The sequence below is a fragment of the Chryseobacterium sp. GVT01B genome (assembly GCF_019970045.1).
GTDB lineage: Bacteria > Bacteroidota > Bacteroidia > Flavobacteriales > Weeksellaceae > Chryseobacterium.
The window spans coordinates 1-115,343 of the sequence record NZ_JAHXYI010000011.1 but is presented as its reverse complement, the minus strand read 5'-3'; the positions used below and the strand labels follow the sequence as shown (position 1 = coordinate 115,343).

The window sequence follows — 115,343 nt, the reverse complement described above, 5'->3', positions numbered from 1 at the left end:
AATTTCGTGAAAACTTTAATTTAAAACTTCCGGTGGATTCTGTGAGATACTATCAGCAAGAAGTTAAAAAATCTCCCTATTTTGTTGAGGAAAATACTTTGCAAATTTATCCTGGTGAACACTTATTTATTGAAGCAGATATTAAAGATGGAAAACTGGAATCTATGAAGGTGGTTAAAGAGAATGTAAACCCGTCAAAGACCATAGAAATAGAGTTTTCGCAGGATGTTGAAGGCAGAAAACATAAAGGAATGATGCTTCAGGTAAGTAATCCCTTTGATAAAAATCTCTTATATGATGCGACAATGTATACTTTAAAGGAACCTAAATGGATTGAAACCTCCATTCTTCCAGTAAAACCTAAGTTGACAGGCTTTGAGTTATGGAACGACGTTATTATTACTCTTGTCCTTCATAACTGGAGATTACAAAACTGACAATCCTATTCTTTATATTTACGCTAAAATAAAAATGAGAAAAGCATTAGGATTCTTATTATTTTCAGTTGTACTGAGTATTCAGGTCTCTGCACAAACCTTTACAGTAGAACAGCTTAAAGGATTCAATAAACTGACAATGGAGGAGTTTAAAAAGGAAATGAAACAGCTTCAGTTCAAATTTTATGATATAACAGAAGGCTTAAGCTTCCTTTTAACCGAATATGAAGCTACAGACTATACCTCGAAAATAGGAAAGTTTGAATACAAAGAAGAAAAATCAGAAGACAGAATTGAATTTGAGTTTAAAGACAAGAAAGAATACGATCAATATCTTAAACTGATATTGTCAGCCGGATATAAAGAAATGGAGAAAGGAAAGATCATTACCAAAGAACCCTATGTGGATTACTACAGGAATAAAGAACATATCAGACTGATCTTGCCAAAGACCGGAGAAAGTTCTCCATATACTATTATTGTTTTTAAGTAAATCGAAAATATTAATTCTTAATAAATAAAAAAAGCAGCGAAAATTATTCGCAGCTTTTTTTATAGCATTCGTGAGCTTACTCTTTGATAAACTTCTGTACAATTGCATGATCTCTCGTGAAAACTTTGAGAATATAGTTTCCTTTAGAAAGTCCATAAACAGGAATTGAGTTTCCTTTTACATTTGTTGAACTGATAATTCTTCCGACTGCATCATAGATTTCAGCTTTTATAATTTCATTTTTAGATTGAATATTTAGAATATCTCTTACCGGATTCGGATAAACAGAAATAATAGTATTTTCCTTATTGGCTTCTGCTATTGCTAATACATTCTGAACGCTTGTGGTGTAAGTATTGGTAATAATCGGATGATTGTAATCAAAATAGATTCTGGCTGTATTACTGAAGCTGTCTCCAAGATTTAAGGTAGATTTTGTTTTGATTTTAAACGAAACATAACCGTCATTATTCGCATCATCAAAAGGCAGTTGGATGTTTTCAAAGATGAACTCTACCGTATTCGGATTGGTAATTCTTGCTACAAAATTGTGACTTCCGTTCAATGCAACTAAACTTGATATGTCAAATTTAGAAGTATCAATAACATCCTTTACCACAATATTCTGTGCATTTGCGGTACCTGTGTTTTCAAACCTGATCAGATAATGCACATAATCTCCAACCTGGGTTTGCGTAATAGTAGTTCCTTCCAGACAAGTCTTATCATTCGGGTCAAAAGAATTGACTACCGATTGGTTCAACGTGAAATTGTTGTCCAAAGGCGTTTCATCAGCAGCTCCATTGATTTGTGCTGTGTAATGCAGAATATCACCGCTGTTTAACGATGGAGTCTGTGTTGGGGTATTTAATTTCAGTGTTACGGTGACTTCTCTGGTTTCAAGAGGAAGAAGATTGTTGAAATTCCATGTTAAAATACCAGTAGATTGTGTATCCGGAGCAACTGTTGCATTCATGTAATTCATCAGATTGTCGTTGAAATTGAAAACAATATTTCCTGATTGGGCCACAGTTCCTTTGTTTTTGTAAACAATTTTGTATTTGGTATCAAATCCTGGAATAGCAGCTGTTACAGGAATAATCATGACTTCAAGATCATTATGAGTTCCGTTCGCTGTTAAGCAGAAATTTTGATTCAAAGGGCTTGTTTGTGCAGGAAAGTTTACTGTTAAAGTACTTGGAGATATGGTCCAATAGGCTGGATTTTCTGAAATTGGCGTAATTGTATGAGCACCTGTTTGTAAAGGAATAGAATAATTTCCTGATGAATCAGCAATCATATTTCCGGAAACAGAACCGCTTGTAATCGAAAATTTTTGGAAAGGTTTGTTAACATCATTAAGATCACAGCCATTGCCATTAATATCGTATTTTGTAGTACCATTAACTTTATAATAAGTACCACCCGGTGTGAATGAACAATATGAATTTAAATTAATAGTATTGAGAGAATAAGAAGATAAATAATTACTGATCGCTGCGAAATCACCATCATCACAGCAAATATATTTAAGATTAGGATTATTATTATTTATATGAAACCATGATGTGACGTTCAATACAGTTCCTCCACTTTTCAGATTAATATTTTTCAGAAGTGCATTGTCATAGATCGTGATGTTTTCCAATAAAGGATTCATACTTAAATCCAGTGTTGTAAGATTATTATTTAAAGTACCAAACTGTCTTAAAGCTGGAAAAATGGAAAGATCTATAGCTGTCAGACCTGTAGATTGTAACCCAAGAGACTCTATGTTCGTTGTACCGACCAGAGATAATGTGGAGATCGGGCTTTGTGAAAGATATACAGTATCTAGGTTTTGTAGATTATGTAACTGAAGTGTTGTTAAAGCGCTGCAGCTATAAATTCCCAGATTATTAAGATTCGTACAACCTGTTAAATTAATACTATTGGTTGAAGAACTGTTCCTTATTTGAAGCCATTCCAGATTACTCATATTACTAAAATCCAAAGATTGAATATTGGTCTTATTGATCTCCAAAGACTTCAGATTAGGGCAAAGGCTAAGATTAATGCTATTGATAGGCTGAGTAGAATTTAAATTGCTGATATATAAAGTTTTCAATGAATTGCTCTGCAGATTGTAGTTCATAATATTATTATTTTCGGAGGTCATCGTTACCAATGATGTACAACCTGAAATATTAAGTGACGCTAATTGCGGATTCGTAGTTACTGATAAAGCAATCAGGCTAGTCATATTACTTAAATCAACTGCAGAAACAGAAGTACCAAAAAGATATAATTCTGTTAAATTAGTAAAGCTTTTAATTCCTTCAATAGATTGTATATAGGATCTGTTTCCATAATAAAGATCAGATAGTTTTACCACATTGTTAGCTTCACTTTGCTGAATGATACCATCATTATTGGTGTCAACGGGAATACTGTTTCCATACTGATCCTTTGCATAGCCATTGCTGTAATTAGCTGTTAACAAAAAGTTCTTAAAAGCCGTGTCAGGAATATTCACATTTTGCGCCTGAAACACTGCAAAAATCATCATAGAAATGATGAGGTAGATTTTTTTCATGTATTATTAGTTAATGGTTATTTGTTGTAATTTGAAAACAAAAATAAACCATTAAGAGGAATATCTTAATGGTTTAGTAAATAATTATTAAAAATAATTGTTATTTTTCAATCAAATCCAGAAACTGCTGCTCATCCAGAATTGTAATTGTTCCGATATCCTGAGCTTTTTTCAGCTTGCTTCCGGCTTTTTCACCTACCACAAGATAGTTGAGGTTTTTCGAAACCGCAGAAATATTTTTCCCGCCATGCTTTTCTACCATTTCCTCAGCAGATTCTCTCGTGAATAAAGACAATTTTCCGGTGAAAAGGAATGTTTTTCCCTCCAGAACGTTGGATAAAACTTCATTGGTACTTTCTCCTTTTTCAAGCTGTACTCCGTAAGATTTTAAACGTTCTATCATCAATACGTTTTCAGAATTCTGGAAGAAATCAACGATGCTGATTGCAATTTTAGTCCCGATATCTTCTACCTGGCAAAGTTCTTCAACAGTAGCATTCTTTAATTCTTCAATAGTAGGGAAGTTTTTGACCAGTTTCTTGGCAACCGTTTCTCCCACATGTTTGATTCCGATTCCGTATAATACCTTTTCAAAAGCAATTTCTTTGGATTTCTCAATTCCTGAGATGATGTTCTGAGCTGATTTCTCAGCCATTCTTTCCAATGGAAGAAGCTGTTCTTTCGTCAAAACATAGAAATCTGCAGGGTTTTCGATCAGTTTCTCTCTGTACAACTGTTCAATGGTTTCACTTCCAAGGTTGTCAATATTCAAGGCTTTTCTGGAAACATAATGAATCATTCTTCCTACCACCTGTGGCGGGCAGTGAAGTTCATTCGGACAGAAATGAATGGCCTGATCTTCAATTTTTATTAACTCGGTACCACATTCAGGACAATGTTTGATATATTCTATTTCTTTGCTCTCTTTCGTTCTTTTATCCGTGTTTACCCCTACAATTTTTGGAATAATTTCACCTCCTTTTTCTACATACACGAAATCATGTTCATGAAGATCCAGTTTCTTGATAATATCCTCATTATGAAGAGAAGCTCTTTTTACGATGGTTCCAGCCAGTAAAACAGGTTTAAGATTGGCAACAGGGGTGATGGCACCCGTTCTCCCCACCTGATAAGAAACACTTTGAAGTTCTGTCTCTACTTTTTCTGCTTTAAATTTATAAGCCATCGCCCAACGCGGAGATTTGGCTGTATAACCAAGCTGTCTCTGCTGTTGTAATGAATTCACTTTTAAAACAATTCCATCAATTTCAAAAGGAAGGTTATGACGTTCTGTGTCCCAGAAAGTAATAAACTCCTGTACCTCAGCCATTGTTTTACATAATTTTGCTTGCTGAGATGTTTTGAAGCCCCAGCTTTGTGCTTTCTGAAGCAGTTCCCAATGGGTTTCTGCTGGGATATCCTCAGAAATAAACTGATACAGTACAGAAGAAAGTCCGCGTTTTCTTACCTCAGCGCTGTCCTGCATTTTCAAACTTCCGCTGGCTGTATTTCTTGGATTCATGAAGGGATCAAGGCCTTCTTCTTCACGGAGCTTATTGATTTTATCAAAGTTTTTTCTTGTCAGATAAATTTCTCCACGCATAAAAAACTGAGCTGGGAAATCACCTTTTAATGTCAAAGGAATATCTGAAATGGTACGTACATTCGGGGTAATCTCATCTCCCTGGAAGCCGTCACCACGGGTAACCGCCTGTGAAAGTTTTCCGTTTTCATAAAGAATAGAAATGGAGGCACCGTCATACTTTAGCTCAGCAACAAATTCTACAGGATCTTCAATCGTTTTAATGATTCTTTTTTCCCAGTCTTCCAGATCGTCAAAATCATAGGAGTTATCCAGTGAATACATTCTGAATTTATGCTGAATGGTTGGGAAAACCTTGGTAACACCACCACCTACACGTACCGTAGGCGAGTTCTCATCATAAAATTCCGGGTACTTTGCCTCCAGATCCTGAAGTTCCTGAAGAAGCATATCGAATTCAAAATCCGTAATAGTGGGAGTATCCAGTTGATAATAGTTTTCGTTATGCTGGTGAAGCTCTTTGCGGAGCTGCTCTATCTTTTGTTGAATGTTTTCAGACATTGGGTTTCTATCTTTTGAGCAAAAATAACTAAAGTAATTGCATTAAAAAAATAACAGAATTAAATAGTACAGGAAAATTAAAAATACGTAATATGTCTTAACAGCTTGGTTCTGTTAGAAATAAAACGTGTGTTTAAAGTAATTTAACATAACGTTCTGATTTAATTAAAAAAATGTTAAAACTTTCTTAAACACCCAGCCCTTAAAGTCAAAATACCTTTGCACATCTGATTGAAAGAAACCTCAACATGATCTATTAACATGAAAATCAAAGAGGTTTCCTGGCGAACATCAAAAAATTAATCATAAAGATCTTCGGAAGAAATGAAAAAAGTAAAGATTGTACTGGGATTATTGTTTTTAGGGCTTGGAACAATGGCGTATGCACAGACCACGCAGGCTTCTATTGTAGGGAAAGTTACCGGGCCGGGAAGTACGGCTCAGGAAAAAGTGAAAGTAACGATCGTGAACGAATCTACAGGATTCAGAACGGAAACGGAAACCAACTCAAAAGGAGAATATATCTTTAAGGAAATACCTCTTGGCGGGCCTTATACAGTTATTGTAAACGATGATAAAAAAGAAGGTTACAATGTGAACTTCGGAGATCAGGTTACCGTGAATATGGATCTTGGGAACGAAAAGACTATTGAAGAAGTAAAAATTACCGGAAACCTTAAAAACAAGATCGGAAACCTTGGAGCAGCTACAGCAATCTCTGCAAAAAACATCAGCATACTTCCCGTGAACGGCCGAAACTTTACCAACCTTGCTGAACTGTCACCATTAAGCGGAAAAGGAGGAAACCTTTCAGGACAGCTTGGATCTTCCACCAACTTTACGATTGACGGGATGACTGCAAAAAATCCAACTTCTGCAGGATCCACTACCAGCCGAAGCGGTGCTCCTTTCTCTATTTCTATTGAAGCAGTACGTGAATTCAAAATTACAACCAACCAATATGATGTGACATTGGGAAGAAGCGGAGGTGGAACCGTAAGTGCTGTTACCAAATCAGGAACCAATAAATTTTCTGGAAGTGCCTGGGAATATTTAAGAACTAACTGGCTTTCCAGTCCGTATGACATCAGAGGAAACAAAAGAGATAATGATTTCTCTACTTCTCAGTTCGGATTTTCATTGGGAGGACCAATTATTAAAAATAAATTACATTTCTTCGTAGCATGGGATCATCAGCTGGATTCAAGACCTTTGGTGATTGCAGATATCAAATCTCCGGATGACGAGAAGAGATTCAATACTACTACGCAGACGCTTAATCAGTTTGTGGATATTGCCAGAGCAAAATATGGGGTAGGAAGCGGTCCGCAATTTGGAACGTTTGATAAAGTAAGAAACTCTGATGCTGCCTTCTTACGTCTTGACTGGCAGATCAATGAAAAGAACTTATTAACGCTTAGGAATAACTTTACTTACGATCTAAATAAAAACGGTCTTGGTGATAATACCAATATCAATTTCTTTGAATCTTACGGAAATGATAAAAACCTTGACAACAGTTTGTTATTAACCTTAAGATCAAATTTGCAGCCTAATTTAACCAATGAATTAAAGGCGCAGTATCTTTATACTTTCCAGGACAGTTATCAAAATAATCAATTAGGAAAACCTGTTCCAAGAGCTATTGTTGAAGGAGTATCTTCCAGTGCAGGATCTACGAATATTCAGTTCGGAGGGCACCGCTTTGCTCAGGAAGGTTTTACAAATAATGTGTTTCAAATTGTAGATAACTTATATTACAACACAGATAAAGTAAAATATACATTTGGGGCTGATCTTATGTATACATCAGCAAAATCTATATATGGAAGTGAAGTGAACGGAAGATTCCATTTCCAGGGAATGAGCAATTTTGACGCAATGACTCCTTACCGATTCTACAGAGAAGTTCCTTTAATGGAAGATCCGTCTGTAAGATCAAATATCTGGAACATCGGTCTTTATGGGCAGTTTCAGACTAAAGTGGCCAAAGGTCTTGATTTAATGGCTGGTATAAGATTAGATTACGGAGGTTATCCGAAAGCAAAATTCAACCAGAAACTGTTTGATGAAATGGGAATCAGAACCGATAATCAAATCAAATCATTTGTGATCCAGCCAAGATTCCAGTTTGACTGGAACATCAATGAAGGAAATAAGGACTTCCTGAAGTTCGGAGCCGGAATTTTCTCTTCAGATATCAACAACTATATGATCATTAACAACCTTGTATTTGATGGAAAGCATCTGGCTACAGTGGATGTAACGGGTAAAGATGTTCCGTTCCCGGATTTCAACAGCTACAGAAATGATTATAACTCTGCTCCGTCTCTTTCCCAGTACCAGATTCCAACCATTAACTATACGGGTAAGGATGCAAAAATCCCAATTGTTTATAAAGCCAATATTTCTTATACCCATTTCTTTAATGAAAGGTTCAGAGCAGGGATCGCAGGATATATGGCTTTAGGTAGAAATAATTATTTTTACTATGACAGAAACATGGTAGCCAATCCTTTCTTCACATTAGCTAATGAAGGCGGAAGAGGAGTATTTATTCCTACAGGTGCTATTACCAATAATGCCAATAATAGTGTAAGCTTCGACTGGAAACAGGGAAGAATCAATAATAATTTCGGAAGAGTACTGGAGTTGGTGAGTGATGGTAAAGTAAACCAGTTTTCATTCGTAATAGATACAAGTTACCGTTACTGGAAAGATGGAGAAATCACCGCAAGTTATACATGGTCTGATATCAAAGACAATACTTCTTACAACGGAAACGTAGCCAACTCTGCAACATTATCCACCATGATTCAGAGCGATCCGAGAGATTTAAGAATGACCTATTCTGATAACCAATTCAGAAATAAAGTCGTGATCTATGGAAACTCTCCTACAATCGCCGGATTTACATTAGGGATCAGATATTCAGGAATCGGAGGAACCCGTTTCTCAGCAACAACAGGAGGAAACATCAATGGTGATTTCGTAGATTCCAATGACCTTGCTTTTATCTTCCCGAATCTTACGCAATCCGTTTTGGATGATCCACAGGTAGGACAGGCTCTGAAAGATTATATCAACGAATACAACGGAAAAATTGCAGAACGTAACGGAGGTAAAAACGGTTTCTATGGAGTTTGGGACGTTCGTGTAGCGAAAAAAATTAAATTTGATAAAGTAGGAGCTTTTGAACTTTCTGTAGATATCTTCAATGTGGCGAACCTGCTTAATAAAGAATGGGGTGTAAACAACTCATATGGAAATACTTCCCTGTATAAAGTAACCAGATTTAACAAGGATACCATGCAGTATGAATATACCAAAAACGTAAGTGGAGGAGGTTTGGTTCCAATGTCTGGAAATCCATACCAGATTCAGATCGGTGCGAAGTATTCCTTCTAATAATTATCTTTTTCAATCATTGAAGACATAAAAGAAAATGAGTCAGCTATTGTAAATCTCACTTAGCTGTAATCCGTAAATCTTTTATGTCTTTGTGGTTTTCATTTATTAATAACTACCTTTATCAGGAAGTTTCACAACTTTATTTTTAATAATTTAAATTATATTATGAAAAATTTTATCTTAGGGTTAGCAGTTTTAAGTACAGTTATGATGAAAGCACAAACCCAGATTATTGCCCATAGAGGATATTTCCAGACTCAGCCTCCTACAACGGAGAACTCAATTCAATCATTGGAAAATGCCCAGAAATTAAAAATATATGGGTCTGAATTTGATGTAAGAATGACAAAAGATGGTGTATTGGTGATTAATCACGATGAACATCATGGTAAAATGGAAATTTCTGAAGCTACATTCAAAGAACTGGAAGCATTGAAATTATCCAATGGAGAAAAATTCCCAACATTAAAAGATTATTTAAAACAGGGAAAAAAAGATAAATCTTTGAAACTGATCGTTGAGATCAAACCAGCAAAGACTCCGGAAATTGAAAATGAAATCACGCAGAAAACAATCAAAATGATCAAAGACATGAAGCTGGAATCTCAGAGTGAGTTTATTTCATTCAGCCTGAATATCTGTAAAGAGATCAAAAAACTGGCTCCAGCCTTTAAAGTTCAGTATCTGAACGGTGAGCTTTCTCCTGAACAGATCAAAAAAGAAGGATTGGATGGTATGGATTATCATTACAGTGTTTTCCAGAAAAATCCAACCTGGATTGCTGAAGCAAAAACATTAGGATTAATTACCAATTCATGGACCGTAAATGATGTTGCCGTATACGATGAATTGAAAAAGCAAGGAATAGGATTTGTTACAACCAATATTCCGGATCAGTTAAAGAATAAATAATGATTGAAATCTTTCACAAATAGTATATCTGAAAGACGAAATATTCCCCTCCTCCGGAGGGGTGGCAAAAATTCAAAGAATTTTTGACGGGGTGGTTTAAGGTATTTCCCAGCCACCTCAACAATAATCAATAATTTACACAGTCTGTCTCTTTTAGGGGGCAGACTGTTCTTTTTTAGGAACTTGCTCCGTACTTTTCTAGGATATTTTAAAAAAAGTGCAATTAAGCATGTGTTATTGTTTTGTAAATCAGTTTATTATGTTATTTACGTGGTATTGACTCAAAGAAAGACAATAAAGGTAAACAAATATAGCTGTAGAATAGTATTAAAAATACTTAATTGCTTAAGTATTTATTAACTAGGTATTTATCTAATGTTATTAAGAATGGATTAACATATGGTTTAATAAATTTTTAAGAAACGTTAAAACTGTGTTAAGGCCATCCTTGTAATGTCGTTCTAATTTTGCGCAAACAAAAAGTAAATGCGTAAAGAGACACAAAAACTATTGGTTTTGTCACTGTTAGGATTTGTCAGTGCTAATCTGGCAGCTCAGCAGAAAGCTAAAAAAGACACGGTTAAAGGACTCGATGAAGTAGTAGTAACTGCTTTGGGGATCAAGAGACATGACAGGGCTTTAGGATATGTTGCAGAAAAAGTAGCTGCCAAAACATTTGAAGAAACTCAGAACAACAACTGGGCACAATCAATGGAAGGTAAAGTGGCGGGTCTTAAAATCCAGACTGCCGGAGCAGGACCGCTTGGAACCTCCAGAATTACTTTGAGAGGAGAAAAATCCATTATGATGGATCATAACTATGCCCTGATTGTAGTGGATGGCGTTCCAATGGGAAATTCTACGACAGGTTCCGGTACGGCAGCCTATGGAGCTGGTTCCGGAGGTGATGTTCCAATTGATCTTGGAAACGGATTAAACAGCATTAACCCGGACGATATCGAATCTGTAACTGTATTGAAAGGAGCTTCTGCAGCCGCATTATACGGATCCCGTGCTGCCAACGGAGCTTTAATGATCACTACAAAATCAGGAAAAACAAAGAATGGAAAACTGAGAGTAACCTTCAATTCTTCTTCAAGCTTTGATTCCGTATTGAAATGGCCGGACTACCAGTATGAATACGGACAGGGAACACTGGCAACAAATGCTGGAAGTTTTTACTACTCATATGGCCTTTCCCCGGACGGACCAAGTACCGGAGGTACAAGTAGTGCTTTCGGGCCTAAATTTGCCGGACAATATTACTTCCAGTATGATCCCAATGTACTGGGGCAAAGCAAGGAAAGACAGTTGTGGAGACCTTACGAAAATAACATCAAAGGTTTCTGGCAGACAGGTTCTAACTACTCGAACAGTATTTCAGTAGAAAGCTCAAACGAAAAAACAAGCTTCAGATCTTCACTTACCTATCTTAATAACGAGTGGATGATGCCGAATACCGGCTTTGACAGATTCAATTTTGCCTTATCCTTTGCTCATCAGCTTACTAAAAAATTAAAAATCTCTACAAAATTTGCTTATAACACTACTTCCAGTGATAATCTTCCTGCAACAGGATACAACAACCAGTCGATCTCTTATTTTATGATCTTCCAGAATCCCAATGTGGATTTGGAATGGTATAAGCCGATCTGGAAGCCGGGTCAGGAACAGGTTGATCAGATCCATCCTTTCAGCTCCTTTATTGACAACCCTTATATGATCGCTTACGAAATGCTGAATGGGGTCAGAAAGAAAACGATTACAGGAAATATTACGGCAGATTACCAGTTTAATAAGAATTTCAGTTTAATGCTGAGGTCAGGTATTGAAATTCTGAATGAAAAAAGAACAACCAAAAGACCATGGAGTTCTGCAAACTACCTGAAAGGGTTCTACAGAGAACAATTCATCAAAAATCAGGAATACAACAATGACCTTTTATTCTCTTACAAAGCAGATTGGAATAAATTCAGTATTTCCGCATCTGCAGGGGGAAGTATCCGTTATAACGAATACCTGATGACTGATTACCAGGCCATAGGATTGAAAACTGCCGGTGAGTACAGCCTTACCAATGCGCTTAATATTCCGGTTAAATATCCAGCGCCAAGAGATAAACATGTTGATAGTGTTTACGGATTGCTTACTCTGGGATATGACAATAAAATATTTGTGGACGTTACCGGAAGAAATGACTGGAGTTCTACACTTCCGAAGCAAAACAGATCCTTCTTTTATCCTTCAGTGAGTACCAGCTTCATTCTATCAGATATTTTTAACCTCAAAAGTAATAATCTGAATTTATGGAAACTGAGAGCTTCATGGGCGAAAGTAGGAATAGACAGTGATCCTTATCTTTTGGATAATTATTATACAGGAAGTAATATTACAGGAAGCGTAATAGCTCCTACAACTTTTAACAATCCTTCGCTTAAACCTGAAAAAAATACAAATATTGAAGCCGGTATGGATTTCAGTCTTTTCAAAAACAGGTTGAATATTAATCTTACCGCATATCAGAACGTAAGTGAAAACCAGATTATCCCTGTTTCTCTGCCTTACGAAAGTGGATATTCCAAAAGGGTAATCAACGCAGGGAAAATCCGTAACAGAGGTCTTGAACTTTCAGCAGACATCCTTGCCGTAAAAGGTGAAAATTTCTCATGGAAAGTAGGTGGAAACTGGTCTACCAACGAAAACAGAGTAATGACTTTGCCTGAAGGATTTGACGGAATCGTTTCCAATGTAGGAGATGTCGTTTTCTATAAAATGGAAGTGGGAGGTTCTCTTGGTGACATGTATGGATTTAAATTATTAAGAACTCCGGACGGAAAAGTCATCTACGGGGACAATGGGCTTCCGGGGAGACCTGCAGATATTGAAAAAGTAGGAAATGCATTCCCGAAATGGAGAGCTGGTCTTCAGAATGATTTTAAAATCAAAAACTTCACAATAAGTTTCTCATTTGACGGTCAGTATGGTGGTATTGCTTATTCACAGTCACATCATAAAATGTCTGAACAGGGTAAACTGAAATCTACCCTTCCGGGAAGAGATAATCCTGGCGGAATGATTGTAGGAGACGGTGTTGTTCAGAACCCTGACGGATCTTTCAGTACGAATACAAAAGGAGTGTTGGTATCTTCCTATTACGGAGATTACTATCGAAGAGCCAATGTGGAAACCAACAGCTTCAGCACAGATTTTATTAAGCTGAGAGATGCCAGAATTGCGTATTCTTTCCCGAAAGAAACCATAAAATCTATCGGTCTGGATGATCTTACGATTGCCATTTTCGGAAAGAACCTGTGGATGTGGACGAAGTTCCCATTGTTTGATCCTGAAGTCGCTACGTTGGATAATGCAACCATTACTCCAGGAGTTGAAATGGGACAGCTTCCAACCGCAAGAACAGTCGGTTTTCAGTTAAACCTTAAATTCTAAAATCTTTAAAAATGAAAAAATTAATCATAAATCTGACATTGGCCGCTTCTGTTTTCATGCTTCAGTCCTGCGATAGAACATTTGAAGAAATCAATACAGATACCAGCAAAATAAAAGATCCTTCGGTGGGAAGTCTTCTTGCTCCTATTCAATATGAAATGGCGAGCTATGGTTATAACAGAGCTGATGATTTCACTTTTGATATCATGCAGATCGCTTTAGACTTTCCGAATGAAGGAAATACCTACAGCAGATACTATATGGATGAGAAAAGTGGTAACGGTTACTGGAATACCTCTTATAGATGGCTGAAGCAGGTAAGTGATCTGAGAAAATATGCAGAGAAAGAACAGAATAATAATTATCTGGCGATATCAATGGTTTTAAATGCCTGGATAGCTTCCAATCTTACCGATGCTTTTGGTGATGTACCTTTATCTGAAGCAGTGAAGATTGAAGAAAATATTTTAAGGCCAAAATATGATAAGCAGAAAGATATCTACATTCAGTTGTTAAATGATCTGAAGACAGCCAATTCACTATTCAATCCAAATCAGGCATTAGCAGAAACAGATTTGTTTTACAATGCCAATACCAACAGCCAGACTGGTATCTTAGGTTGGAAAAAATTCTGTAACTCTCTTTCATTAAGATTATTGACCAGAATTTTAAGCAGAAACGGTGAAGTAAATGTACATGAAAGAATCCAGGAAATTGTCAACAACCCTGCGCAATATCCTGTTTTTCAAAACAATACAGATAGCGCAGTGCTTCCGCTTTCAGGAGTATCTCCATATTTACCTCCAATTGCCCGTCCTCAGGATTTTACGGCCTACAGATCAGCAGGCGAGTTTTTTGTAAATGCGATGAAAGATAACAATGATCCAAGACTGAGCATGTTTTTTACGAAAGCTAAAGCAGGTTCAGGAGAAGACCTTGGGTATAAAGGAGTTCCTTCCGGATATGCTTTGGGAACATCTTTCAACTATCAGCCTTCTAACCTCAACCAAAACCTGGCGAAGGCACCATTAAAGATTCTCATCATGACCTATTCTGAGGTTCAGTTTATCCTGGCAGAATTGGTCAACAAAGGAATTATCGCAGGAAATCAGCAGACCTACTACGAAACAGGAGTGAAATCTATTATTGAACAATGGGGAGCAACAGTTCCGGCTAATTATTTCAGTAATAATAATGTGGCCTATGATGGTTCTCTGCAAAAACTGATGCTTCAGAAATACATCTCTCTGTTTTTTGTAGACCATCAGCAATGGTACGAATACAGACGTACAAAACTGCCTGTGCTTCCTAACAACGGAGGGCTTCAGAACGGAGGGCAAATGCCTGTAAGATTTATGTATCCTACCACTACAAAAGTGATGAATACAGATAACTATAATGCAGCCGTACAGTCGATGGGAGGAGACAATATCAACGTAAAAATGTGGTGGAATAAATAACAGACTGAATTTAAAAAATTGAAAATAATTTAAAGATTAAAAGATAATGAGTATCAATATAAAATTTTTAGTGCCTTGCATCCTGGTTTCAGCAATGGCATTCCCGCAAAATTCTGTTTCAGGATATGTATATGAAGACAGCAGCAAAAACCAAAAGAAAGAAAACCGCGAAAAAGGAATTGAAGGTGTAGCCGTTTCTAATGGTGTTCATGTAGTTCTTACCGATAAAAACGGACGGTACAGTCTTCCGGTTCAGGAAGATCAGACTATTTTTGTCATCAAACCTTCAGGATATCAGACTGCTTTAAATGCGAATAACCTTCCACAATTTTATTATCATCATAAGCCAAAAGGATCTCCTGCAGATTTCAAATACAAAGGAGTTGCTGCTACAGGAGATCTTCCGAAAGAGCTGAACTTCCCGCTTTATAAGCAAAACGAAAATAAAAACTTTGATATCCTTGTTTTCGGAGACCCACAGCCTTACACAGAAAAAGAATTGGATTACTTCAAAAGAGGAATCGTAAATGAAGTGAAGAACACGAAGAAAAATGCAGTACTGGGAATCAGTTTAGGAGATCTGGTAGGAGATAATTTAAGTCTTCAGAAGCCTTATGCAGACGTCATGAAAGAAGTCGGACTGCCTTGGTATAATGTGATGGGAAATCATGATATGAATTATGATGCGAAAGAAGATCGCCTTTCCGATGAAACATTTGAATCAAATTTTGGTCCTGCCAATTACTCTTTCAACTATGGTAACGTACACTTCATTATTTTGGATGATATTCTTTATCCTGATCCGAGAGATGGTAAAGGATATTGGGGAGGATTCCGCGAAGATCAGCTTCAGTTTATTGAAAACGACCTGAAACTGGTTGATAAAAATAAACTGATCGTTATTTCTTTCCATATTCCACTGGAGCATAATAATGAAGACAGTTTCAGAAATGCGGACCGTCAGAAATTATTTGATTTCTTAAATCCTTTCCAGAATGTATTGCTTCTATCAGCACATACACATATCCAACAGCAGATTTTTTACGGAAAAAAAGCAGGCTGGAACGGAATAAAAGAACTCCACGAATATAATGTAGGAACTACTTGTGGTGACTGGTACTCAGGAACACCGGATGATGCAGGACTGCCAACTTCCACAATGAGAGACGGAACAGCAAAAGGATATTCATTCATCAGTTTTGAAGACAATCAGTATAAAGTAAAATACAAAACGGCCGGAAAACCGGATGATTATCAGATCAAATTATATATTCCGAAAGTCATTCCTTCCTCAAGAACCTCTGCAAAAGTATTGGCTAATTTCTTCATGGGAAGCAAAAAAGACAAGGTAGAATACAGAATAGATGGCGGAAAATGGGAAGAAATGGAATATGATGAAACTATAGACCCGAATTTTGCCCTTTCCGTTTTCAAATGGGATGCTACAGAGAAAATTTTTCCGGGAAGAAGACCTTCCAATCCTGAAATGTCAAAGCACATCTGGGAAGCAGATTTTCCTAAGAAACTACCATTAGGAAAGCATAAAGTGGAAGTGAAGGCTGTTGATATGTATGGAAATGAATTTTCAGCTTCAGAAGAGTTTGAAGTACAGAATTCAATCCAGATTCCTTAAACTTTATTTTTTTTACTATACCTTTTTTTAGATTTTGAAACCGGTTCTCCATGAGCCGGTTTTAATTTTTTGATGGGGTTCTGGGAAACCACAAAAGTCACAAAAGTTTTTAAACACTCAATTTTTTAAGCTATGACTTTGAGTACAATGAAGTACACTTAGGCTTTATATAAAAAAATATACTTTTTCATCTTATATGAACTTTTATGCAGGATGGTTACTTTCAAATATTCTCAATGTTAATCATCTTTTGTGACTTTTGTGGTTGAATAAAATATAAGTTAAATCTGTGTTTTCACAGCTTCGTAAAAATGTTCTTTTGTAACTTTGTACAAAGAAAAGTATCATTACTATGAATATAAATGGAAAAAATGCCATCGTAACAGGTGGTGGAAGAGGACTGGGAAAAGCTGTAGCATTAGCATTAGCCAATGAAGGAGTAAACGTTGCCATTACAGGAAGAAACGAGGAAAACCTGAAAATAACGGTTGAAGAAATCAAAAAACTGGGAGTAAATTCCGCATACGCAGTTTTTTCTGTAGACAATGAAATTCAAGTAAAAGCTGGAATTGAATCTTTAGCAGAACAATTGGGAGGGATTGATATTCTGATCAACAATGCAGGAATCGGAGACTTCGGAAGTATTGAAGAAATGCCTTCTGAAACATGGGAGCAGGTAATTAAAACCAATCTGTTTGGAGTATATTATGCAGCGAAAGCAGCTCACCCATTTATGAAAGCTAAAGGAGAAGGAGATATCGTCAACGTAGCTTCTACAGCTGGTTTGAAAGGAGGACCAAATATGTCTGCATATGCGGCTTCAAAGGCAGCAGTAGTATCTTTATCACAATCCATGATGGCAGAATGGAGAAAACAAAACATCCGTGTAATTACATTAACTCCAAGTACCATTGCTTCGGATATGAGCATCCAGGGCGGACTTACAGACGGAAATCCTGATAAAGTATTACAGCCGGAAGATTTTGCAGAATGGGTAAGAGACATCCTGAAAATGAACAGAAGAGCATTGATCGCAAATGGTTCAATCTTCTCTACAAACCCATAAGAGGTTTAAAATTTAAAGTTCAAGTTTCAGAGTTTAAAGCTTTCAGAAAAGAACTCTTGATCTTCCTTGGATAACAAAAAATCAATAGGAGCGGGCTTTAGCCCGCTTTTTCTTTTCGTAAGCTCTATATGGCTTTAGCCAAAACCTGGAATTTTTCACATTTAAAAAAAATAATACGGAAATATCTTTTTATAATAAGTTTTGGCTAAAGCTAATGGTATTGTGTTTGTTTTTAAGACGGGCTAAAGCTCACCCCTATTGAATATAGTATATGCAATCATCTGTTGAAATCCGTGCAATCTGTGGGAAAAAATAGATAATAAAAATATAAGATTCTTCACTGCATTTCATTCAGAATGACAAAAACCAAATAATTTGACGTTTGAGACTACATTTCAAAAAATCTGTGGATAGAAATCAAAAAAATCCCCGGTTTCAGCCAAAAATTACCTCATCATTTTTTTAACAATAATAACATTAGTATTTTTGCAGCAAATTAGTCACATGCAAAATTATTTAGAATTCAATTTCAAAATTTCTCCATTGCAGCCTTGGAATGAAATTTTAATGGCAGAGCTTATAGAAATAGGTTTTGACAGCTTTACAGAAGAAATTGACGGAATTTTAGGATATATCCAGACAGAATTGTTTCAGGAAGATCAGTTGAAGGCCCTTCCTATCTTTGAAAACGAAAACGTAAAAATCGAATACACTTTTGAAGAAATGCCGAATATCAACTGGAATGAAGAATGGGAAAAGAATTTTTCTCCAATCAATATTGATGATAAAGTATTGATCAGAGCAGAGTTCCACGAATCGGTGCCGGGAATGCATGAAATTATCATTCAGCCTAAAATGTCTTTCGGAACAGGACATCACCCTACAACCCACCTGATGATCCAGCAAATGATGGATATTGACTTCAATGGCAAAAAGGTATTGGATATGGGATGCGGAACTTCTGTATTGGCAATCTATGCAAAACAGCAGAGAGCAGGAGATACAAAAGCTATCGATATTGATGAATGGTCAGTAGAAAACTCAAAAGAAAACTCAGTAAGAAACGGTGTAGAATTAGATATTGAACAGGGAACTGCTGAAAACTTAGGAAAAGAGAATTTTGATATTATTTTAGCTAATATCAACAGAAATATCCTGATTTCAGATATCCCAACTTATGTTTCAGTATTGAATAAAGGCGGTAAACTATTGCTTTCAGGACTGTGCTTCTTTGACGTAGATGATATCCTTGAAGTATGTAAAGAAAGCGGTCTTGAGCTTAAAAAACAACTGCAGCGTGAAGAATGGGTAAGTCTTCTGCTTGAAAAATAACACACACAAAAAACAAATACGAATATGAAAACTTTATTGACAGCTTTATTGATACTGATGCTGCAGTTTTTTGCAGCGCAGGAAAATGAAGTATATGCAGATGGGGTCTTTGGTTTTGAAGAAAATAAAGCGCAAAAGATTTTTACAGATTGGACCCGCGTGAGATTAGACCCAGGAGTGAATGCTCAGATTACAGATTCATTGCAGACCAACCAGCAGGTAATGATTCTTAAAAAAGAAGAAACTGTTCTGAAATTAGGTGAAAGAGCTGCCAATTGGTATAAAATCTCTTATCAGAAAGGAGAAAATACTTTGGAAGGATATATCTGGGGTGGTAATCTTTGTGTAGGGTATCGTAACAAAAATGGGTATGATTTCCTTTTCGGGCTTTCCAAAACGATTGACAGGAAAAATAAAGAATACAACCAGATCGAAAAACAAAATATTGCCGGGATAAAAGTTTTGGAAGGAAATACACTTATTGATGAGGTGTATTTTGATACTGGGAAGGGAGAGGAGCTAAGCTCTGCATCCTTCAATATAGAAAGCAGCCATAAACTGCAGAATGTTGAATTTACCCTTAAAGCAATGGTTTCCGGTGAAGCCTGTGGAATAGCAAGCTATGATCAGTATGTTCTTTTTAAAGATAAAAAACTGATTACCCTTCCACAGTTGATGAACGTAGGGGATGCCGGAGCTTTTTATCACAGTGAAGAATATGTTTTCCCTAATGATAAAGGAGGAGTTCCCAATGCATTTATCCTTAAAGTAGAAGATATGGAAGTAGATGAAAAAGACAGAGAGAAGAAAAAGCATTCTTCCAGAACCTATCTTTGGAACGGAAGTTCTTATAAGTTAAAATAATATCTCAAAATAAATTAAACCGTTGTAACCACAGCGGTTTTTTTATTGTATAAATGTAAAAAAATAGGATTGGAACAAACCAATCCTACCAAACATGATTAAGTGTATAGTTGAGCCATAAAGGCTACAGGGAATTAAAGTGCACAAAAAGATTTTTATTGATCCTTAATCAATGTTTCCTTAATACTAATTAAACTAACTAAGTGACCTTGCGGCAACATTTACCATGTAAAAGTAACAGGTCTTTTCGTCTATAAAAGTAAAAGATAAGCTGATGCTGCAAAATTAGTTGGTGAAACGGTGTTTTTAACCAGTGAAACGAATAGGATAGCCTTGCGGATAAGTATTCTGTTTCATTAAGGCAGGAAAAGCCTTATTAATGGCATTGATTTTAATTGTTCCTTATGATTCGTTATAATAATGGGATTAATTGAAATTTGATAAGCTTATTATCGTTTATTTATATTGCCAGGCTTCTGTTTAAAACTATAAAGAAGAGTGAAGAATAATATTTGGAACTTTTTTGTCAATTTATAAAAAAAAGACTCACTATTTCTAGTAAGTCTTTAAGTGAGCGCGAAAGGATTCGAACCTTTGCCGTCCCGATTTTTAATCGGGATGCTCTATATCATTTGAGGCATTAATGAGTTTTTGAATCTTTGATTTGTTTTTCCATGCCTTGATTTCTCTTTCTCTTTTGTAGGCGAGAGCTTTAGAATCGAAAGTTTCGTGATAAACAATAATCCAATCCTTAGCTTTTGCAGTAAAGCCTTTATGGTCTGATAGGTGTTTTCTTAATCTTTCCTGTAAGGATTCACATGAGTGTCCGATATAGAATTTATCTAAAGATTTAGAATGAAGTATATAACAATAGCACATAGAACTAATATAAACAAAAAGTTCATGATTTTCGCGTAAAATAAAACGCGTAGATCATTTGTATGAAAATAATAAAAACAAAAAAGACTCACTATTTCTAGTAAGTCTTTAAGTGAGAGCGAAAGGATTCGAACCTTTGCCGTCCCGATTGAAATCGGGATGCTCTATCCTGTTTTATTCATTAATGTTGTTGGATTGTAAACTAAGATGTGTAACCTTCTAAAAGCAAAAAATTTCACAATAAAATTGTGAGGTTTTTGTGAGCGCGAAAGAATTCGAACCTTTGCCGTCCCGATTGAAATCGGGATGCTCTATCCTGTTTTATTCATTAACGTTGTTGGATTGTAAACTAAGATGTGTAACCTTCTAAAAACAAAAAAGACTTACTATTTCTAGTAAGTCTTTAAGTGAGCGCGAAAGGATTCGAACCTTTGACCGTCTGCTTAGAAGGCAGATGCTCTATCCAGCTGAGCTACGCACCCATTAAGTAATTTTGAGAAAACTACTAAAACAGTCGGGGCGGCAGGATTCGAACCTGCGACCTCCTGGTCCCAAACCAGGCGCGATGACCGGACTACGCTACGCCCCGATTAATGATCATCTATAACGAATTGCTTCGTTTTTGTGATTTCAAAAGCATCATACTTTTGATCTGAAATAAAAAGACCCACAGGGTATTGTGAGCCATTTTGTGAGCGCGAAAGGATTCGAACCTTTGACCGTCTGCTTAGAAGGCAGATGCTCTATCCAGCTGAGCTACGCACCCATAAGTAATTTTGAGAAAACTACTAAAACAGTCGGGGCGGCAGGATTCGAACCTGCGACCTCCTGGTCCCAAACCAGGCGCGATGACCGGACTACGCTACGCCCCGATTGATGGTCACCTATAAACGATTTTTCTTCGTTTTTGCGGTTGCAAAGGTACAATACTTTTTTAAATAAAAAAATAAATTATAAGGTAATTTTTGATTAATTTTTCATCAATACTTTTTTGTTACCTTTACAAAACTAATAACCATAGACTTAACTTATTTCCAAAATGCTGATTCTTTTACCATTTTTTTCTCGTGTTTTTCATTTTGAAATTTGAAACTTTGTGCTCATTGTACTGTGTTTTTAAAATAATAGAAAAATGGAAAAAGAAAAATTTTATAAAATTTATTTTCCTGTACTTGAGAAAGCTCTTCAGAATGCTTCCATTAATTAGGTTTGATGCCTTTCTTTAAGTCCATAAAAATTGAAGTTCAGTTCTAATAAAAAAGAAAGATGTTTAAAATTATTACCAAAGGGAAAGCAATGCTGGGAAGTTATGATCCGGAAGATCAGGATACTAGCGAAGCAATATATACTATTTATAAAGCAGATTATGATTTTATGATTTTTATCTGTTGGAATGGCTTTCATATTCCTGTGGATGGGAGTTCTCTGTCTCAAATTTATAATGATGTAGTAGATATGCTGGAGTTTATTAAAATAGGTGAGCATGACTTTTGGATTAGCTTTTTAGACAGTTGTTTTACAGCAGTCTGGCATTTTTCAATAAAAAATGAAGAGATAGAAATTAAAGCTGAATGGACTGATATTGCTCCTTATCACTACGAGAACAGAAGGGTCGAAAACCTGAGAGAAGTTTCGGATGTTGTTATTATCAACAAAAATAATTTTATCAATGAATGGGATAACATTCTCAGAATGATCAAAAATGATCTTTTGAGTGTAGGATATAACAGCCGTTTAGAAGGGTTTGATTATTTAAATGATTTAGATTGAAAAACTTATGTTCCAAATGGTTATGAGTTTTACGAAAATAGCCTGATAGAAAATAATTTATAAAATGAAATAGAAATGACAATTACTAAATTATATATAGTGGATTGGTATGATGATATTATAACCTCAATTATTTCATTTGAAAATGATGAATTGTATTTGTTTAATTGTATTCAAAGACAGTTTATCAGCGGGAAGAAAACGTATTATTGCGTAAAAATAGATGAAGAATCGTCTAAACAGATTGGAAATATGATAGAGAAAAAGATTTTTACTAAAAAGGATTGTGATATCTTAAATCTGATCTTTGAAAAGAATAATAAAAATGATAATGTTTTTTTATTAGACACAGAATCATTATTCGTTGGCTCAGATATTATTTTTAGGAAAACAAAAAATTCGGACCTCAGATCTATTACGTTTCCTTTTGATATTTCAACTTTATACACTGATCAAAATAATAATGAAAGATATATTTGAGTTTACAATAATGATTCATGAAAATTTGTCGGAATACGTTGTAGACAGTTTTATTGCATTTATAGAAAATAATTCTGTGTTTTGGGGAGGTGGTTATTCTGAAAATCAGATGAATGGAGGATTATATATTGATGAGAGTGTAGACATTAATATCAATGATTTTATAAAAGAATTCCTTACATTTTTTTTACATCAGGAAATTAAGATTGATAAAATTGAGGTCAATATTGAAGATTTTTACTTTCACTCTTTTGAATATGATGATTTTATGAAGATCCATTCATCAGTGCCGATATATATTGGTTATTGGGAAGTATAATTATTGCCGGCAAAAAGGCTTGCCGAAAATTCAATTAATTTTATGAAGAAACATAGAGATACCAATGCTTATTACCTGTCAAATTTTTTTGAACATAATGAATTGAAGTACGAAAGTTTCTGGTTGTTTTATAATCGCGAAGATGAAATTCAAATGGGAAATTTTTTTCCTGATCAAAAAGTGTATTCGTTTTTATGGGAGTATGCAGATGAAGATATTTTAGTAAAAATTGATGAGTGGAAAAGAGCGTTCAGGAGAAATGATATTGAGATCTTACAGGAAGCTAAGCTGCATACCCGAAATTACCTGTCAGGAGAGCGAAAAGTATATCTGGATTGCTTAGAAACCAATCTTATAACTGCAGATAAAAAATTTAAAGACCTGACTGCATACGATACAGGACAACGTTTTGTTCAGATTGTGACCGATGAGAATATATCATTTGTTGATATTGATTTAGGATTTCTGGAATTAACGGATACAGTAGATAAATTTAGAGCAGTTGTCAGGATTTTAGATACTGATGGTATTCAGGCATTGATCTTAAATGGCTATCATCATCGTGGAGAATTACTTAAAATCTGCATTGTGGAGAGTGATAAAGCCTGCTCAACAATAACCGAAACTTTGCCCTTGAATATTTTTGAAAATACATATGTAGCAATGCCCTTTAACGGGTGATGGTATTAAAAATATAGTCTGTTAGAAATTGTTTCTGTAAGGATATAAAAATTGATTTTTTAAATGAGTAGAAATAAAAATTTATCAGTGATTTTAATCGTTGCAGCATTAGTTTTTTTATATAAATTTATATTTTCGTCAAAAAACGAAGGCCATTTTTTAGATGAAATTAGAGATAAGGATATAAAATCAATAGTTAGTAAAAAGTATGTTAATTATGATAATCACAATATATCATTTTTGGTCTATGGCAATAAAGATAGTATAGTGGTTTATAGTGATTGGTGGGAAAAGATTTCTGTAGGAGATTCAATAGTAAAACCAAAAGGTTCTTTAGATGTAATTATAAAAAATTCTAATAAAATTGAAAAATTTGATTATGAAGAAAAATTTGGTTTAGACAGTCAATATTTTAAATTGTATTAATGAAACCTCGCAAAACAAAAGGTTTTTTTATTAAAAAGCCCTACTAATCCCTATATTTGCCCCATGAAACGATTAATGCTGCTGTACGTACTTTTCCCTGTATTCCTATTCTCACAAACAACCGGAAAAGTAATTAAAATTTCAGACGGAGATACCATTACTTTACTGTTAAAAGGCAATCAGCAAAAAAAAATCAGGCTGGCTGAAGTCGATTGTCCCGAAAGTGGACAGGCATTTGGAAAAAATGCAAAACAGTTTACTTCTGCCCAGGTATTTGGGAAAACGGTAAGCTTTGTTGAAACGAACACTGACCGATATGGGAGATCTATTGCAAAGGTTTATTATGATGATGGAAAATACCTTTCCAAAGAGCTTATTAAAGCCGGAATGGGATGGTGGTATTTTTCTTATTCCAAAGATGCTTCTTTAGGTAAAATTCAGGAAAATGCACAATATAGAAAAGTCGGTCTCTGGCAGGATGTGAATGCGGTTGCACCCTGGGACTACCGTAAAATGAAACGTGAGCTTAGAAATAATAAGAAAATTGAGGCCGCCAAAACGGGAACAAAAATAAAAGCAGTAGCATAAATATTGGGCAAGGAAGCGTGAAGATAGTAACTTCCATCCTCAAGCTTCCATCGACCTTATTAAATCCCTTTCTTCCTTACAAAAAGATAAAAACTCGTAGCCATGAAGATAAATAGGGCAGCGATATTACAGTAATCCATTCTTTCAAAAGCAATGTTTTCGTTTAGAAAATCTTCCAGTGATCTGTAACCTCCGGTGTAAATCAGAAAATCTGCAAATGATTTTTGATGAATAATCGTTGTGAAAAGCAGCATGAATACCCCGAAACCGATAGGATAGATGAAATTTTTGAAGAGAAGACTTAAAGTCAACTGTACCATCGCAATCGCAGAAAGCGTAATGAAAAACTTCAAAAAGATATAAAATATCACTTCCCTGAAATCATAGTTCTGGAATCCAAGCTTTGGAAAGGCAATCCCAAGAAGATATCCGCTCAGTAAAAACGTGAGGTAAGAAAAAAGCACAGAAAAGAGAACCGTGATCTGGATAAACAGAGCTTTTGAAAGAAATATTTTGGTCTTTGAAACCGGAAGGGTAAAAAGAATTTTATAATTATTATTCCGGTATTCCACATCACAGCAGGCGTGTACAAAAAGCGATACCAGAATAGGGTAGAGAAGATAGAAAAACATAAATACAGTCCTTCCCAATGACATTTTCCAGGGATTTACTGTTCCCTCTGTTTCTTGCGCTCCGGAACGGAGTACATCATAAACCATGTACAGATCAATTGCAAAGATGATCAGAACAGGAAGCAGCAGAATTCCGAAAATCTCTTTGTTTTTCGAGAGTTTATACTGCTCGGATGAAAAAGCTTTTAAGAAAGTATTAGTATTACTCATGTTTTTTAGAAATTAAATTAATGAAGATCTGCTCAAGATTCGTGCTTTGAGACTCTATGTCATAAATCTCAATTCCGTTTTGGACCAGCGTTGTGAGAAGTCCGTTGAATTCTTTGTCATTGTTGATTTTTACTGAAATTTTGTTCGTATTGTTCAGTGTTGCGGAAAAAGTGTCTTGCAGTAGAGATAATGCCTTTTCAACAGGATTAACTTTTAAAACAACCTCTTTTTTCACTTTGCTTAAAAGTTCATTCTTTGTCCCCTGAAAAATCATTTGTCCGCCTTCAATAATTCCGATGTGGGTTGCCGTTTTTTCAAGCTCGCTCAAAATATGACTTGAAAGAAATATCGTTTTTCCCTGCTCATTCAAATGCTGGAAAAGTTTTCTCATTTCAAAAATTCCCTGAGGATCAAGTCCGTTGAGTGGTTCATCCAGAATCAGAAGTTTTGGATCATGAAAAATAGCCATCGCAATTCCCAGACGCTGTTTCATTCCCATTGATAGAGCTGTTGCCTTTTTCTTTTTTTCATTATGAAGATCTACCAGTTCCAGCACCTCATCAATTCTTTTGTTCCCTTTGCCATAGATAATATCCAGGTATTTAAGGTTTTCAAAAACGGTAAGTTTGGTATAAAAACAAGGAGATTCAATCAGATTCCCTGTACTGGCAAGAATCTCTGTCCGGTTCTGCTGTAAGCTTTTATTTTGAATAAAAATATTGTCTGCCGATGATTCCAAAAGTCCCAGAAGAAGTTTAATCGTAGTTGATTTTCCCGCGCCGTTTCTTCCCAGATATCCGTAAATACTGCCTTCGGGAATATTGAGGTTGATATTGTTCAGAATAGTTTTAGAACCTATAGTATAACTGAGGTTTCTAGTAGTAATGCTTTCCATTATTCGTGAGAGGTTAAAAAAGTATTGTTGTCTATATAAAATATTCCGTCAAAAAACCGGTCCCAGACCTTTTTCTGATCTGTTCCCTGGTTAATGGTGGATATAAACTCTTTCTTCAGGACAGAACTTTCCGGAATACTTCTGAGATCAATAAAAAAATAAGGTGTTTTCGTTGCATGAAACGTATTCTCGATGGCAAGCTTTCCAGGCCTATCCATAGGAGTTCCGGCTTTATTATCTTTAGCATAGGACGAAAAATCAACCATATAAGAAGTCTTTCCGTATTTACTTTTGATATAAGCGCCCAGAGGTAAATAATCTTTGCTGTAACGGCTTGCGAAAGTATGGAGGTTTGCACACCACACAATAATCTTTTGGTCATGATACACAAAATCAATCTGATGAATAAGATTTCTGGCCATCAGAGAGTCTCTGAACTGCATACTTTGCATAGATCCCGGTTCATATTTCCATGTTTTATCGAAATTGTTTCTCATATCATGTAAATACCGGGTATAGATTCTGTTTTCAGTCGTCTTTTCAAGCTTTGAAACCACCTGTTCCAGTCGGGTGATCTCATTGAGGAAGTCTTTTTTCTGATTTCCGGGTAAAGTTCTTTTGGCAAACCCTTTATACATAAAGTTAGAGATCTGATTAAGATTTTTGTTTAAAAGAGGAAATCGCTTAATGTCAATCGAATTTTTACTTAAAAAATCCTTCAAAAGCTTACCACGTCTGTCATACAGCTCTATTCCGGAAAATTGAATGTCAAACCCGCCCAATTCTATCGGACTAGCTGAGGTTTTCGTTTTCTGATAATAGTTGATCAGAGGCTGAGTTTCCCTGTTGTCCCACCAGAAATCGAAAAGCCCCAATCCTCCTATGGAAGCCAAAGGAATTTTCAGACTGTGGTTTTTCATTTCCTCATTCATTATCCAGGTATCATATTGTCCGGTTTCATACAATACAACGTTATACCCCAGATTCTCATGGAGATATTTGATGAGTCTGCTTTTGGCCTGCATCGTAGCGCCGTCGCTATGGACGTTTTCTCCCAGCATGACGATCCTGTTGTCTTTAAGCACAGCATCCAGTACTTTCAGGTCACTGTTGTCCGGATATGCCATAGAAATACTTTTTATAGGATGTTTATATTGCTGGACGTCTTTCAGAAGTTCCTGTTTTTCTTTTTCAGGGATATCTTTAAAAACAATTTTATTCAGGATTAAAACCGCAATTACAGAAATTATAAAAGTGTAAAGTATTTTTTTCATCCATCAAAATTATACAGTTGCTAAATGCCTATTCGCCTTCTTATTTAGTTTTAAATTTAATAAAAAATAAAAGCTTTTCTTGAAAACTATTTGTGTTTCAGTCGAAAATAATGCCATGAGATAAATGATGTCAATTCGTCATGTTTTTCCTGTTAATGGGAAATATATGAATCTGATGTTGGATGAATAAATAAAAAACTGTCTCAAAAAAATGAGACAGTCTCTTTAAACAAAAAGTATTACAATCCTGATAAGGAAGTTGTATTTGATTTAATTCCTGTTTTTTACCAGGATCCATCCTGTATAGGAAACAAGCTTTTGGGTATCCGGATCCATCCACTTTATTTCATACCAGTAAGTACCACTGTTCACGGGAGTACCGCCGATGGTACCATCCCATTTTAAATTATTATTCTTATCCGAAGAATGAATAAGCTGTCCGTATCGGTTGAAAATACCAAACTTCAAACCTTTCAAAAATCCAAGCTCCGAATAATCCAGGGTGTCATTGATGCCGTCACTGTTGGGAGTAATGGCATTAATAAGATTCGGAACCAGGATCTGAGTCTCTACAGGAGTACAGTTGCTGGAATCTTTCACATAAAAAATATTTTTACCTCTTGGAAGGCCAGTGAATACATTAGAATCCTGCCACATCATTCCATCCCTTGAATACTGATAAGGAGGTGTGCCGTCTTCTACAGTGAGGGTAACCGTATTTCCTGTGGTTTCTATCTTCTTGATTTTGGGAATAGGAACAGACATTACTTTTACAAACTGTTTTGTTTCACATCCGTTGGAAGTCAGGATTACCCAATAATTACCTATGGAAGCAATGATAGAAGGTGTCGTTGCTCCTGTACTCCATAAATAAGAGGTATAGCCCGGGCCGGCATCCAGCGTGGTTCTTGCATCAGGACATATATACTGATCCACTAAAAGAGGAGAGGGTTTGGGTGGAATCACCGTTAAAGTAATTTGAGCAAAATCAAAACAGCCATTACCCGTAATTACCTTCACATAAACTGTTGTATTTGGAGAAATATAAGCAGTAGGAGTGGTTATTTCATTCGTTCCATTAGTGGCATCTGTAAGAGTAGGATAATATCTCTTCGTCACAGGAGCTGTGGTAGTGACAAGAGCTGTGGTCAGATCGAAAGTTCCTGTATTAGGATTGCTTGGAACAAAACATCCGTTGAGGGTTGCATTCTGTACATTCGGTGCCGGATAAAACTGAAGTGTTATTTTTGCATTAGCTGTACAGCCTTCTACCGTTGTTACCTTTACATACACCGTGGCATTAGCTGCAGACGGATAAGAATTGGCAGGGATAATTTCATTGGTTCCGGCATTTAAATCAGCCAAAGTAGGATAATATTTTCTGGTGGCATTGGCTGGTCCTCCTACAGCAGCTGTAGTGAGATCAAAAATACCTGTTCCGTTGGTTTCGCAGGTTTTTACAGTAGTATCCGTTAAAATCAGAGGCTGAACGGTTACATTTACTTTTACCTGTTCACAGTCTGTAAAATCAGGATCATTTCCACAGAATTTATAAGTGAAAGTATCAGTGGTTGTTCCTGCATTGGCCGTATAAGTAAGAATTCCTGTTGTTGGGTTTACTGTTAAAGTGCCGTTGGCAGGTGGGATAATAATCTGAACAGTCCCCGGTACCGGAGTCTGTGTAGAATTGGAGAATGCAGGAGTGATGGTCGTAGGTGTACCGGCACTGCAGACATTCATTGGTTTTACGGTATTCACAAGACAGCTGTATACTTTGTAAGGATAAGTTGTAAGAGGGGTACACGTGCTTTTCGTGATGGATACCGTATGATTTCCTGCCTGAGTAGGAGTGTAGGTATTACCGTTAGCTCCCGGAATAGGATTTCCGTTGAGGTTCCACTGATAATGGTCAAAACCGCTTTCCACTTCTAAAACAATTCCAGGGACACATTCCCCGGCAGATTTGCTGATCACCGGAATAGAATTGAAGCCTGCAAAATATCCTCCGTAGCCAAGATTTCCACTACCTCCTATAATACCGGCGGTGACAGCTTTAGTAGAAGTTACAGTAACATTTCCAGAGATATTGGGAATTGAATATGAAACCCAGTTTGGAGTTCCGGTGACAGGAAAAGGTCCCTGTGTTGAGGGAGGAGTTACTCCATTTACGGTAACTCCGGCTCCTGTCTGAGTTAAAATATTAAGCTTTACAAAGAGCGGTGGATTGAAAGTCGTATAATAAGGAAGTTCTCCTATTTTTCCTATTTCATCAATAACAGTAGGAAGAAAACAGTTAAGAGGCGGTATATAATTGAACCCTTCCGTAGCATCATTGTCTGCAATACCTGATAACAACTGATAGACATAGACATTCTTTGAAGCTTTGATGTACATATTGTGATGAGAAGGTCCATTGAGTACATAATTCATTGCACTTACTCTGTAATATTGCCCTTCATTGAGTGTTATTACAGGTGTTGGGTTATTGTTAAGCCTGATTTCTGTATTGTTCTCTGTTGCAACAATAATAGCTCCTTCAATTTCAGGAAGAAGGTTTCCCATTCCTTTAATAAGCACAAATTCCTGACCTAAACGCTCAACCGGAACAGACTGATCCATGATAATATCCTCTCCGTTATAAGGAGGTGTCATTCCGAACTGACCATGATAATTTCCATTGGTAACAGATACAGGCTTGGTGGATTCTATTTTAGCACCTATAAACCCGTCTTTGTTGCCAGGTTTATTAGCGTACCCGGCAAATATATAGGATTGTCCTTTATTCAGTGTTATTGTAATGCTGGGGTGGGTAAGTCCGTTAAAATTATTATAGAACCATGTTGTCATACCATATCCTGAAACTTTGATCTGGGTATTGTCTTCTGTTGCCAGAATACCACAGGAAAAATTTTGCGAAGGCTGATTGTTCATCAATGGAGCATACACCGCATAAAACTTGGTTCCAATTCCGGCTTTTCCCTTGGATGTCAGAATTTCTCCATGATTGATTTCCGAAAACCTGTATGTGGCAAAAAAAGGAAGATCTCCGTGAAGATAAAGTCCTCTTGTTTTTACACTCATCGCATCGGTTGTATTTTGTCCTATCATCAGATTCATAGGAACATCAAACGTTTGTGGATTTCCTTTGCTGATGGTCACTGTTCCTATCATGGTATTGTTATTGTAAATACTGACAGGAAACGGGGTTGTACTATCTGTGGAAAGGTATAATGCCTGTTTGGGAGAACCATTCGAGGAGCTCGCAACCATAGGAGCAAACCAATGATCTGTATCCCTTTGTGCACAAACAGATGATGAGACAAATAATAATATAAAAATAAATAAGATCCTTTTCATAAGCTTTAAGGAAGATTAGATTAAATTAGGCATGAAGCTTTTCATGAAAGCAAGCTTTGTTACAATTGATTGTGTATAGATTAATCTTTAATTTTTCAGTAAGATCCACCCAGTGTATTTGATGACAGCATCTTTCAAAGCAGGTTCTTTCCAGGTGATTACATACCAGTAAGTTCCTGTGAACAGTTTTTTATTATTGAACATGCCGTCCCATGTATAATTGTTGAAACGTGTGCCTGTAAAAACATTGTTTCCATATCTGTCATGTACTGTAAAGGACAGCTCTTTCTTGTAAGCAAGCTCTGTGTAGGAAATAAAATCATTTACGTTGTCTCCGTTAGGCGTAATGGCATTGATGATATTGATAACCGTCAGTTCTACTTGTATTGGTTCGCAGTTATAAGAATCCTTTACATAAAACTTATTCTGACCATTAGGCAGCCCTGTAAATATGTTTGAACTTTGCCAGTTGACCTCATCAGTGGAATATAAATAAGGAGGATTACCACCGGTTACAGTGAGTGTTGCCTTATTATTGTCGAAATCTATTTGTTTGATAACTGCTTCAGGGGCTTTTTTTACAGAAACATGCTGCTTCGTAAAACAATTGTCATGTCCTAAAATCACCCAGTAATCTCCTACACCTGCATTGGAGATGAAAGAAGTTATAGCTCCTGTACTCCATTCATAGGATTGATAACCCGGTCCGGCATCCAGTGTTGTGGTAGAATTAAAACAAATAGACTGATCTTTAAGCAGAGAAGAAGGATGAGGTAATGTAACAGTAAGATTTACTGCTGCAATAGTGTAGCATCCTGTTGTATTAACCACCTTAATGTATACTGTTCCACTGGAAGAAATATAGACAATAGGATTCGGGATAGCATTGATTCCTGATACTGCATCCTGCTGGGTTTTATAATATTCTTTGGTAATTCCTGTTTCGCTGGTAACTGTTGCCTTGGTTAAATCAAAACTTCCTTTATCCGGAGCAGCATCTATATAACATGAAGTTAAAGAAGCATTTTGAATTTGTGGAGACGGATTGAATTGAAGGCTGATCTTTGCCTGGGTAAAACATCCTTCAGGACTTGATACTTTTACATAAACATCCTTTGGAACAGAAGATACATAAGCATTGGCTGAGGTAATTTCATTGATACCTGCAGCCAGATCAGCTGGGGTCTGATAATATTTTTTTATGGCTCCGGCAGGACCGCCTACATTGGCAGAAGTCAGATCAAAAATTCCGCTTCCGTTACTATTACAGGTTTTGATGACTGCATTGGTTGCCGTTACCGTTTGTACGGTGATATTTACCTTTACTTCTTCACAATCTGCAAATTCGGGAACGTTACCACAGAATTTATAAGTGAATGTATCAGTAGTTGTTCCAGGATTAGCTGTGTAAGTAAGCACCCCTGTAGAAGAATTCACACTAAGAACTCCTTTGGTTGGTGGAGTAATGATTTGTACACTGCCGGGCGCAGGAACCTGAGAAGAATTGGTAAAAGATGGAGTGATCGTTACCGGATTTCCTGTTGAACAGATTGTTAAAGATTTTGTAGTGTGGGTTACACAACTGAATACCTTATAAACGGGTGTTGTTGCAGGTGGGCAGCTTCCTCCCACAGATACCGTTGCTGTATAATTTCCGGATTGTGTAGGGGTATAAGAGTTTGATGTCGCTCCGGAGATAGGATTTCCATTCAAGTTCCATTGATAGGAAACATAGCTGTCATCTACTTCCAGTATCATTCCGGGAATACATTCTCCACTCTTTTTAGAAATGACGGGGATAGAAGAAAATCCGGCAAAATATCCTCCGTATCCTACATTTCCTTCACCAGCAGCAATACCGGCCGTCACAGCTTTAGTAGATTCTACAATAATATTACCGGTAACATTCGGGACAGAATAAGTAACCCAATTGGCATTTCCGGTTACAGGAAAAGGTCCCTGTGCAGTTGTTAAAGGTATTCCGTTAACAGTGACTGTAGCTCCTGTTTCAGTGATAATATTGAGCTTTACAACAGGAGTGATAGCTGTGTAATAAGGTAAAACATTGATCATTCCTATTTCATCTATTTTCTTGGGGAGAAAACAGTTGAGTGGAGGAATATAATTGGCACCGATGGTGATTTCAACAAATGACGTTGCTGTTCCCGCCATCAGCTGGTAAACATAGACTTTTTTGGTAGTCCGGATGTGCATGTTATAATGTCCGGTACTATTTTGATTCATGTAAGAAGAAGAGCCGATCCGATAGAACTGTCCTTCGTTAAGTGTGACAACCGGATTCACATCATCATTGAGATATACCTGTGTATTATTCTCCGTAGCGGTTACTACAGCACCCTCTACATTCGATGCAATCGGAGCCATGCCCTTAACGAGGACAAAATCATCCCCTAAACGTTCTACCGGTATCGACTGATCCATTAAAATATCACTGCCATTACTGGAGTTGATGATTTGTCCATTAAAATTTCCATTCGTAACTGTTACCGGTTTACTGGACTCAATTTTTGCCCCGATAAAACCATTTTGATTTCCTGTCTGATTTCCTCTGCCTTCAATGATGTAAGATTGTCCTTTATTCAGTATAAAGGTCATTGAGGGAGTAGACGCTCCCGAATTACCATTAGAAAACTGAACAGAAGAATCATAATTGGAAACAGTTACCACAGTGTTATCTTCTGTTGCCAGAACTCCACAAGTAAAATTATTGATAGAAGAAGAATTGGAAATAGGTCCATAAGCCACATAAAACTTATTCCCGATTCCTGCCTTTCCTTTAGAGGTAAGAATTTCTCCATGACTTTTGGTAGAAAATCTGAAAGTACAGAAGAAAGGCTTTTCTCCTTTTATATAAAGACCTCGTCCTGTTACCTTAAAGACTTCTGATTGAGCCCCGGTAATCATGTTATCCATCGGAATATCAAAAGATTGCGGATTTCCCTTACTGATTGTCACAGTTCCAATCACTGTATTATTGTTATAAATAGTAACAGGAAACGGCACCATAGAATCTGTTGACAAAAATAAAGCCTGCTTATTGGAATCATTGGTTCTGGACATCATAGGTGCAAACCAATGTTCAGTATCTCTTTGCGAGAAAAGTTGATTGCTGGCAATGAACAGAAGTAAAATGGTAAAAAGAAATTTTTTGAACGTGGGAAACAAATGCCTTGCTGTATCAGGTTTATAAACAGAGTAAAAGTCTTTCATTGAATAAGTTTAAGGGGATAAAAAACTGTCATAAAAGCGGCGTACAAATTTTCACCGCTTTTAATGACAGAGACAACATTTATTTTTTTATTGCTTTTACGGTTTGAACAGTACCGTCTTTCATAATCATTTTTACTAAATACAGACCTGAAGGCAAATCTCTTAATGAAATAGAAGTATCAAAATTTTTGATCTCACTTACCACTTTACCTGAAGCATCATAAATAGTTACCCATTTTAGATTTTTACTTTCAGTAATCGTAATGATATCGGTAAAAGGGTTAGGGTAGATGCTGGATTTCGATTTGATAGCTGTATCGCTTACCCCCATAGACTGTGTAGGAGTCCATGAAATATTATCCCAATAATATAATGAGTTGCTTGAAATAGCATACGTATTACGGATAGCGAGTCTGGCTCCTGCAGGAACAGTAGCCGGAATATCAACGGTATATTCGCTGGTTCCGGTAGCCGGAGTATAAGAAGTGTTTGTAATATTTAATTGCTGAATCACAGTAAAAGTAGAAGCATCTGTAGGATTTGTTACATAGCCCACTTCCAGCTTTCCGGTATTGACACTGCAATAGGCATTAAATTTCAAAGAATGGGTTCCTGCATTAATGTTGGAGAATTCAGGAAGAACCGCAATGGTTACATCATTTGCAGATATGCTGCGTTGTAATATATGTTTTGTTCCGGAAAGCGCTCCGCTTCCGCTAATGTTAAGGCTGGCTATTCCTGTTGTAATTCTTCCCCAGCATGGAGCATTGGAGAGAAGCCCGGCATTATAAGAGTCAAAATTTTCAGATAAAGTAGTTACAGGCGCACAAAGTGTTAATACAGATGCAATATTGCTCCATGCACTTTGGTCTGTAGCGCTGCATCTCGATCTTACCCATACATAATAGGTTGTTGCTGAATTTAATCCCTGAATAGTATAAGGATTTGATGTAACACCTGTTATATTGGGTGGGGTAGATGAGGTAGGCGGAGCGCTGCTTGTGCTGTAATAGATATCATATCCCATTGCAGGGGTAGTGGCTGGAGCAGTCCATGCAGCACTTACTGTTGAACTGGTTGCATTAGATAAAATGACATTATTGGGGGTGAGACACGTTGGTTTTGGCTCCCAGTAAACATTATCCCAATATATTGCAGTTGCAGGTACTCCTCCGTGTCTTATAGCCAGTCTTGCTGTAGCTGGAACTGTAGCAGGAATTGTTACGGAATATTCGTAACCATCAAATACGGTATTTGGAATAGTAACAGACTGAATGTTAACAAAAGTAGAAGCATCCGTATCGTTTGTAACATAACCGATATCTAGTACCCCTGATGTTGTACCACTTACTCTTGCCTTAAATCTGAGCCAGTGAGTACCCGCATTTACATTGCTAAATGAAGGAAGAACAGCAATTACCATATTGGCAGCACCATTGGCACTTTGATACATTGCTTTTGAACTGTTAATCCCACTGCCTGTACTGATAGCCTGATAACCTGTTCCTGAAATAATTTTGTCCCAACAGCTTAGAGTATAGCTTGCACTTGTTGTAGCATTTTCAAAATCTTCAAACATCGCTGTTTGTGGATCGCATTTCGTTGTAAACGTTCCTCTTAAAGACCATGCACTTTTGTCTGTTGGGCTGCAAACAGATCTTACATAATAGTAATAGGTAGTAAATGATGCAAGGCCACTGAGAGGAGCAGAAGTAGAAGTAGTGCTTCCCGATGCAGGAGTAGAAGCATTCGGGACAACATTGGATGAAGAGTAATAATATTCATAGCCATTTCCGGGTATTGTTGCTGGAGCAGCCCAGGAAATATTTGCTGTACTGGTTGTCAGATTGTTGGATGTAAGTGTTGAAGGAACAAAACATGATGGTGTTGGATCTATCTTCAGGCTGAAATCCACAAAATTACCATAATTATTAGGACCGCATGGATTCACAGGATTGGGGAATGATGTTCCGCTCTGCACTCTGATTCTGTAAATTCCTGCTGCCTGAGATGGAGGAATGTAGAATTGATCATCAACAAATGTATAAGCGGATGGTGTCAGCGGATTTTCATAAAAGTCATCGAAATCCCCATCGGCATTCCAGTCAATCCATACATGGGATTTTACTCCGGAGCCAACAAAGTCCAGATGAACATTCACTGTTCCTCCCGGATAAGATGTTACCATCTGGCTAGATGAATTATCGGTATAAGCCTGATATGCTGCGGCATTATAATACAGTGCCCCCTGGTCAGAAAAAATTGCATTTTTCAGGTAGTTATTTTGACTGGTTGCGCCTGCCGTAGGAATACAATAGGTCTGCGCATTCAGTTGGTAAACAGAAAGGAGGAAAAGCATCCATAATAAGTAGTGTTTTTTCATTTTGTTTCTATTTTTTAGGGTTAGATATACCGGCTTTATTGTCAGTTTTTCTTTGATAATGAGCGGTAGAATATTAATATTGTTTCTTTGATTTACATCTTAAAAATCATATCTTAGGTGATTGTAAGATTATCTTTGATTTTTTATAATGATAATGCTTAATAAGTGTGATAGGTTCATTGAAAATTGAGAATAAGTCTAATATTTTGAATCGACTTAAAGGTTTGAACAATATTAGCGTTATATTTGCCCTTCGTCAAGCAATACGCTTGCATAATTCGCTGAATTTACAAGAATTTAAAATTTAAAACACTGTAAATCAAATTATTGTGTTTTCGTGATTTAAAAGGAGTAATGATAGGAATATCAGATAAAAACAATGGGGAAATGATCCTTATGTTCAAAAAAATACTGAAAAATAATATATCAATATTGTTTTTCATTTTGTGGTGCCCGGTTTTTATAAATGGGCAGGCAGCTCCTGATTTCAGTATTTTAACCGACAAAGCTTTTCAGAAATTATATCAGAATCCCGAAGAATGTATCAGCTATTCACAGAGTCTTCTGATCAGTGACAAAAACATTGAGCATAAAGTAATTCTCCGGAATATTATTTCCCAGGCTTATGCATTGCAGGGAAACTATGTGCAGTCTGTAAGTATTTCCAATCAGAAAGAAGAAGATGATGAAAAAGGAAGCCTTTCTCATTTTATCCAGTTGTTTGATGATTATAATCTGGCAGATCAGTATCAGAATTTAGGACTGTATGGGCAGTCGAAAAAGATCATTGCAGGTATTTTAAAAGATCCGGAACTTTTAAAAAGCAATAATCCCAAAGAGCGGATGGTGCTTGCTAAACTTTTTCAGCTTCAGGCCATCAATGCCGGAATTGATAGAAATTATAATTCCGCTTTGCTGAATATTGATAAAAGTGGTTCTTATCTTAATAATAACAATGAAGAGAACAGAATTATCAAATGGGAAAATATGATTTTCCGGTCTGCTTTCCTGATGCGGCAGAATAAGCTTGAAGAATCAAAGAAATTACTTGATGATGTTATTCAGGATACTGAAAAATATGGAAATAATGCTTTTATCTCGGCTTTTGCCTATGAAAATATGTCCCGTTATTACTTTCTGGAAGGAGATTATAATGGAGCTGTAAAACAACTGGAAAAGGGATTTTCCGAAATTGAAAACCTGCCTTATAATGATCTGAAAATCATATTTTATGAATTGTTTGCCCGAAGTTATCTGGCCCTCAATAATGATGAAAAATACTATTATTACAATAATTTATATACAGATTTAAAAGCAAAACTGGATTCCAGTAAAAAAGAAGGCATACAGTATGTTGTCAAACTGCTTGAAACATATCATCATAAAAATCTTGAGTTTCAGGAACAGAATAAAGAGAAACAGCTTAAAACTGCCGGTATTGTTATTTTAATTCTTATTGCGGGAATGATTGCTTATTTTCTGAGTGAATCATCAAGAAGCAGGCATCTCAAAAAACAGCTTGATTTCTTTGAAAAACTGAAAACAAAAGAAGGCTCTTCAGGTGTTGAGGTTGACGGGCCGCGAGAAGAGCCTGTAAAAGAAAATAAAAATCAGGAAAAAGATCTTTCTAAAATCTCAAAGGAAAAAGAAGAAGAAATTCTGCAGAAGCTCAAAGACTGGGAAAAATCTGACAGCTATCTGAATAAAAACATGTCACTGGCTATTCTTTCCGCACAGACGGGAATAAATACTAAATATCTGTCTGAAGTTATTAATAACAATAAAGGAAAGAACTTTAACGGCTACGTTAATGAGTTGAGAATTGATCATATTGCGCGTCTTTTGAAAACAGATCCGGCTTATCTGAATTATAAAGTAAGCTATCTGGCAGAATACGCGGGATTTTCATCTCATGGTGCATTTACGAACGTATTCAAATCCATTACAGGAATGTCACCGAATACCTATATTCAGGAAATTATAAAAAATAAAAACTGATGAAATTCTTTATCCATATCATTTTGATGAGTCTTCTGCTTTTCCAGGCACCTCTTGCCGGGCAGAAAATTTCTGATGATTCCCTGATGAAGATTGCCAATCAGGAAATTTATAACAATCCGGACAAAGCCATAAACATTGGAAAGAAACTGCTCCGAAAAGAAAAAGACCTCAATAAATCCATTAAAATCTATCTGATTCTATCCACCGCAGGAATTGCCAAGAGAAACTTTGATGAATCTCTGCAATATATTCTGAAAGCAAGAGAGTTGGTTCAGAAAACAAACGATCCCAAGATCCAGACCAGTTTTTTGATTGCGGCAGCTATACAATATCAGCAGATGGAACTTTTCAGTAAAAGTCTTGAAACTCTGGATGAAGCTGATGAATATCTGGTAAAGCTCCCGGAAGATTCCTATCTGAAACATTTTGAAACAGCCAGAAGCTTTGCGCTGCGCGGCATGATTTATAAAAGCCAGTCGAATCCGGAAATTGCTCTTCAGGAGTTTTTAATCGCGATCAAAAACTTTGAAAAAATAAAAGAGAAAAAAGAGAAAACTTATTTCAACCAAAGTATCATTTATTACAATATTGGTCATTGCTATCTCATTCTGAATCAACCGGACAATGCAGGAACAGCTTTCATGAAATCTATGAATCTGGCAGATTTGATCAAAGCAAAAAGTTTGGAAGCGTTCGCTTTAAAAGGGCTGGCAGAGATTAATAAGCAAAAACATCAGAATCAGAAAGCTTTGGAACTGTTAATAAAAGCTGAAAACCTAGGCAAGGAAGTAGGTGATCTGTCCCTTAATGAAGGGATTTATAAAGAAATAGCGGATAATTATCTGGCGATGGGAAATCCTAATCTTTATCAGGTCTACAGCAGAAAATACTTTGAAACAAAATTTAAAAGAGAACAGAGCGAATTAAGCTCTATCAATCACGCCATTGATGTTCACAATATAGAAACTCAAAAGAAAAGTAAAAAGCTAATTACCCGATATAATTATTTTATTGCTGGAATGATTATTCTTGGACTGTTTATACTAAGCACCTTTTCCTATTTTGTAATGAAGATCAGAAAGCAGAATAAGAAATATCAGAATGAAATTAAGCAGCTTATCAGGGATTAAACAGAAGTCTTTTAGTTTTAAATTAAAAGTACGATTTCCTGTGATATTGTTGGATTGTAAACTAAGATGTGTAACCTTCTAAAAACAAAAAAGACTTACTATTTCTAGTAAGTCTTTAAGTGAGCGCGAAAGGATTCGAACCTTTGACCGTCTGCTTAGAAGGCAGATGCTCTATCCAGCTGAGCTACGCACCCATTAAGTAGTTTTGAGAAAACTACTAAAACAGTCGGGGCGGCAGGATTCGAACCTGCGACCTCCTGGTCCCAAACCAGGCGCGATGACCGGACTACGCTACGCCCCGAATATATAAATGAGCGGAGGGTAAGGGATTCGAACCCTTGCGACACTTTCGCGTCGACAGTTTAGCAAACTGCTCCATTAACCACTCTGGCAACCCTCCGTTTTTGTTTATTTTTTAATGATCGTTGTTCCGTTATTGCGAGTGCAAATATAGAACAGATTTCTTTATTTACCAAATAAAATTCAAGAAAATTTTGTGTATTTTTGAAGTAATAAATCATCCAAAAACCAAACTGATGCGTAAGACATTATATATCATCGGATTAAGCACTTTTGTTTTTTCATGTACTTCTCAGCAAAATGTGAAAAAAAATACTTACAAACCGAAAACCCCAATAACACAGGCGAAACCAACGGTTCAGACAACCCCTCAGGTTGCTCCGAAACCAAAAGTAGTATCTGATCGTGGAGTAGATTTTTTTACTACTAATATAGCAGACCCAACAAAAAATGATAATACGGTAAGTTATGGTTCTATTGTATCTGCAAAACCGGCAGGATATAAAGTTGTAAAGACTTATTTCCCTGCAGTAGCCCAAAACTTCAGACAACGATACTTAATATTACATTATACAGCTCTTGCAGACGATAAATCGATTACTGTTCTTACCCAGCAGGCAGTGAGTGCTCATTACCTGGTAAATAATACAGGAGATAACGAGATTTATCAGTTGGTTGACGAAAATAAAAGAGCATACCATGCAGGCGTAAGCTCATGGAGAAATGACAAAAATCTTAATGATACCTCAATCGGTATTGAAATTGTCAATTCCGGTTATACTACAGATGCTGCAGGAAAAAGAACTTTTGCTCCTTTTAGTGATGATCAGGTAAAAAAAGTGGCCGCATTGGTTAAAGATATTGTGACAAGATATCAGATTCAGCCGACTTTTGTGCTTGCTCATTCAGATATTGCTCCTACAAGAAAACAGGATCCGGGACCTATGTTCCCATGGAAAAAACTGTATGATGAATACCAGATTGGGATGTGGTATGATGAAGCAGCTAAGCAGACTTATCTTGAGGCAGCACAGGCAGACATCACTGCAAAATATAATGAACCCAGCTTTATTTTCCTTATTCAGACTTCATTACAGAAATTTGGATACGGACTGGATCTTAGCGGAAAATGGGATGATGCAACTAAAAAAACAATTGAAGCATTTCAGTACCACTTCCGTCCACAGAATTATGACGGAATCATGGATGCCGAAACATGGGCAATACTGCAAGCTTTAAATCAAAAATATCCAGTAAAATAATTCAAATTAAAGCGCATCGGTTAGATGCGTTTTTGCTATCTTTAAACGATCAAAAACAGTAAAATATCTGTAATGGAAAATTTCAGGAAAGAAAGTGATCTATTAGGCGAACTGAATGTGCCTTTAGATGCTTATTATGGGGTTCAGACACAAAGAGCTATCAACAATTTTAAAATTTCAGGACAGCTTTTGTCTTCATATCCGGATTTCATAAAAGGATTAGCTTTTGTGAAAAAAGCAGCCGCAAAAACCAATTATGAATTAGGACTTCTGGACGAAAACCTATATTTTAAAATAGCAGAAGCGTGTGATGAAATTGTAGACGGGAAATATCATGAACAGTTTCCGGTAGATATGATTCAGGGTGGGGCAGGAACTTCCATCAACATGAATGCAAATGAAGTAATTGCCAATATCGTATTGGAGAAATTAGGAAAAAATAAAGGAGAATACGAATTCTGTTCACCAAATGACCATATCAACCTTTCCCAGTCAACCAATGATGCTTATCCTACAGCCATCAAAATGGGATTGCTGCAGATGAATATCGGACTGGTAGAAAAGCTTGAAAAAATTATTGCTGCATTCCGCGCAAAAGGACAGGAATTTCATGATGTTATCAAAATGGGCCGTACACAGCTTCAGGATGCCGTTCCGATGACTTTGGGACAGGAATTTGAAGCTTATGCTGCTACATTGGAAGAAGATATTTCTAAACTGAATAACAATGCCAGTCTTTTTGTAGAAGTAAACATGGGGGCAACAGCTATCGGTACAGGATTAAATGCTCCTGTAGGATATGCCACACTTTGTGCTAAAAACTTAGCTCAGATTACAGGATACCCGATTGTTTCAGCACCGGATTTAGTGGAAGCAACGCCAGATACAGGATCTTATGTAATCTACTCTTCAGCAACGAAACGTCTTGCAGTGAAATTATCAAAAATCTGTAACGATTTAAGATTACTTTCTTCGGGTCCGAGAGCAGGTCTTTTTGAAATTAACCTTCCGCCAATGCAGCCGGGATCTTCTATCATGCCGGGTAAAGTAAATCCGGTAATTCCGGAAGTGGTAAACCAGGTTTGTTTCAAAGTATTCGGGAATGATCTTACCGTAACCTTTGCAGCAGAAGCAGGGCAATTACAGCTTAATGTAATGGAGCCGGTACTTTCTCATGCGATCATGGAAAACATCAATTTCCTTTGCAACGCATTAGATACCCTTCGTGAGAAATGTGTAGTTGGAATTACTGCCAATAAAGAAATCTGCCTGAACATGGTGAAGCACAGCATCGGTATTGTAACAGCTTTGAACCCTTATATCGGATACAAACAATCTACACAGATTGCCAAAGAAGCATTGGAAACCGGAAAAAGCGTTTACAACCTTGTTCTTGAAAAAGGAATTCTTTCCCAGGAGAAACTGGACGAAATCCTTGATCCGAAAAATATGCTGAAACCGCATAACAAATAAAATCTTTAAACGATGACTAATCAATGATAATTGATGTCTTAAAAAGCTTCTTATCATTGATTATTCATCATTAATCACTTATAATCCCCGTGAGGTTTTTAATCATAATTCCTGCCCATAACGAAGAAGATAACCTCTCCTTTACACTGGATTCTTTACAAAAACAAAGCTGCAAAGATTTCAAAGTAGTAGTAGTGAATGACGGTTCTGTAGATAGAACCCCTGAAATCATCAGGAAATATACAAAGACTGATTCCCGTTTTGAAACGATCAATCTTCAGAAATCTGAACATCAGCCCGGATCGAAAGTCGTTCATGCTTTTAAAAATGGTCTCCGGACTCAACCGATGGATGAATTTGATATCATCTGTAAATTTGATGCCGATATCATCCTTCCGGAAAACTATCTGTCAGCAGTAGAAACAGCTTTTGCAAACAATCCGGAATATGGACTCGTAGGAGGTCTTTTATACATAGAAAAGGACGGAAACTGGATCTATGAAGGAAATTCCAATAAACACCATGTAAGAGGCCCTATGAAAGCTTATCGTAAAGAGTGTTATATTCAGATCGGTGGTTTAAGAGAGACATTGGGATGGGATAATATAGATTCCATACTGCTGGAAAATCTGGGATGGAAGGAAGTTGTTCTTCCTGAACTTCATGTAAAGCTGATTAAAGTAAAAGGAGCTGATTACACAATCCGTCCGGCGGATTATTATGGCAGGTACTTTTATTTCTTAGGTCTGAACAGACTTCTGGCTTATATTGCCTCCTCAAAAGAAGCGATGAAAAGCAAGTCTCCATCATTTTTCTTCGATATTATCAATTCCTATGAAAATTGCAGATCAAAAAAAATGGAGCTTAAAATTACAAAAGAAGAGCAAAAAGCTGTTAATGATCAACGTTGGAGAATGCTGAAAAAGAAATGGCTGAAAATGTAAAAAAAACATAACTTATTATTTGTAAATCAATAGGAACGGGCTTTAGCCCGTTTAATAAAAAAAATAAAATCCATCGGCTTTAGCCGAAACTTAAGAATGTAACTCCCCCCTCATGAAGAAAATAGCTTACATAGAAATAGATACCCACGCAGAAATTGCTCAGTCCTTCATGGATATTATGAAAGGTTCTAAGGATTTTGCCGTAGACTATTATTTTTCAAAAAGGATTAAAGATCAGGTTATTGAAAGCAATGAAGCTGTGTTCCTATCAGACAGTTCCATGATTCTGGACCAGCTAAAGGGAAGAGGATATGATCTGGTTGTAATTGGAACTGTACATCGTTATTTTAATACATTTTTAGCAGTAACAAAAAAGTACAATACAGCAATTATTACCCATAATCTTAATTTTACAAAAGTTTCAAAACTGAACCTGATGAAAAGTATCTTCAAAGGAGATGTTATTTTCAGACTGAAATTGTGGCTTAAAGAAGGATTGTTTTATAACACTAAAGTTTATCAGGTCTCCCAATCACTTTTAGTACTTGATGAAGCTTTGATTTCAGAAAGACATCAGTTTTTGCCACTGTTTTATACCAGAGATTTTGATAAAATTAAAAATGATAATCTGATTGTCGTTATTCCGGGAGGAGTTTCACAGAAGAGAAGAGATTATACTTATATTTTCAAGACAATTCAGGATCTGAAGTCAGATAAAAGTTGTGAGTTTGTATTCCTTGGAAAAGCAAAGGGGCATGAATTAAAAGAGCTTGAACAACTGTCTCAGAGACTGGCTGAAAATATCAATATTACTTATTTCTCCGAAAGAGTTTCCTCTGAAAATTTTGAAAAATGGATGCGGAAAGCAGATGTTTTATGGTGTCCGATTCAGCAGGATACAGAATTTTTCAGCATGAAAGAAACGTATGGAGTGACTAAAATGACGGGAAATCTTGGTGATGCTGTCGCTTACGGAAAATGGGCTGTTTTTCCGGGAAATTATCCTTCAAAACTAGACTTTATCATTCCAGGAAAAGAAAATGTTCTTGAACAGTTAAAAGCTCTATCAGAGACTTCATTTGACTTTTATAAAACTTACAGCAAAGAAGTGGTGCAGAAAAAACTGGAACAATTCCTAACCAGTCTGATATAAATAAGAATAAAGGTAAATGCCTTCGCTTTATTCGTTAAAAAACTATTTAATCTTAAATACACTCTTGATAAACTTCATATTCAGATAATCTTCAATCGGGAAAATCTTGGTGAAGTAATTTCCGATATAGATCAGGATCAGAACAACTGCCGGCTTATAAACCAGGTTGATCAGATTGCTGTTGAAGTTGGGAAGAACAATAGCCACGGTAATCGCCAACGTACAGATAATGGAAACAAAAATCATTTCAATACTCAACGGTGAAACTTTAAATACAAAATAGTTGAAAATAATCTTCACTACATTGTAGATGGAAAGAGAAATAGCTGTAGATAGAGCAATTCCAATCAGTTTAAGGTCTGTATTTTTAATGAAATAATAGTTAAGCCCAATAGTCAGCCCGGCCAGTAAAAGCATTACCAGAATATTGAATCTGTAATATTTTGAAAGCGAAATAATATTTCCGTTGAAACCTGTTGCCAGATCTATCAGCACAGCAGAACCCCAGATCCATACTACAGGCTCATATTCTCTGAGCATCGTTCCGTTTTTGGGCATAAATTGTGTCAGATACGGGAATCCCACCATAATACATGAGAATAAGACAGCACCAAGGAAATATAACGTTAAAGATGTTTTCTTGTGAAATCTGTCCAGTTCCTCCATATCTCCGTCTGCCAGAGTCTTGTTGATGATAGGAGCGGAAATATTAAATAATCCAAGCTGCGGAATAGAGATTAACGAGATCAGCGCATACAAAACAGAATAGATTCCTACCTCTTCCATTCCCATAAATTCTCCGATCATAAAGCTGTTGATGGCCAGGTAATTTCCAAAAGTTCCCAGGAATCCGAAGAAACTGTAATTGAAGAACTCTTTCCAGAAATTATTTTTCTTAAAATAATCCGTATTAAAATCAAGCTTGATTTTCTCCAGTTTGTTGGTGTAGTATATATACCCCAAAAGCATTAAAAAGAAGATTCCAAAAAAGAATGCAAAGGCTATTTTCTGCGATATTGCAGCAGTAATATTCTGTGATAAAGCAAAGAAAAAAAGACAGAAAGCTCCCAGATTTGCAATTTTCGGAAACAGATTGTCGAAAATATTTGAAACCACAATTCTTTTATAATTGGAAGTGTATTTATTGAAAATAGCACAAAACGAAAGGATTAAAATCAGCGGAAGAATCATTTCTTTGATCTTCCATGCTTCCGAGTGTCTGAATTTTGGATAAAAATAGGGAAGTATAAAAAATACAACCGTGAAAATCAGAAAGTTGATGAAAACAGTGAGCAACGACAATGAGAGCATGTTTTGTTTTTTGCCGTCTCTTTCCACTGTGTGAAAAAACTTCACGTTGGAATATGAAATTCCCAGGACCACAAAAGGCACCAGCATCTCTGCGGTAGGAAGAATGTAGCGAAGCTTTCCGTAAAATTCAAAATCATTCGGAAATATGAATATTGCGGAAACTGTGCCCAGCAAAAAACCAATATAACCGATAATGGAATATTTGAAGCCTTGTCTCGCTACTACACTCATAAAGTCGTTTTAAATGTTTTTAGGTATGAAAATAATATTGTTGATGTACTGGGTTTTATTTTTTTCGTCGTTTGTATTTTGTGTTATAATATCCTCTGTAAGATTTTCCAGGGTAAAGCTGTTTCTGTTCAGATATTTCGCTTCATATCCCCAGCTCATCACTTCAGATATTTCATTCCATATAGGAGTTTGGTGGTGTCTTTGTTCCATTTCAACCATCAAAGTTGGTTTGAACTGTCTGATAGTTTCTCTCGCTCCGGAAAGGGTTTTTATTTCATTTCCTTCAACGTCTATTTTGATAAAATCAAGTCTGTTGAAATGTTCAAGTGCAGCCCATTCATCCAGTTTGATCACTTTTACTTTCTCAGTATAGCTTTTCTCTTCTCCTTTCTCTTTGTAAGAAGTGTTTAAAGTACCGCGGGAAGCAACCGTTTTTCCGTTAATAATAGGTACTTTGAACTCGGCAATACTGTTTTCATCAGAAAGAGCCAGAGGAAAGACATGCATGGCTGGAAACAGTCTTTTCAATCGTCTGCAAAGCTTTTTATTGGGTTCAAAACCATAAATGTTATCATGGTTCAATGCGTTTTCCAGTTGATATAGGAAAGTTCCTACATTCGCACCAATGTCTAATATAACAGCATTTTTAGGAAGGTATTCTTTGATCCATACCAGTTCCGGTTCTACATTGCGTTCCGAAAAATTATTTTTATTAAGATTATTTAACGTTTTGAAATATCTTTTTTTATAGAAATTCGGACTTATATATTGTAGTTTTTCTGCGATTTTTTGGTATAAAGACATCGTAAGCTTTTTGACGAACAGCAAAGATAAGCAAAAATGTAAAACTTTTCTTAAAAAATGTTAAATATAATAGGTTGATTTTCTTTTGTTTCTGATTTTGTAATCAATTATTTTTTAATAGATTTTAAATTGGTCACAGAGACGTCTTTATCCTCTGAAACTTTGTAAAATATTCAGAAATAGAAAGCTTATTATTAATTATCTGTGAAAATCTGTACTACCTGTGGCTAAGAAATCTCTGTATTTCAGATTAATTAAAGAAAAGGAGTGTTCAGGAAATCATTGAAGGGCTTCATCACCTTGAAAACTTTAGTCATATTTTCCACTGCATTTTTATCCAGTACTTCCTCGTCTTTTAAAGAATATACTACAATGAAATTTTTAAGTTTAAGATATTCTCCCATAGGATCTTCTTTTTCGAAACCTTGTGGGATTTTTTTCAGTTTGTCGTCCTGATCAAGTTCCGGAAAGTGCTTTTTAAAATCTTTATTATTGAGAATTTTGAGGAAATCATCACCATATAACGATATTTCTTTGCGTACTTCTTTCAGAACTGAAGATTCAGGCATATAAATCCCTCCTGCTAAAAAGGATTTTCCGGGTTCCATGTGAAGATAATAACCACCTTTCTGATTGCCTTTTCCCATTCCCAGTGAAGCTCCGAAATTAGTTTTATAAGGCGACTTATCTTTTGAAAATCTCGTGTCTCTGTAAATTCTGAACAGCGCTTTTTTACTGTCAATTTTAGCAAGTTCTTCATCAAAACCAGACATCTCTTTAATCAGTTCATCAAGAAATGACACCACATTTTGCTGAGATTCAATGTAAAGATTTTTATTTTCATTAAACCACTCGCGGTTATTGTTTTTGTTTAATTTGGTTAAAAAATCAAATGTTTTGGAAGAAATGCTTGCAGACATATTGTGTGAGGTGTTTTTAGTGTTGTTGCTAAGTCAGATTTGGGTAGGCTTTTCAATCCGGAAATTTAGAATTGGAAATTTGTACCACAATTCAAATGTACAAAATCTATTCAGGTTTTAAAACTTTCACTATAGGTAATACCCGGATATTGGGTGATAAAGGAATCAGCAGTGACGGATTGGTGATTAAAATAGGTTGGTCAGTAAGGCGCTGCCAAGTACCAAATACCTGAAGTTCTTCTTATTCATTTGACGATATTTTTATGTCATTTTAGAGTGGTCTTTTGTGATAGATGTAATGTTTTGCATAATAATATAAAAAGAGAAAAATTTACGTTCTATGGTTTTATTTTTGAAAATTCATAAATTTCACAGAAAAAATCAATCCAATTTAATAAAAAAAAATAATGTTTAACAAGTCCTTAGTTTAAGGCTGTTTTTTTTACATTTAATTTTCAAAAAATCAAAGAAATATTAAAAGATTCTGAATTTAAGATTGTATATTTAAAACTTTATTCAAAAACAAGTCAAATATTTGTTGTATCTTTGCAAAAATTTTAAAATAGTTAATGAATTTATTTACGGAAACCAATTTAAGTCCTGATATCCTTAAGGCAATTGGCGAACTGGGCTACGAAAGCCCAACAGAAATCCAAAAACAGACTATCCCTTTTATTCTTTCAGATATTCGCGACTTGATCGCACTTGCGCAAACAGGGACAGGCAAGACAGCAGCGTTTTCGCTTCCGATTTTGGATATGATTGACGATACGAGTCGCAAAATCCAATTATTGGTGCTTTGTCCGACACGGGAATTATGTCTTCAGATTTCGAAGGACATAAAGAATTACTCTAAGTACATGAAAGACATCAAAACTACTGCAGTTTATGGTGGAAGTAGTATTGTAGACCAGATGAGATCTCTGAAGGATAAACCACAGATTATTGTGGGAACTCCGGGAAGAGTAATTGATCTTATCAACAGAAAAGCACTTGACTTTTCTGCGATTCATTGGTTAGTATTAGACGAAGCCGATGAAATGCTTTCTATGGGATTCAAAGACGAATTGGAAACCATTCTAAGCGAAACTCCGGAAACTAAACAAACTTTCTTATTCTCTGCAACGATGAATAAAGAGGTAGAAAGAATTTCCAAAAATTACCTTACAAAACCACACCGTATTTCAGTAGGTTCTATCAACGAAGTGAAGAAGAACATTACTCACGAATACTATGTAGTAGGGTACCGTCAGAAAAAAGAAGCGTTGAAGAGATTAATCGATGCCAACCCTAATCAGTATTCCATTATTTTCTGTAGAACAAGAATGGAAACTCAGGAGGTTGCAGATTTCCTGATGCAGAACGGGTATGCAGCTGATGCTCTTCATGGTGATCTTTCTCAGGCGCAGAGAGATACAGTAATGAAGAAATTCAGATTGAAAAACATTGATATTCTTGTAGCGACAGACGTTGCAGCAAGAGGATTGGATGTAAACTCTCTTACACACGTTATTCACTTCTCTTTACCAGATGATCCTGAAGTATTCGTTCACAGAAGCGGAAGAACAGGTAGAGCTGGAAAAGACGGTATTTCTATGGCCTTAATAAAGCCTGAAGAAAGCAGAAAACTGAAACAGATCAAATCTGCAACAAAAATTGAAATTAACGAAAAATTCATTCCAACGGGTGATGATATTATCAAAGCTCAGGTAGGAGGTGTATTCGAAAAATTATTAACGGAGCACGAGGATCTTTTCGAATTTGATGATAGCCTAATCCCGGATCTAAGCAAATTTACAAAAGAAGAATTGGTGCACCAGTTGCTACAGTTCCAATTGAAGGATCTTGCTTTATATTACAAAGATAAACACGATCTTGTTGAGCAGAAATTAAGCAGCAGAGATGATGATTACTCAAGAAGAGACCGTGGACGTGATAGAGACAGAGACCGCGGACGTGACAGAGACAGCAGAGACAGAGATCGCGGAAGAGACAGAGATCGTGGTGGAAAGCCAAGAAGAAGAGATGAGAGTATGGTAAGATTCTTCTTTAATCTTGGGAAAAAAGACCATTTGAAGAAGCTTGATGTTTTAGATATTATCAATAAGGCCACTGGTGATGGAAAATCCAAAAAAAGAGCTGAAATCGGAGATATCGAAATCTTAGAGAAATTCTCTTTCTTCGAAGTTGAAAAATCGTTTAAAGACAATGTCTTGAGCAATATTCAATCCATGAAGTTCAAAGGAAAAGATATGAGAGCTGAAGTAGCAAACTAAATCTCACAAATTACTATATAAAACCGGCCTTAATGCCGGTTTTTTTATTTGATAATCAGGAGTTAAGCGAATGTTAACAAAACTTAATGTCATATAGTTTCACGTACAATCCTTTTTTAAGAAATTTGCACACGAATTATAAATACTAAAAAATGGGAATTGGTAATATTTTCCACGCTTTTCAACCAAAAGATAAAATCTTCTTTGTACTTTTCGAAAAAGTAACTGAAAATCTAGTTGCAATGTCAGAAGATTTCAACACAGGAATCAAAGATTTCGATCTTAATGACGATTCTATGTTGAAGAAAATGAGTGACTTCGAACACAAGAATGATGAACTTACTCACGAAATTTTCGTAGAATTAGGGAAAAACTTCATTACACCTTTTGACCGTGAGGATATCCACACATTGGCAACAGGACTGGATGATATCGCTGATTATATCTACGCTTCCACAAAATATATTTTCCTATACAAATCACCTGAGATGAAGGCTTATTCAGACTTCTCTTTATTGATCCATAAAGCATGTCTTGAAATTCAGAATGCTATGAAAAACCTTAAAGGGTTCAAAAATATGGAGCAGGTGAAAGAAGCTTGTATTAAAGTGAACTCTATTGAGAATATTGCTGACGATTTGCTTTCCAATTCAATGGTAGAATTATTTGAAACTAATGATGCAATTAACATTATTAAAGTTTCATCTGTATTGAACTACCTTGAAATTGTAACGGACAAAGCAGAAGATGTTGCCAATACAATTGAGAACATCATGATTAAATACGCCTAATACATAGCAAAAAATGGAATTTCCGATTTTACTTGTAGTTATTATTGCGTTGGCCCTGATCTTCGATTATATCAATGGTTTTCATGATGCAGCCAACTCAATTGCGACTATTGTTTCTACAAAAGTTTTAACTCCATTCCAGGCTGTACTTTGGGCAGCGCTTTGGAACTTTGCAGCATTCTTTATTGCTGCTTACATTATTGGAGAATTCAAAATTGGTAATACAATTGCCAAAACAGTTAACGAGAATTTTATCACCTTAGAAGTTATATTTTCCGGTCTTGTGGCAGCGATTGCCTGGAACCTGCTTACATGGTGGTTCGGGATCCCTTCGTCATCATCACATACATTGATCGGAGGTTTCCTTGGAGCGGCTCTTATGCATGCTTTTATGATGGATTATCATGATGTGGCAGCAGCACAGCCAGAACTTGGAATGTGGAGCACTGTTAAAGAAGCTTTCAGCCAGGTAACACATCAGGGTGTGGTAAAGTTTGATAAAGTTATTCCTATCTTCCTGTTCATTTTCATGGCGCCAATTATAGGGATGATTATTTCTATTATTATCACATTAATTATTGTACACCTATATAAAAAATCAAACCCACACAAAGCAGATAAATCTTTCAAAAGATTGCAGTTGGCTTCATCAGCTCTGTTCAGCTTAGGACATGGTTTGAATGATGCTCAGAAAGTAATGGGAATCATTGGAGCAGCGGTAATTTATTATCACGTTAATATGCTTCAGGATACACAATATTTGAATATTCCTTCTGCAGGACGTTTTGATTATTTTGCACAGCATTATATCTGGGTTCCTTTAGTATCATTTATTGCTATTGCTTTAGGGACAATGAGTGGTGGTTGGAAAATCATCAAAACAATGGGAACGAAGATTACGAAAGTAACTTCATTAGAAGGAGTAAGTGCAGAAACTGCAGGAGCTATTACCTTATTCATTACAGACCACTTCGGTATTCCTGTATCTACTACACATACGATTACAGGTTCTATCATCGGGGTAGGATTAACGAAAAGAATTTCAGCAGTAAGATGGGGAATCACAGTAAGCTTACTTTGGGCTTGGGTTCTTACCATTCCAATCTCTGCAATAGTAGCAGCAATTACCTATCTTGTGGTAACCTTCCTTTTCTAAAAACAAATCATATAATTATATAAACTTTGTCCGTTTGGGCAAAGTTTTTTGTTTTATAAAGCCTCGAAAAATCGTATTTTTGTTCAAATTAAAAGATTTTATGGAATTTTTAGACAGATACCAGCAGATTGTAGCGGACGCCATCACTAAATATACTTTTAAAGATAAACCTTCGGAGCTGTATGAGCCGATGAACTATATTATTTCCCATGGTGGAAAGCGTCTTCGTCCTATTATGGTGCTGATGGCTTGTGAGATGTTCGGCGGAGATCTTAAGCAGGCAATTAAGCCGGCTTTGGCTATCGAGTTTTTCCATAACTTCACGCTGATCCATGATGATATTATGGATGAAGCTCCTTTAAGAAGAAATAAACCTACCATTCATACTTTACACGGTCTTAATGTGGGAATTCTTTCCGGAGACGGACTGATGCTTAAAGCCTATAAGTTTTTTGAGGACTTGGAACCTGAAATCTTTAAAGCATGTATCAGAATATTTACCCACACCGGGCTTCTGCTTTGTGAAGGACAGCAGTACGATATCAACTTTGAAACTCAGAAAGACGTTACTTTTGATGACTACATCAGAATGATTACTTATAAAACAGGAGTTTTAAGTGCTTCCTCATTTGAGATCGGAGCTTTGATTGCAAAAGCAGATTTTAAAGATGCTAAAGCTATTTTCAATTTCGGAAAACATATCGGGATTGCGTTCCAGATTATGGATGATTATCTTGATGTATTCGGTGATCAGGCACAGTTCGGTAAAAAGCATGCAGGAGATATTTATGAAAATAAGAAAACTGTTCTGTATTTGTTAGCAAGAGAACATGCTACCGATGAAGAAAGAAAAGAACTGGATTACTGGTATTCTAAAAAGACGGAAAACGTTGATAAAGTATACGGAGTAGAAAAGATATTCAGAAGAACAAAAGTAGATGAAAAAGCATTACGTCTGATCGAAAAACATAACGAAATCGGACAAAGCTATCTTCAGAAAATAGATGTTCCTGAGGAAAAGAAAAAACCTTTTATCGAGCTGGCAAATTATTTGTTGAGAAGAGAAAGTTAATAGAGGTAGTAGATGGTAGGTAGCAGGTAACAGCAATTTACCTGCTACCTATTTCCTGCCACCTAATACCTATACGATGAAATTCAGAACAGAAGTTGATATTCCTGCATCAGATAAGAAGATTGAGATTGAAGATAAGATATTTTCAATAGGTTCATGTTTTGCCTCTGAAATGACTGATTTACTTAAGGATGGACAACTTCAAACCCTTAATAACCCCTTTGGGACGATATTTAATCCTTTTTCAATCAATAACGCTCTCAATAGATTACATGATTCTGCGTTTTACGAAGAGGAGGAGCTGATTACCTATAATGAAGAATATATTTCTCTGGATCATCACACCAGTTTTGATACCCGGTATATTCATCAGACCTTAGATAAAATAAACGGAGCTATTGAAGCCGGAAATGCCTTTCTTCAGGAAGCTGACTGGATTATAATTACCTACGGATCCTCATTTATTTACGAGTTTCTTCCCAAGAAAAAGCTGGTGGCCAACTGTCACAAAATTCCTCAAAAGTTTTTTGAGAAAAGACTGCTTTCCCATCAGGAGCTTACGAGTTCTATCTACCAGACAATTCTCGATCTTAAAGATATTTGTAAAGAAGGAGTACAGATCCTGTTTACCGTTTCACCTGTAAGACATACCAAAGATGGAATGGTTGAAAATCAGTTAAGTAAATCCAAATTAATTACCGCTATCCACGAGTCCATTTCTCTCTTTGAGGACTGTCATTATCTGCCGGTCTATGAGATTTTGATGGATGATCTTCGGGACTATCGTTTTTATAAAGAAGATATGATTCACCCAAGCACACAGGCGGTTAATTATATTTTTGAGAAATTTGGAAATGCCTATTTTTCAGGAGAGACACAAAATTTTATCAAAGAAAATTTTAAGATTATCAAGGCGCTGGAACATAAGACGAGTGATAAGAAAGACCCTAAGTTTATAGAATTCAGGGAGAAATTAGATCAAAGAATTGAAATTCAACGTAAAAAGGTAAAACATAAAATATTTTAAATGCTTGATTTTACCAGAATTGACTATCTGAAAGATGGAAATGAAAGACAAAAAAGAGCTTATGAAATTCTTACAAAATATCGTGTCTTTGAGAAACTGAAAGATTATTCACCAATTTTAGCAGGAACTGTTCCTCTGGAGATTGATGTCAAAGGAAGCGATTTGGATCTTATTTTCGAGGTGGATTTAAAATTTGAACAAGACTTTCTGGATGATTTACTATTTAGTCAGCTTATGCCTCATGACGTAGAAGTTGAATATCCCAATATAAATGGTGAAAAATGTATTACATTAAATTTTATGCTGGAAGGGTTTCCCATCGAAGTTTTTGGACAGAATAAGCCTACGACAGAGCAGAATGCCTACCTTCATATGGTTTCTGAATACAAAATATTACAGGAAAAAGGAGAAAAATTTAAACAAAAAATAATAGAACTAAAAAAACAGGGAATAAAAACCGAGCCGGCTTTCGGAATATTGCTGGGGCTTGAAAACCCTTATGAAGATCTGTTAAAATACTAAAAAAATGATTGATACACATACACACCTATACGCAGAAGAATTTGATGAAGACAGAAAAGAAGCTATTCAGAGAGCTTTAAGCAAAGGAATTACAGAATTTTATCTTCCTGCAATTGATTCCGAATCCCATGAGAAGATGCTGCAGCTGGAAACAGAATATCCGGGACAGATTTTTTCAATGATGGGATTACACCCTTGTTATGTAAAACCTGAATCCTGGGAAAAAGAACTTGAAATCGTAAAAAACTATCTCGATCAGAGACATTTTCCTGCAATTGGAGAGATTGGGATTGATCTGTATTGGGATAAAACAACGCTGGATATTCAGGTGAAAGCTTTTGAACAGCAGATTGACTGGGCCATAGAAAAAGATCTTCCGATTGTAATTCATACAAGAGAAAGCTTTGATGAGACATTTGAAGTGCTGGAAAGAAAAAAACACCCGAAGTTGCGAGGAATCTTCCACTGCTTTTCAGGAAATCTTGAACAGGCACACCATGCTGTTGATCTTAATTTCATTTTAGGAATCGGTGGAGTAGTAACGTTCAAAAATGGGAAAATAGACCAGTTTCTGGGTGAAATTCCATTGGATAAAATTGTTCTGGAAACAGATTCTCCTTATCTGGCGCCAGTTCCCCACAGGGGAAAAAGAAATGAAAGCTCTTATCTTGATCTGGTTGCTGGAAAACTGGTAGATATTTATGGGAAAGATTTCTCTGAGATAGACCGCATTACTACAGAAAATGCTAAAAATATTTTTAAAATAGCATAATTAATGAATGCCCTGTTAAATTTTACAAGGAACAATCGGTTGAATGGTATATTGCTGTTTGCTGTTTATTTCATAATCAATCTTTTATTTCTGACAAAATATGGAATCAGGCAGTCTTTTGTTCCTCTTAATATTTTAATTATTCTTTTTTCAGGAGGCAATTTATTATTATTTTCTTTAGGAAAATGGTCTTGGCTGAAAAAGATATGGACTGAGAAATCAGTATATCTCCTTATCGTTGCTATAACTGTTGTTTACATTGCCATGTGCCATGTGATGACGGATCCTTATAAAATGAATATCGATAGATGGGCAACTTTAGAATTTTCTGTGAAGCATTGGACAAAAGGAGAATACATCTATGATACTCCAAATTTCATGGGAAATTTATCATCTTATCTTCCCGGACAATTGCTTTTATCAAGTGTTTTTTATTTTTTAGGGAATGTCGGATATCTTCAGGTTGCAGCTTTTTTATTGTTTTCCTATGTCATTTTTTTAGAATTTAAGGGCAATTTTCATAGATTTCTCGCGATAGTAATGTTTGGAATTTCCCTGGCCTATATTTATGAAGTGGTTTGTAAAAGTGATTTTATCTCTTCCTTTATTGCCGTTGCAGCCTTCATTCTTTTTTGGAGCAGAAAGTTTAAAGACAATTATTTTAAAAGACCTGTTCTGTTGGGAATATGTATAGGAATTTTATGTCTTACAAGAAGTGCAGTGATTATTCCTTTGATTATTTTTTTATTAAATCCTTTTTTTAAAACCAGCTGGAAAAATAAAATACAATTTGGAATAAGCTTTTTATTGACAGCAGCATTACTAATGGCATCCGTTCTGCTGCCTGGTAAAAGTATTGAGCATGTGCTACAATACAATCCTCTTAATCTTCAGGGACAAAGCAATAAATTTGTTATGCTGTTCTTTATTATACTGTCGATCATACTTTCCTTTTATGTGAAAAAAATAGAAACAGTATTTTACTATTCAGCGTATCTTCTTTTTTTCGTGATGTTGACTTTTGTAAGTGAGCAGTATATTACCTTAGGATTTTCTTATCAGAATAATTTCTTTTCTACAACCTATCTGGCCGCTTGTTTACCTTTTTGTATTATCGGGTATTGCTATACAAAACAAAAAACAGAATAATCATAAACTATCAATAAAAAAGTCCTTTTCAAAAAAGGACTTTTTATTTTATTTTTTTCTGGTGAAATTCTTATTCTTAGGCTTTTTAAATCCTACCGAAGCTCCTGTAGAAGGCTTTTTACGGTTGTTATTTGGCCTTGAATTATTACTGTTGCCTGTTCTTGGTTTGTCACCACCTGCATGAACTGGTTTGTTGTTAGAATCCCTTTTTTGGGCAACCAAATTATCAGTATGGAACGGATGGTCTTTTATTACAGGAATTTTCTTCCCAATCAACTTTTCAGTATTCTTTAAATTCAAAAGATCAAGCCCGTCTACAAAAGAAATAGATGTTCCTTCAGCTCCGGCTCTTCCTGTTCTTCCGATTCGGTGTACGTATGTTTCAGAAACATCGGAAAGCTCAAAATTGATTACGAATTTCAATTCATCAATATCAATTCCTCTTGCTGCAATATCAGTTGCTACAAGAACTCTTGTTTTTCCGGATTTAAAGTTATTTAATGCATTCTGTCTTGCATTCTGAGACTTGTTACCATGAATGGCTTCTGCAGAAATATTATCTTTCTGAAGTTTTCTGGCAATCTTATCTGCTCCGTGCTTCGTTCTTGCAAATACCAATACAGAATCTGAAATGTCATTTTGCAGAATGTGAGAAAGCAAATCCAGCTTGTTATCTTTTTCTACAAAATATACAGATTGTTTAATGGTATCTGCTGTAGAAGAAACCGGAGTTACCTCTACTTTTATTGGATTGTTCAGGATCGAGTTAGCCAGTTTCTGAATTTCAGTCGGCATTGTTGCAGAAAAGAATAAAGTCTGTCTTCTCTGAGGTAGAAGTTTGATAATTCTTTTTACATCATGTACAAATCCCATATCCAGCATTCTGTCTGCTTCATCAAGAACAAAGATCTCAAGATTTTTCAAACTGATGATGCCCTGAGCAATAAAGTCAAGAAGTCTTCCTGGGGTAGCTACAAGAATATCAACTCCTTTTCTCAAAGCAGCCTCCTGATTTCCTTGTTTTACCCCTCCAAAAATAACAAGTTGTTTTAATGGAAGATATTTACCGTAAGCATTAATGTTTTCCTCAATCTGAATGGCCAGTTCTCTGGTTGGAGTAAGGATTAACGCTTTTATATGTTTATTGGGAATTTTATTTTTAGATAAATTCTGTAGAATAGGAATAGAAAAAGCAGCTGTTTTGCCAGTTCCTGTCTGCGCGCAGCCTAAAAAGTCTCTGCCGTCTAATATATCAGGAATAGATCTTTCCTGGATAGGAGTAGGAGTCGTGTATCCCTGCTCCTGAATTGCTTTTGCAATAGGTTCTATTAAGTTTAAGTCTGTAAAATTCAAATGAATTATTTTAAAATTTAAATAAAAATTCCTTCAGTCTGAAAGAATTACATTCTGCAAAGGTAGTCTAAATATTTTTAAGTATCTTATTCCACTTTTTTAGACTTATTGCCTATTGAAAAACAGAAATGGCCACCCGAATGTGAGCCGCCATTTTTTTCTGTTAAATATCTGAAGTTTATTTAAATCTATATCCTACACCAGCCTGCAGAAATCCGATTTTAACAGGAACTGCATTGCTTTTATTCATTTCTATAAAATTGAAATTGTATCTGGCATCAACAAAAAACTTTTGATTAATCTTATATTCTGCCCCTACAAATGGAAATAAATTCAGGGTTTTTAAAGATTCGTAATTGTGGGTTTCAGCCTCATCAAAAACAGTATTCATTTTTACTTTGGATGATATGTTAAATCCTAAGTTCATCCCTACAGAAGCAGAAAGCTCTGGAACAATATAATATTTTACTGAAATGGGAACCTGTATCTGGTTGAATTTGTAATTAAAGTTCATGTTACCCATGCTTACCACCTCATTGCCTACCAACTGATACCAGGGATAAGCATCTTTACCACCCAATTGCGTATACAGTAATTCAGCCTGTAAGCCAAATTTAGAAGATAAAGGCTGTTCTGCTGCGATACCTAAGTAAAAATAGGATTTTGAATCCAGCCCGGTTCCGAAAAACTTCATATTGGATAAGGAATATCCTCCCTTTACCCCAAAGCTCACAGAGGCCGGATCTTTTGTGGTTTCCTGTGCATTAAATATTGCTGAGAAAGCAAATGTTGCAATGAAAAAAATGTTCTTCTTCATGTTTATTTTAAATGGTTAATAGTTTTACAAAAAAAAATTCCTCCAAATGAAGGAATTACTGTTACAAAGATAAATTAAATATTTTTTAGTGAAACTATTTCACTTTATTCCATTGTTGATTCTTTCTCAAGTTTTCAAAAAATTGATAGACTTCTGAAAGTTTTTCACTTCCATGTTTTCCGTAATCTTCCACATTTTTAGAAGTGCCGTCAGCGAATTTGATTCTTAAATAAGAGGTTGGAAGATCGGTGATATTTTTCTCACCATACTTATCGTTTAAGCTTTTTACATTGAGCCCATCCAGTAAGCTGATTAATTTATTGTAATCCTCTTCCTTGATTGTTCCTTTAAAAGTTCCTTCACGAGGCTTTGAAAATTCATCCTTTGAAGGCTTATCATTAAAATTAAAATGTTCTGCTTCAAAAACGGCTGTTCTGTCCGGACTGATCGTCATTTTAAAAACTGGACAGAATCCGAAACACGGAGTAGCCTCATATTCAATAATAGAATATTGAGAGTTTACTTTCTGAGAAGTACAGGAAAATAAAAATACAAATGCACAAAGGCCCAATAAATATTTCATAGTTTAAAATTTTAGAGAGTCTCCCAATAATTGTTCCAAAAACTTCATTTTGCTGTGTTTGTATGTTAAATATAAAATAATAAATCTACTTAATCTTTATTTAAACCATTAAGATAGGATGAAGATGTTAAGGACATTAAGATAAGCTTCGCTTTAAGCTTAAGAATCAGAATGATTTATCTTAACTATACTTTATCTCTTAAATTCTTCTTAATGGTTTAAAATATTATATAGAAAAGTAAGTGAATTGTAAACATAAAAACAGCCTCAGAAAATTTGAGGCTGTTTTTATGTTGAAGTTCCATTTTAAAATAAAACTTGTGAATTATGCATTTTCTATCCGTGTAGTTGTTTCCAGATGGCATCTTTAAGCTCCATAAGACCTTCTCCGGTAACTCCTGAAAAGAATAAAGGCTGCTTGTTTTCAGGAAACTCTGCTGCAATTTCTTTTTTCAGTTCATCATCCAAAAGGTCAGATTTTGAAACGGAAATAATAAAATCCTTATCCAAAAGTTCAGGATTGTATTCCTTCAGCTCATTTTCAAGAATTTTAAATTCCTGGAAGTGATCTTCAGAATCAGAAGGAATTAAAAACAATAGGATAGAGTTTCTTTCAATATGTCTCAGGAATCTGTGTCCTAATCCTTTTCCTTCCGCTGCTCCTTCAATAATTCCGGGAATATCAGCCATTACAAAAGATTTGTAATTTCTGTAGTCCACAATTCCAAGGTTAGGAGTCAGGGTTGTAAAGGCGTAATTGGCAATTTTTGGTTTTGCCGCAGAAACAGATGCTAAAAGTGTAGATTTTCCGGCATTTGGAAACCCAACAAGTCCTACATCAGCCAAAATTTTAAGTTCGAAGACTACATAGCCTTCTTCGCCATCCATTCCGGGTTGAGCATATCTTGGGGTCTGATTGGTAGAGGATTTGAAATGCTCGTTTCCTTTTCCTCCTTTTCCTCCCTGCATCAAAATGATTTCCTGCTTGTCATCAAGGATTTCTCCGATAATTTCACCTTCTTCATTTTTAGCGATCGTTCCAATGGGAACATCAATATAAATATCAGAACCGTCAGCTCCTGTAAGCTGGTTTTTCGCTCCGTTTTCACCGCGTTCTGCTTTTATGTGACGGGTATATCGAAGTGGAAGCAAAGTCCATTCATTAGCATTTCCTCTCATGATGACGTGTCCGCCACGACCTCCGTCGCCACCGTCAGGACCACCTTTAGGAATATACTTTTCACGGCGAAGGTGGGCAGAACCAGCACCTCCGTGTCCGCTTTTACAATGGATCTTTACGTAATCTACAAAGTTAGACATATAGTTTGTGTTGCGAGTTGTGAGCTACGGGAGGAAATTTCTTATCCCGTACCCGTATCCCGATTATTTAATTTTCTCTACTTCAGCGAAAAGTTTTTGGGAAATCTCGTCAATTTCTCCAACACCGTTTACCTCTACATATTTACCCTGCTGCTTATAAAGCTCGGCAACTTCTGCTGTTTTAGTATAATATTCTTTAATTCTGTTTTCGATGATCTCTACATTGCTGTCGTCTGATCTTCCGCTGGTTTCTCCTCTTTTCAGAAGTCTTTCAACCAAAATTTTATCCTCTACTACCAATGAAAGACAGATATCAATATTGTCATTCAGTACTTCCTTAACGATGGTTTCCAGAGCTTCTGTCTGAGCAGTTGTTCTTGGATATCCGTCAAAGATAAAACCGTTGGTATCAGTAGGTTTTTTGATCTCATCGATCAGCATATCTGTTGTTACCTGATCCGGAACCAATTCTCCCTTATCGATGTATGACTTAGCCAGTTTCCCAAGTTCAGTGTCATTTTTCATATTGTATCTGAAAAGATCACCTGTTGAAACCTGTTTTAAATTGAATTTCTCGATTAGATTCTGAGCTTGTGTTCCTTTTCCACTTCCTGGAGGGCCGAACAGAACAATGTTTATCATAATGTTGATACGCTTCCAGCCATTAGTAATACAATACACTGTTGGCTTTTAGCTTTTTTAAGTTAATATTTTACTTTTATTTCGATTAAGTTTTAAAGCTAACAGCCAATAGCCGGTAGCTAATGACAATAATTAATGGTTGATTTGTCCGTCTTCCAATTGATATAAATTAGGTAGGTTTCTTCCCAATTCATCATAATCAAGTCCGTATCCAAGTACAAATTTGTTTGGAATTTCCATTCCGATATAATCCAGTTTGAAATCCTTCTTGTAAATCTCAGGTTTCAGTAAGAAACTCGCCAGTTTTACAGATTTAGGACGTTGTGTTTCCTTGAAATATTTGAAAAGACTCTCAACAGTGTTTCCTGTATCTACGATATCTTCTACAAGAATGATGTGACGGTCTCTTACATCTTTGGTAAGTTCCATTTTCTGATAAACAATCCCTGTAGATTCAGTTCCTACGTAAGAACTCATTTGAATGAAGGCAATTTCACATTCCCCCGGGTAATATTTTAAAAGATCTGAGAAGAACATCACCACCCCATTTAAAACGCCAATGAATACAGGTACTTCATCTTTGTAATCTTCATAAATTCTTAACGCTGTCTCTTTTACAATTTCCTGAATTTCGGCATCCTTTAAATAAGGAACGAAAGTTTTGTCGTGAACTTTAATGCTTTCCATAAAATTTTTAGTAGGAGGCAAAGTTACGGATTTTTGATTAAAATACTTTCCTGTTTTTATTAGTTTGAAAGTTTGACGGTTTCGGGATAATAAAGTGGGGGATTATGATGAAGACTGTTTAAATCAGAATAAGTATAAGTTATTGAGTGACATAGAAAGGTATAGCCTTAGAAAAATGAATTCTTCGGAAGAGAATAAATACATGGTGTTTAAGAGTGGAAGAAAAAAGAGATGATAAATATCTTAATAATTTATGGAAAAATGAATATGGTAAAAAATGACTACCTTTGTTCTTTTAAAACCCAAAATAAGGACATGTAGGATATCATTTCTTTCAGATTCAATAAAAACAGTAACTAAGATGTTACTGGTGTTCAACTATTTTTTAAGAAAGAAATCATGATTTTACTACAACATATATCCTTTGGGTTTCCGGGAGGAGATCTTCTATTTAATTATACCAATTTAACAATACCATTTCATACCAAATCTGCTTTGGTGGGAAGTAACGGCATGGGAAAATCAACCCTGCTGAAAATTATCGCGGGGGAAATACAGCCTTTAAACGGAAATATTACTATTTCGGATTCTGTTTTTTATGTTCCTCAGATGTTTGGAAACTTTAATCATCTTACCATTGCTGAATGTCTGAAAATAGATCAGAAGTTGAATGCACTCCAAAAAATCACCAATGGAGAGGTGGATGAAATTTATTTTGAAATTCTTAATGACGACTGGGACATTGAAGAGCGTTGCCAGCAGGCATTGGAACATTGGGGACTTGACGATTTTGATCTAAATCAAACACTGAAAGAGTTAAGTGGTGGGCAGAAAACCAAGGTCTTTCTTGCGGGAATTCAGATCAGTAAGCCTGACATCATTATATTGGATGAACCCACCAATCATCTGGATCTTAAGGGAAGAAAATTACTCTATGAACTTATTGATAAAACAGATGCAACGGTAGTTATCGTAAGCCACGACCGAACTTTACTGAATCTGGTTGATACCATCTTTGAATTAAGTAATCAGGGAATTGCCACGTATGGAGGAAACTATGATTTTTATGCGGAGCAAAAGGAAGTGGAGGAGGAAGCCTTGCATAATGATATTCATGCTAAAGAACGGGCGCTGAAAAAAGCAAAAGAGAAAGAAAGGGAAACGCTGGAACGAAAACAGAAGCTTGATGCAAAAGGAAAGCAAAAGCAGGAAAAATCGGGCGTTGCAAGAATTATGATGAATACCCTTCGGAATAATGCTGAAAAAAACAGTTCAAAGCTGAAAAGTGTGCATGCAGAGAAAATCAGTGGGATTTCAGATGGTTTGAGAGATCTTCGCTCCTCCCTAAAGAATTCTGAGCAGATGAAAGTGAACTTTAATGATTCCAATCTGCATTCGGGGAAGATTTTAATTACGGCTGAAGATATTAACTTCAATTATGGAAAAGGAAATCTATGGAAAGAAAATCTCAATCTTGAGATCCGAAGTGGAGAAAGAATTTCAATCAAAGGCTCGAATGGCTCAGGAAAAACGACTCTGATACAACTTCTGCTGGGAAATACTGAACCTTCTGAAGGAAAAATAGACAGGGCAGACTTTAACAGCATTTATATTGATCAGGAATATTCACTGATTGATCATTACTCTACTCTTTATGATTTTGTCCAGACTTTTAATGATAATGCGCTGCAGGAATCTGAGGTTAAAACATTACTGTCCAGATTTTTATTCGGTAAAGATACCTGGGACAAGAAATGTGGTATGTTGAGTGGTGGTGAACGTTTACGATTACTTCTTTGCGGGCTTTCCATCAACAATAAAGCTCCGGATATGATCATTCTTGATGAACCCACGAATAACCTCGATCTTCAGAATGTGGAAATTCTCACCAATTCCATTAAAGACTATCATGGAACATTGCTGGTGATTTCCCACGACGAAGTTTTTCTGAAAGAGATTGGGACTGATCGGGAACTGATGCTTGGCTAAGGATTGTTTGTGTGATGTACAATGTATAATGTAGGAGATATTCAATAGAGGCGGGCTTTAGCCCGTCTTTCAAAATCAATAAAATTCCATTGGCTTTAGCCGAAACCTATTATAATAAAACCTGGAAATCAATTCCAGGTTTTTATTTTCTATGCATTTTAAAAACTATTTATTTATGGTATTCAGAATAATCTCCATCTTTTGAGACAAGTCATAATCTCCTGAAAGTTCAATCAAAGGAGTGTTCATCCCAGACAGCCATTCCAAATGGGCTTTCAACGTTCTATTGGCAATACCCGTATGGTGATCATAATCTTTAGCCCAATCCATAAACTCCTGAAATTTTTTTGCTCTTTCCGGATTGGTGGTAATTTCTTCGCCATATCTTTCATGCTCTCTTTTTCGCAGCCTTTCCAGTCGCACTTCAGGAGGAAGATAGAGGAAAATAATGAGGTCAAATGCAGGAAATACATTTTCACCCCAATGAATGATTGAACCTCCAAAAATCCAGTTCTCAGAAGTATGAAGTTTGTCTGAAACAATTGAATTTCTCATTTCGGGGTTTTGTCTTTCTGTAAAGGGGATTGGTGTTGGAAGCCAGAAAAAATCATCACTGTCAAAGTATTCAATATTGAGTTCTTCAGACAATGCTTTTCCTAAAGTGGTAACCCCGGAACCTGAAGCTCCGAAAATATGTATTCTCATGACTTTATTCGTTTATGGATCCGCAAAATCAGCGAAAGTATTTTAATTTTTTACGATCCAATGATAGATTTCATTCAGTACTTCTTCCCGTATTTTTTCGTTAAGAATTTCGTGGCGCATCTCCGGATAAATCTTCACATCTAGATGCTGGAAACCGTCAGCTTTTAAATGGTCAACGGTATGCATAACTCCTTTTCCAAAATCCCCGATCGGATCATTCTGCCCGCTTACCAGGAAAGGAAATGACTTAGAAATAGTTGCAGCCCAGTTTCTCGCTGTAGCTTTTTTATAAATGGTAAATAAAGTATAAAAGGCATTATGAGTAAACGGAATTCCACAAAGTTCATCCTGTTCAAAAGCTTTTCTGTTGTTGCGATTTACACTCAACCAGCTGGTATCACTGAAATCTTTATCTTTTTTAAAATGTTTGTTATTAACGCCCGTAAAAACGGAATTCAAAAAAGTACGATAATGAGGAGCGAGGGCATTAGCTAATAATAAATAACCTCTTAACAAGTCAATTCCCGGTAAAGGCCCACCGGTTCCTGTAATGACAGCTCCTGCAAACTTACTGCTTGTCTTTTGAAGAAGACATCGTGTAATAAAAGATCCCATAGAATGCCCCAAAATAAAATGTGGAACATCCGGATATTGCTCTGCAAGATAATCAGCCATCATTTCGGCATCGGCAACAAGCCTTTCATCCGGTTTTTCAAGCTGGAAGAAACCAATATCTTTTTTCTCTTTTACAGATTTTCCATGTCCCAGATGATCATAAGTCAATACAGCAATTCCATGAGAAGCAAAATATTCTGCAATCTCTGCATATCTTCCGCTGTGTTCCTGCATGCCGTGAACGATGAGCAGCGTAGCTTTCACAGAAGTTGCTTCAGGATAAAATAAAGTGTAAAAGAGTTGGGCTTGATCGTTTGTGGTTGCAGATAGGTATCCTGATTTTTGTAGTGGATTCATGTTTGGGATTGTCTTTTGGTGTTTTGGAGGAGGATTAAAGATATTTCTTTGCAGACTTTAAACCTAACAGGTTTTAAAAACCTGTTAGGTTTCATTATAGCAGCTACTTAGCCTCTGATAATGTCCAATCAAGGTAAATATCTTTATTAATGATATCCACAAGAAGATCTTCCAAGTTCTCGCAAAAATTTCTTTTTAATATTAATGGAGATTTTAGTAGAGTTTCCTTTAATTCTTCTTCAGTGTAATAATGTGCGTTTGGATGATCACTGTCGTATTGATTAGCTTTCCAGATTTTATGCTTTAATAAAATATTTACTATGTTTTCAATGATTATGTCTTCCAATCCACATGCTTCATCTTCTACTTTATTAATTATTAAATCATATTTCCCATCCCAAATATCATAATCTTTGTAGTAAACCCTTATTAGTCTTTCCTTATTCAATTGATTAATTAAATGAACACGAGCGGTTATTCCACCTTGAGCGCTTCCGTAAGAAATTACTTTTTTATCTCTTTTTAGAATGAAAAGTGGTCCCGGTCCTACAAATTGATCTTCAAATCTTCTAGTCTGTATAAATTTTTTAGAATTATAATGAAAACAAAATGTGTCTTCACATTCTTCAGTATCCTCTTCTAAAATATCTAAATTATCTCCAAATTCTTTTAAAATATATTCTCTTGCTATTCTTGTAAATTCATCTTTAATATTTTTCTGCATTTTATTTTAAGTGTTTTTTTAGTAAAAATATTGTAAGCCAATCAATTGTTTGTTTCTTCTATTTCTTTAACTGCTAGGTTTACATTTTTAAAATTTGAAATATTTAAAGTAGGATTTTGAATAAGAAATTCAATGTTTTGGTCGCCAAATTTTTGAATTTTATTCATTAATTCGATAAAGCCAAGCTTTGTTACAATTGGAATTTCAAAAGGTTCTGGGTAGTATTTGCTTAAATTTGTTGATATATTTAAGATACCACTTTCAATTTTCTTTAATTTTAATTCATTATTTATATTTGTTTTTAATTCAAAAAAAGGGGCATCAATTACCAAAATAGGTAGAATGATTGAGTTGTAATTATCATCTATGTAATGTTGAATAAATTCGAATTCATTATTTCTGGCGTCATTATATGATTTTATTAAAGCATTCGTTGCTTTATTAATCGTTTCATCTCCGTTAACAAATCCTTGTATTAATTTAAAACCTGCATTGCTTTCTTGAGGTAATTCTATTTTAGTATTACTATTATTTAATAACATTGCTATGATAGGATCTGATAAACCATAATAACTTCCAATACTAATTTGCTTATTTTCTGAATCTTCATTACATAATAAAATAAAAGGTTTATCAGATTTTTTACACTCAATAATTAGTTCCAATGCAAATACTATATCATATTCTTCGGTTGCCCAAGTGCGAGTAGCTTTTAAATCAATTTCACGAAAAATATCATTTTCAGCATCTTTATATAATGTAGAATTTGTAACAATGAAAGAGTTTTTTGATAGAATAGATTCAGTCCATAATTCTAAAGGATAGCCAGTTTTATTTAACCAGTCAATAATTTTATCTTCCACAGGTTTAATTTTATTATTAGTCAAAAATAAAAATAATATTTCAACCCATGATTTCCACCCCTCCCAAAAATAAAATCCACCACAAATTTGCTCACCCAATTTTTTAAAAGTAATTTTGCACGAATCTAAAAACAAAAGTAAAATATGTCAACTTATGTAGTTGTAGGTCTTCAGTACGGAGATGAAGGCAAAGGAAAAATCACGGATGTTTTATCAGCAAAATCGGACTATGTAGTACGTTTCCAGGGTGGAGACAACGCTGGTCACACGGTTTATGTAGGTGAAGAAAAATTCGTTTTGCACCTTCTTCCTTCAGGAGTTCTTCAATGCAAAGGGAAATGTATCATTGCGAACGGAGTAGTGGTAAACCCTAAGTCTTTCATTAGAGAAGTTGGTCAGATCGAGAGCAAAGGCTTGAGAACAGATCATATCTTTATCAGCAGAAGAGCGCATGTGATTATGCCTTACCACATCCTTTTGGATACTTACCGTGAAGAGGAACACGGAGGAACTCAGATCGGAACTACCAAAAAAGGAATCGGACCTTGTTATGAAGATAAAATTGCAAGAGTCGGGATCAGAATGGTAGACCTTTTAAATCCTGAAATTTTAAGAGATAAAATTGAGAAAAACTTAAAAGTTAAAAATTCTCTTTTTGAAAAATATTACGGAAAACCAACTTTAGACGTTGAAGAAATCTACAACGAATATTTAGAGATCGGAAAGCAGCTTCAGGATAGAATCGTTGATACTGAATTAGAACTGAACGAAGCGATCAGAGACGGTAAAAACGTATTGTTTGAAGGAGCACAGGCATTAATGCTTGATATCGACTTCGGAACGTATCCATACGTAACTTCATCTTCTCCATCTACAGGAGGTGTTTGTTCAGGAGCAGGAGTTCCGCCAACATCACTTCAGAACTTAATCGGTGTGGCAAAAGCATACTGTACAAGAGTTGGAAACGGTCCTTTCCCTTCTGAATTAGACAATGAATTGGGAGAAAGTATCAGACAGATCGGTGGTGAATTCGGAGCTACAACAGGTAGACCGAGAAGAACAGGTTGGTTAGACCTTGTTTCTTTAAAACATGCTTGTATGATTAATGGGATCAATAACCTGGTAATTACAAAATTAGACGTTCTTACAGGAATTGAAAACCTGAAAGTAGTAACACATTACAAAACTGAAGACGGAAAAATCATTGATTATTTCACTTCTTCAACAGAAAAATTATACAACTACGAGCCAATCTACCAGGATTTACCAGGTTGGGCTGAAGATATTACAAAAGCAAGAAGCTATGATGAACTTCCTGACAATGCTCAGAAATACATCGAGTTTATTGAGAAATATTTAGGAATCAATGTATACTTGGTTTCTGTAGGTCCTGAAAGAAGTCAGAACATCATCAGAAAAGAATTATTCTAATATTCTTAAACATAAAAATAACAAAGAGACTGTCATTGGATGGTCTCTTTTTTTTTGTTTAAAAATTTACCTTTTAGCTTGTCAATCAATCCTTGTCAAGGTTTTAAACCTTGACAAGGATGCTTTATTCCAGTTTTGAAATTTTGTATACATTTGTTTCAAGACAAAAGTATAAACAGGAAAATCAATCACATGGAAGAAAATAAAATACCCCAGCGTCTTCTGGATAATATTATAATCAGTTTATACTTTACAATAGCTTATGCGGTTTTGCTGATCGTTTATTTAGGGCTGCCTATAGGAGTCAGTTCAGATTTTTTGCTGATCCTGTTTATAGTCTGCAGTTTGGTTTTTAGTATAGGCGCGATTTATTTTGCGGCTAAAAGTTATAAAAAAACGAAGATCAGTTCAATTATTCTGATAGTAATCAATTCTCTGGGATTATTGATACCCCTTACTCTTCTTCTCCTGCTTATATAATCTTCTCTACAAAGCTGTCAGTCCGTTATTTGTAGTTTGTTGTCCTTATTTATTTTTATAGGAAATAGTTCTGTTTTCCTGTGTGACTTTTCCTACTTAAAAATGTTAAAATTCAAACATTGTCATAAATTTTTCTAATATTATGTTGTTTTGTTAAAAAATTGGCAGATGTTTTGATATTACAATATTGCTTATCGATAAGAGCTAACAAAACTAATAATCAAAATTTTTAACAGTTTAAAAAGTAGTAGTGATGAAACAACATAATCAAAACCAGGAATTTCGTTTTAACGAAGTTCTCTTTGAGCACCGCAATAAAGAATATGGTGCCTATGCATTAAGAAACGAATCAGATAGAATATTAACCAAAGCGCTTTTTATCGGAGCAAGTTTAATGGCTGCAGTATCTATTACGCCGTTTGTGATTTCTGTATTGAAATCAGATGTACCAGTTGGTGGAATTAAGGATAATGGCGAGAGAAGAATAATAAAAATTGTTGAACCGCCTGAAAAAGACCCTCCTGTACAGATTGTAAAAACTGTTGCACCTCCAAACACGAAAACGTTTGACAGTACAGTGCCTACGCCATCAAGTGATGCTAAAGATGATATAAAAAAAGATCCTATACCGGATGATGCTGTAGCAGGTTTTGTAGATAACTTTAAAGGAGATCCGGTAACACCTAATACACCAAATGTTCCAACGGTATCAGTAGGAACAGGTCCTGTAATTACTACATCACCGCCAGTAATTTCTGATCCTGTAGATAAAAATAAAATTGCAGAGTCTGGGGAACTTGGAGTAGAAGCTAATTTCACAGGAGGAATAGACGCCTTCAGAAATAAAGTAATGAACAACTTTGACGGTTCAGGATTTGAATCAGAAGATGTTGTAAAAACGACAGTTACCTTTATTGTAGAAATGGACGGAACTATCTCAGGGGTAAAAGCTAATGGAACCAACGCCGACTTTAACAGTGAGGCCATGAGAACAATTAAAAACATCTCAAGCAAAGGAAAATGGATTCCAGCCAAAAACAAAAAAGGAGAATTCGTAAGAAGTTATTTCAAATTTCCTATCTCAATGAAGTTTGATAATTAATACGGAAAAGTAAATTTCAAATAGTTATCCACAAAGATTTTTTTTTGTGGATAATTTTTTTTATCGTTAAATTGCTTATTAACAATATTTTAACTCAATTTTGATTTTCCCCACTCACCGAGAGCAAAGAAAAAAGTGTATTTTTGAAACTTAAAGTTCTAATAATGGCAAAAATCATAGGTATTGCTAATCAAAAAGGAGGTGTTGGTAAAACTACCACCGCTGTAAACTTGGCGGCAGCATTAGGAGTATTGGAAAAAAGAATATTAATCATTGATGCTGATCCTCAGGCGAATGCTACATCCGGTCTGGGTGTTGAAGATGTTCAGTATTCTACATATAATCTACTGGAGCACAGCGCAGAGACAAGAGTCTGTATCAAAAGAACAGCCACTCCGAATCTGGATATTATCCCGTCACATATTGACCTGGTAGCTGCAGAAATTGAATTGGTAGACAAGGAAGACCGTGAGTATATGCTGAAAAAAGCATTAGCCAGTGTAAGAGATGATTATGACTATATCATCATTGACTGTGCACCGAGTTTAGGGCTTATTACAGTGAATGCACTTACAGCTGCAGACTCTGTAATTATTCCGATCCAATGTGAATATTTTGCATTAGAAGGGCTTGGTAAACTTTTGAATACTGTTAAAAACGTTCAGAAGATCCACAATAAAGATCTTGGAATTGAAGGTCTTCTTCTTACGATGTATGACAGTCGATTGAGATTATCCAATCAGGTAGTGGAAGAAGTAAACCTGCACTTCCCGGAAATGGTTTTTGAAACCATTATCAGCAGAAACGTAAGGCTAAGTGAAGCACCAAGTTTCGGGGAAAGTATCCTGAATTATGATGCAGAAAGTAAAGGAGCTGTTCAGTACATTCAGTTAGCTGAAGAAGTTCTTTTGAAGAATGAAAACTTAATAAAGAATTAAATTAATAATAAATGGCCAATAGGTGGATGCTAGCCATCACTTATCAAACATCATTTATCAATTATATCTATGAAGGACAAAAAAAGAGCTATGGGACGCGGCTTGGGCGCCATTTTAAGTGCAGAATCTAAAGCAACTATCAATTCCGCTACTGATGAAGGGGCAGATAAGTTTGTAGGAAATATTGTAGAAGTTGCACTTGAAGATATCTATCCGAACCCGACGCAGCCGAGAACTTATTTTGATGAAAAAGCATTAAACGAACTTGCGCAGTCGATCAAAAACTTAGGCGTAATTCAGCCAATTACCCTGAGAAAAGATGGTGAGAAGTTTGAAATCATTTCCGGGGAAAGACGTTACAGAGCAACTAAAATTGCCGGATTAACGACTATTCCTGCCTATATCCGTTTAGTGAATGATCAGGAACTTCTTGAGATGGCTCTTGTTGAAAACATCCAGAGAGAAGATCTTGATGCCATCGAAATTGCACTTACTTATCATAGGCTTCTAGAAGAAATAGGTCTTACGCAGGAAAACCTGAGCCAGAGAATAGGAAAGGATAGAAGTACCATTACCAATTCTATCAGGCTGTTAAGACTAAACCCGGATATTCAGAATGCTATCAGAAGCGGTGAAATTTCTGCAGGACACGGCCGGGCAATCATCAGTCTTGAAAGTGAAGAAGATCAGCAGGTTTTGTTTGAGCTTATCATCAAAGAAAAATTAAACGTTCGTCAGGCAGAGCAAGCAGCTGCTGCATTGAAGAATCCAAAATCTCCCGCTGCCAAAAAAGCAAAAGTGGAGCTTTCCAATAACTATAAAAAAGCCCAGAAGACAATATCTGATATCTTGGATGTAAAAGTAGAAATCAAATCTTCTGGAAATGGTAAAAAAGGTAAAATTGTCCTGGACTTCAAAAATGAAGAAGAGCTGGAATATATTTTATCCCATATTAAATAATGAAGAAAATATTTTTCACATTTTTCTTGTGTATCGCTGCACTGGCCTACTCACAAGTAAACCCTATTGATACCGTTCGGATGCAGACTCCTCCGAAAGAGGAACCCCGTGTGGTGAAACCAGGTAAAACAGAAGCAAAGATCATTGAAGATCTTGAAAAAGCTAATGGTCCTACAATAAAAACCATAAAACTGAATCCCACCAGAGCAGGATTGTATTCTGCCGTTTTACCGGGATTGGGACAGTTTTATAACAAAAAATACTGGAAGATTCCCATTGTCTGGGGAGCGGTAGGAGCTGGAGTTGGTATTGCTGTATGGAATGATAACCAGTACAAAAAATATCGTGAATACTACATTGCGAAACTTAATGGTACTCCTAATGAATTTGTGGACAGCCATCCGTTTTTAGATAAAAGAGCATTGGGGAACGCGCAGGACAGAGCGAAGAGACAGAGAGATTATGCCATTGCAATTACAGGACTTATTTATATTCTGAATATTGTAGATGCCGTAGTAGATGCGCACCTTTATGAAAGCCGTCATGACCCGGATTTGGTTTTTAAACCATCTGTTATTCAGGATCAGTATGGGTACAGTGCTCCAAAAACAGGATTCAGTTTAAGTTATAGATTTTAGAAGACAACATATTTGCAGAATGCTCTAGTTGAATGCAATATTTAAAAATAAAAAAGATTATATGAAAATAGCATTAGTTGGTTACGGTAAAATGGGTAAGATCATTGATGAGATCGCGCAGAAAAGAGGTCATGAAGTAGTTGCCCGTCTTAAGGAAACCCCAACTGCTGAGAATCTTAATAATCCGGATGTTGTGATTGAATTCTCATTGCCTGAAGTGGCATTTGAAAACATCAAAGCTTGTCTTGAAAATAAAATTCCGGTAATCTGTGGAACTACAGGCTGGCTGGATCAGAAAGAAGAAATAGAAAAACTGGCTGTAGAAAACGGTACAGCATTCCTTTACGGTTCCAACTTTAGTTTAGGAGTCAATTTATTTTTTGCTTTAAACGAGAAGCTTGCAGATCTGATGAAAAACGTAGATGAATACTCTTGTCAGCTGGAAGAGATTCACCACATCCATAAAAAAGATGCTCCAAGCGGAACTGCTATTTCCATTGCAGAAGGAATCATTCAGAACAATCCTAAATTCGATGCCTGGAAGCTGGAAGAGACAGAAGGTAAACAATTAGGAATTTTTGCGGTACGTGAAGATGAAGTTCCGGGAACTCATAGCGTATATTACAGAAGTGAAGTAGACGAAATCGAGATCAAGCATACTGCTTTCAACAGAAACGGTTTTGCGCTGGGAGCTGTGGTAGCTGCCGAATGGATTAAAGATAAAAAAGGAAACTTCGCAATGAAAGACGTTTTGGGACTTTAATTTGTAACAAATTCTGTAAATTGCAGACCAATAAACAGAAAATGATGAATAGTGAATTGTAAACAGCGGACTGCTTTTATCATTTATTACTCATCATTTTATCATAAGAATAGGCACAAAAATTTATGAATTATTTTTTAACTTATACAGTATATGTCCTCGTACTATCCGTATTGATGGGCATTTCATCTTGGAAACTGTTCAAGAAAATGGGCTATAGCCCTTTATTTGCTTTTATCCCTTTCTACAACTATTTCATCATTCTGAAAGAGACAAAGCATCCGAAATGGTGGGCGATCCTGTCTTATCTTCCGATTGTAGGGCCAATCATGATGTCTGTTTTCCACCTTTATCTCGTGAAAAAGTTTGGGAAAACCCTTTTCAAAGACCAGATTCTTACTGTGATCCTGCCATTTATTTATTTGGCGGTGATTAACTATTCTAAAGATGTAGAGTTAGAAGATGAAAATGCAAACGACCTGTTTCTTACAGACGAAGAGAAGAATGATAAAAAGAAAGATACATTCGTAGGTTCAATTACCTTTGCCGTAGTTTTTGCTACAATAATCCACGTTTTTGTAACACAGCCTTTCGGGATTCCTACAGGATCTATGGAAAGAACATTATTAGTGGGTGACTTCCTTTTTGTAAACAAATGGAGCTACGGGTACAGACTTCCGATGCGTCCGGTAGCAATACCTTTCCTTCAGGGAACGATTATGGATACAGGACAAAAGGGTAACCCAAAAGATGATCCAAAATCTTACGTAGACGGAGTAAAACTTCCCTACACAAGAATTTTACAATTCAACAAGCCTCAGAAAAATGACGTAGTTGTTTTCAACTATCCTCAGGATTCTGTACATACAGCGATCGATAGAAAAGATCCTTACGTAAAACGTTGCGTTGCTACAGCAGGTGATACTTTTGAAATGAGAGCCGGAAGACTTTTCGTAAACGGAAAGCCGGAAACTGTTTTGGGTGATCAGGAAGTACAGCACAGATATATTGTAACAACCGATGCTCAATTAGATATCCCAACCTTATATAAAGCTTATGGATTTTTACCGGTTCAGGAGTTTCAACAGGATAACGGAGGATTTATTTATGGTTTTCAAGGTCTAACGGATAAGACTGCTAAAGAAATTAAAGAACTTCCTCATGTTCTTGATATGAAAGAAGAAGTTTCAGCAAAAGGTGAAGCTGCAGTATATTACAGAGACGAAGCCAAAACTAAAATTGATACGACACAATCTATTTTCCCGATCAACAAACCTTGGAATCAGGATTGGTACGGCCCGCTTAGAATTCCTAAAAAAGGAGATGTTGTGGCAATCAATCAGGAAACACTTCCAACTTATCAGTGGATCATTTCTGAATATGAGCACAACAGCTTAGAGAAAAAGAACGGGAAAATCTTTATCAACGGAAAAGAAGCAACCCAGTATACTATTCAGCAGGATTATTATATGATGGTGGGAGACAACAGAGATGCTTCGTTAGATGCAAGATTCTTTGGTTTCGTTCCGGAAGAAAATATTGTAGGAAAGCCGATGTTTACATGGATGAGCCTTCAGGGTGCTTTTGCAGACAGCAGTTCTACTTATCAGGCACCATTCAAAATCCGTTGGGAAAGAATGTTCAAAGCAACCAATACAGGAGAAGCCAATAAAACCTCTTACTGGTGGATTGCAGCAATGATCTTAATCTTATTCTTCGGGTGGGAGTATTTCGTGAAATTATTCAGAAAGAAAAAAACTGAAGAATAGTGTTTAAAAGTAAAATATTTAATAGAGCCCTTTTAATAGGCAGCTTTATTGTAACTCTTTTTATTATTGCAAAACTCTCCGGGGTTTTGCAATATGCTTTTGTACCAACGGCAGGCAATGAACCTACCATCAAAAAAAAGTCATTTATTGTGATGACTAACATCCTTCCTTATGCCAAGTTTAAAATGATTGCTTACAATCAGAATAATTTAGATTATCCTCAAGGTGTCTATGTGCAAAGATTAATAGGAACGGAAAATGATGAGATTTTAATTAAGGATGGAAAATTATACGTTAATAATACATTGATAGATCAGTTTAATGTGAAGCATTCTTATAAAATAGACAGAGGCTATGCAAATGATCTCCTATTTAAAGGTACTGAAGAAAATGAAGTCTTTCAGATTGATGATAATTACTTCATTACTCAGTTAAGTGATAAAGAACTTAATGATAATTTCTTCCATGAAAGGTTTATAAATCCAAATACACATCAGGATATTCGCAAAATTTATCATAAAGATTGGAATGCAGATAACTTTGGACCAATAAAAGTTCCAAGTGGAAAATTATTCTTTTTAGGAGATAATCGTAATGCAAGTTTAGATTCCCGTTATTTAGGCTTTATTGATGAGAAAGATGCCGTAGGACGGGTAATTTACCCTAGAAACTAGATTATATTATTATGCAAAATATTTTATTACCGGCATTTTATTTGCCCCCAATTTCATGGTTTTCAGTATTGTTAAATCCTGAGAATGAAATTACATTGGAACAGTTTGAAAACTTTCCCAAACAGACTTACAGAAACAGAGCAAACATCTATGGAGCCAACGGAAAATTGTCCTTGATAATTCCTATCCATCATAACGGGAAAAGAGAATTTAAAGATGTTGAAATCTCTTACCGTGAAGATTGGAGATCCCTTCATTGGAAATCAATCAAGACGGCATATCAGAGTTCTCCTTATTTTGAATACTATGAAGATAAGTTCAGAAAAATATTTGAGCTTCAGGAAAAATACCTTCTTGATTTTAACCTTAAAGGGATAGAAATCATCCAACAGATATTGAAAACAGAAAAGGCACACTCTTTGAATGAAGAATATATCAAAAATCCTGAAAGTATTAATTTCAGAGAAAAGTTTTCGGCAAAACTTCCATCAGAGTTTCAAATGGAAGAATATTACCAGACATTTTCTGATAAATTAGGCTTTTTGGAAGACCTTTCGGTTCTTGACCTTATTTGTAATAAAGGTCCTGAATCGCTGGTGTATATAAAAAATATAAAACAATCATATTAGCATACAATCGCTATTAGTGAAATTTCAGTATAGAACAGAAGAAGTTGGTGATTGGTGTATCTTTTTAAAAAAATAAATTTCAACATATGAAAAAGGTATTATTAGCTGCAGTTTTTTTAGCAGGTTTTAGTTTCTCTTTTGCACAGGAATCTAAAGCTAAAAGTATTGATCCAAACGAAGATAAAGATCTGATGACATGGTATCATAAAGATTTTGCAACTTCAAAAGTATATGGGGTAAATACGGCAAATGCTTATAAATACTTAGAATCTAAAGGGCTGAAGCCTAAAACCGTTGTAGTAGGAGTTTTGGATAGTGGAGTACAGGTAGACCATCCCGGATTGGTAAATAACCTTTGGTCAAACCCTAATGAAATTCCCGGAAATGGTAAAGATGACGACGGAAACGGATACATTGATGATGTACACGGTTGGAACTTCATAGGAGGTAAAAACGGTGATGTTGATATCGATAATATGGAAGTCACAAGAGTCGTTGCCAAATACAAACCTGTTTTTGAAGGAACTGATTCCACTAAAAATAAAGCAAATCAGGCTCAAATGAAAGATGAGTTTGATATGTATATGAAGGCCAAAGATATGTTCAATAAGAAAAGTATCGAGGCTCAACAGAATTTCAGAACCTATTCTATGCTGAACGAGCTGATTCCTAATATGGTAAAATTATTAGGAGGTAAGCCTGTAACCGCTGAGACACTCTCAGCAATTAAAGCCCCTACAGATCAAAAAGATGCAATCGCACTGGAATTCCTTGGTCAGATTTCTCAAAGCCCTGAATTCAAAGGAAAATCTTCCGCTGAATTTGAAAAAAAGATGAAGGAAGAAATGAAAGAGGCAATAGACCATTTTGCTCCGGCAGCAAAACAATATGACCTTTCCTATGATACCAGAAAAGAAATTGTAGGTGATAACTATGATGACTATTCTGAAAAAAGCTATGGTAACAATCATTACGAAGGACCGGATGCAGAACATGGAACTCACGTAGCAGGAATTATCGCAGGATTGCCGCAAGGAAAAGAAATTCAGCACGGTGTAGCTTCAAAAGTTGCTAAGATCATGTCTGTAAGAACAGTTCCAAACGGTGATGAAAGAGACAAAGATGTAGCTAACGCCATCAGATATGCAGTAGATAACGGAGCAAAAGTTTTAAATATGAGCTTCGGGAAACCTGTTTCTCCAGGTAAAAATGTAGTTTGGGATGCTTTTAAATATGCTGAAGATAAAGGTGTGCTTTTAGTAAAAGCTGCCGGTAACGAAAATGAAGATGTTGCAGAACATTTGGCATATCCTACCAACTTTAAAAATGTTACTGATGAAAAACCATTTGTGAGCAATGTTCTTGTAGTAGGAGCAAGTACCAATAAAAACAGTGCTTTAAGAGCTGATTTCTCTAACTACAATAAAAAAATGGTGAATGTTTTCGCCCCGGGTGAAGAAATTTATTCTACCGTTCCTAAAAACGAATACAAATACCTTCAGGGAACTTCTATGGCTTCCCCTGTGGTAGCTGGAGGAGCTGCAGTTTTATTAGCATATATGCCGGATCTGAAACCTTATCAGATCATTGAAGCACTTGTGAAAAGCAGCAATGCAAGTACTGCAAACGGATTCACAGACCAATCACAGGCAGGAGGTGTTATCGACCTGAAAAAAGCTGCAGAATATGCCTATACCAATTTCTACAAAGGAAAGCCGTCAAGCACTGCTAAGCCTTCGAAATCCGTAAAAAAGGCTGTTAAAAAATAATTTATCTCCCTGTTTTTAAGGAGAAACCATAAAAAGTCCGAATTTTTTCGGACTTTTTATTTTTTATTTTAAATTTTGGCACGGTTTTTTGTAACTTTATAGTAACAAAATAATAAACAACAAAATGAAAAAGTTACTACTTGCAGGGATGTTGGGAACATCACTTTTTGCAGTTTCGTGTTCCTCTGTTAACAAAGCAGCTACATCTCAAAATCAAAGAGCCGACTTCCTGAAAATGAAAGGAGACTGGCAGATTGTAAGCATAGATTATGATAAAGGTTATAAAATTAAACCTTTTGACGAAGGTGCAGACGCACAGTGTTTCGTGGGAAGCCACTGGAGACTGATTCCTAATAACTGGACAGGAGCGTATACTTTAAATGGTGGTGGAGATTGCCCGGCAATTACACAACCTATCAAATTTGAAGTAAAAGGTGGTAATACGTTTATGTTTAAAAAAATTGCTTCGGGTACTAAAGCAAAACAAAATACTGCAGGGTATACAATGACGTTAATCAACCAGGCTACAGATCAGTTTTCACTTGAGCAAGATGTTCCTTTTGAAGGAGGTAATGTAAAAGTAGTTTACAACTTCCAGAGAACAGGAATGAAATAATTTATCAACATAAAAGATCAAAAAAATGAATTTTAATAAAACATACGTAGGAGCCCTTTTCTTGTCATCAGCATTATTATTGACAAGCTGTGAGGCAGTTCAGAATTCAAATCACCAACAAAGAGGTACAGCAGTAGGTGTTGCTTCAGGAGCAGTACTTGGAGGTATCCTGGGTAACAATGTAGGAAAAGGAGGAAACGGAGCTATTGGTGCTGTATTAGGTGGTATTATCGGTGGTGTAGCTGGTAATGTTATCGGTAACAAAATGGATAAGCAGGCCAGAGATATTAAAGAAACTTTACCAGGTGCTCAGGTAGAAAGAGTAGGAGATGGTATTAAAGTAACAATGAATGAAAGCATCGTTAACTTTGCATTTGACTCTTCAAACCTTACTTCTGTTGCACAGACTAACCTTGATAAGCTGGCTGAAGTATTAGTAAACAACCCTGATACCAATATCAATATCTACGGACACACAGACAGCGTAGGTAAAGACGCTTACAACATGGCACTTTCTCAAAGAAGAGCTGATGCTGTAAAAACTTATTTAGTAGGAAAAGGAATTGCATCAAGCAGAATGTTCACAAAAGGTGAAGGTAAAAATATGCCGGTTGCAAGCAATGATACTGATGAAGGAAGAGCTAAAAACAGAAGAGTAGAGTTTGCGATCACTGCAAATGAAAAAATGATTAATGATGCCAAGCAAGGGCAGTAATTAATTTTACATATAAATATTTTCGTAAAAGACCGCCCCGGCGGTTTTTTTTGTATTTTTATGCTAGAAATTTTGAATTTATTATTTTTGTACTTGAAACAACATAAATGAAGAAATATTTAAAGCTGCTCCGTGTAGAGCAATGGGTGAAAAACCTTTTTGTATTTGTCCCTCTTTTCTTTTCAGGTAATATTACCAACATTGATCTGCTTACCAAAAGCATTTTCGCATTTGTTATATTTTCGCTTGCGGCAAGTGTTGTGTATATCCTGAATGACTACAATGATATCGAAGCAGACAGAAAACATCCTGAAAAAAGGAGAAGACCCTTAGCTAGTGGAGCTATTTCAAAAGCAACAGCTATAGGAATTCTTATCGGTCTGGTCATTACAGACATTATTCTTGTATTTTTCACACAGCTCTATTTCCATGAGTTGCTTTGGAAGTTTGCCATCATCATAGGTTTCTATGTGGTGATGAATCTGGCATATACATTTAGACTGAAACATGTTCCTATCATTGATATTTTTATTATCGCTATAGGATTTGTACTGCGTGTATTGGCTGGAGGTTATATTACAGGAATCAGTATTTCACAATGGGCTATTCTTTTAACGTTTGTATTGGCACTTGTACTGGCAATTGGAAAAAGAAGAGGAGAATTGATCAACGCACAGGTTTCAGGAAAAACAAGAAAAGCATTGGATGGGTATAATGTTCAGTTTGCAGATATTGCATTATCCATTTCTATTACACTGGCTATTGTGTGCTACCTGATGTTTACCCTGTCACCGGAAGTTCAGGAAAGATTCCATGAAAGAGTTTTTTATACGGTGATTTTTGTGGTTTTTGCCTTATTAAGATACCTTCAGCAGACCTTGGTTTACAACAGAACGGAATCTCCTACAAAAATTGTGTACCGGGATCGCTATATACAAGTTACCCTGATACTCTGGGTAGCTGCATTTTTAATTCAAATTTATTTTAAGAAATGAAGCCGAATTTCACACAGAAAGTTACAAACTGGGGTAATTTCCCGGTAGTGGAGAAAGAAATGAGATCAGAGGACAGTTTCAAAAAAATAAAAGAATTTGTACTCAATCACAACGAGATTATTGCCAGAGGAAACGGAAGATGCTATGGAGATGCTTCGTTGGGAGAATCTATATTTTCAACAAAAAAATTAAATAAGTTTATCAATTTTGACCGTTTAAACGGAGTGATAGAATGTGAATCCGGAGTGCTGCTTTCAGATGTTCTGGAAATTGCTGTCCCACAGGGATATTTTCTGTATGTTACCCCGGGGACAAAATTTGTATCAGTAGGAGGTGCTATAGCTTCCGATGTTCATGGAAAAAACCACCATGCAGAAGGATGTTTCTCAGAATATGTGATTGAATTTAAACTCATGACTGAGAGCGGGGAAATTATTACCTGTTCCAGAGAAGAAAATTCAGAGAAGTTCTGGGCTACCATTGGTGGAATGGGACTTACAGGGATTATTCTTACGGCAAAATTTAAGCTTAAAAATATAGAATCCGCATACATTCGTCAGGAAAGTATCAAAGCAGATAATCTGGATGAAATCTTTAAACTGTTTGATGAAAGTGAAAACTGGACTTACACCGTTGCATGGATCGATTGCCTTCAGAAAGGAAAAAACATTGGAAGAAGTATTCTGATGAGAGGTGAGCATGCCTTTCAACATGAGCTTCCCCAGAAGTTTTCGAAAACTCCTTTGAGATTAAAGAAAAAATTATCACCTACAGTTCCTTTCTATTTTCCGGGATTTGTGCTGAATGCCCTTACGGTAAAAATATTCAACTGGCTTTATTATAAAAAACAGTCCAAGAAGGAAGTTAAGAATTTTATTGATTACGAAACATTTTTCTATCCTTTGGATGCTATTAATGATTGGAACAAAATCTACGGAAAATCCGGTTTTATACAATATCAGATGGTGATTCCTAAAGAAGCGGGAAAAGAAGGGATGAAAAGAATCCTTGAGACGATCGCGAAAAGCGGAAACGGATCATTCCTAGCAGTTTTAAAACTTTTTGGAAAACATAATCCGGAGGCTTACAACTCATTCCCGGTGGAAGGGTATACACTGGCTTTGGATTTTAAAGTCAATTCAAAACTGAAAAAACTGGTAGACCAGCTTGATGCAATTGTTCAGGAGTTCGGAGGAAGAATTTACCTTACCAAAGACAGTATGAGCAGATCATCGCTTACCAATTATCTGAAAAATATTCAAAATCCTAAATTTGTGTCTTTACAGCACAAAAGAATCATAAACAACAACTCATAATGATAGTTTTGGGAAGCACATCTGAAGTGGCACAAGCTTTTGTGGAAAAAGCACTTCAGGAAGGAGAAAAGTTTGAAAAAATCTATCTTTTTACCTCAAATAAAGAAACTACAGAACGGTTCGCAAGGCATATTGATGTGAAATTTCTGCAGCAGGCGGAAGTCATTGAACTGGATCTGACCAAAGAAATTGATTACAACAGATTTGATAATATCAATTCAAATGTATTATTTTGTGCCGTAGGATATTTGGGAGAAGGAACGGAAGAAGGACTGTATGATAACAGAAATACGGAACGGATCATAGACATTAATTATTCAAAATTGGTTCCTGTAATGAACTATTTTGCTCATAAATTTGAAAGCAGAAGATCCGGAACGATCATTGGGCTTTCATCAGTAGCAGGAGACAGGGGAAGACAGAGTAATTTTATCTATGGAAGTGCAAAAGCAGCATTTACAGCCTATCTGAGTGGTTTGAGAAACTACCTTTTTGATAAAAAAGTACACGTTCTTACGATAAAACCTGGGTTTATGGCAACTAAAATGACTGAAGGTCTGCCTTTAAATCCGAAACTGACAGCAACACCGAAACAAGCGGCTGCCTGTATTTATAAAGCCTTTAAAAAGGAGAAAAACGTGGCATATGTTTTGCCGGTTTGGAGTATTATTATGATGATTATCAGAAATATACCTGAATTTATATTCAAAAAATTAAAGCTTTAAATAGAAAATGAAAAAATTGTATTGTTTTGATTTTGACGGAACTTTGACCTATAAGGATACTATGTTTATGTATCTTAAATTCTACGATTCTACAAGATACCGGATACAATTTTTAAGACATGTACCCCTCTTTATCCTGTTGAAATTAAAGCTTGCCGAAACGGAAAAAGTGAAAAAAAGTTTTATCGGATCTATTTTAAAAGGACAGACTCAGGAAAAGATTGAAATGAAGTCTAAACAGTTTTTTGAACTTCACTATCCTAAAATTGTGAGGGAAAATGCATTAGACTTTATAAAAAATATCGATAGGAATAATACACAAAGTTTATTGGTAACCGCTTCCTTAGATATTTGGGTAAAGCCTTTCGCTGAGGAACTTAAAATGGAGCTTGTTTCTACGCGGGCAGAGTTTAAGAACGGAATTTTTACAGGAAATTTTGTAGGAAAAAACTGCAATGGGAAAGAAAAACTGGTAAGAATTAAAGAAGAAATAAACAATTCTAAGTACGATAAAATTATTGCATTTGGGGATACCTCAGGAGATCGGCCAATGTTGAAATGGGCAAATGAGGGACATTACCAATTTTTTCACTAATTTTGGGAGATAAAATTGTAAAAAATGAAAAGCCTGTTAATTGCATGTGCAGTAATCTTTATGAGCTGTGCAAGCACTTCATCTCAGAAGTCTTCTGCTGTGCAGGGAAATACTGAACTCCTTGTTTCTGAATCTCAGGGAGGAACTGATAAACCTGGTTTTAAGATAATCAATGACGAAAAAGAGTTTCGTAATATTATCCAGGGAAGTTTTGGTATCGCAGATCTGGGAAAAGAATCTTATATCAAATATCCTCAGTTTCCGAAAAATAAGAAAGTCGTTTTATACAATTTGGGAACCTTCAGATCAGGAAGCCACAAAATTGAAGAAGTCAAAGGAGTAACTGTGAAAAATCAGATTCTCTACGTAGAAGTTCCGGCCGGAGAACCTTCTGGTGGAATGGAAATTCAGGTGATCTCCAGCCCATGGTTTATTTTCACTGTTCCCACAGATTACAAGTTTACCTCCGTAGAATTAAAATATTCAAAATAATAATGGATAAAGTATATTTAGATAATGCCGCAACCACTCCGCTTGCAGAAGAAGTTATAGATGCAATGGTGGGCACTATGAAGATGAATTTCGGAAACCCGTCTTCAACGCACAGCTTTGGACAGGAAGCAAAAATCCTTATTGAAAATGTAAGAAGACAGGTTGCAGACTATCTTCATGTAACTCCTGCTGAAATCATTTTTACTTCTTGTGGAACCGAATCCAACAATATGATCATCAAATCCTCGGTAGAACACCTTGGAGTAGAAAGAATCATCAGCTCTCCCCTGGAACATAAATGTGTTTCTGAAAGTATTCTGGACATGAAAAGCAGAAAAGGAGTAGAAGTGAACTACATTCGTCCGAATGAAAAAGGAGATATTGACCTTACGAAATTAGAAGAGCTGTTAAAAGCTTCAGATAAAAAAACGTTGGTAAGCTTAATGCACGCCAACAACGAAATCGGAAATATCATCAATCTTAAACAAGTTGCCCAGCTATGTAAAGAGCATAATGCACTTTTCCACTCGGATACTGTACAGACTATGGCTCATATGAATCTTGATTTTTCTGAGATTCCTGTAGACTTTGCTTCCTGCAGTGCCCATAAGTTTCACGGGCCAAAAGGAGCGGGATTTGCATTTATCAGAAAAGCAACAGGTTTAAAAGGAATCATTACCGGAGGGCCTCAGGAAAGAAGCCTTAGAGCCGGAACCGAAAATGTGAGTGGTATCGTAGGATTGGGTAAAGCACTAGAGCTTTCTCTGAACCATATGGATGAATATACCAACCATATGCAGGATATTAAAAATTACGCAATCGAAAGACTTTCTGCCGAAATCGAAGGAATTAAATTCAATGGAAGAAGTGCTGAAAAAGAAAACAGTCTTTATACAGTTTTAAGTGCGTTATTGCCATACAAAAATCCATTGATAGGACTTCAGCTTGATATGAAAGGAATTGCGATTTCTCAGGGAAGTGCATGCTCATCAGGAGCTTCAAAACCTTCAATGGTGATGATGATGGTGCTTTCTGAAGACGAAATGGATCATTGTACGCCATTGAGAATTTCTTTCAGTCATATGACGACTAAAGCGGATATTGATACATTAGTGAATGCTTTGAAAGAAATTTCAAGTGACTATACTATAGAAAAAACTAATGTTGAGCATAGATAGTCTTGTGCGCTAAATATCGTAATTTTGAACATCTGATAAAGGATTAAAAGAAAAATAATATTAATTAAAATAAAAGAAACAAAAATGGCTTTAGAAATTACAGACAGCTCATTTCAGGATACGGTTTTAAAATCAGACAAACCTGTATTAGTAGACTTCTGGGCAGTATGGTGCGGACCATGCAGAACTTTAGGACCAATCATCGAAGAAGTTGCTTCAGATTTTGAAGGAAAAGCAATCGTTGGGAAAGTGGATGTAGATAACAACCAGGAGATTTCTATGCAGTATGGTATCAGAAATATCCCTACAGTTCTTATTTTTAAGAACGGAGAAGTAGTAGATAAATTAGTAGGTGTAGCTCCAAAAGAGGTAATCGCTGAAAAATTAAGCGCTCACTTATAAAAAAATAAGTTTGATAATGAATGCCTTCCAGTATTGGGGGGCATTTTTTCTAAAATAATTTGCAGATAACAAAAAAAGGTGTAATTTTGCAACCACGAAAAAGAAACGACGTTCTTTAAAAAAATGATCCGGTAGTTCAGCTGGTTAGAATGCCGCCCTGTCACGGCGGAGGTCGCGGGTTCGAGTCCCGTCCGGATCGCATAAGTTTTCTCAATTTACCTTTAAAAAAATTGATCCGGTAGTTCAGCTGGTTAGAATGCCGCCCTGTCACGGCGGAGGTCGCGGGTTCGAGTCCCGTCCGGATCGCATAAGTTTTCTCAATTTCTTTAAAAAAATTGATCCGGTAGTTCAGCTGGTTAGAATGCCGCCCTGTCACGGCGGAGGTCGCGGGTTCGAGTCCCGTCCGGATCGCAGAAGTTTTTCTCAATTTACTTTAAAAAAATTGATCCGGTAGTTCAGCTGGTTAGAATGCCGCCCTGTCACGGCGGAGGTCGCGGGTTCGAGTCCCGTCCGGATCGCAACTACCATATGAAAGTAGTATAAAATACTGTAAAACGTATGTTTTACAGTATTTTTTTTTGTTTTATATGGGGTTCAAAAAGTGGGAAATTGATCAGGTACAAAACGTTGGAAGGGAAATAGTATCCGTATATCGCGGTTGGTTTGCAAACCTTTTTAATGTTTTTATTTTTGGAAATTTGTTTCAAAATGTTAATTTATATTTTAAATAAAAATTAACTTGTAGTACTAAAAATATTAATAATAATTGTTACCTTCGCCCAATAATAAAAGCCACTGAGTGTTGAATTAATGAAAATGGTATTTTAGGTTTATTTGTATATGGGGGACATTTTTAAAATCAGGGAGTTAAGGTATATACCCAGATGGTCGGTTTTTTTTATCGACATCTCAGTCATTTTCTTTTCTGTTTTAATTTCATATTTGTTCTTAAAAAGTCTGAAGGTAAAACTTAACTTTATTGAGTATCAAAATGAAAAAATATTTTCAGTAATTATTGTTAATATTCTGTTTATACTCCTGTTCAAAACATACGCGGGAATTATAAGGCACTCTACTTTTTTTGATTTTTGTAAAATTTTATGGTCTTCGGGTTGTGCTCTTATTACATTACTGGGACTTAATTTTATATCCGGACTGGCATTGGGTAAGCCTGTTTTTTTATATCCGGTTCTGTTTTTATTTTTCTTGATTTCTATTTTTCTGATGTTCTTTTTCAGAATGATAACCAAACAGATTTTTTCAATATTTATTTCTAAAGATGTTTCGTCCAAGGAAAGGGTTGCTGTTGTAGGGATAGGAGGTGCTTCTGTCTCATTAGCGAATGCTATTATTCATAATCCCGATCATCCATACCAGCTGGCAGGATTTATTAGTGCGAGGTCAGATTCTAAGAAAGCAATGCTGCTAGGTCATAAGATTTATAATAAAAAGCAGTTTCTTAAAAGCGATAATCTGAGAGAACAGTTTGATGCGGTTTTGATCAAAGATATGATGACAAAGCGGGAAATGGAAGAATGGACAGCCCTTGCATTGGATAATGGGTTGAAAGTGTTAAAAGCGCCTGTAGCCAGTATAATAAAGGAAGATGATGTTGTAAGAGGTATTCGCCCGCTTAAGATTGAAGATTTACTCAATCGCCCGGCCATTAAAATAGAAGGGGAAGAGGTAAGAAGTTTCCATGTTAATAAAACTATTTTAGTAACCGGAGGAGCCGGGTCTATAGGAAGCGAAATTGTAAGGCAGGTATCTCAATTGAATTCATCGCTTATTGTGGTAGTTGATCAGGCGGAATCTCCTTTATATGAATTGCAGCTTGAATTGTTGGAGAGATTCCCGAACCAAAAATTCAAATTTGTACTGGCGGATATTTCAAACTATTCCAGAATCGAAAAACTATTTGATGATCATCAGTTTTCAATAGTTTATCATGCTGCAGCATACAAACACGTACCTTTAATAGAAGATAATCCTCATGAAGCTATTTTTGTGAACATTGGAGGAACTAAAAACTTAGCTCTTTTATCAAAAAGATATAACGTTAATCGTTTTGTAATGGTATCTACAGATAAAGCGGTAAACCCAACTAACGTAATGGGAGCTTCTAAAAGGGCTGCTGAACTTTTTGTACAGTCATTGCAAAATTCTTCTGGGAACACAACAAAATTTATTACCACGCGTTTTGGAAATGTACTAGGGTCTAATGGTTCTGTAATACCACATTTTAAAAAACAAATCGAAAAAGGAGGTCCTGTTACAATTACTCATCCTGATATTATTCGTTATTTTATGACTATTCCGGAAGCCTGCGAACTGGTACTTCAGGCAGGCACAATGGGACAAGGCGGTGAGATTTATGTTTTTGATATGGGTAAACCTGTTAAAATCCTGGATTTGGCAGAAAGAATGATCAAATTATCAGGGTATACACCGGGTGTTGATATTAAAATTGATTTTATAGGCTTAAGACCTGGTGAAAAGTTGTATGAAGAGCTTTTAACTGATAATTCCACAACTATTCCTACTCATCATGAGAAAATTATGATATCCAGAGACCCATTAATGGAGTTTGAAGATATAGATACTTTGTGTCAGCAGATTATTATGTCAGCAATGAATAAGGATAATTTACAAATCGTGAAAATATTAAAAATCATTGTACCGGAATTTATAAGCAATAATTCTGAATTTGAAGTTTTGGATAAAATATCTGAACATGAAGTATATAAGTAAAGTATATAAATGAAATCAATGAAAAAAATAGTGGAAAATAATATTTTTCGTTATTTTATTTCCAAACGGAATGAAAATTGCTAGAAAAAGAATTGATTTAAATAGAGGTGTAGAAATACACTTCACATCAGTAAAAACTAATACCATAGAATCTTAAATAAATTGAAGTTAACTCAAGTAGACTTAGAACAAAAACATATGAATAAAACTATTATTGCATATATATTACTGTTATCGCTTACTTTACTATCATGTAGACCAAAGCAAAATATGGTATATATATCGAAACATAATATGGAAGAGGAAGTTGCAAAAGCAAAGTTCCAGGGCTTACATATTCAGGAAGGGGATGTACTTTTAATTCTTGTTTCTGCACTGGATGAAGTTGCAGTAAAGCCATTCAATCTTAATACAACAAATAAGGTAGGGAGCACTTCAAATGCCGGAATAAATCAATATGCGCAACCAAGTGAGTATTTGGTAAATGAGGAAGGAAACATATATTTCCCTGTAATAGGGAATGTATATGCTAAAGGAATGACACAAATACAGCTGAAAAATGACCTTGAGGCCCGACTTAAAAGATATCTTACAGATCCTATGGTGAGTATTACTCTGAAAAATTTCAATGTGAGTATCTTGGGTGAAGTTAAAAATCCGGGTCAGAAAGAAAGTGTTTCTCAAAAGATTAACATCTTTCAGGCATTAGGTCTTGCCGGTGATATGACAGATTTCGGAGACCGTACCAATGTAAAGCTTATCCGTACGGGGGATGATGGTACTGATCAAATTGCAAATGTTGACCTTACCAGATCTGATATTGTAAGCTCTCCGTACTATTATATGAAACAAAATGACATATTATATGTACAGCCGGACAAAAACAAACAGGTTCAGGCTAACTCGAATCCAAACAGAGCGCTGACATTCCAGATCATTGGTGCATTATTAACTGCGGGTACGCTTATTATTGCTTTAACACGAAGATAAAATATGCAGAAGATAGAATTTCAGGAAAAGGAAGATAGTTTGAATCTAAAAAAAGTTATCTCTCAATATCTATATAAATGGCCATGGTTTATTGGCTCTATTTTAGTTTTTGTTATAGGAGCTTATATCTATCTTAGATACAGTGTTCCTCAATATCAATCAACAACTACTCTTAAGTTTGATAAAAAAGAAAATAATCTTTCCTCGGCATTGTCTGATCTGGAGAATCTTGGGATGGGCTTAGGTAATGCTGATGAGCTAAAAAGTGAGGGAGCTGTTGTCACCTCACGACCTATCCTCATGGAGGTTGTAAGAAATCTTAATCTTAGTGTAGAATATTTCAATACAGGAGAAATTAAAGATTCACAACTATTTAGTAAAATCCCAGTTGTTGCAAAAGTACTATCATATAATAACAATGAGAATTTTAAATTTTCAGAATATACAATGATGGACTTAAAGGGTGATGAGTTTATGCTTCAGAATGAAAAAAAGGTAACTTTTAAAGGTAAATTCAATACTCCTTTGAACTTAGATTTTGGAATAGTAATGTTTCAGAGAAATTCTGCTTTTCCTTTTAAATCAAAATATAAAATAGTTTTTTGGAATCCCATTGAGAAAGTAAAAAAATTAGAGAAAAAGGTTGAGATAAATTTACCAGATGAAAAAGCAATGTTAATGGAGATAAATCTGATAGGGTCCCTTCCTGAGAAATCGGAGGCTATTCTTAATGAGGTGACTAAGCAATATAATCTGGACGGTCAAAAAGATAAAAATTTACAAGCTCAGAATACTCAGGAATTCATTGATAAAAGACTGGAAGTGATTACTAAAGATCTTTCAGGTGTGGAAAATCAAAAAGAAGATTTTGAAAACCGTAATCGTATTGTAGACATTCAGGCACAGGCAGAACTGGCATTACAGAATACAAGTGATAATACTAAAGTTCTCCTTCAGCAGCAGGCTCAGCTTGACCTTCTGAATTCACTTTCAGGAGAGGCTTCAAAAGGTAATAACCAGCTTATGCCATCCAATCTTGGGTTGAATCCTTCTCTTGAACAAACAATATCTCAGTATAATTCACTGATTATCAACAGGAATAAAACCCTTAAACAAGCAACCAATGAAAACCCTGCTATTATCGAAATGAACAGGGAAATTGCTTCTTTAAAGGATGTAATCCGTGATAATATCCGTGAGCAGAAGCAGACAGTACAGACAGGTATTTCTCAGTTGCAGAACCAGATCAATACTAACAACAGTATGATTGAGAAAGTTCCAGGACAATCTAAAGTCTATAGAGGAATTGAGCGTCAGCAAAATCTTAAAGAACAGTTATTTTTATTTCTCCTTCAAAAGAGAGAAGAAAATGCAATCAATTTATCTGTAAATGTACCGAAAGCTAAAATTGTAAACCCTGCATTTACAGAGGATATTCCTGTATCCCCTAAAAAAGATATTATCCTTTTAGGAGCCTTATTACTTGGTGTATTATTTCCTTTTGCAGTTTTATACTTCCTTTTCATGCTGGATGATAAGATTTATACCAGAGATGATATTAAAGAACGTTCAGAATTGGGTGTATTGGTAGATATCCCTTCACTTAAGGATAATGAAAACCATTTGATACAGAAAAACGACTTTTCCGAGTTGGCTGAAGCCTTCAGGGTACTTGTTTCCAATTTGAAATTTGTATTGCCGGTAAAAGATACAGCTAAAGTGGTTATGGTAACTTCTTCGGTAAAAGGAGAAGGGAAAACCCTGGTTTCTGTGAATCTTGCGCTTACTATTGCCAATAAAAATTCAAGAGCACTTCTGATAGGTTCTGATATTCGTAACCCGCAGATCCAGCGATATGACAGTGAGCCAACCAAAAGAAAAGGTCTTACAGAATATTTATATGATAATTCTGTAAATGTTGAAGAACTTATTCATACATCTACTACCAATCCATCATGTGATGTCATTTATGCCGGGGCAATTCCTCCTAACCCTCAGGAGCTGCTTTCTAACGGAAGATATCAAAAACTTATTGAGGAAATGTCTTCTCAATATGCTTATATAATTATAGACTCTGCACCACTTATGCTGGTTTCAGATACTCTTAGTATCGTTGATACGGCAGATGCAACATTATATGTTGTAAGATCTGGGGTATCAAGAAATATTTTGATCGATTTTGCTAATGATCTGGTGAAAGATTCTAAGTTGACGAATGTATCTTTTGTTATTAATGATGTTTCTAAACGTGCAGGAGGTTATGGATACAACTATAGTTATGGATATGGCTACAGTCAAGCAAATGATAAAAAAAGTTGGTGGAGCAAAATTTTCAAATCATAAAAATGAATAAAATTTTAATTACAGGTGGAGCGGGTTTTATCGGTTCTAACTTAACAGAGTATTTTTTAAATAAAGGTTATTATGTAGTGTGCTTGGACAATTTTGCAACAGGACACCGTCATAATATTGAACTTTTTCTTGAAAATCCAAACTATCAGCTTATCGAAGGAGATATCCGTGATTTGGAAGTTTGTCAGAAAGCAGTGGAAAATGTAGATTATATTCTACATCAGGCTGCACTTGGTTCAGTTCCCAGATCTATTAAGGATCCTATTACAAGTAACGATGTGAATGTTTCAGGATTTTTAAATATGCTGACTGCTGCACGTGATGCCAAAGTAAAGCGTTTTGTATATGCTGCTTCCTCATCTACCTATGGTGATTCTACATCATTACCTAAAGTGGAAGATGTTATCGGAAGACCGCTATCACCATATGCCATTACCAAATATGTGAATGAATTGTATGCAGATGTATTCGGAAAAACTTATGGGTTGGAGTGCATTGGCTTGAGATATTTTAATGTATTTGGAAGAAGACAGGATCCTAACGGAGCTTATGCTGCTGTGATTCCTTTATTCATAAAACAATTAATCAATCATGAATCACCGAAAATTAATGGTACAGGTGATTTTTCCCGTGATTTTACATACATCGACAATGTCATTCAGATGAATGAGCTGGCCATGCTTACTGAAAATCCGGATGCTGTGAATACAGTTTATAATACAGCAGTGGGTGATCGTACAACATTGAATGATCTGATCGGATATCTTAAAAAATATCTGAGCGAATTTGATGGTGAGATTGCCAACATTGATGCTGTCCATGGTCCGAACCGTATAGGAGATATTCCGCACTCATTGGCATCGGTTGAAAAAGCAGAAAAATTGTTAGGATATAAACCTAGCCATAATATAGATAAAGGCTTAAAAGAAGCAATCAACTGGTATTGGACAAATTTAAAGTAAACATTTTTTAATTGAATCTTTATGAAGAAAGAACATAAAATTGCTATTATAGGGCTAGGATACGTAGGATTGCCTTTAGCCCGTTTGTTTGCCACTCAATATCCGGTTGTAGGTTTTGATATCAATCAGAAAAGGATTGCAGAATTGAATACAGGAGTAGACAGTACTTTGGAAGTGGAAAATGAAGTATTGGAATCTGTATTAATTCAGAATAATCCTTTTAATCAGGGAATTGAAAAAGGATTATATTGTTCAGCTGATATCAAGGATATTCAGGATGCGGACATTTATGTTATTACTGTCCCAACTCCGGTGGACCAACATAACAGACCTGACCTTACTCCATTGTATAAAGCCTCAGAAACTGTAGGAAAAGTATTATCCGCAGGTGATATAGTGATTTATGAATCTACGGTATATCCCGGAGCTACTGAAGAAGAATGTATCCCTGTTCTAGAAAGAGTTTCAGGAATGGTCTTTAACAAAGACTTCTTTGCAGGATATTCTCCTGAACGTATTAATCCTGGTGATAAGGAACATACTGTTGAAAAGATATTAAAAGTTACTTCGGGCTCAACACCTGAAATCGGGGAAATAGTAAATAATTTATATCAGTCTGTAATTGTTGCGGGAACTCATTTGGCTCCGACAATCAAAGTTGCAGAAGCTGCCAAAGTAATTGAAAATTCACAAAGAGATATTAATATTGCCTTTGTAAATGAATTGGCAAAAATATTCAATCTTTTAGATATTGATACTCATGCAGTATTGGAAGCTGCAGGAACTAAATGGAACTTTTTACCCTTCAAACCAGGGTTAGTAGGAGGACACTGTATTGGTGTAGACCCTTATTATTTGGCTCAGAAGGCTCAGGAAAAAGGATATCATCCTGAAATTATATTAGCGGGACGCCGTCTTAATGATTCCATGGGACAATATGTAGCTTCTCAGTTATTGAAAACCATGATTAAAAATAAGGTGACGATTAATGGTGCTACAGTTTTAAATTTAGGAATAACTTTTAAAGAAAATTGCCCTGATGTACGTAATACGAAAGCAGTAGATGTGATTCATGGACTTGAAGACTATGCTTTACAGGTTACTACTTTTGACCCGTGGGCTAATCCTGATGAAGTAAAACACGAATATGGATTAGAGGTCGTGAATGAAATTCCACAGGAAAAATATGATGCTATTATCCTTACCGTTGCTCATAAACAATTCAATGATCTGGATTTAAAAAATCATTTAAAAGAAAATGGAATCATTTATGACGTAAAAGGAATCTTAGAAGAAAGTGATTCAAGATTATAAATAAATATGAAACTGAAATAAATATTTATTACTATAATAATGAATAGCAATACTTTACTAAAAAGTACATTAATATATACAGTTGGTAATTTTGGATCTAAGATTTTATCTTTTCTATTAATTCCTATTTATTCCTACTATCTTTCCAGAAAAGAATTAGGAGAATATGACTTAGTGCTAACAAGTGTCAATTTATTAGTTCCTTTTGTCTCTTTGCAGATGAATGAGGCCATTTATCGATGGTTTCTGGATAAAGAAAACGAAAAAGAAAATTACATTCATAATATATTTAAGCAGTGTAGTATTTTATTGTTGATTTCTTTTATCAGCTTTGAACTATTGCTTTACTTGGCAGGAATTTTTTATCATATTCCTTACCAGAAAGAATTATCACTGTTGATTATAAGTTCATGTTTATTGCCCTTTTTTCAACAAATATTAAGAGGGTTAGGGTTAACGAGATTCTATTCATTTATAGGAATTATAAATAGTTTTTTTATATTTTCTTTTAGTTTACTTTTCTTACTAACCGATATATTTCATGATAAGGTACAGGGGATATTTTATGCACTTTTTATCAGTAATTTTATTGCAATTTTATTGATGTTGTTCAAAGTAAGCTTTCTGTTTAAGAAATATGTTAGTATAAAAATCAACTATGCATTACAAAAGCAGATCCTATTTTATTCGCTTCCATTAATATTGAACTCCATAAGCTGGTGGGTAATTAATGCTTCAGACAGATATATTATTTTAAAATTTTTGACAATAGAGGATAATGGTATTTATGCTGTTTCTGCAAGACTTCCCGCTATTCTGACGATTTTTAATACCGTTTTTATGCTGGCCTGGCAGGATATGGCAATCTCCGGAAATGATCCTAATAATCCTTTTTTTTCAAAGCTGTTTAATAAATATATCGCTGTAAATATTGGCTTATCAACTATTTTAATAGCTGCAACTCCATTAATTACGGAAGTTTTATTTGATTCAAAATTTTATGAATCCTGGAAGTATGCTACTCTCCTGTATATAGGATCTTGTTTTTCTTCGATTTCCGGCTTTTTAGGTGCTATCTACCTGAAAACGAAATCAACGAAGGGAATTTTTATTACAAGTATGATAGGTGCATTGGTGAATGTATTTATTTCAATAGCTTTTATTAAGTATATTGGTCTTTATGCACCTGCTTTAGGAACATTTGTCAGCTTCTTCGTCATGTTTGTTATAAGATATAGACAAACTGCTGAGATTTTAAAATTAGATATAGATATTAAATCTTTCATCATACAGCTGTTGGTAGTTTTTAGTATAATTATATTGCTATACGTAAATAGTAGTCATTTAATTTCAATATCATTAACGGTATTGTCCTTACTTCTGTTCAGTTATTTTAATAAAGATATTTTTAAAAAAGTCTTTAATAAATTAAATTCTCTAAAAAAATAAATATGAATTCCAATAAAGAAAATATAAGACAATTAAAAAATATAATATCTGCTCAGCTTACTCCTCTCATTGATAATGATTTTATTCTGTTGGATATACCTAATCATAGAAATATTGGAGATTCTTTAATTTGGAAAGGAGAATTAGAGTTTTTTAAAACATTATCCCATAAGTGTATTGGGCAGTACAACAGATATACTTTCAAAAAAAGTGATATAAAATCTGAAAAGACTATTATTCTGTTGCATGGAGGAGGAAACTTTGGTGATATATATGAATCAAGTCAAAGTTTTAAAAGATACATCATTGAAAACTTTCCTGATAACAGAATTATTGTTCTGCCTCAAACGGTACATTATAATAATGAAGCAAATCTAAAAAGAGATTTTGCTATTTTTAACAATCATCGTGATCTTCATGTATTGGTAAGAGATCAGCCCTCATATGATACTTTAAAGGCTAATTTTAATGAAGAGAAATTAAAACTAGCACCAGATATGGCTTTCTTTCTGGATTTTGATGCTGATATTACAACTAATTCTTCTGAAACGAGAAAGAACTTATATCTGAACAGAACTGATGCCGAAGCAAGCAAAGATTCTTTTCAAAATGTTATTGAAGGTGAATATGATATAAAAGACTGGCCGACATATAACTCTTCTTCAAAGAGAATGAATACCATTACCAATTATGTAGAAGCTTTAGATGGTAAGCTTTCGAAAGTCATCAAGTATCTGCCTGCCTCTTCTTTAATAATTGATAATGCTTATGGGTTGAAAAAGAAGAATGGAATGGATTTGCATATCAACCGCGGAAAGGAGTTTATCAATCAATATCATAAAGTATATACAACCCGTTTGCATGGTTTAATCCTTAGTATCTTATTGGATAAAGAGGTTGTTATCCTAGATAATGTTTATGGGAAAAGTAAAAATTTTTACGATGCATGGCTGAAGAATTTTAATAATGTTAAACTTTATGTAAAGAATGAGTCCTAAAATTTCGGTAATTTTACCTGCATATAATGCTGAACAGTATCTTAGAACAGCGGTAGACAGTATCCTTGCACAAAGTTTCAAAGACTTTGAATTGTTGGTTATTAATGATGGTTCCATAGATTTTACAAAAGAAATCATATTAAGCTATAATGATGAAAGGATAAGATACATTGAAAATGAAAAGAATTTAGGATTAATAGAAACTTTGAATAAAGGAATCTTATTATCAAAAGGTGAATACATTGCTAGAATGGATGCTGATGATATATGCGATTCATCCCGTTTTCAAATGCAAATAGATTTCATGGAGAAGAATCCTGAATATATTATCTGCAGTTCATCCAGAAAGGAATTTGCCCATTCTATTTCTCATTTTCATCTTAGTGTACTTCCGGTTGATGATACATCAATTAGGATACATTCAATTTTCAGTACTCCTTTTACACATCCGGCAGTGATGTTCAGGGCTGGTATAATTAAAGAGAATAATCTTTTTTTTGAAAAGGATTATAAATATGCTGAGGACTATCAATTGTGGATTAAAATCCTGCAATATGGTAAAGGATATAATTTTAGAATGCCTTTGTTGTATTATAGAGATACACCCAATAGCCAAACCAATGTTGGAACCAGCCAGATAGAACAGAGAAAGAGAACAATATCTAATATTCAGCAGCTGGCTTTACAGCAACAGAATATTGTTTTAGACCAAAAAGAATTAGATTTTATTTATATTCTGTCTTTATCCGATAAGATTAGAAATATCAGTTTTGAAGACTTTTCAGTGGATTTTATTCTTTCCTTTTTTAAGAAATTGTCTTTAGCTCTGAAATCGAATTATCCGAATAATAAATTTAATGTTAATTGTGTTTTAGGTAAAAGATATCTTAAAATATTATTATTTAACTTAAAAAGGTTGCCATTTACTCAGTTAATGAAATTAACGTTTAGTAAATTAACTTTTTTTGGAATATATGAATTGATAAATGAAAAGATTAGAAGCTAATAATATTATTAGACATGGTATGAATGTTTTTATATACTTCCTTTTTGTATATAATGTATCATTTGTTTTTTTGCCATCTATACTTAGAACTAGAGTGCTTCTTGGGCTTCTTGGGCTTGCTTTTTTTTTGACTCAGGCCAAAATAACAATTCCTAAATCTTTTAGCCATATAATCGTTTTATGTTTCGCCTCAATATTACTAATAGTACTTACAACTGTTGTTAATAGCTATTTTGACCCACGTTTTATTGGAAATACTATACAGAATATTCTCTATTTATTTGGTGCTTATTATATGGTAATCCGAGTAAATATGAATAGGCTTTACGCATTGAAATTAATTGTTTTAGCAATCTTTTTGCACAATTTTTTGGCACTATTGATGTTTTTAAACCCTAGCCTGTTAGAGTTTGTTACTTCTATACAATCTACTGGAGATAAATTTGAATATGCATTAGGAAATGCTGTGAAATTTGGTACAAGATTTATCGGAATTGGTGCTGGAACATTTTTCTCAGGCGGTATTATCTCATCCATTGGAATGCTAATAGCAGCATATATAATTGATTCTTTAAAAAAAGGGAAATTATTATGGGTATTATTATATATTTTTATTTGCATTACTGGAATTTATATTGCAAGAGTAGCTTTCTTGGGAATCTTTTTATCTTTAGCATACCTGATTATTAGTTATATTCTAAAAAAAAATTATAATAATTTACCTAAAATTTTTATTTACTCAACTGTGTTTGGAGTAATTGCTTTTAGCTATTTATTGACAAATTTAGATAGCTTAATGGCTTCAAATTCTTTTCGGCACTCTTTTGAAGTATTTATAAACCTATTTTCTTCTGGAGAATTAAAAACAGATTCTACGGAAGGAGTAAAAGCGATGCTGATCTTCCCTTCTGAACTTAAAAGTATATTAATAGGGGATGGCCAGTTCTATTATGAGAATGGATCTTTTTATATGCATACGGATATCGGTTATTCCAGACTTGTATACTATTATGGAGTTTTTGGTATAATAATTTACTTTTCATTACATTTTTATATTCTAAGGTATAATTTAAAGAGATTCAAGCATGATAAAAGCTTTAAACTTTTACTTTGGGCATTAACTGTTTTATTAATAATCGGAAATTTTAAGGGTCTTTTAGATATCAACTGGATAATATTCATTTTTTATTGGTTGGCATTATATAAAATTAGAATAGAAAATGAAAATTTATCATATAATAAATAGTTTAAGATTTGGTGGTGCTGAAAGATTAGTAGTTGATCTTTGCACTGAATTATCTGAGGGAGGTTCAGACGAAATACACTTGTTATTATTAGACGATATTGATACATCTCTAAAAAAAGAAGTAGAAAATAATGGAAATATAAAAATTGAAGTAATTCCTTCAAAAAGCCTATACGACATCCGGATACCTTTTTTTATAAGTAGAATAGTAGCAGATGCGGATGTTATTCATTTACATTTATTTCCTACACTATATTGGGGAGTGCTGTACAAGCTTTTCTTTTCTGGAAAACAAAAAGTAGTATTTACTGAACATAGTACCGAAAATAACAGAAGATCTAAATGGTATTTTAAAAGAATAGAAAAATTTATTTACTCCAAACTAAATTTTATTATCTGTATTTCAGAATCCACAGAAAAAAATCTTATTCAGCATTTAGGATCTGAATTTAAGAAAAGTATGAAGATCATAAATAATGGTGTCAATCTGAGTAGATTTTATAATTCAGAAGCTTATTCCCGGACTGCATATAATTTATCTGACAAAGACTTCTTATTAATACAGGTAGCAAGTTTTAGAGCTGCAAAAGATCAACCTACCTTAATCAGAGCACTTACATTGTTACCGTCTCATGTAAAAGCAATTTTCATAGGAGATGGACCAGAGCTAGAAAACAGCAAAGAACTTGTTAAAAATAATGGGTTGGAAAATAGGGCCTTTTTTTTAGGTAATCAGGCTAATATCGCTGAACTCATCAAAATGAGTGATGTAGTCGTTGTATCATCACATTATGAAGGTTTTGGTATTGTAGCAGTAGAAGGTATGGCTTGTAAAAAACCTGTAATTGCCTCAAATGTACCAGGGCTTTCAGAAGTTGTTGCAGAATATGGAATATTATTTGATAAAGGTAAAGAAAAATGTTTAACTGAAGTAATTAATAAGTTAAATAAGGATGATGCTTTTTATAAGGAAGTATCAGAAAATTGTTATACAAGATCAAATTTTTTTTCTATTAAAGAAATTGCAAATCAATACAGAAAAATATATAAATTATGATAAAAACCATTAAGTTATTTTTTTATATAATCTTTCTATTTTCAATGAATTTATCTTGTGCTCAGGACAAATTCACATATAGAGAAGTACCGGATTCCTTTGTAAAAACAATGGACATTTCTTCATCAGTAAATCTTCTTAAAAAAAAAGCTTTTAAAGTTGCTGATATTCTTCCTCCAAATTACAAGAAGGATGGTTCTGAAGATTACACTATATATCTACAGAAAGCAATTGATGAAAATGCAATTGTATTATTACCAAATTTTCCTCTTTTAGTAAATGATAAAGGGATAAAACTTAATAACAATTCCGTTTTGTTGTTTGACAGTAGTTCTCAAATTAAGTTAAAGCCGACTGACAAAGGGGGGTATGCAATTATAAGTATTAATAATAAAAAAAATGTAAGCATATATAATGCAAAAATTATAGGTGATAGAAATGAACATTTAGGAACAAATGGCGAATGGGGAATGGGTATCAGCATCAATGATGCCGTTGATGTTAAAATATATAATGCTGTTATTAAAAATTGTTGGGGTGATGGGATTTATGTAGGAGGTAAGAATTTTTCAACTAATGTAAATGTTATTGGAGGTCTTATTGATAATAACAGGAGAAATGGAATTTCAATCATAGGTGGCGATAATATATTACTACAAAATTTAGTGATTTCTAACTCGAATGGGGCTAACCCTCAAACAGGTATTGATCTTGAGCCAAATACTCAGCAGAATAAGACACTAAATGTTACATTAAAATCAATCCTAACATTTAATAATAAATTAAACGGATTGTCCTTTTATTTAGATAATTTGAAAGGTGATATGGCTTCCAACAATGTTCAAATTTTGGTGGACGATTATAAAGATTTTTATTCTACAAATGGAATGTCTTATTCCAATCGAAAATCACAAACAAAAAAATCTTTAAATGGGAATATTATGCTTAATAATATTGATTTAAAATATAATGCGAAACCTTTTAGGTATTTATATAATAATTCTTCCTTGGATAATATTAATTTGAAGGTAACTGACTTTAAATCTGACCATAAAGATAATAAGGGGATCGTAACTGATTTACAAAAATTTTCACAGCAAAAAATAAAATACAATCAATAATTAATTTTGCTTTAAAATAAAGCATATAAAATATATTTATTTTATATAATATTAATTTTTTCCAAAAAAGTGATAATGGAAAGATTTTTGCTATGATACTATTGCTAAAAAAACTTAAAAATTGAATTAGAAATTTTTTAATATTTCTGAAATATTAAAAATATAATGAAATTGCTTATGAAACTTGAAAAACTAAAATATTCTGTAAACAATCAAATCATCTAATGTAAAATAGATGACATCAAGGTATTCAATTACCAAAAAATAGCTGGCGAAGGTGTGATATGATGCACATTTATCTCTCCGCAAAAAGCTGTCAAATCTCAAAAAACACGTAAACAAATCGGAAAATTAATGATTTTCCCGGACATTAATGATGCAATGTTAATCCAAAACTAGGTTCTGTTTGAAACAAGTTTTGGATTAATAGCAGTTCATAAATATTATATTGTCTTTTTTAAAATCACAATTAAGTGAATTGAAAGTAAATGAATAAAAACAACATCACAATAGATTTATGAGAAATTTATTAATTAGTTCTAGATTATATAGAAATAATAATAAAAATGGAAGAATTGAAAACTAAATTGATACGGATTACAACAGTGCCGCTTTCTTTAAAGATTTTACTGAAAGGGCAGCATCGGTTTATGTCAGAACATTTTGATGTAATAGGCGTTTCATCACCAGGTAAAGAGCTGGATGAAGTGAAAAAAGATGAAGAAATAGCTGTAAGAGCGATTGATATGTCTCGTAAGATTACTCCTCTTAAAGATATCAAATCTTTATGGAGTACTTATCGATTTTTAAGAAAGGAGAAACCCCAAATTGTTCATACTCATACCCCTAAAGCTGGTATTGTAGGTATGTTGGCAGCAAGAATGGCAGGAGTTCCTCATCGGCTACATACAGTAGCAGGTTTACCATTGATGGAGGTAACAGGCATGAAACGTCAGGTTCTAGATCTTGTTGAAAAATTAACCTATGCTTCTGCGACCCAGGTGTACCCAAATTCAAAAGGGCTGTCTGATTATATCATTGAGCACAAATATACAAACAAGTACAAGCTTAAAGTAATCGGAAATGGTTCATCAAACGGAATTGATACTTCATTCTTTTCACCCGAACAAGTTTCAGAAGATCAGAAAACTCTTCTAAAACAACAATTGAAAATAACAGACACAGATTTTGTTTTTGTGTTTGTAGGGCGTTTAGTGGGAGACAAAGGAATTAATGAACTGATAAAGGCATTTTCTGCTTTAAATAGGCAAGAAAATCAGCAGCGTTCAAAATTATTACTGGTAGGTCCTTTGGAACAAGAGCTGGATCCGTTATATCCGGAAACATTAAACGAAATAGAAAATAACCCGGATATTGCCTCTGTAGGTTTTCAGAAAGACGTTCGCCCTTATTTTGCAATTTCTGATGCACTAGTTTTTCCAAGCTATCGCGAGGGCTTCCCTAATGTAGTGATGCAGGCCGGAGCAATGGAATTGCCAAGTATAGTTTCAGATATCAATGGATGCAATGAAATTATTATAGAAAACGAGAATGGGGTAATTGTTCCTGTAAAAGACAGCGAAAGTCTTAGAGAAAAAATGGAGAAAATGATCTTAAACAAAGATTATTATCAGAAATTAAAAAAGAATGCACGACCGATGATTGAAGATCGATTCGAGCAGTCTGTGATTTGGAACGCTATATTAAGCGAATACAGGAAACTGATTAAAGAAAGTGAATTCCGCGCTTAAAATTAAATAGAATAATGTTTTAGAGTTATATTTTAAAATAATAAGAATGTTGATTTTGTGTGTGTTTATAATCGACTTTCTTAAATGTTCTAAGTAAAATCTTTAAAAAAAGATATTCAGAGCAGTTATATCTGAAATTTTTATATTTGAAAACGTGTATTTTACAAACAGCTTTAAAGAAAAGGAATAGGTTCCTTTGGAAAACCTAAAAAAAGCTATATATTTGCACCAGTTAAAAACAAGCACTCTTAGATTGTTTATGAAAGTGATTTATTTGATTACTTACTAAATAAGAGAGTATCTTAAAGCAGATGGATAGGACTTTCCTGAAAGTCAGAAGTTCAGTCCGGATTGTAAAAGTTTTGTCAATTTACTTTAAAAAATTGATCCGGTAGTTCAGCTGGTTAGAATGCCGCCCTGTCACGGCGGAGGTCGCGGGTTCGAGTCCCGTCCGGATCGCAAAAAGTCTTCTAGAAATAGGAGACTTTTTTTATTTATAAAAGATGGGATTATCGTAGAGATTGGTCGTCAGACAGAAACCTTTGCACATAGAATATAATCTTACTAAAAAAGGAAAGCCTGTGATTTCCTTTTTCAACAATTGGAAAGTCTGATATAAAACTTAATAATTATTTTATCCGAAGATAAAATAATTATTAAATAGCAAGCCGGTTCTGCTCACAACCGGCTTGCTATTTATTTGCATGAAGAATTCAAAGGGTTATTAAGATAATCCTTCCCCTGCGGAGGTTGCACAAAATAAGGTGTTCCATAAGTATTTCCCGAGCGGAAAAAATCGGTGGAGATTACCTGAGCACCACTGCTGAAAGCTGCTTTAGATCGCGTAAGATCATTGGTCTTGGCTTCATAGGTTTCAATATCTGATCTGGTTCTGACCATAAAACCCTGCTTTACCAGATCCTGTATCTCTTTCTGTCTTACGATGGCGTTATCCCGTAGTATAAACCCTGCAAAAGAATCATCAGGCTCACTGTTCAGGAACATAACTCTTTCTTTTAATGAACCATCTATGAGATAAGGATTATTTTTTGAAGATAAAGTTCCTGCGCTTCCGGGAAGCAGCATAAAAATGAATTTTCCTTTGCTGTCGTTCAGTTTAGGCCAGTTATTATTGGTTACAGCCTCTTTGAGTGTATGGTATTTACCCTGAACTTCTTTTGGAGTAATAATCTTGTCTCTTCCGAGGTATTTTACAATTTCTCCATCCAGATCATCATAAGCTTTTTTATCGAAAGAAAGGACTTTTGTACTGTTTTCAAGAATCGGGAAACCGGAATCTTTGGCTTCAATCATCATGAAGACCGGAGTGTGATCAGGATGTTGATCAGACCATGTTTTAAGAGCTGTAAGTGCATCTTTTAAAGTAGGATAATGAGTTCTGAAATCAATATCTGCCATATGCAGTACTTTGAAACCAGGCTGATCCAGCCCTTTTGTATTGAAAGGGGCCAGGTCTGTTACTCCCTTTGCTTTTAATATCTCATAAGTGGCAGGATGACTGAATCTGCCACCTTCAGGATCATAATAGACATCTATTTCCAGACCTCTCAGATTGGCGTTGAGCTGTTCTGTGAAATCAGGGTGATTATAATTCAGTCCTTCTTTCAGGTCCATTCCGTAAGGGTGATACTCTTTAAATTTGGCTTTTTGCTCTTCAGACATCATACTGCTGTATTTCTGCATCATTCCGTTGATGATAGGAGTTACCAAATCCAGTACTTTAGGGTCTGCCGGCTTAGCGTATGAATTGTGAGTTCCTACAATCTGCAGTTGATTGATTCTTACATTCTGGCATTTATCCTGTGCCTGCAGCAGGGCTGTCATACAAAATGCAGCTCCATAAATATACTTTTTCATATGAATAAAAACTTTTGATTAAAAATTGAAGTTGAATCCCAGCTGTCCGCGCACTCCTGAATAAGAGATATTTTCTACCCGGTCTTTCGTTCCCATATAAAAGCGGTTGGGTTCATTAAGAATATTGTTAAGCTCTATAAACAGACGGATTTTCTTTGTGAGGCTGTAAGAAGTGGAAAGATCTACTGTAAAGTTTTTATCAAAATACTGATAGTGATCTGCACCCGCAGCCGCTCTGATTTCGCTTACATAATTTCCTTTGTAGTTTCCGGCAATACGCACCATCAGCTTGCTGGTTTCATAGAACAGGATGGTATTGAAAATATGTTTGGCCTGATTGGGGATCGTAGTTGACATCGTTCCGGTCTGTTTGCCATTTTCGTACACCGGCATATTCATTTTGGAAGAGATATAAGTATAGTTTCCTTCAAAACCGAGGTTTTTCAAAAAGCCGGGAAGACTTTCAAAACGTTTGGAGATACCGAATTCAAAACCGAACAGTTTGGCTGCTTCAAGGTTTTTAGGAGCTGTAAAAGTATACGTTCTTCCTGCGAGATCTACTACAGACTGGTCTTTGTAGATAAGATTGGTGATATCTTTATAGAATACTCCGGCTGTTATCAGATCCAGTTTTCCAAAGTAGTTTTCAAACATAAGATCAAAATTATTTGAAAACGTAGGATCCAGCTTGGTATTTCCCTGAGTAATGGTGTTGGTAATATCATTGACGATGGTTCCTGGATTCAGATCATTGAAGTCCGGCCTTGCAAAAGAGCGGGTGTAGGCAAGTCTCAGGATTCTGTCACTGCTGATATTCCACTTCATATTCACCATAGGAAGCACTACATTATAGGTTTTATTATCTTTAATGTCTTCCGTTTTACTGTCTTTATCAGAGGTAACTTTTTTGCCCCAGAAGGTAACGTCATTATATTCATTTCTGAAACCTCCCAGTATCTGAATCTGGTCTGAAATTTTCCAGGTTGCCATCAGGTAAGCCGCCCATACATTTTCAGTACCTCTGTAGGAACTTGTAATATTTGAGTTGCTGTCTTTACCGCTTACCTGCATCAATCCTAAGCTGTTTTGTGTGGCTGGGTTGTACATCTGATCAATCTGTGCGTTGGTAATCTGATCGATGATCACCGCATTGTAAGGATTCCCCAATGGATTCATGAAACCTCCTTTATACTGAAAAGCTTCACGCTCAAGCTGATTCAGGTAAGTTACCGGAGTTCCGGGAATTCCCAATGATGATTTGGGCATCCAGACAAGCAGAGAGCTGTTGACGATTTTGTTTTTATTATTGTATTTGGTCCCAAATTTAAGTTCAAAATTATCAGCTGCTTTATATTTAATATCAATTTGCCCTCTGAGATCTGTTTCGCTATTGCGGTTCTGGCTTAAAATAATCTGATTCAATTTAAGTTTATCCGCTGCGATGGTCTGCTGGTTATAAGGCAGAGTATATCTTCCGGTATCACCAATGCCGTCTGGAGCATCCATTGCCATATATTTTCTTCCGTCAGCAGAAAGATTTCCATAAGTCATTGGCTGCATAAAGTTGACCATAGGATAACCTCTTTCATGAGGATCAAGGTTGTCAGGAGAATTGAATTTAAACTCAGAACGTGCCTTGGATACGGACCAATTGACTTCCATACGCTGTCCCACCTGATGATTACCACCCAGCTGCATAGAATACAGATCTGTAAGATAATCTGCATGACGTGCCTGAAGAAGTACATTTTTGCTGTCAAAATTAAAATAGGTTTCCCTTACGGACTGGCCGTCTTTATACTGGCTGTATAATGCTTTTGCATATAATTTATTCCTGCTGTCTATCTCATAATCCAATCCTAAATTGAATCCCAAAGTTCGTCGGTTCGCAAGGTAATCGCGAAGCTGAAGCTGATTGATGGAGTAGGAGGCTGTTTTATCTTTCAGTCCATAGTTGTAAATATTCCTCATCTGGTCAATGGCGGTAGAACGTTCCCAGATCACTGCTGAGGTAATGAATTTCAGCTTATCGGTAATTTTATTTCCATAGACAATGGAGGTGTTGTAAGTAGGAGACTTGGACATATTGACATAGCCCGTAGCCATACTTAGAGCCAGTGTCTCCTTATTGGGTGAGGTTTTCGTAATAAAATCCACATTTCCACCAATGGCATCCCCGTCAAGATCGGGAGTTAAAGCCTTGGACAAACGTACATTCTGAATAAGTTCCGAAGGGAAGATATCCATCTGAATTCCACGGTTGGCATTATCACCGCTGGCGCTCGGCATTCTGTTACCATTCAAAGTGGAAGCAGTCCATTGTATAGGTGTTCCTCTTACCGCTACAAAACGTCCTTCACCCATATCTCTTTCAATGGAAACACCCTGCATACGCTGTACGGCATCTGCGGCATTACGATCCGGCAGTTTTCCGATAGCATCGGCAGACAATACTTCAGTAATCGTATTGGAATTTTTCTTCATGGTAATTGCTCTGGCCTGTGATGCTTTATACACACTGGTAACGACTACTTCCTGAAGGTTGTTTTCTTTAAACTTGGCTCCGAATTTAATTAATCCAAGGTCTAATTCCTTTTTATCCGTAATGGTGAAAGGAATATAAACATTATCATATCCCTTATATTCTACAACAAGCTTATAACTGCCGTCATAAATAGTATTGAGAACAAAGGAACCATCAGTATTGGAAGTTACCTTCTGTCCGCTGTTTTCAATGTAAACCAGGGCATCTGGGAGATTTCCCTGACTGTCTACTACGGTTCCGTGTACGGTGGTTTGTGCAAAGGCCAATGGCCCAAGAAGAAAAAATGCTGCTTTTGTTAAAAAAAGTCTTTCTCGTGACATCCTTATAAAGTTTGGTGCAAAGATGTCAGCTCTCTCAAAAGTTTTCGTTCATTTAAATTTTATGCAACTCCTTCCGTTGAGTACGAGATGAACTACATTGTAAATCAATCAGTTGCTAATATTAAATAATTGTAACTAATGAACAAGCTGAGAAGGAAGACAGTCAAATTCCTTTTTAAAATATTTATAAAAAGTAGATTTGGATTTAAAACCACATTGAAACGCCAGATCTGTAACACTGGCTGAAGGATCTTCCGACAGAATCTGTTTAAAGTGCTGGATACGGCTTCTATTAGTATATTCGTGGAAATTGGAATGAAGATGTTTATTAAAAGTGATGCTTAAATCAGCTTTGCTTATTTTCAGATGATGTGAGAGCTGGTCTAAGGTAAATTCCTCATCCAGATATACGTGACTCTCCTGATAGAAAGAAATAATGGCACTTTGCACAGAATTGAAATCTATTTTTGAAAGATCTTTATACTGATAGGTTTCTTTGGGTAGGGAAGAATGTGATATATTTTGCTGTTCCTGCAGTTTGTGCTGGTACGTTAAAATATAAACGTACAAAATCCACCCGAACTGAAAGAGAAACAGAAGGCTGTAGATCTTCTGATAGATCAGAGTATCCCAACCTAATTGATAGACCATCCAGAAAATTAATACTCCCAATAATACATAACCAACCAGATAACGGAAATTACCGGCTACAGGATGTGTAATGTTTTTGCGGTATCTTGTCAGTAAATAAATACACAAAACAAGACAGGTGATCCAGTAATAACTGTAATAAACAAAATAAGATTTGTAAGATGTGATCGCCAGATCCGCCCAGGAAAGATCAAGCATTTTGGCAGAAGTTGCAATCGCATGATGAATAACCACCAATGTTAGCGGAATGATAAGATATTTAAGCTTGTCTCTCCATTTTGCATGGATTAAATGCGTAGTGATATATAAGAAAATAAGACCTTTAAAAACACGAAGGCTTCCCGGAATTTCATATAAAACAGATTCATAGCCAAATCTTTGGATGATAAAATATTCATAGCCCATATCCAGTGCGACCACTCCAATGTACAATAGTAACATATTCAGTACAGATTCCCTGTTTTTAATGAGGGACATAAGCAGCGTAAGGGTGATAAGTGCCTGTAGTACAACTACCATAATGATATATAACATGATAACTGATATTTTGCCAAAATTATAGATAATATGGGCATGGTATCTTTAACAAATTATTAAATATGAGTCTAGAAATATGCAGGGGATTAAAATATAAATTCTGATCAGCTTTTCAGGGATTTCTCGGTTTTGTATATTGAGTGGTTATTCCTATTTTAGCTCATAAGCATACAACGCATGTCCAAAAGAAAATTTATTGTATTCTCAATCCTTAAGACCTGGCTGATTTCCACACTGATTTCCTTTGTGCTTCTGATCTTGTTTTTAAATACTACCAGAGAAGTAAAAGAAGTGCCCAGAAATTGTGATATGAGCGGACTGGTTTATGGGTTTACCATTTTCTGGATATTATTTCTGAGTATATTATCTGTAAGCAGCCTGCTTTCTCTTTTAAAACCATTTCATGGGAAAATACAAACGATAGTCTGTTGGTTTCTGCTGCCTGTTACAGCTTCTGCATTTTCATTTTTTACCATTACAGATGGAAAGATTGGTGGTGAAGAAGTCGTTGTTTTTTTGATTATGAATCTGCCATGGCTGGCTTTTTGGATGTTTTATTATTACAGATTCAATATCCATTTCAATATATCCAACCACTGATACCATATTATTCATGAAAAAACAATTTCAAAACTGGACTCTCTTTTTTATTGCAGGAATTCTAGCAATAATTGCCGCGTTGATTGCTTCTGTTATTCTAATGACAGGAGTTTCTGCCGCTGATGGATTATTCGGCATGTATATTCTGTTCAGCCAGGTTCCCATATTACTTGTGATTATCATAGACCGGATTCTCGTATGGAAATTTGGAAATAAAAACGTCAATAAAGTTCAGGTTTCAATACTTCTGTTGATTGTATTCTTATGGATGGTAAGGTTTGTGGTTAATTTGGTTATATAAATTATTCCTATGAGAAAATTGTTGCTATTCTGTATTATGATAATCTCCGCTGTATACTCCGCACAGCCTTTTACCCTGAAATCCACAGGAAAAGCAAAAGAGTTCAGGCTTACTCTTTATTACGGCGCTCAGGGAAAAGGAGCTTTTGTACAATATTTCGGAAAGAAAGAAATCATTCCTTTACAGGTAAAAAGCTTTAGAGTTGATACGGATGGGAGAAGTGACGGACAACCGGATATTGAGTATTATATCTGGAATGAAATGATAGGAGGGAAGATCAATGGAGTATACGAGTTTGAAATCATGCAGCATCATGCTTCAAACATTACTTATACAAGAGCAAAAGACAACAGAAAGTTTACGCTGGAAATGGTAGAGGATGAAAAATACGACGGAAGTGGAAAATATTTCCTGCATGGGGCTTTACTTGCTTTTAATCATTTTTATAATAATGATTTTAACATTACTTATCCTGACGGAAAAAAGACGGCAATCAAACTTCCGGCACCTGATAAACCTTCTTTTGCCAGACAGAGCATTATAGATGATTATAATTTCGATGGTTATGATGATATCGCATTCTCTGTTCCTGACGAAGGAATGGGTGTTTACAGAATGTTTGATATTTATTTGTACAATCTGGGAAGCAAACGTTTTGAAAAACTTAAAGAACCGGATTATTCCCGCTCAAGCTGTTCATGTCTTTGTGATGTGACTGTAGAAAAAAGTAAGAAACTTTTAAAAACAGGATGCAGAGGTGGCGCAAGATGGCATCAGGATATCTACCGTTTTGGGAAAAATGGAACTTTAGAGTGGGTTACAACGAAGGAACAGTCTGAAGAATAATCTTCTTTTAAATATGTGAAAATTCCTTTAAAATCAATAAACTTAAGAAATTTTTTAGTCATAACTCCTCATTTACAGTGATAAAACCTCCGTTTTTTTACGGTATTTTAAATAATGTCTTTTAGGATTCAATTTTAGGTCTGATATTTGTACTGGGTAGCCAAACTAAATGGCCGATTTATTTATGAAAAACATATCTGTGAAAAAATCCTTTCTTTATGCTTGTTTATGCGCAGTTTTTCTTGTTTCCTGTAAAAAAGAAATAGATAAAATAAGCGATACCTTTAAAGATACCGTTTCTTCTTCTGAAGTACAGGAGGCAGAAAAGGATTCTATAAAGAAGGATTCTGTTCCTGTAGTAAAAAAAGAATCTATTCCACCTGCCATGCAGGAGAATGGGTTTTATAATGCTTTTGTTCTTCCAAAGGATAAAAAGATGCGTGATTCTATCTATGCTGAATACAGCAAGAAATACAGTGTAGAAGAACGTACCGCTATTTTAGCTCTGAACAGGCTGGATTCGAAAAGTAAATGGAATGCCGATACACTGGTAGTTCCGGCGAAAATAGATACAACATTGATGGCATATTCACCATTCCCAATGCAGTTAGATGTATTAAGCGGAGTGAAAAAGTTTGTCATATTCTCATATCCGATACAAGCTTTTGCGGTATATTCCAATGGTAGCCTTGTGAAATGGGGACCTACAAGTATGGGTAAAAAGGCAGCTCAGACAACAAGAGGACTTACTTTTGCCAACTGGAAAAAGAAACTGGCTATTTCCACAGTAAGCACTGAATGGAAACTTCCGTATAATTTCAATATTCACAATATTGGAGGGATCGGATGGCATGAATACACGCTTCCTGGATATCCTGCCTCACACTCATGTCTTCGATTGCTAAGGAAAGACGCGCAATGGCTGTATTCCTATGCAGATACCTGGATACTGAATCCTGGTGGTGCTACAACGAAGGCCAAAGGTACGGCGGTAATGGTATTCGGGGATTATAAGTGGGGTGGAAGAAAACCATGGAGAAAGCTTTTAGATGATCCTAATGCCAACAATATATCTGTTGAAGAACTTACCAAGCTTCTTGAGCCTGAAGTTCCGAAAATGCTGAAAGAACAAAGCAACAGAGAAAAAGTAGCAGATTCTATCAAAACAGCAAAAGCAATGGCTACACCTATTCAGAATGAAAAGCCTGTAGAATCTCCGTCTAATTAATTTTCTTTTCAAACTGTAAAGTAGATTCTTCAGCAAACTTTCTCAGCTTAAGCATTTCATCTTTACCTTTATGCTGCCCGAATCTTGCAGCGATATAAGTAAGAAGAATAAAAAATAACATGATAAAAGAAGCGCTCAGTGCCCAAGGGTATTCAGCGCTTTTTATTTGCTTTTCTACGTAATACATTGTGAAGAAAGTCATCCAGAGAATAGAAAAAGAAAAATACAGGAACATAAAGAATGTCCATACCGCAGAACTCGGACCAAATACCCCGCGTATTGCTGTATGCTCATCTTCCATTTCTATCCGTAAGGCAAGGCAGGGTTTCCAGTAGTTATCGTATTCTGTTTTTATCCAGATAGTAGCAACTTCTTTATTGATATTGCCTGAAAATTCATCTTTATGCTCCTCCATATATTTTTTCAGATTTTCAGCGTACTCTTCTTTCGTGAGATGAGTAAACATTTTAAATCTTGGCCGGGTTCTTATTCTGTCTAAGGTGCTTTCTTCAGTATTCATATTTTTATTCTTGATAGGGAATGGGGTCTTGCAATGTGAAGTTTAATGTCAGTTTTTCATTTTTCCTTTGAATGATCATGATTATTCTTTTTCCTTCATTTGATTTCATGAGTTCAACTATTTTTTCCAGGGTCATATCTGAAGTCTCATCTCCGTTGATACTTATAACTCTGTCATCTTTTTTTAAACCTGCTTCATAGGCTGGAGAGTCTTTTCTTACTCCGGCAATGGAAAATATAGGTTTCAAGCTGAATTTATATCGAAAAGCTTCTTTATAAACTTCATTCACTACTTTAGCTGATTTTTGAGTTTCAATATTTATTCTGTCCTGTTGCCATTCCAGTCCGTCCTGTCTGAAATCTAGTCCACTCATATTAAAATGAAAAGGATCTTCAAAGTTTCTGTTTTTCTTTAGATACAGTTTTTTATTAGGATAATCAAAAATAACCGTAAATCGGCGCATAATTTCTCCGCCTATAGAACCTTTTCTGTTTTCTACTAAATTAACATGCTGGATAGAAAACTCATCCGGCATTGCGGTAAGAGGTTTTTCAAACTTAAAACTTCCAAGATAGAAATTATGAATACGGCTTCTTTTACCATAAATATCTCCATTGAAACCACGACCCAGAAAATCTTCAATATTGGGCCTGTTGTAAACAAAATTTTTAATAAGAGTAGGAAAAAGCCATACTGCATCACTGTTTCCAAGATCGATCAGTAATTTTGAGTCTTTCTTTTCATTGGTCATTTCTACACCGGCATACAAATAAGGTTTATCTTTTTCAATCGTGATTGGGAATTCTTCAAATCTTCTGATTTTCTTTTTTAAGAGATCAGTGTTTTCATAAACAGTTATTTTCTTTGAGGAATAATCGATATAAATAGGATGGTCTTTGAAAAAATGATATCCAACCACTCCATTTACGGGAATTCCTACGTGAGGTGAGATATTAAATTCTTCGTCAATAATGATATATAGAGACATAGAGGTATTAATTATTGCATCTCCTATTTTACCTAAATTACGCTCGGATTTTAAACCGTCAATACTTACACTGCCTCCAAGACCGGAAAATTTAACTTTTTCAACATTACTCAGTTTCAGTTCTTTATTTTCCAGACTGAAAAGAATAGTCTCCGAAACTCCCGTATCCAGCAGAAAGGTAAGTTCCGCACCATTGACATTAATAGGAATAAAGATAAGATTGTTGATAAACTGAAAAGGAATGACCGCTTTTTTAGCATTGATCAACTCAAAAGAATTCTGGGCACTTATAAAAATGCTTAGAAATAATCCCAGTAAAAGCAATTTAAATTTCATTTACTGAATTTACTGAAATTATCAATATGTTAACAAAAAAACATTCCAAAAGCTGGAATGTTTATATAAACTACAATGAAGTAGACTTATTCGTTGAATTTATTTTAAATTGGCTCGTGATTATTTTGAAAAGAATTCCATCAAATCCATATAGTTCTTCTGATTGACACCATGTCCGCTCATATATTCTCTGAAAGTGAAATAACAGCTAAGATCATACAGAAGGTCAGCCGCTTTTCTTCCCCATTCAAGTGGAATCACAGCATCATCGGAACCATGTGAAATGAAGAAACGAAGTCCTTCCAGTTTCTTTTTATCTTTTACAATACCGTCCAGAATTTTATCTTCAGGATAGCTGCTTAGACAGGCAACATAATTGAACAATTCAGGATGTTTTAAAGCTAAAGCATAGCACAATATTCCTCCCTGGCTGAAACCGCACAGATGAGCTTTACTTTCTGTAACTCCATAATGGTTGATGATCTTAAGCATGCTTTCCAAAACTGCATTTAAAGATTCCTTTGCCTGAGGAACATCAATGAAATTTTCGGGATCATTGAAGTTGATATCATACCAGGAATATCCTTCAAACTGAGTATCACGTGGAGCTCTGAAACTTACAATGATCCATTTATTGGGAAGTGTTTCCCTGAAGCTGAAAAGATCTTGCTCGTTACTGCCATAACCATGAAGCATAAAAAGAATAGGGGTACTGGGTGTAATATTTTCCGGCTCTCTTACTAGATAATCTAAATTCATACAGCAAAGATAATTAAATTGCATTCAGAATCTTAACTTTTATTATTCATACAATGAACTTTACCCGGATGATGCTTTATGTTTAAGGATTGGTTCTTTGAAGTGTATTTTTGGACTTTAGAGGTAGGTTTTTATTTTTGTTGATTTGATATTATTTAGAAATCTTTGTTGGAAAATTTTCATAAAAGTTATTTTTATATTAATAAAAAACTTATATTTGAAACATTAAAAAATCTATTTGGAGAAATGAAGCAATTTTACAATTCAAAAAGTTTACTTAGACTTTCTTTTTTATTCGTTTTATTATTTTCTGTAATTACCGTTGTTAATTCTTGTAAAAAAGATGACGATGAAGAATTTAAGGATCATGTGGTTCAATTTGAAGTGAAGACCACAACAGGAGGAAATATTATAAGTGTTGTAACACAGGTGGGCACAGCTCAGAACACTATATACAATACTCCGCAGTCACCGGTAACTTCACCATGGACAAGTGGGGAATTCTTTGTGAACTCCAGCCAGGCACAGTTGAATCTTGATGCTAATGCGTCAATGCCGGATGATAATTCTGAGTTAACGATCAATCTTTACATAGATGGAGAAGTTGCAAGAACTGTTAAGAAAAAAGGAAAAGGAGTATTAGTTGCTTCTATCGATTACAGTTTCCTAGAACCATAAAATATTGCAATATTTATATACAAAAAACCGCTCTAAGTAGAGTGCACCCAAAAGTTTAGACAAAATTAAATAATCTTTTGATAATAAAGAGTTCGATATTCTATCGGACTCTTTCCTTTTAAATTAATTCTTATCCTATCATTATTATAATAGTCAATATATTG

General features: G+C 35.4%; 97 protein-coding genes and 12 tRNA genes (1 of these 109 running past the window's edge). 73 read left to right on the top strand and 36 right to left on the bottom strand.

Annotation, left to right across the window (positions count from 1 at the left end; translation table 11 throughout):
• Positions 1–437, top strand: partial view of a hypothetical protein gene (locus tag LC457_RS22215; RefSeq protein WP_223601783.1) — the 3' portion only. It extends 67 nt beyond the left edge of the window; only the last 437 of its 504 coding nucleotides appear in the window; its start codon lies off the left edge, out of view; it ends in the stop codon at positions 435–437.
• 34 nt (positions 438–471) lie between these two features.
• A complete protein-coding gene (locus tag LC457_RS22210) occupies positions 472–930 on the top strand; it encodes a hypothetical protein (protein ID WP_223601782.1) in 459 nt (152 codons plus the stop codon).
• A 76-nt stretch (positions 931–1,006) separates the two neighbouring features.
• On the opposite strand, the gene LC457_RS22205 is transcribed toward LC457_RS22210, so the two are convergent.
• On the bottom strand, positions 1,007–3,505 hold the full coding sequence (locus LC457_RS22205) for a T9SS type A sorting domain-containing protein (protein WP_223601781.1): 2,499 nt from the start codon (positions 3,503–3,505) through the stop codon (positions 1,007–1,009).
• 100 nt (positions 3,506–3,605) lie between these two features.
• Positions 3,606–5,609 (bottom strand): NAD-dependent DNA ligase LigA, encoded by a 2,004-nt coding sequence (gene ligA / locus LC457_RS22200; RefSeq protein ID WP_223601780.1) that lies wholly within the window; start codon positions 5,607–5,609, stop codon positions 3,606–3,608.
• Between the two features lie 324 nt (positions 5,610–5,933).
• On the opposite strand from ligA, the gene LC457_RS22195 reads away from it, so the two are divergent.
• From LC457_RS22195 to LC457_RS22160, 8 genes are all read left to right on the top strand, one after another.
• The gene (locus tag LC457_RS22195) at positions 5,934–9,017 is read left to right on the top strand and encodes a TonB-dependent receptor (protein ID WP_223601779.1); all 3,084 of its coding nucleotides are present in this window, start codon (positions 5,934–5,936) and stop codon (positions 9,015–9,017) included.
• 168 nt (positions 9,018–9,185) lie between these two features.
• Entirely contained in the window at positions 9,186–9,932 is a 747-nt protein-coding gene (locus tag LC457_RS22190; RefSeq protein WP_223601778.1) for a glycerophosphodiester phosphodiesterase family protein, read from the top strand.
• A gap of 486 nt (positions 9,933–10,418) precedes the next feature.
• Positions 10,419–13,379, top strand: a complete 2,961-nt coding sequence (locus LC457_RS22185; RefSeq protein ID WP_223601777.1) for a SusC/RagA family TonB-linked outer membrane protein — start codon at positions 10,419–10,421, stop codon at positions 13,377–13,379.
• An 11-nt stretch (positions 13,380–13,390) separates the two neighbouring features.
• The gene (locus LC457_RS22180) at positions 13,391–14,839 is read left to right on the top strand and encodes a SusD/RagB family nutrient-binding outer membrane lipoprotein (protein WP_223601776.1); all 1,449 of its coding nucleotides are present in this window, start codon (positions 13,391–13,393) and stop codon (positions 14,837–14,839) included.
• A 46-nt stretch (positions 14,840–14,885) separates the two neighbouring features.
• Positions 14,886–16,472, top strand: a complete 1,587-nt coding sequence (locus LC457_RS22175) for a calcineurin-like phosphoesterase C-terminal domain-containing protein (protein ID WP_223601775.1) — start codon at positions 14,886–14,888, stop codon at positions 16,470–16,472.
• A 352-nt stretch (positions 16,473–16,824) separates the two neighbouring features.
• Complete coding sequence (locus LC457_RS22170; protein WP_223601774.1) at positions 16,825–17,538, top strand: 3-ketoacyl-ACP reductase; 714 nt, start codon at positions 16,825–16,827, stop codon at positions 17,536–17,538.
• Positions 17,539–18,042: 504 nt separating this feature from the next.
• Entirely contained in the window at positions 18,043–18,870 is an 828-nt protein-coding gene (prmA, locus tag LC457_RS22165; protein WP_223601773.1) for a 50S ribosomal protein L11 methyltransferase, read from the top strand.
• A gap of 24 nt (positions 18,871–18,894) precedes the next feature.
• Entirely contained in the window at positions 18,895–19,734 is an 840-nt protein-coding gene (locus LC457_RS22160) for an SH3 domain-containing protein (RefSeq protein ID WP_223601772.1), read from the top strand.
• 609 nt (positions 19,735–20,343) lie between these two features.
• On the opposite strand, the gene LC457_RS22155 is transcribed toward LC457_RS22160, so the two are convergent.
• From LC457_RS22155 to LC457_RS22135, 5 genes are all read right to left on the bottom strand, one after another.
• Complete coding sequence (locus LC457_RS22155) at positions 20,344–20,613, bottom strand: GIY-YIG nuclease family protein (protein ID WP_223601771.1); 270 nt, start codon at positions 20,611–20,613, stop codon at positions 20,344–20,346.
• 408 nt (positions 20,614–21,021) lie between these two features.
• Positions 21,022–21,095 (bottom strand) — tRNA-Arg (locus tag LC457_RS22150).
• 32 nt (positions 21,096–21,127) lie between these two features.
• Positions 21,128–21,202: transfer RNA gene (locus LC457_RS22145), tRNA-Pro, on the bottom strand.
• A 103-nt stretch (positions 21,203–21,305) separates the two neighbouring features.
• Positions 21,306–21,379: transfer RNA gene (locus LC457_RS22140), tRNA-Arg, on the bottom strand.
• Positions 21,380–21,410: 31 nt separating this feature from the next.
• Positions 21,411–21,485, bottom strand: a tRNA-Pro gene (locus LC457_RS22135).
• 394 nt (positions 21,486–21,879) lie between these two features.
• On the opposite strand from LC457_RS22135, the gene LC457_RS22130 reads away from it, so the two are divergent.
• The 6 genes from LC457_RS22130 (at position 21,880) to LC457_RS22105 (ending at position 24,877) form a co-directional block, all read left to right on the top strand.
• Entirely contained in the window at positions 21,880–22,383 is a 504-nt protein-coding gene (locus LC457_RS22130) for a hypothetical protein (protein ID WP_223601770.1), read from the top strand.
• A gap of 75 nt (positions 22,384–22,458) precedes the next feature.
• Entirely contained in the window at positions 22,459–22,863 is a 405-nt protein-coding gene (locus LC457_RS22125; protein WP_223601769.1) for a hypothetical protein, read from the top strand.
• Positions 22,847–23,182 (top strand): hypothetical protein, encoded by a 336-nt coding sequence (locus LC457_RS22120; RefSeq protein WP_213278329.1) that lies wholly within the window; start codon positions 22,847–22,849, stop codon positions 23,180–23,182. The genes LC457_RS22125 and LC457_RS22120 overlap by 17 nt, the downstream gene beginning before the upstream one ends.
• 42 nt (positions 23,183–23,224) lie before the next feature.
• A complete protein-coding gene (locus tag LC457_RS22115; protein ID WP_223601768.1) occupies positions 23,225–23,863 on the top strand; it encodes a hypothetical protein in 639 nt (212 codons plus the stop codon).
• A 63-nt stretch (positions 23,864–23,926) separates the two neighbouring features.
• Positions 23,927–24,289: a hypothetical protein gene (locus LC457_RS22110; protein ID WP_223601767.1), complete on the top strand. Its 363-nt coding sequence runs from the start codon at positions 23,927–23,929 to the stop codon at positions 24,287–24,289.
• Positions 24,290–24,352: 63 nt separating this feature from the next.
• Positions 24,353–24,877: a thermonuclease family protein gene (locus LC457_RS22105; protein ID WP_047433153.1), complete on the top strand. Its 525-nt coding sequence runs from the start codon at positions 24,353–24,355 to the stop codon at positions 24,875–24,877.
• A gap of 59 nt (positions 24,878–24,936) precedes the next feature.
• Here the strand turns inward: LC457_RS22105 and LC457_RS22100 are convergent, their stop codons facing one another.
• From LC457_RS22100 to LC457_RS22075, 6 genes are all read right to left on the bottom strand, one after another.
• The gene (locus LC457_RS22100) at positions 24,937–25,719 is read right to left on the bottom strand and encodes an ABC transporter permease (RefSeq protein ID WP_223601766.1); all 783 of its coding nucleotides are present in this window, start codon (positions 25,717–25,719) and stop codon (positions 24,937–24,939) included.
• Complete coding sequence (locus tag LC457_RS22095; protein WP_223601765.1) at positions 25,712–26,614, bottom strand: ABC transporter ATP-binding protein; 903 nt, start codon at positions 26,612–26,614, stop codon at positions 25,712–25,714. The genes LC457_RS22100 and LC457_RS22095 overlap by 8 nt, the downstream gene beginning before the upstream one ends.
• A complete protein-coding gene (locus LC457_RS22090) occupies positions 26,614–27,888 on the bottom strand; it encodes an erythromycin esterase family protein (RefSeq protein ID WP_223601764.1) in 1,275 nt (424 codons plus the stop codon). The genes LC457_RS22095 and LC457_RS22090 overlap by 1 nt, the downstream gene beginning before the upstream one ends.
• A gap of 270 nt (positions 27,889–28,158) precedes the next feature.
• On the bottom strand, positions 28,159–31,245 hold the full coding sequence (locus LC457_RS22085; RefSeq protein ID WP_223601763.1) for a T9SS type B sorting domain-containing protein: 3,087 nt from the start codon (positions 31,243–31,245) through the stop codon (positions 28,159–28,161).
• Between the two features lie 87 nt (positions 31,246–31,332).
• Positions 31,333–34,476, bottom strand: a complete 3,144-nt coding sequence (locus tag LC457_RS22080) for a T9SS type B sorting domain-containing protein (RefSeq protein WP_223601762.1) — start codon at positions 34,474–34,476, stop codon at positions 31,333–31,335.
• A 79-nt stretch (positions 34,477–34,555) separates the two neighbouring features.
• Positions 34,556–36,859: a fibronectin type III domain-containing protein gene (locus LC457_RS22075; protein WP_223601761.1), complete on the bottom strand. Its 2,304-nt coding sequence runs from the start codon at positions 36,857–36,859 to the stop codon at positions 34,556–34,558.
• A gap of 354 nt (positions 36,860–37,213) precedes the next feature.
• On the opposite strand from LC457_RS22075, the gene LC457_RS22070 reads away from it, so the two are divergent.
• Positions 37,214–38,857, top strand: a complete 1,644-nt coding sequence (locus tag LC457_RS22070; RefSeq protein ID WP_223601760.1) for a helix-turn-helix domain-containing protein — start codon at positions 37,214–37,216, stop codon at positions 38,855–38,857.
• Positions 38,857–39,990 carry a lipopolysaccharide assembly protein LapB gene (locus LC457_RS22065; protein WP_223601759.1) on the top strand — a complete coding sequence of 378 codons (1,134 nt, stop codon included), beginning with the start codon at positions 38,857–38,859 and terminating at the stop codon, positions 39,988–39,990. The genes LC457_RS22070 and LC457_RS22065 overlap by 1 nt, the downstream gene beginning before the upstream one ends.
• A 120-nt stretch (positions 39,991–40,110) precedes the next feature.
• On the opposite strand, the gene LC457_RS22060 is transcribed toward LC457_RS22065, so the two are convergent.
• The 3 genes from LC457_RS22060 to LC457_RS22050 form a co-directional block, all read right to left on the bottom strand.
• Positions 40,111–40,184, bottom strand: a tRNA-Arg gene (locus tag LC457_RS22060).
• 32 nt (positions 40,185–40,216) lie between these two features.
• A tRNA-Pro gene (locus tag LC457_RS22055) sits at positions 40,217–40,291 on the bottom strand.
• Between the two features lie 14 nt (positions 40,292–40,305).
• A tRNA-Ser gene (locus LC457_RS22050) sits at positions 40,306–40,390 on the bottom strand.
• A 136-nt stretch (positions 40,391–40,526) separates the two neighbouring features.
• On the opposite strand from LC457_RS22050, the gene LC457_RS22045 reads away from it, so the two are divergent.
• The 4 genes from LC457_RS22045 to LC457_RS22030 all read left to right on the top strand — a co-directional run bounded on the left by LC457_RS22045 (position 40,527) and on the right by LC457_RS22030 (position 45,122).
• Entirely contained in the window at positions 40,527–41,552 is a 1,026-nt protein-coding gene (locus tag LC457_RS22045; protein WP_223601758.1) for an N-acetylmuramoyl-L-alanine amidase, read from the top strand.
• Between the two features lie 72 nt (positions 41,553–41,624).
• Positions 41,625–43,025: an aspartate ammonia-lyase gene (aspA, locus tag LC457_RS22040; RefSeq protein ID WP_213278338.1), complete on the top strand. Its 1,401-nt coding sequence runs from the start codon at positions 41,625–41,627 to the stop codon at positions 43,023–43,025.
• 89 nt (positions 43,026–43,114) lie between these two features.
• Positions 43,115–43,969: a glycosyltransferase family 2 protein gene (locus LC457_RS22035; RefSeq protein WP_223601757.1), complete on the top strand. Its 855-nt coding sequence runs from the start codon at positions 43,115–43,117 to the stop codon at positions 43,967–43,969.
• A gap of 112 nt (positions 43,970–44,081) precedes the next feature.
• A complete protein-coding gene (locus tag LC457_RS22030) occupies positions 44,082–45,122 on the top strand; it encodes a hypothetical protein (RefSeq protein ID WP_223601756.1) in 1,041 nt (346 codons plus the stop codon).
• A 42-nt stretch (positions 45,123–45,164) separates the two neighbouring features.
• Here LC457_RS22030 and LC457_RS22025 read toward each other — a convergent pair whose 3' ends face one another.
• From LC457_RS22025 to LC457_RS22015, 3 genes are all read right to left on the bottom strand, one after another.
• Positions 45,165–46,664 carry a lipopolysaccharide biosynthesis protein gene (locus tag LC457_RS22025; protein ID WP_223601755.1) on the bottom strand — a complete coding sequence of 500 codons (1,500 nt, stop codon included), beginning with the start codon at positions 46,662–46,664 and terminating at the stop codon, positions 45,165–45,167.
• A gap of 9 nt (positions 46,665–46,673) precedes the next feature.
• The gene (locus tag LC457_RS22020) at positions 46,674–47,468 is read right to left on the bottom strand and encodes an FkbM family methyltransferase (RefSeq protein WP_223601754.1); all 795 of its coding nucleotides are present in this window, start codon (positions 47,466–47,468) and stop codon (positions 46,674–46,676) included.
• Positions 47,469–47,722: 254 nt separating this feature from the next.
• Positions 47,723–48,388 (bottom strand): DUF2461 domain-containing protein, encoded by a 666-nt coding sequence (locus LC457_RS22015; RefSeq protein ID WP_223601753.1) that lies wholly within the window; start codon positions 48,386–48,388, stop codon positions 47,723–47,725.
• A gap of 569 nt (positions 48,389–48,957) precedes the next feature.
• On the opposite strand from LC457_RS22015, the gene LC457_RS22010 reads away from it, so the two are divergent.
• The 8 genes from LC457_RS22010 to LC457_RS21975 all read left to right on the top strand — a co-directional run bounded on the left by LC457_RS22010 (position 48,958) and on the right by LC457_RS21975 (position 57,153).
• A complete protein-coding gene (locus LC457_RS22010) occupies positions 48,958–50,664 on the top strand; it encodes a DEAD/DEAH box helicase (RefSeq protein WP_047420633.1) in 1,707 nt (568 codons plus the stop codon).
• Between the two features lie 152 nt (positions 50,665–50,816).
• Positions 50,817–51,455, top strand: a complete 639-nt coding sequence (locus LC457_RS22005) for a DUF47 domain-containing protein (protein WP_042723220.1) — start codon at positions 50,817–50,819, stop codon at positions 51,453–51,455.
• 13 nt (positions 51,456–51,468) lie between these two features.
• The gene (locus LC457_RS22000; RefSeq protein ID WP_223601752.1) at positions 51,469–52,611 is read left to right on the top strand and encodes an inorganic phosphate transporter; all 1,143 of its coding nucleotides are present in this window, start codon (positions 51,469–51,471) and stop codon (positions 52,609–52,611) included.
• A gap of 100 nt (positions 52,612–52,711) precedes the next feature.
• The gene (locus LC457_RS21995; RefSeq protein WP_110010795.1) at positions 52,712–53,683 is read left to right on the top strand and encodes a polyprenyl synthetase family protein; all 972 of its coding nucleotides are present in this window, start codon (positions 52,712–52,714) and stop codon (positions 53,681–53,683) included.
• A gap of 76 nt (positions 53,684–53,759) precedes the next feature.
• Positions 53,760–54,710, top strand: a complete 951-nt coding sequence (locus LC457_RS21990; protein ID WP_223601751.1) for a GSCFA domain-containing protein — start codon at positions 53,760–53,762, stop codon at positions 54,708–54,710.
• On the top strand, positions 54,711–55,232 hold the full coding sequence (locus tag LC457_RS21985; RefSeq protein WP_223601750.1) for a DUF4269 domain-containing protein: 522 nt from the start codon (positions 54,711–54,713) through the stop codon (positions 55,230–55,232).
• 4 nt (positions 55,233–55,236) lie between these two features.
• The gene (locus tag LC457_RS21980) at positions 55,237–56,004 is read left to right on the top strand and encodes a TatD family hydrolase (RefSeq protein ID WP_223601749.1); all 768 of its coding nucleotides are present in this window, start codon (positions 55,237–55,239) and stop codon (positions 56,002–56,004) included.
• A 3-nt stretch (positions 56,005–56,007) separates the two neighbouring features.
• Positions 56,008–57,153, top strand: a complete 1,146-nt coding sequence (locus LC457_RS21975) for a hypothetical protein (protein ID WP_223601748.1) — start codon at positions 56,008–56,010, stop codon at positions 57,151–57,153.
• Between the two features lie 48 nt (positions 57,154–57,201).
• Here LC457_RS21975 and LC457_RS21970 read toward each other — a convergent pair whose 3' ends face one another.
• From LC457_RS21970 to hpt, 6 genes are all read right to left on the bottom strand, one after another.
• Entirely contained in the window at positions 57,202–58,506 is a 1,305-nt protein-coding gene (locus LC457_RS21970; protein ID WP_223601747.1) for a DEAD/DEAH box helicase, read from the bottom strand.
• 178 nt (positions 58,507–58,684) lie between these two features.
• Entirely contained in the window at positions 58,685–59,323 is a 639-nt protein-coding gene (locus LC457_RS21965) for a porin family protein (RefSeq protein WP_223601746.1), read from the bottom strand.
• Positions 59,324–59,417: 94 nt separating this feature from the next.
• Entirely contained in the window at positions 59,418–59,906 is a 489-nt protein-coding gene (locus tag LC457_RS21960; protein ID WP_223601745.1) for a DUF6438 domain-containing protein, read from the bottom strand.
• 336 nt (positions 59,907–60,242) lie between these two features.
• Positions 60,243–61,226 carry a GTPase ObgE gene (gene obgE / locus LC457_RS21955; protein ID WP_047374141.1) on the bottom strand — a complete coding sequence of 328 codons (984 nt, stop codon included), beginning with the start codon at positions 61,224–61,226 and terminating at the stop codon, positions 60,243–60,245.
• Between the two features lie 63 nt (positions 61,227–61,289).
• On the bottom strand, positions 61,290–61,868 hold the full coding sequence (locus tag LC457_RS21950; protein WP_077415719.1) for an adenylate kinase: 579 nt from the start codon (positions 61,866–61,868) through the stop codon (positions 61,290–61,292).
• 132 nt (positions 61,869–62,000) lie between these two features.
• Positions 62,001–62,555: a hypoxanthine phosphoribosyltransferase gene (gene hpt / locus LC457_RS21945; protein ID WP_047380929.1), complete on the bottom strand. Its 555-nt coding sequence runs from the start codon at positions 62,553–62,555 to the stop codon at positions 62,001–62,003.
• A gap of 399 nt (positions 62,556–62,954) precedes the next feature.
• Here hpt and LC457_RS21940 point away from each other — a divergent pair, with 399 nt between their 5' ends.
• Positions 62,955–64,544 (top strand): ABC-F family ATP-binding cassette domain-containing protein, encoded by a 1,590-nt coding sequence (locus LC457_RS21940; RefSeq protein ID WP_223601744.1) that lies wholly within the window; start codon positions 62,955–62,957, stop codon positions 64,542–64,544.
• A 165-nt stretch (positions 64,545–64,709) separates the two neighbouring features.
• Here LC457_RS21940 and LC457_RS21935 read toward each other — a convergent pair whose 3' ends face one another.
• The 4 genes from LC457_RS21935 to LC457_RS21920 all read right to left on the bottom strand — a co-directional run bounded on the left by LC457_RS21935 (position 64,710) and on the right by LC457_RS21920 (position 67,907).
• Positions 64,710–65,249, bottom strand: a complete 540-nt coding sequence (locus LC457_RS21935; protein ID WP_223601743.1) for an AAA family ATPase — start codon at positions 65,247–65,249, stop codon at positions 64,710–64,712.
• A gap of 42 nt (positions 65,250–65,291) precedes the next feature.
• Entirely contained in the window at positions 65,292–66,221 is a 930-nt protein-coding gene (locus tag LC457_RS21930; RefSeq protein ID WP_223601742.1) for an alpha/beta fold hydrolase, read from the bottom strand.
• Positions 66,222–66,324: 103 nt separating this feature from the next.
• Positions 66,325–66,945: a hypothetical protein gene (locus LC457_RS21925; protein ID WP_223601741.1), complete on the bottom strand. Its 621-nt coding sequence runs from the start codon at positions 66,943–66,945 to the stop codon at positions 66,325–66,327.
• A gap of 41 nt (positions 66,946–66,986) precedes the next feature.
• Positions 66,987–67,907 carry a hypothetical protein gene (locus LC457_RS21920; protein WP_223601740.1) on the bottom strand — a complete coding sequence of 307 codons (921 nt, stop codon included), beginning with the start codon at positions 67,905–67,907 and terminating at the stop codon, positions 66,987–66,989.
• 45 nt (positions 67,908–67,952) lie between these two features.
• Between LC457_RS21920 and LC457_RS21915 the strand changes: the two genes are divergently transcribed.
• From LC457_RS21915 to LC457_RS21735, 37 genes are all read left to right on the top strand, one after another.
• Positions 67,953–69,239: an adenylosuccinate synthase gene (locus LC457_RS21915; protein WP_223601739.1), complete on the top strand. Its 1,287-nt coding sequence runs from the start codon at positions 67,953–67,955 to the stop codon at positions 69,237–69,239.
• Positions 69,240–69,431: 192 nt separating this feature from the next.
• Complete coding sequence (locus LC457_RS21910; protein ID WP_223601738.1) at positions 69,432–69,719, top strand: hypothetical protein; 288 nt, start codon at positions 69,432–69,434, stop codon at positions 69,717–69,719.
• Between the two features lie 253 nt (positions 69,720–69,972).
• Positions 69,973–70,821 (top strand): energy transducer TonB, encoded by an 849-nt coding sequence (locus LC457_RS21905; RefSeq protein ID WP_223601737.1) that lies wholly within the window; start codon positions 69,973–69,975, stop codon positions 70,819–70,821.
• A gap of 164 nt (positions 70,822–70,985) precedes the next feature.
• Positions 70,986–71,759, top strand: coding sequence for a ParA family protein (locus LC457_RS21900; protein ID WP_047420649.1), 774 nt, complete (start codon positions 70,986–70,988; stop codon positions 71,757–71,759).
• 69 nt (positions 71,760–71,828) lie between these two features.
• The gene (locus LC457_RS21895) at positions 71,829–72,719 is read left to right on the top strand and encodes a ParB/RepB/Spo0J family partition protein (protein ID WP_223601736.1); all 891 of its coding nucleotides are present in this window, start codon (positions 71,829–71,831) and stop codon (positions 72,717–72,719) included.
• Entirely contained in the window at positions 72,719–73,357 is a 639-nt protein-coding gene (locus tag LC457_RS21890) for a DUF5683 domain-containing protein (RefSeq protein ID WP_223601735.1), read from the top strand. Before LC457_RS21895 ends, LC457_RS21890 begins: the two co-directional genes overlap by 1 nt.
• Before the next feature lie 61 nt (positions 73,358–73,418).
• Positions 73,419–74,120, top strand: a complete 702-nt coding sequence (gene dapB / locus LC457_RS21885; protein ID WP_047374207.1) for a 4-hydroxy-tetrahydrodipicolinate reductase — start codon at positions 73,419–73,421, stop codon at positions 74,118–74,120.
• Positions 74,121–74,245: 125 nt separating this feature from the next.
• On the top strand, positions 74,246–75,889 hold the full coding sequence (gene lepB / locus LC457_RS21880) for a signal peptidase I (protein WP_223601734.1): 1,644 nt from the start codon (positions 74,246–74,248) through the stop codon (positions 75,887–75,889).
• A complete protein-coding gene (gene lepB, locus LC457_RS21875; protein ID WP_223601733.1) occupies positions 75,889–76,563 on the top strand; it encodes a signal peptidase I in 675 nt (224 codons plus the stop codon). The genes lepB (LC457_RS21880) and lepB (LC457_RS21875) overlap by 1 nt, the downstream gene beginning before the upstream one ends.
• An 11-nt stretch (positions 76,564–76,574) precedes the next feature.
• Complete coding sequence (locus LC457_RS21870) at positions 76,575–77,192, top strand: WbqC family protein (protein WP_223601732.1); 618 nt, start codon at positions 76,575–76,577, stop codon at positions 77,190–77,192.
• Positions 77,193–77,278: 86 nt separating this feature from the next.
• Complete coding sequence (locus tag LC457_RS21865) at positions 77,279–78,961, top strand: S8 family serine peptidase (protein WP_223601731.1); 1,683 nt, start codon at positions 77,279–77,281, stop codon at positions 78,959–78,961.
• A gap of 124 nt (positions 78,962–79,085) precedes the next feature.
• Positions 79,086–79,577 (top strand): lipocalin family protein, encoded by a 492-nt coding sequence (locus LC457_RS21860; RefSeq protein WP_149835625.1) that lies wholly within the window; start codon positions 79,086–79,088, stop codon positions 79,575–79,577.
• 25 nt (positions 79,578–79,602) lie between these two features.
• Positions 79,603–80,292, top strand: a complete 690-nt coding sequence (locus LC457_RS21855; protein ID WP_223601730.1) for an OmpA family protein — start codon at positions 79,603–79,605, stop codon at positions 80,290–80,292.
• Positions 80,293–80,399: 107 nt separating this feature from the next.
• Entirely contained in the window at positions 80,400–81,287 is an 888-nt protein-coding gene (locus LC457_RS21850; protein WP_223601729.1) for a decaprenyl-phosphate phosphoribosyltransferase, read from the top strand.
• The gene (locus LC457_RS21845; protein ID WP_223601728.1) at positions 81,284–82,603 is read left to right on the top strand and encodes an FAD-binding oxidoreductase; all 1,320 of its coding nucleotides are present in this window, start codon (positions 81,284–81,286) and stop codon (positions 82,601–82,603) included. Before LC457_RS21850 ends, LC457_RS21845 begins: the two co-directional genes overlap by 4 nt.
• Positions 82,603–83,328 carry an SDR family NAD(P)-dependent oxidoreductase gene (locus tag LC457_RS21840; protein WP_142719026.1) on the top strand — a complete coding sequence of 242 codons (726 nt, stop codon included), beginning with the start codon at positions 82,603–82,605 and terminating at the stop codon, positions 83,326–83,328. Before LC457_RS21845 ends, LC457_RS21840 begins: the two co-directional genes overlap by 1 nt.
• A 7-nt stretch (positions 83,329–83,335) precedes the next feature.
• Positions 83,336–83,923 carry an HAD family hydrolase gene (locus tag LC457_RS21835; RefSeq protein ID WP_223601727.1) on the top strand — a complete coding sequence of 196 codons (588 nt, stop codon included), beginning with the start codon at positions 83,336–83,338 and terminating at the stop codon, positions 83,921–83,923.
• Positions 83,924–83,947: 24 nt separating this feature from the next.
• The gene (locus tag LC457_RS21830; protein ID WP_223601726.1) at positions 83,948–84,415 is read left to right on the top strand and encodes a hypothetical protein; all 468 of its coding nucleotides are present in this window, start codon (positions 83,948–83,950) and stop codon (positions 84,413–84,415) included.
• A 2-nt stretch (positions 84,416–84,417) separates the two neighbouring features.
• Positions 84,418–85,593: a cysteine desulfurase family protein gene (locus tag LC457_RS21825; RefSeq protein WP_223601725.1), complete on the top strand. Its 1,176-nt coding sequence runs from the start codon at positions 84,418–84,420 to the stop codon at positions 85,591–85,593.
• A gap of 84 nt (positions 85,594–85,677) precedes the next feature.
• The gene (gene trxA / locus LC457_RS21820; RefSeq protein WP_047380983.1) at positions 85,678–85,995 is read left to right on the top strand and encodes a thioredoxin; all 318 of its coding nucleotides are present in this window, start codon (positions 85,678–85,680) and stop codon (positions 85,993–85,995) included.
• A gap of 125 nt (positions 85,996–86,120) precedes the next feature.
• Positions 86,121–86,194, top strand: a tRNA-Asp gene (locus LC457_RS21815).
• Positions 86,195–86,227: 33 nt separating this feature from the next.
• A tRNA-Asp gene (locus tag LC457_RS21810) sits at positions 86,228–86,301 on the top strand.
• Positions 86,302–86,332: 31 nt separating this feature from the next.
• Positions 86,333–86,406, top strand: a tRNA-Asp gene (locus tag LC457_RS21805).
• Between the two features lie 33 nt (positions 86,407–86,439).
• Positions 86,440–86,513 (top strand) — tRNA-Asp (locus LC457_RS21800).
• Between the two features lie 322 nt (positions 86,514–86,835).
• A complete protein-coding gene (locus LC457_RS21795) occupies positions 86,836–88,746 on the top strand; it encodes a nucleoside-diphosphate sugar epimerase/dehydratase (RefSeq protein WP_223601724.1) in 1,911 nt (636 codons plus the stop codon).
• 270 nt (positions 88,747–89,016) lie between these two features.
• On the top strand, positions 89,017–89,736 hold the full coding sequence (locus tag LC457_RS21790) for a polysaccharide biosynthesis/export family protein (RefSeq protein WP_223601723.1): 720 nt from the start codon (positions 89,017–89,019) through the stop codon (positions 89,734–89,736).
• 3 nt (positions 89,737–89,739) lie between these two features.
• Positions 89,740–92,079 (top strand): polysaccharide biosynthesis tyrosine autokinase, encoded by a 2,340-nt coding sequence (locus LC457_RS21785; protein WP_223601722.1) that lies wholly within the window; start codon positions 89,740–89,742, stop codon positions 92,077–92,079.
• Positions 92,080–92,081: 2 nt separating this feature from the next.
• The gene (locus LC457_RS21780; protein ID WP_223601721.1) at positions 92,082–93,050 is read left to right on the top strand and encodes an SDR family oxidoreductase; all 969 of its coding nucleotides are present in this window, start codon (positions 92,082–92,084) and stop codon (positions 93,048–93,050) included.
• Positions 93,051–93,071: 21 nt separating this feature from the next.
• On the top strand, positions 93,072–94,364 hold the full coding sequence (locus LC457_RS21775) for a nucleotide sugar dehydrogenase (RefSeq protein ID WP_262904102.1): 1,293 nt from the start codon (positions 93,072–93,074) through the stop codon (positions 94,362–94,364).
• A 39-nt stretch (positions 94,365–94,403) separates the two neighbouring features.
• Positions 94,404–95,813: a lipopolysaccharide biosynthesis protein gene (locus LC457_RS21770; RefSeq protein ID WP_223601720.1), complete on the top strand. Its 1,410-nt coding sequence runs from the start codon at positions 94,404–94,406 to the stop codon at positions 95,811–95,813.
• 2 nt (positions 95,814–95,815) lie between these two features.
• On the top strand, positions 95,816–96,811 hold the full coding sequence (locus LC457_RS21765) for a polysaccharide pyruvyl transferase family protein (RefSeq protein ID WP_223601719.1): 996 nt from the start codon (positions 95,816–95,818) through the stop codon (positions 96,809–96,811).
• Positions 96,801–97,817 (top strand): glycosyltransferase, encoded by a 1,017-nt coding sequence (locus LC457_RS21760; protein ID WP_223601718.1) that lies wholly within the window; start codon positions 96,801–96,803, stop codon positions 97,815–97,817. Before LC457_RS21765 ends, LC457_RS21760 begins: the two co-directional genes overlap by 11 nt.
• Complete coding sequence (locus LC457_RS21755; RefSeq protein WP_223601717.1) at positions 97,798–99,063, top strand: hypothetical protein; 1,266 nt, start codon at positions 97,798–97,800, stop codon at positions 99,061–99,063. Before LC457_RS21760 ends, LC457_RS21755 begins: the two co-directional genes overlap by 20 nt.
• Positions 99,038–100,120 carry a glycosyltransferase gene (locus tag LC457_RS21750; protein WP_223601716.1) on the top strand — a complete coding sequence of 361 codons (1,083 nt, stop codon included), beginning with the start codon at positions 99,038–99,040 and terminating at the stop codon, positions 100,118–100,120. The genes LC457_RS21755 and LC457_RS21750 overlap by 26 nt, the downstream gene beginning before the upstream one ends.
• Complete coding sequence (locus LC457_RS21745; RefSeq protein WP_223601715.1) at positions 100,117–101,241, top strand: right-handed parallel beta-helix repeat-containing protein; 1,125 nt, start codon at positions 100,117–100,119, stop codon at positions 101,239–101,241. The genes LC457_RS21750 and LC457_RS21745 overlap by 4 nt, the downstream gene beginning before the upstream one ends.
• A gap of 566 nt (positions 101,242–101,807) precedes the next feature.
• Complete coding sequence (locus LC457_RS21740) at positions 101,808–102,992, top strand: glycosyltransferase family 4 protein (protein ID WP_223601714.1); 1,185 nt, start codon at positions 101,808–101,810, stop codon at positions 102,990–102,992.
• A gap of 385 nt (positions 102,993–103,377) precedes the next feature.
• A tRNA-Asp gene (locus tag LC457_RS21735) sits at positions 103,378–103,451 on the top strand.
• Positions 103,452–103,688: 237 nt separating this feature from the next.
• On the opposite strand, the gene LC457_RS21730 is transcribed toward LC457_RS21735, so the two are convergent.
• From LC457_RS21730 to LC457_RS21720, 3 genes are all read right to left on the bottom strand, one after another.
• Positions 103,689–104,870 (bottom strand): phosphatidylinositol-specific phospholipase C domain-containing protein, encoded by a 1,182-nt coding sequence (locus tag LC457_RS21730; RefSeq protein WP_223601713.1) that lies wholly within the window; start codon positions 104,868–104,870, stop codon positions 103,689–103,691.
• 18 nt (positions 104,871–104,888) lie between these two features.
• Positions 104,889–107,735 carry a TonB-dependent receptor gene (locus LC457_RS21725; RefSeq protein WP_223601712.1) on the bottom strand — a complete coding sequence of 949 codons (2,847 nt, stop codon included), beginning with the start codon at positions 107,733–107,735 and terminating at the stop codon, positions 104,889–104,891.
• 135 nt (positions 107,736–107,870) lie between these two features.
• On the bottom strand, positions 107,871–108,920 hold the full coding sequence (locus LC457_RS21720) for a helix-turn-helix domain-containing protein (RefSeq protein ID WP_223601711.1): 1,050 nt from the start codon (positions 108,918–108,920) through the stop codon (positions 107,871–107,873).
• Between the two features lie 180 nt (positions 108,921–109,100).
• Between LC457_RS21720 and LC457_RS21715 the strand changes: the two genes are divergently transcribed.
• The 4 genes from LC457_RS21715 to LC457_RS21700 all read left to right on the top strand — a co-directional run bounded on the left by LC457_RS21715 (position 109,101) and on the right by LC457_RS21700 (position 111,898).
• The gene (locus LC457_RS21715; RefSeq protein WP_223601710.1) at positions 109,101–109,523 is read left to right on the top strand and encodes a hypothetical protein; all 423 of its coding nucleotides are present in this window, start codon (positions 109,101–109,103) and stop codon (positions 109,521–109,523) included.
• Positions 109,524–109,536: 13 nt separating this feature from the next.
• Positions 109,537–109,824 (top strand): hypothetical protein, encoded by a 288-nt coding sequence (locus LC457_RS21710; protein WP_223601709.1) that lies wholly within the window; start codon positions 109,537–109,539, stop codon positions 109,822–109,824.
• Positions 109,825–109,833: 9 nt separating this feature from the next.
• Positions 109,834–110,670, top strand: a complete 837-nt coding sequence (locus LC457_RS21705; protein ID WP_223601708.1) for a hypothetical protein — start codon at positions 109,834–109,836, stop codon at positions 110,668–110,670.
• A gap of 184 nt (positions 110,671–110,854) precedes the next feature.
• Positions 110,855–111,898 carry a L,D-transpeptidase gene (locus LC457_RS21700; protein ID WP_223601707.1) on the top strand — a complete coding sequence of 348 codons (1,044 nt, stop codon included), beginning with the start codon at positions 110,855–110,857 and terminating at the stop codon, positions 111,896–111,898.
• On the opposite strand, the gene LC457_RS21695 is transcribed toward LC457_RS21700, so the two are convergent.
• The 3 genes from LC457_RS21695 to LC457_RS21685 form a co-directional block, all read right to left on the bottom strand.
• Positions 111,891–112,418: a hypothetical protein gene (locus LC457_RS21695; RefSeq protein WP_223601706.1), complete on the bottom strand. Its 528-nt coding sequence runs from the start codon at positions 112,416–112,418 to the stop codon at positions 111,891–111,893. The two genes, LC457_RS21700 and LC457_RS21695, sit on opposite strands and share 8 nt — an antisense overlap.
• A gap of 4 nt (positions 112,419–112,422) precedes the next feature.
• On the bottom strand, positions 112,423–113,742 hold the full coding sequence (locus LC457_RS21690; RefSeq protein ID WP_223601705.1) for a retropepsin-like aspartic protease: 1,320 nt from the start codon (positions 113,740–113,742) through the stop codon (positions 112,423–112,425).
• A 120-nt stretch (positions 113,743–113,862) separates the two neighbouring features.
• Positions 113,863–114,501, bottom strand: coding sequence for an alpha/beta hydrolase (locus LC457_RS21685; RefSeq protein ID WP_223601704.1), 639 nt, complete (start codon positions 114,499–114,501; stop codon positions 113,863–113,865).
• A 246-nt stretch (positions 114,502–114,747) separates the two neighbouring features.
• Between LC457_RS21685 and LC457_RS21680 the strand changes: the two genes are divergently transcribed.
• Positions 114,748–115,179: a hypothetical protein gene (locus LC457_RS21680; protein WP_223601703.1), complete on the top strand. Its 432-nt coding sequence runs from the start codon at positions 114,748–114,750 to the stop codon at positions 115,177–115,179.
• 65 nt (positions 115,180–115,244) lie between these two features.
• Here LC457_RS21680 and LC457_RS23535 read toward each other — a convergent pair whose 3' ends face one another.
• The gene (locus tag LC457_RS23535) at positions 115,245–115,337 is read right to left on the bottom strand and encodes an IS3 family transposase (RefSeq protein WP_223599152.1); all 93 of its coding nucleotides are present in this window, start codon (positions 115,335–115,337) and stop codon (positions 115,245–115,247) included.
• Positions 115,338–115,343: the final 6 nt, after the last annotated feature.

Coding starts and splice junctions, on each gene's coding strand:
- LC457_RS21695 (WP_223601706.1), bottom strand. CDS start 112,418: ATGAATACTGAAGAAAGCACCTTAGACAGAATAAGAACCCGGCCAAGA.
- LC457_RS21910 (WP_223601738.1), top strand. CDS start 69,432: ATGGAAGAAAATAAAATACCCCAGCGTCTTCTGGATAATATTATAATC.
- LC457_RS21890 (WP_223601735.1), top strand. CDS start 72,719: ATGAAGAAAATATTTTTCACATTTTTCTTGTGTATCGCTGCACTGGCC.
- LC457_RS22075 (WP_223601761.1), bottom strand. CDS start 36,859: ATGAAAAAACACTACTTATTATGGATGCTTTTCCTCCTTTCTGTTTAC.
- LC457_RS21835 (WP_223601727.1), top strand. CDS start 83,336: ATGAAAAAATTGTATTGTTTTGATTTTGACGGAACTTTGACCTATAAG.
- LC457_RS22205 (WP_223601781.1), bottom strand. CDS start 3,505: ATGAAAAAAATCTACCTCATCATTTCTATGATGATTTTTGCAGTGTTT.
- LC457_RS22045 (WP_223601758.1), top strand. CDS start 40,527: ATGCGTAAGACATTATATATCATCGGATTAAGCACTTTTGTTTTTTCA.
- LC457_RS21680 (WP_223601703.1), top strand. CDS start 114,748: ATGAAGCAATTTTACAATTCAAAAAGTTTACTTAGACTTTCTTTTTTA.
- LC457_RS21690 (WP_223601705.1), bottom strand. CDS start 113,742: ATGAAATTTAAATTGCTTTTACTGGGATTATTTCTAAGCATTTTTATA.
- LC457_RS21965 (WP_223601746.1), bottom strand. CDS start 59,323: ATGAAGAAGAACATTTTTTTCATTGCAACATTTGCTTTCTCAGCAATA.
- LC457_RS22190 (WP_223601778.1), top strand. CDS start 9,186: ATGAAAAATTTTATCTTAGGGTTAGCAGTTTTAAGTACAGTTATGATG.
- LC457_RS22095 (WP_223601765.1), bottom strand. CDS start 26,614: ATGGAAAGCATTACTACTAGAAACCTCAGTTATACTATAGGTTCTAAA.
- LC457_RS22000 (WP_223601752.1), top strand. CDS start 51,469: ATGGAATTTCCGATTTTACTTGTAGTTATTATTGCGTTGGCCCTGATC.
- LC457_RS21700 (WP_223601707.1), top strand. CDS start 110,855: ATGAAAAACATATCTGTGAAAAAATCCTTTCTTTATGCTTGTTTATGC.
- aspA (WP_213278338.1), top strand. CDS start 41,625: ATGGAAAATTTCAGGAAAGAAAGTGATCTATTAGGCGAACTGAATGTG.
- LC457_RS22125 (WP_223601769.1), top strand. CDS start 22,459: ATGACAATTACTAAATTATATATAGTGGATTGGTATGATGATATTATA.
- ligA (WP_223601780.1), bottom strand. CDS start 5,609: ATGTCTGAAAACATTCAACAAAAGATAGAGCAGCTCCGCAAAGAGCTT.
- dapB (WP_047374207.1), top strand. CDS start 73,419: ATGAAAATAGCATTAGTTGGTTACGGTAAAATGGGTAAGATCATTGAT.
- LC457_RS21870 (WP_223601732.1), top strand. CDS start 76,575: ATGCAAAATATTTTATTACCGGCATTTTATTTGCCCCCAATTTCATGG.
- LC457_RS22155 (WP_223601771.1), bottom strand. CDS start 20,613: ATGTGCTATTGTTATATACTTCATTCTAAATCTTTAGATAAATTCTAT.
- LC457_RS21825 (WP_223601725.1), top strand. CDS start 84,418: ATGGATAAAGTATATTTAGATAATGCCGCAACCACTCCGCTTGCAGAA.
- LC457_RS21830 (WP_223601726.1), top strand. CDS start 83,948: ATGAAAAGCCTGTTAATTGCATGTGCAGTAATCTTTATGAGCTGTGCA.
- LC457_RS22005 (WP_042723220.1), top strand. CDS start 50,817: ATGGGAATTGGTAATATTTTCCACGCTTTTCAACCAAAAGATAAAATC.
- LC457_RS21745 (WP_223601715.1), top strand. CDS start 100,117: ATGATAAAAACCATTAAGTTATTTTTTTATATAATCTTTCTATTTTCA.
- LC457_RS21960 (WP_223601745.1), bottom strand. CDS start 59,906: ATGAAATATTTATTGGGCCTTTGTGCATTTGTATTTTTATTTTCCTGT.
- LC457_RS22180 (WP_223601776.1), top strand. CDS start 13,391: ATGAAAAAATTAATCATAAATCTGACATTGGCCGCTTCTGTTTTCATG.
- LC457_RS22210 (WP_223601782.1), top strand. CDS start 472: ATGAGAAAAGCATTAGGATTCTTATTATTTTCAGTTGTACTGAGTATT.
- LC457_RS22160 (WP_223601772.1), top strand. CDS start 18,895: ATGAAAACTTTATTGACAGCTTTATTGATACTGATGCTGCAGTTTTTT.
- LC457_RS22020 (WP_223601754.1), bottom strand. CDS start 47,468: ATGTCTTTATACCAAAAAATCGCAGAAAAACTACAATATATAAGTCCG.
- LC457_RS21990 (WP_223601751.1), top strand. CDS start 53,760: ATGAAATTCAGAACAGAAGTTGATATTCCTGCATCAGATAAGAAGATT.
- LC457_RS22120 (WP_213278329.1), top strand. CDS start 22,847: ATGAAAGATATATTTGAGTTTACAATAATGATTCATGAAAATTTGTCG.
- LC457_RS21865 (WP_223601731.1), top strand. CDS start 77,279: ATGAAAAAGGTATTATTAGCTGCAGTTTTTTTAGCAGGTTTTAGTTTC.
- LC457_RS21905 (WP_223601737.1), top strand. CDS start 69,973: ATGAAACAACATAATCAAAACCAGGAATTTCGTTTTAACGAAGTTCTC.
- LC457_RS21850 (WP_223601729.1), top strand. CDS start 80,400: ATGAAGAAATATTTAAAGCTGCTCCGTGTAGAGCAATGGGTGAAAAAC.
- LC457_RS21710 (WP_223601709.1), top strand. CDS start 109,537: ATGAAAAAACAATTTCAAAACTGGACTCTCTTTTTTATTGCAGGAATT.
- LC457_RS22105 (WP_047433153.1), top strand. CDS start 24,353: ATGAAACGATTAATGCTGCTGTACGTACTTTTCCCTGTATTCCTATTC.
- LC457_RS22110 (WP_223601767.1), top strand. CDS start 23,927: ATGAGTAGAAATAAAAATTTATCAGTGATTTTAATCGTTGCAGCATTA.
- LC457_RS21730 (WP_223601713.1), bottom strand. CDS start 104,870: ATGAAAAAGTATATTTATGGAGCTGCATTTTGTATGACAGCCCTGCTG.
- LC457_RS21980 (WP_223601749.1), top strand. CDS start 55,237: ATGATTGATACACATACACACCTATACGCAGAAGAATTTGATGAAGAC.
- LC457_RS22070 (WP_223601760.1), top strand. CDS start 37,214: ATGATAGGAATATCAGATAAAAACAATGGGGAAATGATCCTTATGTTC.
- hpt (WP_047380929.1), bottom strand. CDS start 62,555: ATGGAAAGCATTAAAGTTCACGACAAAACTTTCGTTCCTTATTTAAAG.
- LC457_RS21775 (WP_262904102.1), top strand. CDS start 93,072: ATGAAGAAAGAACATAAAATTGCTATTATAGGGCTAGGATACGTAGGA.
- LC457_RS21750 (WP_223601716.1), top strand. CDS start 99,038: ATGAAAATTTATCATATAATAAATAGTTTAAGATTTGGTGGTGCTGAA.
- LC457_RS21940 (WP_223601744.1), top strand. CDS start 62,955: ATGATTTTACTACAACATATATCCTTTGGGTTTCCGGGAGGAGATCTT.
- LC457_RS21720 (WP_223601711.1), bottom strand. CDS start 108,920: ATGTTATATATCATTATGGTAGTTGTACTACAGGCACTTATCACCCTT.
- LC457_RS21755 (WP_223601717.1), top strand. CDS start 97,798: ATGAAAAGATTAGAAGCTAATAATATTATTAGACATGGTATGAATGTT.
- LC457_RS22010 (WP_047420633.1), top strand. CDS start 48,958: ATGAATTTATTTACGGAAACCAATTTAAGTCCTGATATCCTTAAGGCA.
- LC457_RS21895 (WP_223601736.1), top strand. CDS start 71,829: ATGAAGGACAAAAAAAGAGCTATGGGACGCGGCTTGGGCGCCATTTTA.
- LC457_RS22030 (WP_223601756.1), top strand. CDS start 44,082: ATGAAGAAAATAGCTTACATAGAAATAGATACCCACGCAGAAATTGCT.
- LC457_RS22115 (WP_223601768.1), top strand. CDS start 23,225: ATGAAGAAACATAGAGATACCAATGCTTATTACCTGTCAAATTTTTTT.
- LC457_RS21950 (WP_077415719.1), bottom strand. CDS start 61,868: ATGATAAACATTGTTCTGTTCGGCCCTCCAGGAAGTGGAAAAGGAACA.
- LC457_RS22090 (WP_223601764.1), bottom strand. CDS start 27,888: ATGAAAAAAATACTTTACACTTTTATAATTTCTGTAATTGCGGTTTTA.
- LC457_RS21900 (WP_047420649.1), top strand. CDS start 70,986: ATGGCAAAAATCATAGGTATTGCTAATCAAAAAGGAGGTGTTGGTAAA.
- LC457_RS21855 (WP_223601730.1), top strand. CDS start 79,603: ATGAATTTTAATAAAACATACGTAGGAGCCCTTTTCTTGTCATCAGCA.
- LC457_RS22025 (WP_223601755.1), bottom strand. CDS start 46,664: ATGAGTGTAGTAGCGAGACAAGGCTTCAAATATTCCATTATCGGTTAT.
- LC457_RS21795 (WP_223601724.1), top strand. CDS start 86,836: ATGGGGGACATTTTTAAAATCAGGGAGTTAAGGTATATACCCAGATGG.
- LC457_RS22065 (WP_223601759.1), top strand. CDS start 38,857: ATGAAATTCTTTATCCATATCATTTTGATGAGTCTTCTGCTTTTCCAG.
- LC457_RS21930 (WP_223601742.1), bottom strand. CDS start 66,221: ATGAATCCACTACAAAAATCAGGATACCTATCTGCAACCACAAACGAT.
- LC457_RS21790 (WP_223601723.1), top strand. CDS start 89,017: ATGGTATATATATCGAAACATAATATGGAAGAGGAAGTTGCAAAAGCA.
- LC457_RS21760 (WP_223601718.1), top strand. CDS start 96,801: ATGAGTCCTAAAATTTCGGTAATTTTACCTGCATATAATGCTGAACAG.
- LC457_RS21860 (WP_149835625.1), top strand. CDS start 79,086: ATGAAAAAGTTACTACTTGCAGGGATGTTGGGAACATCACTTTTTGCA.
- LC457_RS22130 (WP_223601770.1), top strand. CDS start 21,880: ATGTTTAAAATTATTACCAAAGGGAAAGCAATGCTGGGAAGTTATGAT.
- obgE (WP_047374141.1), bottom strand. CDS start 61,226: ATGTCTAACTTTGTAGATTACGTAAAGATCCATTGTAAAAGCGGACAC.
- trxA (WP_047380983.1), top strand. CDS start 85,678: ATGGCTTTAGAAATTACAGACAGCTCATTTCAGGATACGGTTTTAAAA.
- prmA (WP_223601773.1), top strand. CDS start 18,043: ATGCAAAATTATTTAGAATTCAATTTCAAAATTTCTCCATTGCAGCCT.
- LC457_RS21840 (WP_142719026.1), top strand. CDS start 82,603: ATGATAGTTTTGGGAAGCACATCTGAAGTGGCACAAGCTTTTGTGGAA.
- LC457_RS22085 (WP_223601763.1), bottom strand. CDS start 31,245: ATGAAAAGGATCTTATTTATTTTTATATTATTATTTGTCTCATCATCT.
- lepB (WP_223601734.1), top strand. CDS start 74,246: ATGAATTATTTTTTAACTTATACAGTATATGTCCTCGTACTATCCGTA.
- LC457_RS21975 (WP_223601748.1), top strand. CDS start 56,008: ATGAATGCCCTGTTAAATTTTACAAGGAACAATCGGTTGAATGGTATA.
- LC457_RS22015 (WP_223601753.1), bottom strand. CDS start 48,388: ATGTCTGCAAGCATTTCTTCCAAAACATTTGATTTTTTAACCAAATTA.
- LC457_RS21685 (WP_223601704.1), bottom strand. CDS start 114,501: ATGAATTTAGATTATCTAGTAAGAGAGCCGGAAAATATTACACCCAGT.
- LC457_RS22195 (WP_223601779.1), top strand. CDS start 5,934: ATGAAAAAAGTAAAGATTGTACTGGGATTATTGTTTTTAGGGCTTGGA.
- LC457_RS22185 (WP_223601777.1), top strand. CDS start 10,419: ATGCGTAAAGAGACACAAAAACTATTGGTTTTGTCACTGTTAGGATTT.
- LC457_RS21925 (WP_223601741.1), bottom strand. CDS start 66,945: ATGCAGAAAAATATTAAAGATGAATTTACAAGAATAGCAAGAGAATAT.
- LC457_RS21705 (WP_223601708.1), top strand. CDS start 109,834: ATGAGAAAATTGTTGCTATTCTGTATTATGATAATCTCCGCTGTATAC.
- LC457_RS21780 (WP_223601721.1), top strand. CDS start 92,082: ATGAATAAAATTTTAATTACAGGTGGAGCGGGTTTTATCGGTTCTAAC.
- LC457_RS21770 (WP_223601720.1), top strand. CDS start 94,404: ATGAATAGCAATACTTTACTAAAAAGTACATTAATATATACAGTTGGT.
- LC457_RS21765 (WP_223601719.1), top strand. CDS start 95,816: ATGAATTCCAATAAAGAAAATATAAGACAATTAAAAAATATAATATCT.
- LC457_RS22080 (WP_223601762.1), bottom strand. CDS start 34,476: ATGAAAGACTTTTACTCTGTTTATAAACCTGATACAGCAAGGCATTTG.
- LC457_RS22175 (WP_223601775.1), top strand. CDS start 14,886: ATGAGTATCAATATAAAATTTTTAGTGCCTTGCATCCTGGTTTCAGCA.
- LC457_RS22100 (WP_223601766.1), bottom strand. CDS start 25,719: ATGAGTAATACTAATACTTTCTTAAAAGCTTTTTCATCCGAGCAGTAT.
- LC457_RS21725 (WP_223601712.1), bottom strand. CDS start 107,735: ATGTCACGAGAAAGACTTTTTTTAACAAAAGCAGCATTTTTTCTTCTT.
- LC457_RS22170 (WP_223601774.1), top strand. CDS start 16,825: ATGAATATAAATGGAAAAAATGCCATCGTAACAGGTGGTGGAAGAGGA.
- LC457_RS21845 (WP_223601728.1), top strand. CDS start 81,284: ATGAAGCCGAATTTCACACAGAAAGTTACAAACTGGGGTAATTTCCCG.
- LC457_RS21785 (WP_223601722.1), top strand. CDS start 89,740: ATGCAGAAGATAGAATTTCAGGAAAAGGAAGATAGTTTGAATCTAAAA.
- LC457_RS21740 (WP_223601714.1), top strand. CDS start 101,808: ATGGAAGAATTGAAAACTAAATTGATACGGATTACAACAGTGCCGCTT.
- LC457_RS21915 (WP_223601739.1), top strand. CDS start 67,953: ATGTCAACTTATGTAGTTGTAGGTCTTCAGTACGGAGATGAAGGCAAA.
- LC457_RS21935 (WP_223601743.1), bottom strand. CDS start 65,249: ATGAGAATACATATTTTCGGAGCTTCAGGTTCCGGGGTTACCACTTTA.
- LC457_RS21715 (WP_223601710.1), top strand. CDS start 109,101: ATGTCCAAAAGAAAATTTATTGTATTCTCAATCCTTAAGACCTGGCTG.
- LC457_RS21995 (WP_110010795.1), top strand. CDS start 52,712: ATGGAATTTTTAGACAGATACCAGCAGATTGTAGCGGACGCCATCACT.
- LC457_RS21985 (WP_223601750.1), top strand. CDS start 54,711: ATGCTTGATTTTACCAGAATTGACTATCTGAAAGATGGAAATGAAAGA.